This is a genomic window from Clostridium sp. LIBA-8841, assembly GCF_034439435.1.
Taxonomy (GTDB): domain Bacteria; phylum Bacillota; class Clostridia; order Clostridiales; family Clostridiaceae; genus Sarcina.
Genome location: NZ_JAPCKJ010000002.1, coordinates 1 through 115343, shown reverse-complemented (window position 1 = coordinate 115343; position 115343 = coordinate 1). Strand labels below are relative to the sequence as shown.

Here is a 115343-nt window from a genome sequence, read left to right as displayed (position 1 = left end):
TTTGAATTAAAAGAATTTAAAGTTTTTAATCCTTATATTGAGAATGATATTGTTGAGGTGAGCTAATGGAAGAGTCTATAAAAGCTATGAATGAAATATATCCAATAACTAAAGCTGAGGCTGTTTATGTTGATAATGAAACTACACTAGATGTTTTTTTAAAGTCATTAAATTTTAAGTCAATTGTTATTACTGATTTTGGAGCAAAAGGCGACGGTATAATTGATGATTCTCCTGCAATTCAAAAAGCTTTAGACAGTTTAAAAGAAACTGGTGGTAATATATATTTTCCAAAAGGAATTTATAAACTTAATAAATGTATAAAATACTATTCAAATCAAAAATTAATTTTTGAGCAAGCGACTTTATTAAGAGGATCAGAAGATATGAATTTACTAATAACAAATTATGCTGATAATTTAACAGGAAATTATGATATGACTAAAGATGTAGAGATTATTGGAGCAATTTTCGATGCTAATGCTAATTATAATACAAATTGCACTTTATTAGGATTTATTCATTCTGATAATACAATGATTTCTAAATGTAAATTTGAAAATTTAGCCGGTGGGTGGCATTGTTTAGAGGTGAATGCATCTAAAGATACTATTATTGATAGCTGTTATTTTAAAAATACTAAGACAGTACATAATAATGCAGAAATGATTCAATTAGATGCTGCTCTAAATAATACCGTTTACCCTTGGAATGGTAAAAAAGATGGAACTGTTTGCAAATTTACAATGATTAAAAATTGTGTTTTTGAAAATAGTGATGTATCACCAGCTATAGGAAATCATTCATTTGCTAAACATGAGTTTACAACAATACGGAATAATATCTTTAGAAATCTAACAAATAGTAGAGGGGTTATAACCTTTGTAGATGATATGGAAAATATAGATATTTATGATAATACTTTTGAAAATTGTGAAGTTGCTATAAATACAAATGCAAAATCTGTTTTTGCAAGAGAAAATAGGTTCAAAAATGTTAAAGAAATTAGCAAATTTGAAATTGAAAAAGTAAATAATATTGTAGAAAAATGAGAGATTTAATAATAAAAAAGCTAGTAAGCATAAACACTTGCTAGTCTTTTTATTTTGGAATGATATAATCTATAATAGATAAAGTTAAATTCAGATTTCTATTTTGATTATAAATACAATTTCAAATTATATATTTAGAAAATTCCATCTTTTAATAAAAATAATTTTTATGATATAATACAACAGATAACAATTTGAATTGGAGGAAAAGACATGACATTAGAAAACATGGATAAAAAACTCTTCTGTATTTCTACATACGGATGCCAAATGAATGAAGAAGATTCAGAAAAACTATCAGGAATGTTAAAATCTCAAGGATATGAGAGAACTGAAAATAAAGAAGATGCTTCTATAATAATATTTAATACATGCTGTGTAAGAGAAAATGCTGAAAATAAGGTTTTCGGTAATCTTGGACAACTTAAAAAATTAAAGAGAAAAAATCCTAATTTAGTAATAGCGATTTGTGGATGTATGATGCAACAAGTAGGTATGCCAGACAAGGTCTTAAAAACTTTCCCTTATGTTGACATAATATTTGGAACTCATAATGCACACAAATTCCCAGAGTACTTAAATAGAGTACTTCAAGAAGGTGTTCAAGTTAAGGAAATATTAAACAAAGAAGAAGGAATCGTTGAAGGATTACCTATAGATAGAAAAAGTGATGTTAAAGCTTTCGTTACTACAATGTATGGATGTAACAACTTCTGTACTTACTGTATAGTACCTTATGTTAGAGGAAGAGAAAGAAGCAGAAAGTCTGAAGATATCATAAAAGAGATAGAAGAATTAGTAGCTAAAGGATATAAAGAAATAACTTTACTAGGTCAAAACGTAAACTCATACGGAAAAGGTCTAGAAGAGGATATCGACTTTGCAGGACTTTTAAGAAAAGTTAATGAGGTTGAAGGATTAGAGAGGGTTAGATTTATGACTTCTCACCCTAAAGATTTAAGCTACGATGTAATTAAAGCTATAAAAGAATGTGACAAACTTTGTGAACAAGTTCACTTACCAGTTCAAAGTGGATCATCAAGAATATTAAAAGAGATGAACAGACACTATGATAGAGAGTACTATTTAGATTTAGTTAAGAAAATCAAAGCTGAAATTCCAGATGTTACTTTAACAACTGATATAATTATTGGATTCCCAGGAGAGACTGAAGAAGATTTCTTAGATACTCTAAGTCTTTGTGAAGAGGTTGGATATGATTCAGCATTCACATTCATCTATTCTAGAAGAAATCATACTCCTGCTGATAAAATGGAAAATCAAATTCCAGATGATATAAAACATGAAAGATTCAATAGATTAGTTGAAGCTATAAACAAAAAAGTTGTATTAAAGAACAAAGAATATGAAGGAAGAGTTGTAGAAGTCTTAGTTGAAGGTCCAAGTAAAAATGACGAAACTAAAATGACTGGAAGAACTAGAAACGGTAAATTAGTTAACTTTGCTGGTGATGAAAGCTTAGTAGGTAAATTAGTTAACGTTAAAATAGTTAGAGCTCAACCATTCTCATTAATTGGTGAAATAGTAGAATAATTTTTAAAAAGGCTTTATCTTAAATAAGATAAAGCCTTTTAATTTTTCTACATATTAAAATAGTTTTTACAGTATTCCTCTAACTCATTTCTAAATTTAGGATGTGCTATGCTTATAAGTGCCTTAGCTCTTTCTTTTAATGTTTTTCCTCTTAAGTCAGCAGTTCCATATTCAGTAACGATATAATGAACATCATTTCTAGAGGTAGTCACAGATTCTCCATAATCTAACTTAGGAACTATTCTAGATATTGTACCTTTAGATGCAGTAGATGGTATAGCTATTATTGATTTTCCCTCTTCGGACATACTGGTACCCCTAACATAATCAACTTGTCCTCCAACACCGCTAAATTGTTTTCCTCCTATTGATTCTGAATTTACTTGCCCGAACAAATCTACTTGTATGCATGAATTAATAGAAATCATTTTTCTATTCTTAGAAACAGTAATTGGATCATTTACATAGTCAACAGGATACATCTCTATTACAGGATTATTATTTACAAAGTCATAAAGTTTTTTTGTACCCATCATAAAGGTAAGGACTATTTTGTTTTTATGAATACTCTTTTTCTCGTTATTAATAATTCCCTTATTAAATAAATCTACAATACCATCAGAAACCATTTCAGAATGAATTCCTAAATCTTTTTTATCATGTAAAAACATTAAAACAGCATCTGGAATTGATCCTATACCAAGTTGCAGTGTAGATCCATCTTCAATTAACTTAGCACAGTTTTCTCCAATAGCTTTTTCCACGTCGTTTATTTCTTTTGGTTTTAATTCTGGCAATGGATAATCAACTTCAACAATATAATCAATATTAGATATATGAATGAAATTATCCCCTAAAACTCTAGGCATATTGGGATTTATTTCTGCAATAACAAGTTTGGCACATTCAGAAGCAGATTTTGTATAGTCACAAGATGTGCCATAACTACAATACCCATGCTCATCAGGTGGCGAAAGTTGGAGTAAACATACATCAATTTGCAAGTAATCCTTCTTAAATAATCTAGGAATTTCATAAAAGAATGATGGAGTATAGTCAGCAAAACCAGATTGAACAGCTTCTCTGGTATTTGCATTAACAAATAGTGCATTGTGTCGTATATGTCCTTCCATTTCTTTTTTTGTATAATCCCCTTTGCCTAAAGATACTAAATGAAGTATCTCTAAGTTCTTAAAGTTCTTATAATTAAGAACAAGTTCATCTAATAAAACTCTTGGTTCAGCAACGGCGTGACCTGTTACTATTCTTGAATTAGATTGAATCTTATTTATAGCCTCCCTAGCAGTAACTTTTTTTGAATTATAAAGTTCCTCCCAGTTCATATTACCTCCTAAATAAAAGATAGCTTCTAATAAATTAATATGATTTTTAAGGGCATAATATAATTCATACTATTTAAATAATTATTTATACGAATTATATTAATTTAAAAAATATTATAATTCGCAATATATAAAATGTAAAAAATTGTAGCTTTTTTATTGAAATATTTCTTGCAATTATAAAATGCAAGTTATTTTTAAAAAAAATTGCATTTTTATTTGAAAAACACTTGATTTTAAGAAGTTATTGCAATATAATTAACTTGTAAATTTCATTTTGTAATAAATAAAAGGGGGCTGTATTATGAATATACCTTGTTCCATGATGACACAACATCCGGATAATGTAGAAACTTACGTTTCAATACAACAAGAACCAGCAGAGGCTATAAAGGGATTAACTCCACAAGATAAAGGTGGATTAGGCATAGAGGAAGTTATGATAGATTTTGAAGGGAAGTTAACACCTTACCATCAAACATCACAAATAGCATTAGGCTTAATTTCAAACGGAATAATTCCAGGAAAAGACGTTAGGGTTACACCTAGAATACCTAATGCAAACAAAGAATCAGTATTTAGACAATTAATGAGTATAATGTCTATAATTGAAACTAATGTTCAATCAAAGGAATTATCAGGAGTACCTGCAATTTCAGAAGTAGTTGTTCCTATGATTGAAACAGGAAAAGAAATTTCAGAATTTCAAGATAGAGTTAATTCAGTAGTAGATATGGGGAATAAGAACTACAAAACTAAATTAGATTTAAATAGTGTTAGGATAATACCTTTAGTTGAAGATGTACCTGCACTAGTAAATATAGATAAAATATTAGATGAACATTATGAAATAGAAAAGAGTAAAGGAAATGTTCTAAAAGATCTTAGAATAATGATAGCAAGGTCAGATACTGCCATGTCTTATGGATTAATATCAGGAGTTTTATCAGTGCTTATGGCAGTCGATGGAGCTTATAAATGGGGCGAAAAAAATGGAGTAACTATAAATCCTATATTAGGTTGTGGATCACTTCCATTTAGAGGACACTTCTCAGAAGAAAATATAGATGAAATTATTGCTACATATAGTGGAATTAAAACTTTCACATTCCAATCTGCATTAAGATATGATCATGGTGAAGACGCAACTAAACATGCTGTTAATGAGTTAAAATCAAAAATTGCAAAGTCAAAGCCTAGAAACTTCAGTGAAGAAGATAAAGATTTAATGAAAGAGTTCATAGGAATTTGTTCAAAATATTATCTTCAAACATTCTTAAAAGTAATAGATACAGTATCTTTTGTTTCTGATTTTATTCCTAAAAATAGAGATAGATTAACAAAAGCAAAAACTGGATTAGAATATAATAGAGAAGTTGCCAATTTAGATAATGTAGCTGATTTAGTTAAAGATGAAAAACTAAAGGCTGAAATACTTAGTATAGATAATACTAAAGAATATGCAGTTCCAAGAGCAATATCATTTACAGGAGCTATGTACACTTTAGGAATGCCACCAGAACTTATGGGAATGGGTAGAGCGTTAAATGAAATAAAAGAAAAGTATGGTGAAGAAGGAATTGATAAACTTTTAGAAGTTTACCCAATTCTAAGAAAAGACTTAGCATTTGCCGCTAGATTTGCAAATGGAGGAGTTTCTAAAAAAATAATCAATGAAGAAGCTAGACAAGAATATAAAGAAGATATGAGATATGTAAATGAAATTCTAGCTCTTGGTTTAGATTATGAATTCTTGAATGAAAATGAATTCTATCATACTTTACTTAAAACTACTAAACCTATAATAATGCATCTTATGGGGCTTGAGGAAAATGTAATGCGTAGCAAGACAGAAGAACTTAAAATCCTAAATGAGTGGATAGTAAGAATGGGTAAGGTAAGAGGAAGTATCGGCTAGAATGAAATAAGACTAGATTTAATTTATGAAACCTAAAATTAGATTTGTCTATAACAAAAAGACCTATAAACTTGATTTGAGGCCAATAAATAATATTGATGAAAACCCAATAAATGAAGAAATTTATTAAGTGTATTAAAGCACTTCTTGTTAGTTTTTTGCTAATTAATAGGAGGTGCTTTTTATTATGGCTAGAGTGTTAAAAAAGAATAAAAATATTACTCCTTTCAAAGTAAACAGAATAGAATTTCTGCTAAAATCTGATTTGAAAGGAGTAATTCATTTTCTAATAAGTAACGTAAAATAAATATTTAAAGTTTTTACACTAATTATTATTTTCTTTCCATTGATTTAATTGTTTTTGTATTTCATCCTTAACTTCATTTATACCTGAATCATTTAATTTTTTGTTTAAATCATCTAATCCAACTTCAGGATCTATAGAACCAGTATATAAAGCTCTTTCAAATTCTTGTAAAACATTGTTTATAGCAGAAATTTGATTTGAAACTTTTTCAGTATTAAATTTAAATCCTAATATTGGAGAAACTTTAGCTGAATTATTGAATTTTTCAAAAGCATCCCATTTATCTATAGGATCATTTTCTAAAACATAAGTATCAAATAAGTTTCCATATGCCCAACTAACAGCATCATATTTCTTATTATCAAATTTCTTTATTTGTTTATCATTAATTTTTTCATAGTGAGTTCCTTCTATTCCAAACATTAATAAATTTCTTAGTTTTGGATCAGTATTTACTAATGTCAATAACTCCATTGCTTTCTTAGGGTGTTCAGAATTAGCTGAAATAGCAGTCATAGCACCAGTTGTTGAGTTGTTTGTAACATATGGAGGGATTATTGATGAAGTTACAACTTCTCTACCTAAAGATTTTCCCCATCCATTTTCAGCATATGGTTGTCCATCAGCTTTCCAAACAAATCTCTTCACTTCTGGTTTCATGTTGTTTACAGCAGCATCTTGATTTATGTATCCATCTTTATAATATTCTCTTAATTTAAATAACATATCTTTCATTTCTTGTGATTCATATTTATTTGTCACAGTTAAACTTTTATCATTATAGAATATACCTAAAGGATTTACTATATCATCAAATTCCAATGGAATAGAATCTCCTTGAGTATAAAATGGAATGAAATCTGGTTCCTTTTCTTTTATTAGCTTTAACCAAGGTTCCAAATCGTTTACAGAGTGTATATCTTGATATGGAATATTATATTTTTCAACGAGTTCTTTATCAAATACCCACATTGGAGCTAATGCTATTTCTTTTTGGTTTGGAACAGCATATATTTTGCCATCTATTTCTGCACCTTTCCATAAATCTTTATTTATTTCTTTTTTTAATGGTGCTCCTTCTGTATCTAACAAATCATTTAATTCAAGAAAAGCTCCTTTTCTAGCATTCTCCAAATAAGGGAAGGCCCAAGAGCATGTAAATGCTAAGTCATATGGTTCTCCTGAATTTGCAATAACATTCATTTTTTTACTATAGTCACCAAAAGGTATATGCTTTATGTCTACCGTAGCATTTATTTTTTCCTTTAAGTACTTATTTACTTCTTTTTCTACAAGTTCATTATCAGCAGGATCATCCCCTATAACATACCAAGTTAAATTAACAGGTTCTTTACTATCCTTTTCTGTGCCATTTCCACAACCTGTAAGTACTAAAGATGAACATACAAGACCGCTTAAAATTAATGATAAGACTTTTTTTCTTTTTATCATATTGTCCCCCTCCTAAATATATTCTTTTTTGAAAACGTTTATACAAAGATTTTACTATTTACATTATTTAATATCAATGATTTCGACTTAATATTTGAATAAAAAAAGAAAGCTTTATGTAATTTGTTAATAATTTATATAATTTGTACATATATTTAACGACTAATTTTTATTTGTATTATATATAAGCGATGTCATCAGAATATGATAGATATATTGTAAAACTTTAATTGTTAGTACTATTTAGTGCTATAATATAGAAAAGATTAAGAAAGAAGATGGGGATAATGTGGTTACATCCAGGAGCATCAACATTAGTGTTACTTATAGTTTTTTTAGGATTTATTCCATCAGCATTTACATTATATTTTCTAAATAAATCTAAGTTTAAATTATTAATAAAATGGATATTTAATATTTAAACTAAGAATATATATAGAATAATTTCTATATATATTCTTCTTTTTGTATTTATATAATCTTATTGACTAATATTAAATTTAATATTGTCATTTTCTAGTTTTTTATCTTCAAATAAAGGCTTATTTAGACTATTTATTACATTTGCTACCATAGAATCACTTTTAGTTGAAACAGAAATAGAACATCCTGCAATATTTAATAATGGACTAATTAAAATTACTAAAGTAATAATTTTTTTTATTTGTTTCCTCTCTTAATATGTAATGTGTATATTAGTATTATTTTAAAATATTTCTTAGAAAAGAAATATTTATTCTGTTGATATTATGATACATTATTGTCATATTTTGTTTAAAATGAATATTACTAGATGTTATAATGTTTTATATAGAGTTATCATATGGGAGGAAATAAAATGGGGTTGTTTAGCAAAAATAAAGAGCGAGAAGGGTATAAGTCAATTGATTCATATTTAGAAGAAAATAATTTAAAAGAAAATATTAAGTCTGTTACAAATGTTAATATATTTTTTATGGATGGAGAAGAAGAAGACTTTTATTTAGAAGATGGCATGCTTTTAAAATTTAGAAACTTTATAGAAAACCCTGAAAAAGATTTTATACTATTAAAATATTATTCATCATTATCAGGAAATAGTTTTGATTTCGAAGAAATGACTTTAATGAGACATGGAATATGTAGATTTATAATTGACAAAGAAAAAGAAAATATAATTGTAGAAGATTAATAAAGATTTGGTTTATACTACTGAAAGTAATTTCTATTAAAATATATACGAAGTTAAAAAAATTATAAATAAACTGTTTATAATAATGATATATTTCAATAATTTTATTATATATTAATCAAAGTTTTAATATATGATACATGTCATAGATTAAATTTTTTTTAATTGATATTATCGATTAAAAGAGATATTTAATGAGGTGATAAACATGGATTTAGATTATGCTAAAAAATCAAATAGTAATAGCATTAGTCATGAAGTTGAAGAAATTTTAAATAATTATGATTTTACAGATAAAGAAATTAAAGTGCGTAAAGAGGAATTAAGAAAAGAAATCAATAAATTAAACAACTTAGATCTTTGGGAGTTAGAAGAGTTCAAATTAGAAGATACTTATATAGGTTCTTTTGAAGTCGCATGTCAAGAAGTTGCAAATACAATTATTGATTATTTAAGAGATGAAAAAGCAACTATGAGTCTAGTTGCAGAGGGATTTATATATCCTGTTACAATAAAAGAAAATAATTTTATAAGTAGAAGATTAAAATTAAATAATGAAGAAACTGAAAATTATGATGATATTACAATATTTACAGTTCCATATAGACATTTTAGAAAAATATAACTAATAAAAGATGAAGATGCTCTTTAAAGTATCTTCATCTTTTATTAGTTATAAATGTTTTCAACAGTAAAAATATGTTGTTTTTGCTTTTTAATTATTAAGTATATGAAAATTTTAAATATTTAATATTTATATTTTCATAAAAATAACTTATAATTTAGTTGATTAGTTTATAATTCAATTTAAATATTAATAATTTAATAAGTATTTTTTGGAAAAGTATTGAAATTGATTATCAAGTACTTTACAATTCATTTAAAATATGTTAGTTTTAAATTGATAAAGATTTTCAATTAGGAAAGAGGGGATATCATATGTTCAAACAATGGGAAGGTTTTAGAGAAGGAGTATGGCAAAACGAAATAGATGTTAGAAACTTCATCCAAAAGAACTATACTGCATATGAAGGGGACAAGAGTTTCTTAGCAGGAACAACTGAAAGAACTGATGCTGTTTTAGAAAAAGCTCAAAAATTAATAATAGAAGAAATCGAAAAGGGTATTATAGATGTTGCTACAGATAGAGTATCTGGAATAGATAAATACGAGCCTGGATACCTAGACAAAGACAACGAAGTTATCGTTGGTTTCCAAACAGACGCACCACTTAAAAGAATTGTAAATCCTTTCGGTGGAATGAGAATGGTTGAAAGTTCTTTAAAAGAATATGGATATGAATTAGACAGTAATATAAGAGATCATTTCAATGACTATAGAAAAACTCATAATCAAGGTGTATTTGATGCATATTCAGCTGAAACAAGAGCTGCAAGATCTGCAGGTCTTTTAACTGGTCTTCCAGATGCTTATGGTAGAGGAAGAATCATAGGTGACTACAGAAGAATTGCTCTTTATGGTATAGATTATTTAATAGAAGAAAAGAAAAAAGATTATGCTAATATATCATTTGAAAGCGAAGGTTCAGTAGAAGAGTACATTCAATTAAGAGAGAATGTTTCAGAGCAAATCAGAGCTTTAGGTGAAATAAAATCAATGGCTGCAAAATACGGTTTTGATATATCTAAACCAGCTTCAAACGCTAAAGAAGCAGTTCAATTCTTATACTTTGGATACTTAGCTGCAGTTAAAGAAAATAACGGGGCTGCAATGTCTTTAGGAAGAACTTCTACTTTCTTAGATATCTTTATAGAAAGAGATCTTCAAGCAGGAACTTTAACTGAGTTAGAAGCTCAAGAATTAATAGATCAATTCATAATCAAATTAAGATTAGTTAGACACTTAAGAACTCCTGAGTATAATGATTTATTCGCTGGAGATCCAACTTGGGTAACAGAAGGTATTGGCGGTATGGGGATTAATGGTAAGCCATTAGTAACTAAAAACTCATTTAGATATCTTCAAACTTTAATTAACTTAGGACCTGCTCCAGAGCCAAATATGACTGTTTTATGGTCAGATAGATTACCAGAAGGATTCAAAAAGTTCTGTGCTGAGGTATCAATTAAAACTGACTCAATCCAATATGAAAATGATGAGTTAATGAGACCTATGTACGGAGATGATTACTCAATAGCTTGTTGTGTATCAGCAATGCAAATTGGTAAGCAAATGCAATTCTTCGGAGCTAGAACTAACTTAGCTAAAGCTTTACTTTACACTATAAACGGTGGAATTGATGAGAAATCAGGAAAAGTTGTAATCAAAGGTTTAGAGCCAATAACTGATGAGGTTTTAGATTACGATAAATTAAGAGCTAACTATGATAAAGTTTTAGAGTATGTTGCTGAGCTTTATGTAGATACAATGAACGTTATCCACTACATGCATGATAAATATGCTTATGAAGCTGGACAAATGGCTTTACATGATACTCATGTAGGAAGATTAATGGCATTCGGTATAGCTGGTTTATCAGTTGTAGCTGACTCATTAAGCGCTGTTAAATTTGCTAAAGTTAAGCCAATAAGAGAAAATGGAATAGCTGTAGACTTCGAAATCGAAGGTGACTTCCCTAAATACGGAAATGATGATGATAGAGTTGACGATTTAGCTGTAGAGATAGTTAAGAAGTTCTCAGATGAGCTAAAAAAACATCCACTATACAGAGGTGCTAAGCACACATTATCAATATTAACAATAACTTCAAACGTAGTTTATGGTAAGAAAACAGGTTCAACTCCAGACGGAAGAAAAGCTGGTGAAGCATTTGCTCCAGGAGCTAACCCAATGCACGGAAGAGATAATAGTGGAGCTTTAGCTAGCTTAAACTCTGTTGCTAAGATTCCTTATTGTGAAGTTTGTGAGGATGGAGTATCAAATACATTCTCAATAGTTCCAGATGCTTTAGGTAAGGATGAAAATAGCAGAATAGATAACTTAGCTGCTATTATGGATGGTTACTTTAAGCAAGGTGCTCATCACTTAAATGTTAATGTATTTAATAGAGAAACTTTAATGGACGCTATGGAACATCCAGAAAAGTATCCAACATTAACAATCAGAGTATCAGGTTACGCTGTTAACTTCAATAGATTAACTAGAAATCAACAATTAGAGGTTATAAGCAGAACATTCCACGATTCTCTATAATCTTATATAATAAGAGTGTATAAGGTTGTTTAAAAATCTATAAATATATTCTGAAAATTACTAGATTTCACTAAGAATTTATAGTTATTACTCCGAATATATTTCTAAAGCTTCGAAACTTGCTTCGCTTCGAACAGTCTCAGCTTCTTAACGAAATATATTCTACGTAATAACTTAAATTCTAAAGTTCATCTAGATATTTTCTTCATTATATTTATAAGATTTAATTAAGCAAACACTTTATACACTCTTTTTTTAAATGTTCATTATGAGGAGGGACAGCATTATGGTAAAAGGAAGAATTCATTCATTAGAAACTATGGGATTAGTAGATGGGCCTGGTATAAGATTTGTAGCATTTATGCAAGGATGTGGCATAAGATGTGCTTATTGTCATAATCCAGATACTTGGTGTAAAGATGGAGGTACTGAATATACTCCAGAAGAACTTGTAAATAAGATTAAACGCTTTAAAACTTATTTTAATGCATCAGGCGGTGGAGTAACTTTTTCAGGTGGTGAGCCTCTTCTTCAACCAGAATTTTTACTAGAATGTTTGAAACTATGTAAGGCAGAAGGAATACATACTACAATAGATACCGCTGGCGTTGGATTAGAAGATTATGAAGAAATACTAAAGTATGTTGATCTTATATTATTTGATGTAAAGGAAACAGATCCTGAAAAATATAAGAGCTTAGTAGGTGTTTCTATAGATAGATCTTTAGAATTTTTAAAAGTTGCTCAGTCAATGAATAAGAAAATGTGGATAAGACATGTTGTAGTTCCTGGATATACAGATAATAAAGACGATTTAATGAGAATAAAGAATTTTATAGATGGTCTTCATAATATAGAGAAGGTAGAACTTTTACCTTATCATGTTTTAGGTGTAAATAAATATAAAGGACTTAATATTCCATATAGATTAGAGGGAGTTCAGCCTCTAGATAAAAATTGGTTAAAAGAACTTGAAAAAGAAATATTTAATTAATATAATTATTTAGATAAAAACTAAAGTCTAATTTTAGGCTTTAGTTTTTTCTTACATAAAAAATATGTTAGAATAATTAGTATGACATAATAGAAAAACACATAAATTTTAAGGTTTAATGGAGGTAATAAAATGGCGTTGACTCCAATGATGAGACAATATTTTGAAATAAAAGAAAATTATAAGGATTGTATTCTATTCTTCAGGCTTGGAGATTTCTACGAGATGTTCTTCGAGGATGCAGAAACTGCTGCTAGAGAATTAGAATTAGTTCTTACTGGTAGAGATTGTGGTTTAGAAAAAAGAGCTCCTATGTGTGGGATACCATTTCATGCATCTAATTCATATATAGGAAGATTAGTATCAAAAGGATATAAGGTTGCTATTTGTGAACAGGTTGAAGATCCTAAAGTTGCTAAAGGAATAGTTAAGAGAGATGTTATAAAGGTTATAACACCAGGAACATATACAGATTCTTCTTTTGTTGAGGAAACAAAAAACAACTATATAATGACTATATACGCGGATTTAGATAGAAATAGATGTTCTCTAGCTATAACTGATATTTCAACTGGAGATTTCTTATCTACAGAAGGTGAATTAGAAAAGGGAGTTATTTTAGACGAGATATCTAAGTTTAATCCTAAGGAAATAATTCTTTTAGATTCTTTAGACCCTGAACTTATAAGAGAAATAACATTAACTACGCCTGCCTTAATAAGCAGAAAATCTAGTGAGTATTTTGAAGAAAACTTTGAAGAAATATTAAAGAATCAATTTGGTAATAAATCAGACTCACTAAGCTTAATGGTAAAGAAATCAAGTAATGCTTTAGTTAAGTATATACTAGATACTCAAAAAATAAGTTTAACCAATATAAACGATATAGAGGTATATAGCTTAGTTGATTTTATGACTATAGATTTAAGTTCTAGAAGAAATTTAGAGCTTACAGAAAATTTAAGAGAGAAAAGTAAAAAGGGGTCTCTTCTTTGGGTATTAGATAAAACAGAAACTTCTATGGGAAGTAGAATGCTTAGAAGATGGATTGAAGAACCTCTTGTTAATAAAGAAAAGATAACTTTAAGATTAAATGCTGTAGAAGAATTATTTAATGATCTTTCTTTAAATGACTCTCTTAAGGAAGCTTTACATGATATTTATGATATAGAAAGAATATTAGGTAAAATTTCAAATAAAAATGCAAATGCTAAAGATTTAATAGCATTAAAAACATCAATAGGAAAAATTCCTAATGTAAAAAGAATTATAGAGAATTGTAATTCAAATCTTCTAAAAAATTATCATAATAACTTAGATGATCTAAGAGACATTTATGAACTTTTAGAAAAATCTATAAAAGAGGATCCTTCTTTAACATTAAAGGATGGAGATTTAATAAAAGATGGCTTTAACAGCGAGATAGATGAATTAAGACTTGCTAAAACTAACGGTAAGGATTGGATATCTAGCTTAGAAAATAGAGAAAGAGAGTTCACTGGAATAAAATCCTTAAAGGTAGGATTTAATAAAGTCTTTGGATATTATATAGAAATATCTAAAGCTAATTATAGTTCTATACCTGAAGGAAGATATATAAGAAAACAAACTCTAGCTAATGCTGAAAGATTCATAACTCCAGAGCTTAAAGAGATAGAAGAAAAACTTTTAGGAGCTAGTGAAAAACTTTGCTCTCTAGAATATGATATTTTCTTAGATATAAGAAATGAAGTTGAAGAGCATATAGATAGATTAAAAACTACTGCTAAAATAATTGCAGAGTTAGATTGTGTAAGTAACTTAGCTTTTATAGCTTTAGAAAATGATTTTATAAAGCCAGAAATCAACGAAAATGGCGAAACTCAAATAGAGAATGGAAGACACCCTGTTGTTGAAAAGGTAATACCTAAAGGAGAATTTATTCCTAATGACACTATTATAAACAAAGATGATAATCAACTTCTTATAATAACAGGACCTAATATGGCTGGTAAATCAACATATATGAGACAGGTTGCTATTATAACTTTAATGTGCCAAATAGGTTCCTTTGTACCAGCTAATAAGGCTAATATAAGTATAGTTGATAAAATCTTTACTAGAATAGGAGCTTCTGACGACTTAGCAGGTGGTAAAAGTACATTTATGGTTGAGATGTGGGAAGTTTCAAATATTCTTAAAAATGCTACAGAAAACAGCTTAGTTCTTTTAGATGAGGTTGGAAGAGGTACTAGTACTTATGATGGATTAAGTATAGCTTGGTCTGTTATAGAGTATATATGCAAAAATAAAAATTTAAGATGTAAAACTCTTTTTGCTACTCACTATCATGAATTAACTAAGTTAGAAGGAGAAATTCACGGAGTTAAAAACTATTCAGTAGCTGTTAAGGAAGTTGATAACAACATTATCTTCTTAAGAAAGATAATAGAAGGTGGAGCAGATCAATCTTATGGTATTGAGGTTGCTAAACTTGCTGGTATTCCAGATGAAGTAATAAACAGAGCAAAGGAAATCCTAGAAACTCTTGAAATGGAATCTTCAAAGGATAATTTAGAGGTAGCTCTTAAAGAAGTAAGTACTTCAAAAGAGGAAGTTAAGGAAGCTGCCGTTACAACTTCTTGTGAAGTTAAAGAAACAGTACTAGAAGAAGAAAAAATTGAAATTAAAGAAGAAGTTATTTCAAAATCTTCAAGTGCTAAAACACTAAAAAAAGATGATGATCAAATACAATTAGACTTTTCTGCAATAGGAAAAGATAATTTAATAAAAGAACTTTCAGAAGTTGATATTTTATCTTTAAATCCTATGGATGCTATGAATAAGCTATATGCTCTAGTTAAGGAAGCTAAGAATTTAGTTTAGCTTAAAGGAAGGAGCTGTGAGAGATTTTGAATAGAATAAATATTTTAAATACAGATACAGCAAATAAAATAGCAGCAGGAGAGGTTGTTGAAAGACCCTCTTCTGTTGTAAAAGAACTTGTAGAAAACTCCTTAGATGCAGGAGCAAAAAACATAACTATTGAGATTCAAAATGGCGGCGAATCTCTCATAAAAATAATAGATGATGGGGCTGGAGTTCATCCAGAAGATGTTGAAAAAGCTTTTAATCCTCATGCCACAAGTAAAATTAAGGATACTTACGATATATTTAGCATAAATACTCTTGGATTTAGGGGAGAAGCTTTACCTAGTATAGCTTCTATATCTAAAGTAAACTTTAAAAGTAAAATAGAAGATTGTGCTGTGGGTAAGGAGCTAATAATTAGTGGCGGAGAAAAAGAATCTTTAATAGATTGTTCTATGAATAAAGGGACACAAATAGAAGTTAAAGATTTATTTTTTAATGTTCCTGCTAGAAAGAAATTCTTAAAGACAACAGCAAGAGAAAGTGCCATAATAAATGATTTGGTAAATAGAATTTCCTTAGCCAATCCAGATGTATCATTTAAATTATTTAATAACAACAAAAAGGTTTTAAATACTTATGGTAATGGAAAGTTAATAGATGTTATAAGAACCATATATGGTAAGAGTACTTCAGAAAATTTAATATACTTTGAAGAGCATAAGGATACAGCCTCTGTTTATGGCTTTATAGGTAATGACACTTTAGCTAGAGCTTCTAGAAACAATCAAAGTCTTTTTGTTAATAAAAGATATGTTAAAAATAGAAGCTTAACAGTGGCTGTAGAAAATGCCTTTAGATCATTTAACGTAACTGGAAAATTCCCTTTCTTTGTTTTATTTATAGATACTTATCCAGAACTTATAGATGTTAATATACATCCAACAAAATCTGAAATTAAATTTAAAGATGAGCGTTTCATATTTAAAACCGTCTTTGATGCTGTTCACTCAGCCATGAGAGAATATGTTAAGGATACCTTTACTCTTCCTGAGGAAGAAGAAAGAAAGTTTGAGACTTTAAAAGAAGAGGTTATTCAAGAAAGTTTAGATAAAGAAATAAGTACTTTGGAAAGATTAAAGGAAAATGTGGTTTATAAAGCTAATGAGGAAAGAAGAATAGAAGAATTATCTTCTTACAAAACTTCAAATAATGAAGTCAATAAAACTGAAATTGAAATTCCAGTGGATTTTTCTTTTAAACAAGAAAAAGAAGAAGTTTTAAATAAGCATTTAGAAGATAAGGATGCTTTATCTTCTATAAGTAAAAAAGATTTTTCTTATGAACCAATACTTATTAAAAATGAAATTAGGGATAAGATAAGTGAAAATCATATTACTTCAACTAATCCCTCTGTATCACAAAATGAAACAAAAGAAAGTTTAGAATATTCTAATGAAATTGATAAATATGATAAAGATAATAAGGAAAAAGAAATAGTTTATAGAGAAGCTAAATTTCCTAGATTAAAAGTTATAGGTCAATTTAATAAAACCTATATATTAGCTGAATATGATTCTATTTTATATCTAATAGACCAGCATGCAGCTCATGAAAAAATTCTTTTTGAGAAATATTCTACAGATATATCTAAAAAGAAAGTTGAAATTCAACCTCTAATGGTTCCTTTAGTAATAACCTTACCTACTGAGGATTATCTTTATTACGATGAAAATAAAGAGATTTTTGAAAAGGCTGGATTTAAAATAAGTGATTTTGGTGATAATTCTATAAGAATTGAAGAAGTTCCATACTTTTTAGATAGATTAAACCCAACAGAGTTAATAACATCAATGATAAATAATTTAAAGAAAATGGGTAGTGGAGAAACTGTAGAGGTTAAATATAATAAGATAGCATCTATGTCATGTAGAGCAGCTGTTAAAGCTAATGATATTTTATCTTTATTAGAAATGGAAAACTTAATAGAGGATTTAAGATATATAAAGGATCCTTTCCATTGTCCACATGGGCGTCCAACTATAATTAAATTTACTAGTTATGAATTAGATAAGAAATTTAAAAGAATAACTTAAGGAGAGAGACAATTTAAATGAATAATGATTTACTTATTATTGCTGGGCCAACAGCCGTAGGAAAAAGTGACCTTTCAGTAGATCTAGCAAAGAAGTTAAATGGTGAAATAATCTCTGTTGACTCTATGCAAATCTATAAGTACATGGATATAGGCTCAGCTAAAATATCTAAAGAAGAAATGGGAGGAATTCCTCATTATCTAATAGATTTTGTTGATCCTAGTAAGGAGTTTAGCGTAGCTGAATTTAAAGAATTGGCTACAGAGAAAATCAAAGATATTCAAAATAGAGAAAAACTTCCTATATTAGTAGGAGGAACAGGTCTTTATATAAATTCAATCATATGCAATATGAATTTTGCTGAAAGTGATAAGGATGAAGAATATAGAGAAGAACTTGAAAAAATAGCTGATGAGCATGGTAATGAATATCTGCATGAAATGCTTAAAGATATTGATTTAGAAAGTTATAATTCTATACATTTTAACAATAGAAAAAGAGTTATTAGAGCTTTAGAAACTTATAAGTTAACTGGGAAACCTTTTTCATCTTTTAAAGCTAAGAATAGTATTTACGAAACTCCATATAATATATATTATTATGTACTTAATATGGATAGAACAAAGCTTTATGATAGAATAAACAAAAGAGTTGATATAATGTTTGAAAAAGGTCTTTTAGAAGAGGTTAAAACTCTTAAAGATATGGGGCTTACTGATGATATGCAATCTATGAAAGGCATAGGGTATAAGGAAGTTTTATATTATCTTGATGGAAAAATATCTTTAGAGACGTGTATAGAGATGATTAAGCAAGGTAGCAGAAATTATGCTAAACGTCAACTTACATGGTTTAGAAAGGATCCTAGGGCTATATTTATAGATAAGGATATCTTTGATTCAGAAGAAGAGATTTCTAATAAAATTATTAATGACATAATAAAAGCTTAGGTTTATAATTAAGTTAGATTAAAATTTATGGAGGGCAATAGAATGAATAAGTCAATCAATAACCTACAAGATATATTCTTAAACAATGCAAGAAAGGAAAGAATACATGTAACAATCTTTTTAGTAAATGGGGTTCAATTAAAGGGTATTGTTAAAGGGTTCGATAGTTTTACAGTAGTTTTAGATAGTGATGGAAAACAACAACTTGTTTATAAGCATGCTATAAGCACAGTATCACCAGCTAAACCTATTTTATTTAATAATGCACAAGTTTTTGATAATTAAATATATAGAAAAAAATAGGTAAACCTTTATTGGTTTGCCTATTTTTTTTCTATATGATAAGATTTATAAATGTACGATATTTTAATAATGCGGGGGTATAATAATGCTTAATGCAACTATAGAATTACTAAAAGAACAATACGGTTTCACAGATGAAACTTTAAAGCTTTATAATCAAGCTATAATTGATGTAGAAAATGAATTTAAAATATATGATGAAATAAGAGAATTTAATCAATTAAAAGTTCTTAAAGCTTTCCAAGAAGAGAAAATTTCAGATAGCCACTTCACTAATTCAACTGGTTATGGATATGGAGATGTTGGAAGAGATACTTTAGATTTAGTTTATGCAAGAATCTTTAATGCTGAAAAAGCTTTAGTTAGACCACACTTTGTTAATGGAACTCATGCTTTAGGAACAGCTTTATTTGGTAACTTAAGACCTGGAGATACTATATTAGCTGTTACTGGTAGTCCATATGATACTTTACATAGTGTAATTGGTATAAGTGGAGAAGAAAACATAGGATCATTAAAAGAATATGGTGTTAATTATAAGCAAGTAGATCTTATTGACGGAAAAATTGATATAGAAAAAGCTTTAGAGATGATTAAAGAAGATGACTCAATAAAGTTAATACATATGCAAAGATCAACTGGTTATGGTTGGAGAAATGCTTTCCAAGTTACAGAATTAGGAGAAGCTATAAAAGCGATAAAAGAATTAAGAGAAGATTTAATAGTATTTGTTGATAACTGTTATGGAGAGTTCATAGATATAATAGAACCTACAGATGTTGGTGCTGATTTAATTGCAGGATCATTAATTAAAAACATAGGTGGAGGAATAGCTCCAACTGGTGGATACATAGTAGGAAAAGAAAAATATGTAGAGCAAGCATCTTATAGACTAACTGTACCAGGTATAGGAGCAGAGTGTGGATGTACTTTTGGAGTAATGAAAGACTTCTATCAAGGATTATTCTTAGCTCCTCATGTTGCTATAGAAGCTTTAAAGGGTGCTATATTCTGTTCTAGAATAATGGAACTTGCAGGTTTTGAGGTGCTTCCTAAATATACAGATAAGAGAAGTGATATAATTCAAGCTATAAAATTCAATGATAAAGAAAAGCTTATAAAATTCTGTAAGGGTGTTCAATATGCATCACCAATAGATTCTTTCGTTGAATGTGAACCATGGGCTATGCCAGGATATGCAGATGAAGTTATTATGGCAGCTGGTGCCTTTATTCAAGGTTCTTCTATAGAGCTTTCAGCAGATGCACCTATAAGAGAGCCTTATATAGCTTATTTACAAGGTGGATTAACTTTTGATCACGCTAAAATCGGTGTCTTAATAGCTTTAAACAACATTTTTAAATAAGATTTTAACTCTAAACACTTTAAGTTTTTATAACTTAAGGTGTTTTTTTATGGAATAAATTACTTTAATATTGTATAATTAATACAGCGTTATTATTACGTATTACAAATATACAATTACATTACGTATTACAAGGAGAAAGGTGGACATAGTTTTGGAAGAGAGTAGAAACAAAGAATTAAAGGTAAAAAGCTTCAGAGTCACTGAAGAAACTTTCGATAAATTTAAAAAAATAGCATCTGATGAATTTGGTAACCAAGGACAATGTCTAGATGCTTTAATATCTTTATACGAATTAGAGAATTCTAAATCAACATTAATAGAAAGAAAATTAGAAATAGAATCTTTCCAAGATTATTTAAATAAGATAAATCAATTATTCTTAACATCTCTTCAAATGAGTGAGGATGCAGGGAAAAGAGCAGAAGAGGAGTTTGTAAAGAAACTTTCCATAAAAGATGTAACCATAGAGAGACTACAAAAAAGAGAAGAAGAGTTTATAGAAAGAGATAAGACTTTAAAAGAAGAACTTAGAGCTAAAACAAAGGAAGTTGAAGAACTTAAAGAAACTATTAAAGCATTAGAAAAGGATAAGAGTACTTTATCTCAATTAGTATCTAGAAACTATGATTTAATAGAAAAAAACAAGGAAGAAATAGCATCTCTAAAACCTTTAGAATCTTTAAAAGAGGAAAATGAAGAGTTAAAAAGAAGGTTAGAAGAGGAAAGAGATTCTATAAAAGAACAAAAATCTCATATAAAAGCTTTAGAATTAGAAAAAAACTCTTTTAAAGAAAGAATAGATTTCTATGTAGAAAAAGAAAATTCTTATAAGGAAGAGATGGAATCTTATAGAAAGCTTATAGAAGCCATGAGAAAGGACCACAAGAAAGAATTAGAGCTATTAGAGGATAAATACTCTAAAATGTTGGAAAAAGAGTCTAAGAAGCTTAGAGAGGCATTTGATAATAAGTTAGATTTAGAAAAGAAGAGCTTAGAATTAGATATAAGAACTTTAAAACACGAAAAAGAAGTTTTAGAAAACAAATTAAACTCCTAAAATAAAAAAAGAAAGCACCAAATGATGCTTTCTTTTTTTATTAATACGCTCTATATATTCCTACTAATTTACCTAAAACAGAACAGTCTGGAACTATTATAGGTTCATAATTTTTGTTTTCTGGTTGAAGCCTTATAAATCCATTTTCTTTAAAGAATCTTTTTATGGTTGCTTCATTTTCTATTAAAGCCACAACTATATCACCATTTGAAGCTATGTTTTTTTGCTCTATTATTGCCAAATCACCATCTAATATTCCACATTCTATCATACTGTCTCCAGTAACTTTTAAAATAAATAATTCATTATTATGCTTAACGTAGTTTATAGGAATTTGAAACATATCTTCTATATTTTCTGTAGCTAAAATAGGCATACCAGCAGTAACTTTTCCTATAATAGGAATGTCTATAAGCTCTTTTTCTTCAGTAGATAATTCCACTATTTCTAAAGCTCTCGGTTTAGTTGGATCCCTATATATTAATCCTTTTTTTTCCAATCTTTTTAAATGTCCATGAACAGTTGAAGTTGATTTCAAGCTAACAGCTTGACATATCTCCCTAACTGAAGGTGGATACCCCTTTGACTTTGTAAATTCAACTAAAAAATTATATATTTGAGTTTGTTTATCTGAACTTTCCTTAACTATCATAGTAATTGCACCTCACGATTCTTTGGTAATATTATACCATATGAATAGCAACATAGCAAACTTATGTTCTCATATCTATAAAATTATAAAAGGATTTTTAAAAGAGAAAATTTAACTTCTATTTTCTATAAAAAAGAAAGAGAGTAGATATACTTTTAAGGATAAAAAGAGTCTTATTTGATAAAAATTAACTTATTTGTTATAATGGAAAGATGGATTTTGAAAATAAGAGGTGACTTTATGGATAAAAAAGAATTTAACAACGATGATTATTGTGATGTATATAACGGAAAAATTTGCGACAATTGCGGTGATTGTTTAGAGATGCAAGGAGTAGATACAAAAGCTATAAAAATAGCTGATATAGCAAAAGAAGTTGAGGAAAATAAAAAAATAGAAGAAGCTCTTAAGAAACTTTCTGAAGAAGAGCAAGAAGAAATAGATGATAATGTTGAAGAAGAACTTACAACAGAAACTTGGGAAGAGTATTTAGCGAAGCAAGATGAATACGAAGATGCTTTTGATCATATAGAATATCTTGAAGACATAGATTTAAATGATGATTTAACAATGGAAGAAATGACAGAAGAAATATTCCCAGGCGTTAGAAAACTAAAAATAAAAGAGTAGTTTTATAGATAAAAGTGCTAAAAATACGGATATAGAACATATGTTCTATACCCGTATTTTCTTTATAATTTCAGATTTTTAGATATAAAATCTAACCAAATTAAACTATTTAATATTAGCTAAAGGGTTAGTGTTAACAGCTTTTCTTAGAGTTTCATCATCTACATGGGTATAAATTTGAGTGGTAGAAATATTTTCGTGCCCTAAGATATTCTGCAAGCTTCTTATATCTACATTTCCATACTTATACATTAGCGTAGCAGCTGTGTGTCTAAGTTTATGAGGGGTATATTTTTGATCTTTAAACCCTGCATTTTCTATATGTTTTTTAACTAACATTTCAACACTTCTTTTATTTATAGGTCTATATTTACTAGATAAAAATAGATATTTTTTAGCTTCTTCCGTAGCTTTTGAATCATTTCTGTTTTTTAAATAACTATCTATAGCAGAAATCGAAGCCTCATTTAAATATACAGTTCTTTCTTTGTTACCTTTACCTATGATAGTTAAGGTATCTCCTTTTATTTTTTCTATTTGTATGTTACAAAGCTCAGATAATCTCATTCCGCAGTTCAAAAATAAAGTAAGTATGCAGTAATCTCTATGATAGTTTTTATTTGTTTGATCCATCGAATTCAATACAGTTATACTTTGATCTAAAGTCAAATAAACTGGGTGTCTTTTATTTATTTTAGGTGATTCTAGTTCTACAGTTGGATTTTCATCTATTATTTTTATTTTTGAATTTAAAAACTTAAAGAAAGACTTTAATGTAGCAACCTTTCTTGCTCTTGCATAAGCGCTATTATTTCTTACCTTTTCTAAAAAAGCCAAAAATGCATATATATCAGATAAGGTTATGTCTTTTATAAAATTATCACTTAACTCAGAAATTTCAACTTCTTCGATTTTTTCTAATTCAATATTATTTTCTAAACCTTTATATACTTTTAAAAATTTAAAAAATAATCCTAAATCAACAGAGTATCCTTTTATTGTATTCAAAGATTTACCTTTTACATTTTCTAGGTAATTTAGGAACTCCATAACTCGTTTTGGATATCTCGATTTCTCTAAAAAATCAAATTTAAGATTTTTATTTTTGTATGATTCATCGTTTAATTCATTTTTAAAATTTGATTTTTCAACAGAATTGATGTCCTTTTCTACCTCTAAGAGCTTGTCCATCCCAAGTTCTTTTATCCATCTTTTTATTATTCTTTGATTAATCTTATATATATCTGCCAATTCTGTATTACTTAGATTTCTTTTAAAGATTAAAATATAAATATCTTCAATTAAATCTTCGTAGTCACGTTGAATATTTTGAGAATCGTAATAGTTATATATATGATCTAGATTAGTTAAATCATCATTACTTAAATTTATATTGAGTAATTCTTTGATTTCCTGTGAGTATTGAAAATTTTCGAATTGATTTTGTTTATTATTCATAGTCTAAAATCCTTTCAAAGCCTTGATATGACTATATTGTAGCATATTTACTTAAAAAACGCAATAACTTCGCTAAATGTATATTTAGCGAAGTTATAAATTAGGGGTATTTTAAGAAATTCATATTTGTATTTTAAAAACAACTTTAAAATAAATTTTTAGTTGTGTTTGAACCATAGTTTGTGGTTTTAATTCTTAATTCAATTCTTCAAATCAAAGAACGATTATATATTATCAAATCGTAATACATTAAGTAATACATATACATGTAATACAATAACAATATCGATTGATATATTTTAATTATGACCAATATCGATTGATATATTTTAATTATGACCAATTTCCAAAATAATATACATGACGAGATTAAAAAAACGTAATATTTCTTACATTACAAATATATATTCAAATTTCTCACTATTCTAATATCGTTTTTAGATATTAATAAGAAAACAAAAGGAAGTTAACTATATTCTTGTTATCATCCTTTTGTTTTCTTATACTATAAAGATGTAATTATGATAATTCGTCTAGGTTATTACTTTCTTTTCCATCAGGGATACTTCTTAAATAAGCTTCACCTTTTTTAGAATGAGAAATTATAACACCATCAATCATTCCCTCTTCTGCAAGTCTTACACCTTCAGCTTTAGAAACAGTTTTTCCGTTACTTAAAACGTAATCTGTAATTTCTCCACTACTATTCTTTTTTACTTTAACTATAGAATCTGACATAAATTATCACCTTCCTTTACTATTATTTTGCATGTATTTTCAAAAAATATTCTCTGTAAAAAATTATTTTTGTTTGTTATAATTAATATATAAAAGGTTTACATAAATGAGAGGTGATTATTTTGTATTTAGAAAAAATTATTAAAGCAAAAAAGAATATAGAAGATATAGTTATAAAAACACCTTTAATATATAGTGAGGTATTCTCAAGGAAATCTGAGAATCAAGTGTATATGAAATGTGAAAACTTACAATTAACAGGTGCTTATAAAATTAGAGGCGCATTAAATAAGATAAGATCCTTATCAGAGAAAGAAAAAGCAAGAGGCGTTGTATGTTCTTCTGCTGGGAATCATGCTCAAGGTGTAGCTTTTGCCGCTTCTCAAGCAAGTGTTAAATCAACAATAGTAATGCCTAAAACAACTCCTCTATTAAAAATTCAATCTACAAAAGATTTAGGTGGAAATGTTGTTTTATCAGGATATGTATATGATGATGCTTTTAACGAAGCTAAAAGAATAGAAGAAGAAGAAGGTACTTTATTTATACATCCATTTAATGACATCGATGTAATATATGGTCAAGGTACTGTAGCTTTAGAAATTTTCGAAGATTTAAAAGATGTAGATGTTATTCTTTGTCCAATTGGTGGAGGTGGTCTTATAAGTGGAGTCTCTTTAGCTGCTAAGGAATTAAATCCTAATGTAAAAATAATAGGAGTTCAAGCTGAAGGTGCTAATGCTATGGAACAAAGTTTTAAATCAGGAGAAATAATCAATTTAAAATCTGTAGATACAATTGCAGATGGTATTGCTGTAAAAAAACCTGGTGATTTAACCTTTAATTTCATAAAAGAATATGTAGATGATATAATAACAGTTTCAGACCATGAAATAGTTGAAGCTTTCTTTACCTTAAGTGAAAAGCACAAACTTTTAGCTGAAGCTTCAGGAGCTGTTTCTTTAGCTGCCTCTTCTAAATTGAATTTTAAAGATAAAAATATAGTATCAATAATAAGTGGTGGTAACATAGATATGGTTACCATAACCTCATTAATAAATAGCGCTTTAGTTTCTAAAGGTAGACTTTTTGGATTTAGCTTAGAAGTTCCTCATAAGCCAGGACAAATTTTTAGAATTTCAAAAATACTTACAGACGTAAATGCTAATATAGTAAAACTTGAACACAATAATTTTAAGGCAACAGATGCGCTTAAAAATATGGTTATAGAAATAACCTTAGAAACTAATGGTCATTCTCATATTGCTGAAATTAAAAAGGCTTTAACTGATCAAAGCTATGTAATTAAACAAATTTATTAGTAAGAAAATAAAAGAGGCAGTATTTTATTTAATTAAAATACTGTCTCTTTTTTAAAATTATACACTTCTCTACTCCACCTTTAAATAAAACCTAATAAAAAAGAGCCTATTTGTAATAGACTCTTTTTGAAATTGTATACTATTTAAAATTCCCTTTAATTAATAAACATCTTTAAATTCTTCTAAAGGTAAATCAACATCTTCTAATTCATGGTAATTAAAATTATCTCTACTTAAATCAACATCTTCTAATTTTATTAATTTAGTATGATGTTTAAATTTATAGTAGAAAAATAAACCTAGGAATAAAGGAATTCCTATATATGATGAAATTAACCCACCCCAGTCTATTCCATTTCTAACATCTAAATAAGCATATCCTTGTCCTAAAACGATTATTCCACATAATATTAAAGCAATTATAGGTCCAAGTGGAAATAATTTAGCTTTATAAACTAATTTACTCATATCTTTCCTTTGTGCTACATAAGCTCTTCTAAATCTATAGTGACATATTGCAATACCAAGCCATGCTATAAATCCAGATAAACCAGATGCTGCTACAAGCCATACATATACAGTATTCTCAGCATAAATACCTGTTAAGAAACATAAACTAGCAATTATTGTTGTTAATATTATTGCATTAACTGGCACTCCTCTAGAATTTGTTTTTTGAAATATCTTAGGTGCCATTCCACTTTTAGCCATAGCATAAAGCATTCTACTAGATGCATACATTCCTGAGTTACCAGCTGATAAAACTGATGTAAGTATTATTGCATTCATAACAGATGCCGCACCAGCTAGCCCTATTTTTTCAAAAACTACTGTGAAAGCACTTGTTTCTACTCCTGCTTGAGCATTAGGTACTAAAGCTCCAATTACTAAGATTGTTCCTAAATAAAATAATAAAATTCTCCAGAAGATTGTGTTAACTGCCTTTGGTACATTTTTTTCAGGATCTTCACTTTCTCCAGCGGCAACCCCTACTAACTCAGTTCCTTGAAATGAGAAGCCAGCTATTAAGAAAATCATGAATATAGATTTTGCTCCTCCAATAAATGGACCACCATTAGCATAGAAATTTTTAAAGCCTACTTTTTCTCCTCCTATTATTCCAAATATCATAAGAACTCCTATAATTAAGAAAATAATAACAGTAGCAACTTTTACTGCTGCAAACCAAAATTCTGATTCTCCGTAAGCTTTAGCAGATAATAAATTAAGACCTAATATAATTACTAAAAATAACGCACTCCATACCATAGCTGGAACATTTGGAAACCAGAATTTCATTAATAAAGAACCTGCAACCATCTCTGCTGCTATTGTTATAGCCCAGTTATACCAATAGTTCCATCCTAAAGCAAATCCAAAGGCTGGATCTACGAATTTTGTTGCATAAGTTCCAAAGGAACCTGTCTCTGGCATATATGTTGCCATTTCTCCTAAGCTTGTACATAAGAAATAAACCATTATTCCTATTACTCCGTAAGCTACAAAAGCTCCTCCAACACCTGCTTGATGCAAAGTATCTCCCATTGCTAAGAAAATACCTGTACCTATGGCTCCACCCATTGCAATCATACTAAGATGTCTTGATTTTAATCCCCTTTTTAGATTAGTATTTTGTTCCTGACTCATTTTTTAGTCCTCCTTATGGTTTTAATAATTAACCCATAAGTGATAACTAAGTTCCGCTAACAAAAGAAACCCTTAAGCGTGGTTTCATGCTTAAGGGTTTGTAAAGTCTTATTAAACAATACTCTTCTTTCATGATAGCACACCACAAAACTAATTGTGACAGTGTTACATATATTATATGCAACCCCAACCTAATAGAATTAAAGCCTCTTCTACTGGTTTCGGCGATTCATCCTTTCTCTTTGCTTCATAGTGCTTACCTCTGCAAAGATACTATTAATCATCGCGCCTCTATCTCAGTTATTCACTTTATATTAATAATTATGCAGTTTAATTTACAAATTGTCAATCTTTTTTTATTGTTAATGAAACCCAATCAATAAATTACATTTATAAAAAGAATATATTTTATTACTATAATTAATAATTACCTTGACTTTAAATATTAATTATAGTAATATGTACTCATACAAAGAACAGATGTATTTAATAAAAATACAAGAAGGGGGCTATTATGAAAAATTTATCTTTAATAAAGAGAATATTTTTTGCAATCATTTTAGGAATACTGATTGGGCTAGGTTGTTCCTACATAAATTTTGATATACCCGTTAGGGCATTAATGACCTTCAATGGATTATTCGGAAACTTACTTAGTTTTTTAATACCACTTATAATAGTTGGATTTATAGTACCTGGAATCGCATCTTTAGGAAGCAAATCAGGAAAAGGACTTTTAGTAACAACTTTAATAGCATATGCATCAACATTTTTAATAGGTATAATAACATTCTTTATAGGACGTTCATTACTTCCTAAATTTATAGTAAGTGCTTCTTTAAGTACTAGCTCTGTAAATGTTGAACCATACTTCGCAATAGACATACCTCCAATGTTTAGTGTTATGTCTGCTTTGGTTTTTGCATTCTTATTAGGTATAGGAATATCAAGAATAAAAAATAGTTACTTATTAAAAGTATCTGAAGAGTTTAATCATGTTGTTTCATTAACAATAAAAAATCTTTTAATACCATTAGTTCCAGTATATATTCTTTCAATATTTGCTAAGTTAAGCTATAATGGTGAAATATTTACTACTTTAAAATCTTTTGGACTTGTTTACGTAGTTCTTTTCTCAATACAAGGAGCTTATTTATTAGTTCAATATGTTTTAGCTGGAACTATAAAGAAACAAAATCCATTTAAACTGTTAAAAAATATGATTCCTGCATATATGACAGCTTTAGGTACTCAATCATCAGCAGCTACAATTCCAGTTACTTTAAACTGTACTATAGAAAATAAAGTCGATGAAGATGTTGCAGACTTTGTTATACCTTTAGGAGCTACAATAAACTTGGCTGGTGATACTATAACTTTAGTACTTGCTTCTATGGCTGTAATGTATATGAAAGGACAAGTTCCAACATTATCACTTATGTTACCTTTCATAGTTATGTTAGGAGTAACTATGGTAGCAGCACCAGGAGTACCTGGTGGTGGTGTTATGGCTTCTCTAGGTTTACTTGAAAGTATGCTTGGCTTTGGTAATGTGGAAAAATCATTAATGATAGCATTACATGCTGCACAGGATAGTTTTGGTACAGCAACAAATGTAACAGGTGATGGAGCTATAGCAATAATAGTAGAGTCTATCCTAAGAAGAAATAAAAAATCTAATCTTAAAATTGAAGAGGCTAAAGAAGAGTTTCTTCCAGAGGTTAGTTGTAATTAAAAAATGACTATGAGAAATTCTCATAGTCATTTTTTTATTTAATAATTATATTATTGCTTTTGGGGAATAATTGCTCATATAAAGCATCAAATCCCTCATCAGCTAATACTACTTCAGTATCATCATTTACATAGAATTGATTCATAGTATTCATTATAAGTTCATATTTTTTAAGATTACCTTCTTCAAGTAAAACCTCATAAAGATATGCTAAGTGATTTTGCATATACTCTTGCATCTCTTTAAGTTCTTCATCAGAAATTTTATTTTCCTTATGAATTTTATTTACAGGACCATTCTTAAAAATGAAATATGTTGAAGCTTTTGCTATTCTAGCAATATGTTCTTTAGTCTTATTATCATTCATATTTGTCACCTCTCTATATCTAACGTAATAATTATAAGATAAAATTACCTACATTTCAATTTTTCTTATCTATACAAATAATATAGTTTTATTATCCATTTTATCATTAAATTGTGAAAGAATTTATGTGTTTATTAAATATATTTGACATATTGATGAACAACTTGTATAATCATTTTGTTTGGTATTCTTTTAAGTTTTTAAATACACGTTAAATATTAAATTCACATTCAATAATACGATTCACAAAACTCAAAAATTAAGGAGTGTATTAAAAAATGAAAAAAGAAAAATTTATTCCTAAACTTATATTTTTCTTATTAGGAATGGCAATCATACAATTAGGCGTTGTAATATTTTTATTAAGTGGTGCAGGATCAGATCCTTTCACTGTATTTACTCAAGGGCTTTCAAAAGCTTTAAGTATTTCAACTGGAACAGCTAATATGATAATACTTATTACTTTAGTTATTGGAATTTTCGTTATTGACAGAAAACAACTTAAAGTTGGAACTTTTGTACTTGTATTAGTAATAGGACCTACTATAGATTTTATTATGGGATTATTACAAAAGGCTGGATTAGATACTTCACTTAGTAGTTTTAACTTACCTGTAAAATGTGTGATTGTAGCTTTAAGCTGTATAATAATAGCTATAGGATTCTCATTCTTAGTTAGTACTGAATTAGGAGTTGCACCAAACGATTTAGTTCCTCTTATAATAAGAGATAAAACTAATTTCCAATACCGTTGGATACGTATCGGCTTAGATTTAAGTTTCTTAGTAGTTGGTTACTTATTAGCTGGTGTTGTTGGTGTTGGTACAATAATAGCAGTTCTTTTCACAGGTCCGGCTATCCAATTTTTCATGCCACCATGTGAAAAAATTGTACATAAATTCATAGGAAAAACTGCTGAAAAATAATATAAAAAAACAGTCCATAAGGACTGTTTTTTTATATGTATTTTTTATATCTCTTGATATCTAGCTATAAGTTCTACTAATTCATCACAGAAAGCATCATATTTTTCTGTGGGATGTTTTACTGTAATTGTAATCTCTTCACCAACCTCTACCCTCTTCTGATCTGGTGAAAAAGTAAATGCTAATGTATCATCTCTATTATATATAGGTTTTATAGTAACATGAAAATCTTCTCCTAAAATTTTCTTTCTTAATAATGTCATAATAATCACCTCACAATTTTATTATAACAATAAAAGAAAAACATGCCAATATTGGCATGTTTTATATAGTCTCAAAAAAAGCGTTTATCTTTTCTAATTCTCCATCTGCAAAAGTATAGTTACTTAATTCATCTTTATTTATCCATTTGTATGCAGTTATGTTTGCACCACAAGTAACCTTTTCTTTTAAAGATCCTGTAAACACTCTTAAACTTTCCTCTTCATTAATATTAAAATCATATAATTCCTTTAAATCGAAAACTATAGTTTTTAAATCTTCTTTTATAGCCCTATTTGCACATTTTTCTGGAGTTTCTCTACCCTTTATTTTTCTGTCAAAAAGATACCATAAGTGTTCATCAGCTTTTTTACCTTTTCTTTTTGAAATTAAAATATTATTAAAATCATCCTTTATAAGGATAGAACAAAATTTAATGTTACCCATATAAGTCTCCCCTTTTACACATTTCGCTTTTTATATACATATTATAGCAAATTATTATATATTATTGTGCTATTTTAGTATAAGTTTAAATAAAGTTTTCAATATTATTTAATGATTCTTGTTTTAAATATGTTTTAAATAGTTTTCTAACTTGTTTTTCTAATTTTGACGTACACTTTAACCCTCTAACTAATATGTACATTAAACAAATATATTCTATAATAATTCGTATATATACGTATATTATGATGACTACCCAAAGTATAACCCCCGTATTTTTAAGTATAATTACGAACTTTCATAAGAAAAGCAACCTTTCTTATGAAAGGTTGCTTTTCTTATTATAGAAGTTTTAGATTATTTATATCTAAGTCATAAGTAACATCTTTTCTTTCGACAATAACTTTAATTTTTTCTTTAATTTCATCACAGTCAAGAACTTTTGTTAGAAGTTCTCTTGTTGGATTAATTGCATATGGTATTCCAACACTTTTAAACATAGTAAAATCACCTGAAGTATCTCCATAAGCATAGCTATTTTCTAAATCTATGTTATATTTTTCTTTTAATTCTAAAATAGCTTTTTCTTTACTTTCTGAATCCCACATAGGTATTATATCTCCATTATATGTATTATTATCATCAAGTTTGTATATAGTACCTTTGAAATCATTCATATTATATTTTCCTGACATCTCTTTTACCAGTTCATATGGTGAGCCAGAAATAGCTATTACTATGTGTCCTTGTTCTTTGTGCCATTTAATTCTTTCTCTAGTAAATGTATATACTCTATCGCCTTTTTGTTCTATTACTTTTTTAGCTATGTATTCTATATGATAATTACTTATGCCTTTTATTGCCTCAGTATATATATCAACCATTTTAAGTAAATATTCATCATAATCACCTTGTCTCTTATCCCATTTTATAAAAGCAGGACGTACATCTTTATACCATTTAGTTTCATCAACTAATTCATATTTTATTATTTTTTTAAATACTTCTGTTATTAGTCCTTCTCTGTATATTGTTCCATCAATATCAAAAAATGCTGCTATGTTCTTCTTTTTCATATTTTTCTCTCCTCTTCTGTATGGTTTCCATTTATGTATTATTTAAAAGTATATCATAAATAAATAAATTTTAAAGGGAATATATAAAATATAATTGTACCCATACATTTGATAATATATTAATAATATTTTAATATATAACTATATTTTTTATTCAGGAGGTAAAAAAATGAATATTAATACGGATAATAGATTTCATAAAACAGTCTTTACAGCATTAATGATCGCAATAATATTTATAGCAGCAAGCTTAATAAGAATACCAACCTTTGGAGGCTATGTTCAACTAGGCGATTGCATGGTTCTTTTATCTGCAGCATTATTAGGTAAAAAAAGAGGTGCTATAGCAAGCGGTATTGGTATGGCTCTTGTAGACTTATATGGTGGATATATAATTTGGGCACCATTTACTTTTATAATAAAGGCTTTAATGGCATATATAGCAGGATATCTTTTAGAAGTTAATCATAGAAAGAGTTATTTAAATCCTTTCTTAATTTCAGGAGTTTTTATGGTAGTAGCATATTTCTTCGCTGGAGCAATCATAGCATTACTATTCACAGGAAGTTCTAATACTCTTATAGGTGCTTTAGCTTATTCAGCAAAGGATATAATAGGTAATATAATGCAAGCTGGTGTAGGTATAGTTATAGCATTACCACTTTCAAAAGTATTATATAAACAAGAAAAGAAAGCTTTTAGCTAAAATTTATTAAAATTATTACTTGATAATAAAAACGTACAAACAACTTACACTGTGTTTGCACGTTTTTATTATTTTAAGTATTAATCCATTATTAATTTAACAGGACAGTGATCTGATCCTAATACCTCTGTATCTATAAAAGCATCTTTTATTCTTGACTCTAAACTATTTGAAACTAAGAAATAATCAATTCTCCATCCAGCATTATTCTTTCTCGCATTAAATCTATATGACCACCAGGAATAAATTCCCTCTACCTCTGGATTGAAGTAACGGAAAGTATCTATAAATCCACTTGATAATAAAGTAGAGAATTTATCTCTTTCTTCATCTGTAAAACCAGCATTCTTTCTATTTGACTTAGGATTTTTTAAATCTATCTCTTTATGAGCAACATTTAAATCACCACATACAACTACACCTTTTTTAGAAGAAAGTTCTAAAAGATAGTTTTTAAAATCATCTTCCCATTGCATTCTATAATCTAATCTAGCAAGTGCTGTTTGAGAGTTTGGAGTATATACAGTTACCATAAAGAAGTCCTCAAACTCTAAAGTTATAACTCTCCCTTCTTTATCATGATGTTCCATATTTATACCATAATAAACATTTAGGGGTTCTTTCTTTGTAAATATAGCAGTACCTGAATATCCTTTTTTCTCAGCATAATTCCAATACTGGTGATATCCCTCTAAATCTAACTCTATTTGTCCTTCTTGTAACTTAGTTTCTTGTAAACAAAATATATCAGCATCTTCAGATTTAAAATAATCTAAAAATCCTTTTTTAACACAAGCTCTTAAGCCGTTAACATTCCATGATATTAATTTCATATTAAAAATTCCTCCTGTATCATTCTTGAAACTTTCTTCCAAGATAATATTATATATTTTCATGTCTATTATTCTATTGTAATAAAATATTCAAAATAAATCATCTCTTAATTCAAAATAATAATAATTATTTCTTAGTAATTATAATTTAAATCCCTTTAAATATCAACTAATAAGTAGAAAGATTACATTTATTATTTAGATCTTAATAAACTAAAAAAAGCCATCTCCAATTCGCTAAAATTAGTAATAGGAGATAGCTATGTTAATTATTATTTAGTTTTCTTTATATCTACATCTCTTCTATTTATACTTATTTGTAAAGTATCCTCAATTTGTTTTAACATAGGTAGGTTCTTTGGATCTATAAACATACATGTATATCCTTCATCTCCAGCTCTACCTGTTCTTCCTATTCTATGAACATAACTTTCTACAGTTTCTGGTATATCATAGTTATATATATGAGTTACACCTGTTATATCTATTCCCCTTGAGGCAACATCTGTAGCAATAAGATATTGAATAGTACATTTTCTAAATTGCTTCATAATTTTTTCTCTCTTTGCTTGAGAAACATCACTATGTATCTTTTCACATGCTATTCCTCTTTTACTAAAACCTGCTTCAAGCTCATCAGCTCTTCTTTTTGTTCTACAGAATATTATAGCCATAAAAGGATTATCCTCTTCTAATACTGTACAAAGAGCATCCTGTTTCCACCTATCTGTTGTTTCAACTACCTCTTGTCTTATTTTATCAACAACTAGAGTTTCTTCTTCAACTTTTACCATTATAGGATCATTCATGTATCTATAAGCAAGTTTTTTAACTGCTGAATCCATAGTTGCAGAAAAACAAAGTGTTTGAGCTTTCTTTGGAACATGCTTCATGATTTCTGTAATTTCATTTCTAAATCCCATAAGAAGCATTTGATCAGCTTCATCAATTATAACAGTATTAATCTTACTTAAATCTATAGTTTTTCTTTCTATATGATCAAGCAATCTTCCAGGAGTTGCTATTACCATATGTATAGATTGTCTTAATTTATTAACCTGTGATGATACATCCTTTCCACCATATGCGGCTAAAACTTTTATGTATGTTGCTTTAGTTAAATTTTTCGCCTCATCAGTTATCTGAATAGCAAGTTCTCTTGTAGGTGATATAACAAGTACTTGAGTATCTTTGCTATTCTCATCAATATTTTGTACTGTAGGTAATAAAAATGCTAAAGTTTTTCCTGTTCCTGTTTTTGCCTCACCTATTAAATCAGCTCCATTTAATATATGCGGTATGCTATCTTCTTGTATTTTAGTTGGAGTTTTAATTCCACTTTTTAATAGTCTTTTTGTTAATCTTTCATTTATTCCAAGTTCTAAAAAATTCAATGCTCTTATCCTTTTCCTTTCAAATTTCTTCTTTAATAAATTTAATATATGTTTATTAAAAAAACATATTAATACTCTAAAATTATATTAACATAAAAAATAGAGCATGGTTCCAGTTAAAGATCCATGCTCTATGCTACAGCACCATTAAGTACCAACTGCTAAATAAGAATATCATAGTAATTTTAATAAGTCAAATAAATATAGATATAAGGAAAGGTTTTTTATGAAATTTAATGCTAGAGTTGTAAATCAAATGATTGAAAAAAATTCAGAATTATTATTAAGTTCCTAAATAATAATTCTAACAAAGGCTCAAAAATGGAATATGAGAAGAGGTTTTAAAGAATGTGGTTTTATATCTTCAATAAATAAAAACGGAGCTATGGAAGCATTCTTTAGAAAACACTTATAAATTATCTTAGGTATATGAAGTCATTAACTTAATTATTTTATAATTAAAACCTCAGTAATAATTACTGAGGTTTTGTATTTTAAAGTTATTCTATATAATTTACAAAAGCTACTCCATTATAATTATCAATTGATTTAAAACCAACCTTTTTATAAAACTCGACTGAAGCTTCTTTATCATCACTTATCAATACTTTTTGTCTAACATTTTTATATTCATCTAATACAGAATTAATTAATCCTCTCCCAATACCATTTCCTTGATATTCAGGAAGTACAATTATATCTTGTATATATATTATAGTTAAACCATCACCAACAACTCTAATAAGACCTACTAACTTTTCACCATGCCAAGCTGAAGTTATTTTTAGTGAATTTTTAAATGCTCTTTCTAATTTATTTAAATCTTCAGTATAATTAATCCAGCCTGCACTTTCATATAATAAAGCTATACTTTTTATATCATTAATTGAATCTTTTTTTAAAATTACTTTTTCTAAATCCATAAAACCTCTTTAATTAAAAATAATATTATTTTTCAGCTATAAACAATAAATGGTTACTATATCCTAGAAACTCTGGTTTTTCCGAACAATGATAATGATAATTTAACCATAGATTATAGTCCTCTTCATCCATATTATTTATTTTATCTGCTAAAAGCTCACTTAATCCATCTGCAGCAATTTCAGAAATAATTTCAACCCCAGAGTCATTTAGTAGTTTTCTACACTGATCTACACTGTGAAATACAAAAGGATAATCAACTAACTTAAATGTTTCATGATCATAAGCATCTCCTTTTAAAAAGTTTGGATTATAACACATAGTTTCTGTAGTTATTACCATATCATTAGATATAAAGGCAAAAAACATTTTTCCATTATCTTTACAAACTCTTTTTACCTCTTCTATAGATTTCATTCTATCTTCAATCTTACTTAAATGATATAGAGGACCAAAACATAGTACAATATCATAACTATTTTCTTCAATATTAGATATGTTTAATGCATTACCTTGAAAAACGCTTAAATTCATGTCCTTCTCACATTTTTCTTTGATTTCTTTAACATGTTTTTCAACTAATTCAATAGCTGTTACTTGAAAACCTTTTTTAGCAAAATATAGACTATATTCTCCAGTACCAGCCCCTAAATCAAGAATCTTCATTCCTGGTTTAAGAAACTTTTCAATGTTTCTTACTGTTGTCAAAAACTCAACCTGATTAGCCTTTGATGAAAGCCTAGTACTTTCATTAAATATATCATATAAGGCGGACACTCTTTCTTCTTCACTTTCAAATTTTAAAATCTCTTCTTCCCTCATAAATTTCTCCCCTTTAGTTAATATAATTTTATAAAATCTAAAAATAAGTAAATCATTAATATAGACAAGTTAAATTATCGCTTGTTTATATTTCATACATTACTATCATTACTTCTTTAAAACAACAATTATATTTAATATGAAAATAATAAGAATAAACTATTTAATATTATTCAATGCAAACCTTAAATATCTCAGCTATATTATGAGTTTCATCCCAAACTCCTTTCACTTCAAAGTAATATTCTCCCTTTTCTTTAGGTAATATAAAAGAATATTCCTTCTTTGAATCTCCATTTAAATATTCATAATCTGTATAAGGGGTAGTAGACAGTTCTTGGATAGTTACAGAATTAGGTTCTTTAGAAAACTTTATTTGGAGTGTTTCTCCGCCTTCTGCATATATTGGCTTATTTAAATTCTCTAAAGGCTCTGCAAAAGTACTGTTTCCACCTAACTCTTTATTAAACCAATTAAATTCTCCATTGATTGTAGAAACTTTTTCATTATCATAAGTTATTTTAAGATTAGGTTTATCAAATGGAAAATCATCTGTGGGAACCATAGCCAATATAATAATTGCAATTATAAAAAGAGTTAAACCTATAATCTTATTCCTATGTTTTGATAAAGTAGTTATCATTTAATCTCCTCCCTATCAAACTGGAACTTATTGTATATTTAAAATTATAAGTTAATTTTTTACACATTCCAATTATAATACAATATTTTAACAAATTAGTAAAATATAAAAACTCCAGTACAATATGTACTGAAGTTTTTATTTGATATATAAATTCATTTAAAGTTTTTATACTATTTTATGTTTCTGCTACCTGGTTTAATGTAAGGTGTACCTTCTTTACATAGTGGGCAGTTTTCTGCCTCAAAGCTTTCTATATCAAGTTTTATTGAACTATACATTGGGAAGTCTGTTACATTTCCTGGAGTTCTATCTACTATACAAACTACTGCTACAACTTCTCCGCCTTGTTCTTCAATTACTTTTGCAGCTTCTTTAAAACTCTTACCTGTAGTTACAACATCCTCTGTTATTACTACTTTTTGTCCCTTTTCTATAGTGAATCCTCTTCTAAGAGTCATTTCTCCATCTACTCTCTCAGTGAAGATTGCTGGCTTACCTAATTGTCTTCCTAATTCGTAAGCTACTATAACGCCTCCCATAGCTGGTCCTACAACTAAGTCAAAGTCGATGTCCTTTAATTGATCTGCAACAACTTTTAATACTTTTTCAGCTTTATCTGGATGTTTTAATAATTGAGCACATTGGCAGTATCTATTAGAGTGTCTTCCTGATGATAGTAAGAAATGTCCTTCTAATAAAGCTCCAACCTCTTTTAATGTATCTATAACCATAACGTCTGTATTTTTCATATTTAACTCCTCCAAAACTTTTCTTTTTATTTGTTCCTTTAATTAATTTTATTTACTTTACCTAAGATTGTGTACAACTATCTTTTAATAAAACTTACAAATAGTATGAAGAGGATATTTAGATAAGCTTTAGAATTTAAGTTATTATGTAGAAAATATTACGTTAAAAAGCTAAGATTGTTCGACGCGAAGCTAGTTTCGAAGCTTTAGTAATATTTTTGGAATAATAACTATAAATTCTTAGCGAAATCTAATAATTCTCGGAATATATTTGTAAGTTTTATTGTTAGGTTTCAATACAATCTTACTACTTTATGCAACCTACTATTTCTTTAATGTTCTTTAAGCCTTCTCTTCTACAGAAACCTTCTAAACCTTTTATTATTTCTACACCTGCTTTAGGATTTACAAAGTTTATTGTTCCTATCTGTATAGCAGAAGCTCCTGCCATCATAAATTCTATTGCATCCTCTGCTGTTGAAATTCCACCTAGTCCTATTACTGGAATATCTACAGTTTTAGCAACTTCATGAACCATTCTAAGTGCTACTGGTTTTATAGCTGGACCTGAAAGTCCTGCATACACATTATTGAATACTGGCTTTCTATTTTTTATATCTATTGCCATTCCTTTTAATGTATTTATTAGTGATATTGAATCCGCTCCAGCCTCTGCACATCTATATGCCATGTCGCATATATTTTCAGCATTTGGTGATAATTTTACCATTAGAGGCTTATCACAAATTTTTCTTACCTTAGAAACTACTTCATAAGCTACATCTGATTGTATTCCGAAGGCCATTCCCCCAGATTTTACATTAGGACAAGAGATGTTTAACTCTATCATGTCTACTTTTTCTTTATTTAAAAGTGAAACTGCTCTTTCATAATCTTCTATAGTAGCTCCACCTACATTTGCTATTATGTTTGTATCTAGTTCTAACATTTTAGGAAGTTCTACTTCTATAAATTTTTCTATTCCTGGATTTTGAAGTCCTACTGAATTCATGATCCCTTGAGGTGTTTCATATATTCTTATTCCTTCATTACCTTCTCTACCATTAAGAGTTAGTCCTTTTGAACTTATTCCCCCTAGTTCTCCCACATCATAGAAGTTATTGTATTCAGCTCCAAAACCAAAAGTACCTGATGCTGCTATAACAGGGTTTTTAAAATCTACTCCATTTATAACTGTCTTTAACATACTTAACCCCTCCTAAATTATAATTCAACTTCTAAGCCATTGAATACTGGACCATCTTTACAAGTTCTTTTATTTCCTGATTTTGTTTTACATGTACATACTAAGCAAGCTCCTACTCCACAAGCCATGTGCTTTTCCATAGAAACATACACATTAACACCAGCCTCTTTGCACATTTCAACAACCCTCTTCATCATAATCTCTGGTCCACAGCATAGTACTGTATCATACTTTTGAAGAGGAAGAATTTCTGTTACAAAACCTTTGTGTCCATGTTTACCTGTATTTGTTGAAATTTTAGTTTTTCCTACATATTCTCCTATTTCATCTACTAGGTATATATCATCTCTAAAGCCACCATAGAAATCCATTTTTATTTCTGGATTATTCTTTCTAAGCATTTTCGCAAGTTCTAACATTGGTGCAGTTCCTATACCACCACTTACTAAAGCAACTCTTCCATAATCCTTAGTTACATCGAAGCCATTTCCTAAAGGACCTATTATTTCTATTTCATCTCCAGGAATCATTTTTTTCATTTCATTTGTTCCAGCTCCAATAGTAGCATACACGAAACGTACATCATTTTCATTTACCTCACAAACACTTATTGGTCTTCCTAAGAAAGTGTTTGGAGTTTTTATCATATAGAATTGTCCTGCATTTACTTTAGCTTCATGCCCTACTATTAATGAGTATATTCCCTCTACTAATTCAATATTTTCTTTTACTTTGCCTTTGAAATATTCCATAGCCATAATCTGTCCTCCCAAGTTCTCTCTATTTTAAAATTGCTTCTCTTATGCTATCTCTCATTGAAATCGCTTCTTTTCTAGCACACTCTGCAAAGTTTTTACTATCTTCCATAGCTTTGTATGCTAATAAGATCTTTCTTGAAGAGTTTACAATTCCACCATTTCCATTATTAAGGTAAGCTGCTACATCTTCTGCAGTTCCACCTTGTGCACCATATCCAGGTATTAAGAATGGCATTGTATCTAATTCAGCTCTCATTTCTTTTGCCTCTTCTTGGTGAGTACATCCTACAACTCCACCTATTGAGCTATAACCATGTTTTCCTAAGTAGTTTTTACCTAAAGTATTTAACTTTTCTCCAACTACATCGTAAACTTTCTTTCCATTTCCAGCCTCCAGATACTCTATATCTTCAGCTCCTTTGTTTGAAGTTCTTACTAGTACAAAAACTCCTTTTTCATTTTTCTCTATATAAGGTAAGTATGGATCTATACTATCCATTCCCATGTATGGGTTTAAAGTTATGAAGTCACTTTCAAAATCACCTTCGAAGTGAGCTTTTGCATACATTTTCGCTGTTGCTGCTATGTCTCCTCTTTTTATATCAGCTATGATTAAAGCATCTTTTTCTCTTAAGTAGCTTAATGTATTTTTGTAAGCTTCTAATCCCTTAAGACCAAGAGCTTCATAGTAAGCTATTTGAACTTTGAAGCATGCAGATACATCTAGTGTTGCATCTATAATTTCCTTATTGAAAGCGAATAACATATCAGCTTCATTTGAAAACTTACTTTTGAATTCTTCTGGTATATAGTCTAAGCTAGTGTCTAATCCAACACAAACCAATCCATTTTTTTCTACCTTTTCAAACAATTTATCAGCTATCATATATACCTCCTAAAACTCACCTTTATAAACTATTTTTCCGTCTTTTATTGTTAATACCACATCTCCGTAAAATTCCATTCCATTAAATGGCGTATTTTTACTTCTAGATACTATATCTTCTTCTTTTAATATTCTTTTCTTGTTTAGATCTACTAAAACTAAATCTCCTGCAAAACCTGGTTGAAGTTTTCCCTTATTTATATTTAATAACTTAGCAGCATTTCCACTCATTAATTGGCTTAGCTTATTTAAGTTAATATGATTTTCTTTAACTAACTTCGTATAGCAGATTGAGAAAGCTTGTTCAATTCCAATCATGCCAGGTGCTCCTTTTTCCTTATCTTCTTTTGAGTGCGGAGCATGGTCTGTTCCTATACAGTCAACATAATTCATTTTTATTGCTTTTATTATGAAGTTAACATCCTCTTCTTCTCTTATAGGAGGATTAACTCTGTAATTATTAACCTTGTTATTTAAAGCTATATGGTGAGGAGTTACTTCACAAGTTACTTTAACTCCATCATTTTTTCCATCTATTATATACTTTATAGCTTCCTTAGTACTGACATGAGACATGTGTAACTTACAACCTACAAACTTTGCTAAGGCAATGTCTCTCCAAGTCATCATATTCTCAGCTAGACGCATGTCCACTTTTGAAAATTCTGGGCTTTCTGCATGAGACATTACTACCCAGTTATTTTCCATAGCTACCTTCATAGCTTCCATCATAATCTTAGAGTCAGATACGCCTTTACCATCATCAGTTATTGCCTTAACATTAGGATCTCCTTTGAATTCATTTAGATGATTTATTTCCTCACCTGATAAATCCTTAGTTATAGAAACTGTTTGGTATAAATCTGCTAGTCCAACATCCTTACCTTTGTTAACTACATAATCTAAAATTTCCTTTGAGCTACAAACTGGCTTAGTGTTTGGCATTAGAGTTACAGTTGTATACCCTCCTCTTACTGCCGCCTTAGAGCCACTTTCTATATCCTCTTTATATTCAAATCCTGGATCTCTAAAGTGTGCATGAGTATCTATGAATGCTGGCATAAGTACTAAGCCCTTACCATCTATTGTTTCACACTCTTTATTTAATTCAGTTCCTAATTCTTTTATTAATCCTTTTTCTATATATATATCACCAAAAAAGTTGTTACTTTCATCTATTAAATTTACATTTTTAATTAGCAAATCCATCTTAATTATTTCCTCCTCAAATTAAAACTTTGGAAAAGTGTTTTCTGCGTGGCAGTAATCACAATGATATGTATCGTTCTTTTCATCTATCAAAGTAAAACTTTGAGGAACATATTTTTCTACTTGAGTTATGCATTTTGTATTTTTACATTTATGATTTTGTACTTCTTTATTCTTCATCTTATTACGCCTCCCCTAAAAGTTTCGCCATTAATGCCATTCTTACATACATTCCGCATTTAGCTTGTTTGAAGTATAATGCCCTTGAATCTTCATCTACTTCATAAGCTATTTCATTTACTCTTGGAAGAGGGTGAAGAACCATCATATCTTCTTTGGCACTCTTCATTTTTGCTTCATCTAATACATATACATCTTTTAATCTTTCATACTCGCTTTGATCTACAAATCTTTCTCTTTGTATTCTTGTCATGTATAAAATATCAGCTTCTTTAAGGCCTTCCTCTAAACTAGTTATTTCTTTATACTCTATATTATTTTTTTCTAAGATTTGCTCTCTAATATAATTTGGGATTCTAAGTTCTATTGGAGATATTAAGATGAACTTGTTGTTCTTATATCTTGAAAGTGCTTTTATAAGAGAATGCACTGTTCTACCGAATTTTAAGTCTCCACATAATGCAATTGTATTTCCTTCTAGATTTCCTCTGTATTCTTTTATTGTAAGAAGGTCTGTTAATGTTTGAGTCGGATGCTGATGACCTCCATCTCCTGCATTTATAACTGGGATATCTGAATACATTGAAGCAACTTTTGCCGCACCTTCTAAAGGATGTCTCATTGCTATAAGATCTGCATAGCAATTTATTGTTTTAATAGTATCCCTTAGTGATTCTCCTTTAGCAACTGATGAAGAGTTTGGTTCTGAGAAACCTATAACTTGTCCACCAAGTCTAAGCATTGCTGATTCAAAAGATAATCTTGTTCTAGTGCTTGGCTCATAAAAAAGCGTTGCTAGGATTTTACCTTTGCATATGTCTTGATATTCTTTTGGATTTGCCATTATTTGATGTGCTAATTTGAAAATTTCATCAAATTCCTCTACTGTGAAATCTGATGGGTCTAATAAATGTTTGTTTTTTAACATAAAAATTCACTCCTTTTTAACCTCTCTGTGTTAATTTAAAGAAGAAAAGCTATATAATTTTACTCAAAAAAAAGTCTTCCTATGATAAGGAAGACTTTTCGCGTATAAAATAAATCTCGCAAGATTATAATTCAACTATATAACTTCCTTATTGACCTCTCTGGATCAAATTTAAAGGTTATTCATTAATCAGCCTCACTGGACTGCTTTCATTGTGCTTATGATATCATATTAAAATTTTTATGTCAATAAACTTTTAGCATTTATTTCTATTAAAATTTTTAACGTAAAAAAAAATAACTATTTATACATTTAATTATACTGTAACCTAAATAAAGTAGAAAAAAGTAAATTAATTAGCTATAATAATTGAAATAAGTATTCTTTTCATATATTGATTAACGACTTAGTCTCAAGCTTTGTTTTAAAGACTAATATGAATAATTTGCAATCTATTTAGTAAATGAAGAATATACTTGGAAGGAGATAATTATGGAAACTATAATAACTGTGTTAATAGTAGCCTTATGTGTTTATATAATATTAAAGGTAGCTGCTAAGGCATTAAAAGTAATTGCATTTTGTGTTATTGTATTGATTGTATGTATTTACCTAGGAATACTTCCTGCCGACATAATTCCAAACTTTGGAATAACAATCACTTAGTAAGTTTATACCTCTTCTTATTTAACCTTTAATTGCTCTAGTAACAATATAAGTGTCTATATACTCAATACTCATAAAAAATTAAACCCTCATAAATCGAGGGTTTAATGTTAATTTTAATGCCAATTGTTCATGATTGCATCCCACATCATTTTACCAGATTTTGCCAAAGTAACAGTTCCATATACAGAATTAGGAATTCCGCTAGACATAACTGTACAAGCAAAATTTCCTTTTTGAGTATGAATTAATTCAGTGTCATTTTCTACACCTTTTTTATCTCCAGTTTTACTTGATATATCAAACTTAAGATTATCTGGTATATATAAAGCTAGTTTGTTTTTAATCTGTTGTCGTGTAAGTATATCTATAAGCATCTGAGAGTTCTCTGTACTTAAGAAAGATCCTTCGCTAAGTTTTCTCCAAGCTAGAGTTAAATCATAAGCTGTTGTATAATTTTCTATATCTGATTTGAAATTTCTTTCATCAGCGGTCTTTCTATTAAGCTCAGTATTTTTCATTCCTAACTCTTTGATGATTTCGTTTATTTTATTCATGCCAACTAAATCAATTATTTTATTAGCTGCTGTATTATCACTTTGTATAAGCATTGCTACCAAAAGTTCAAATACAGTATATTCTCTTTCTCCAAACTCGTGTATTATTCCAGTTCCATAGACTTTGTCTGAACTTTCTATTTTAACTTTATCTAAAAAGTCTATTTTACCATCTTCTACTTGTTTTATAAGAGCTATAGCTATAGGTAATTTCATACAACCTGCTGAAACCATTTTAACGTTTTCATTGTAACCATAAGTATAACCACTCTTTAAATCCTCAAAGAAAAAGCTATACGAACCGATTCTGCTCTCTAAATATTTTTGAACTTCTTTCATAAATACCCACCAGCTTTCTTTTAATGTTGCTTTTAATGTTGCCTTGTTTAAAGTGTACCATATTTTCAGAAAATTTTGAAGTATTAATTGTAAATTTTTTCTTGTTAACGTTTAAACATTTATTTTAATCCCTTTAAAGTATTAGCAATTTTAATCATTAATATAAGTAAAATTTTACTAAATAGAAAATAAAACACTCATCATATAGATGAGTGTTTTTATACTCTTAATCAGCAAAACTAATTCCTATACTTTTTGCTGCTTTTACCATTTCTCCTTCTGGATCTACATCCTTAGTATATCCAATTACATTTTCTAAACTTTCAAAAGATATGTTATTTCCTTTTAATGCAACCATATTCCCGAATAAATTACTATTGATAAGTTCAACAGCTTTAACACCATATCTAGTAGAAAGTATTCTATCATAAGTAGAAGTGTTTCCCCCTCTTTGGATATGTCCAAGAACAGTACTTCTTATCTCATGATTTTTTATTAATCCTTCTAAATCATTAGCTAGTTTATTAGCAATCCCACCTAATCTTATTGGATCTGGACTATCATCAACTATTTTAGAAACAACTATTTCTCCATCTTTAGGTTTTGCTCCTTCTGCAACCACAATAATTGTAAATTGTTTTCCGGCTTCTTCTCTTTCTCTTACTTTTTCAACTATCTTATTTATATCATAAGGTATTTCAGGTAGTAATATTACATCTGCTGAACCAGCTATACCTGATTCTAAAGCAATCCAACCAGCATTTCTTCCCATAACTTCTAAAAGCATTATTCTATGATGTGACTCAGCTGTAGTATGAAGTCTATCTAAAGCTTCTGTAGCTATTTCTGTTGCAGTATTAAATCCAAAAGTTACATCTGTAGCTAATAAATCATTGTCTATTGTTTTAGGAACTCCTATAACATTTACTCCTTTTCTTGAGAAGTCTCTTGCTGAAGTTAATGTTCCATCTCCTCCAATAACAACTAAAGCATCAACGCCTTCTTTCTTTAAATTAGCAACACCTATATCAGAAACATCTCTTTTTACTATCTCACCATTTTCATCTTCAACTTGATAATCAAATAGGTTGTCCTTATTTGAACTATGAAGAATTGTTCCTCCTCTATGAAGTATTCCAGAAACAGAATCAAGATCTAATTTGATAAAGTCATTATTATAAAGACCTCTATATCCAAATTTATAACCTATAACTTCATATCCATACTGTAAAATTGCAGTCCTAGTTACAGCTCTTATTACTGCGTTTAATCCAGGACAATCTCCTCCGCCTGTTAGTATAGCGATTTTTTTAATTGGTTGCATCATATAAAATCCTCCTCTAAACAATCTTATATCATAGTTTGTAAGTTTTTTACAATTACCCTTTAAGTAAATGATATCATATAAACGTTTTTATGAAAAGCAAAATTATTTTAAAAATTAAGAAAAATCAAGTTTTTTTACTTAAATATTAGTAAAACTATTATTAGTTGTAAAAAAATAAAAAAAGACAAGGATCTTAATTCCTTGTCTTTTATAATTAACTAATTACACCAGTAAATATTAATATAGCTAATAAAATACCTGCAAATACTCTGTATATAGCAAAGATTCTCATTGGCTTTTTCTTTAAGTAGTTTATAAACTTGTTTATAACAACTAATGAAACTATAAATGCAACTATAAATCCTAATATTAATGCAATCCAGTTTGTTGCATTCATTTGAGAATAATCAAACTTAAATAAATCTAATCCTGATGCTCCAATCATAGCTGGTATTGCTAAGAAGAATGTGAATTCAGTAGCAATTGTCGTATTTAATCCAGAAATCCAACCTCCCATGATTGTTGAGGCACTTCTTGACATTCCAGGCCATAAAGAAAGACATTGGAAACATCCAACTAGTAATGATTGTTTATATGATATTTTATCAATATCTTTTACAACTTTACTTCTCTTAGCTCTTCTTCTAAAGTTATTTTCTACAACTATAAGTAGGATACCACCTACTATGAATCCTATAGCCACAGTTTTAGTTGAAAATAAATATTTTTTTATTTCATCATGGAATAAAAGTCCTAAAATAGCTGCTGGTATTGTTCCTATAATAACATTTATACCAAATCTAAATCCAGTTTCTGATTTAGCAAGTTTACTTTCATACAGTCTTTTATCTCCTGAAGTTTTAGATAATATAAATGCAAATATGTAGCTAAAAAATTCAACTACTGAATCACTTATCTTTCTCCAGTATAAAACTACAACTGCTAGTATGGCACCTAACTGAATAACAACTTCATACATTTCAGGGAATCCACCTGATTGTGTATTAAAATGAATAAGGTCACCAACTAAAATCATATGTCCTGTTGAGGAAACAGGAACAAACTCTGTAAGACCTTCAACAACTGCGATTATTAAGGCCTTAAATATGAATAAAAAATCAATTCCCATAACTACACTCACTTTCTAATAATTAAGTTTTACTTTTCTATTATAATTTCATTAGTTAAATTTGTCCACTTTTACATATATATAAATAAAAGAGCATATCTAAAACCAATTATCTCAATAATAAGTAGCAATTTTTATTAATTCAGAATTTAATATTCCAAATAAATTATTCATAACCATTGATTATTTTTAAATCAGTTTCGATATACTCTTTTCTAATTATATATACTTAATTTTATAATTATTATATAAATAATACTCTCATGAAGAGGCACTATCTTAAAAATTTCAAATTAAATAAATACTATATTAAGCTTTTACTATTGAAAGAATTTCTTCTTCAACAGCGCCTTTTTTAGGAACATAACTCTTTAATAATGATATATTTCCTTTTAAAGCATATTTTCCTAATGATGCAGGTATGAATATACTATCACCTTTTTTAATTGATAATTCACCTTCTTCTGAAGTTACTATACCTTCTCCTTCAACACATGTAAATATAAAGAATCTTTCTTTATCACTTTCTTCTTCACATACTCCATGTATATCATATTTTTCTAATGAGAAGTATTCACATAATGAAAGATAAGTTTTGTCATATTGATCATATGATACTTTTAATCCTTTAGCCTTATCCCCTGTTAATGAGAAATCAATACAGTCTAAAGCTTTTTCAACATGGATTTCTCTTCCTCTGTTATAATCGTATACTCTATAAGTTGTATCACTATTTTGTTGAATTTCAGCTATTATAACTCCTTCACAGATAGCATGAACTAATCCACTTCTTACAAAGAAAGTATCACCTTTTTTTACTGGCACTTTATTTAAGTATTGATCAAATTCACCAGTTTCTATAGCTTTAACGAATTGCTCTTTTGTACAATCTTTTGTTCCTACAATTAGGTTAGCTCCTTCAAAAGCTTCAACAACGTACCAAATTTCAGTTTTTCCAAGTTCTCCTTCAACTCTCATTCCATATTCATCATTTGGATGAACTTGTACTGATAATTTATCCTTTGCATTTATTAATTTTACAAGTAGAGGAAATTTCTCTTTTGATATTTCAGTTCCTACTAAATCGCTTCCTAATTTATCTATTAATTGGTCTAATCTTAAACCTTTATATTCACCATTTTCAACTATACTCATTCCATTTGGATGGCAAGCAACATCCCAAGTTTCTCCTATCATTCCCTCTGGCATATTATCTCTAAAAAGTTCAAAATCTCTTCCACCCCAAACTTTATCATAGTATAAATTTTCAAATCTTATTGGATACATTAGTATTCCCCCTAGTCTAGTTTATTTATAATCATTTGTATAATTAATTCAATTTAATTATATCTTTCCTATATATAATACAATATTTCAATTCATATTTCATTGTAAAATTTCTAGTAAGTATAGAATAAATTCATTTAATTACTTACTAGTATAAAATTCCTTCCTTTTATTCAGGAATTAATATATTGGTAAATTAAACACTTTGTGCTATACTATAATAGTTTAAGAAGATTGACTAAAAAGTAATTGTAAGGTGGTGTTTAAAATAGCTATTAAATCTTATATAAGCATAATCTTATCTAAAATGACACAATTTATTTCAAAGAAAGTTTTTAAAGGTGGAACTAACTTTCCAGGTAAAGTAGCTTTAAAAATTGACAGAAACATTTTAAAGGTAGTTTCTCAAAATTATAAAGTTATTTTAGTTACTGGAACTAATGGAAAGACTACTACTACTTCAATGATATATAATGTCCTTAAAGGTAATGGATTAGATGTTATAACTAATGCTACTGGAGCAAATTTATATCCAGGAATAGTTAGTACATTTGTAGCTAATTACAAATTCTCTTCAAATAAAGAGAGATATGCAGTAATAGAGGTTGATGAAGCTAACTTAAAATTCATAACTGAGTACATAACTCCAGAAATAATAACTGTAACTAATCTTTTTAGAGATCAGTTAGATAGATATGGAGAAGTTTATACTACTTTAAACAAAATATTAGAAGGAGTTGTTAAAGTACCAAGTACTACTCTTCTTTTAAATGGAGATGAATCTTTATTAGGAAGACTTGATGTTAAAAATCCTAAAGTTTACTACGGATTCGAAGTTTCTCCAAACAACAATAAGAATATAGAGATTAATGCAGATGCTAAGTTCTGTAAATTCTGTAAACAACCTTATTCTTATGACTTTATAACATATAATCATCTTGGAAGTTACTACTGTCCTAACTGTGGATTCAAGAGAGAAGATTTAAAATATAAAGTAGAAGAAATAGTAGAACTTACACCAGAAAGTTCTAAAGTTGTTATAAATGGTGGATTATTTACAATAACTCAACCAGGTACTTATAATATATATAATGCATTATGTGCTTATTCTGTTGCAAAAGAATTACATATTAGTGATGAAGTTATTCAAAAATCATTCTCTAACCAAAGTTCATCTTTTGGTAGACAAGAAACTATTAAAATAGGAGATAAAGAAGCAAGAATTATCTTAGTTAAAAATCCAGCTGGATATAATCAAGCTTTAGATACTCTACTTTTAAACTCTGAAAGCTTTGCTGCAGCATTCTTATTAAATGATAATTATGCAGATGGTAAAGATGTGTCTTGGATTTGGGATGTTGATTTTGAAAAATTAAATTCTATGGATTTAAATGAAATATTCATCTCTGGAATAAGAGCTTATGATATGGCTGTAAGATTAAAAATAGCTAATCTACCAGTTGAAAAGTTTGTAATCAAAGAAGATTTTGACGGCTTAACAGATGCAATCAAAAATTCTAAAGAAAATAAGATTTATATTCTTGCAACTTATACTGCTATGATTAACTATAGAAAATACTTACATGCTAAAGGTTATATTGAAAAGCTTTGGTAATTTAAAGGAGAGATTCACATGGAATTAAATATATGTCACTTATATCCAGACTTATTAAATGTTTATGGAGATGTAGGAAATATTTTAATATTAAAACATAGAGCTGAATTACGTGGAATCAAAGTAAATGTAATAAATGTTTCTATTGGTGATAATTTTGATAAAGATAATTACGATATAGTATTTTTCGGTGGCGGTCAAGATTTTGAGCAATCAATTGTATCAGATGATTTATTAACTTTAAAGAAAGATGTCTTAAAAGAATATGTTGAAGAAGGAAAAGTTCTTTTAGCAATCTGTGGTGGATATCAACTTTTAGGAAATTATTATACAGCTCCTACTGGAGAAAAAATTGATGGTTTAGGAATCTTAGATATATATACTGAAGGTGGAGATACTAGATTCATAGGTAATACAGTTATTCATAATGAAGAGTTCGATGAAACTTATGTTGGTTTCGAAAATCACTCTGGTAGAACATTTATTGGAGACTTACAGCCTCTTGGAAAATGTGTTCACGGTTATGGAAACAATGGTGAAAGTGGTTATGAAGGATGTATTTATAAAAATACTTTCTGTACTTATTTCCACGGTTCACTTTTATCTAAGAATCCAGAACTTGCAGATAGAATTTTAACATTAGCTCTTAGTAGTAAGTATGATAATATTTCATTATCACCTTTAGATGATACTTTCGAAATTAAGGCTAAGAATGTTATGATAGATAGATTAAACAACGAAAATAAGTAAATTTTTAAAAACAGAGAGTTTTCTCTGTTTTTTCTTTATTTTTGGATTTTCCTTTTTTTGTTTTTTATCTTTTCTTTTTGTATTTTAATACTCATTTACGAGTATATTATTTAAGAGTAATATTCGTATTAAACTTGCAAAAATGGAGTTATAAACTTAAATTAGTATAATGAATAAAGTATTCTTTTATAAATAATTTTGATCAATATTATGAGGATGTATTTGACTTAATTCACTCTGTGAAAGGAATTGTAAGGGATTAAATTATGATATTTCCACTTATTCTTTATTTAAATATACATACTATATAAATGAAGAATATTTTAAGGTGGTGTTTTTTTTATGAGATATAATGCAAGAGATAATTTTAGACTTGCTATTGACGAGCTTTGTTCTTGTCAGAATCATTTAAATAATGCATATATGAGTATAACTAATAAAGAAAGTAAAACAGAAGTACATGCAGCCTTAAAAGCAATTGCTAGCACATTAGAGCATGCTCAAGATAATTATAATAACTATAAAGATTAATTTTTAAGAGGTGTTAATTATGGAAAACTTAGAAGAGAATGTAGAAAAAGAACTTATATTTGCTGTAAAAAATGCTCTTCATGCTCAAGAATACATAAATTTTGCTTTAAATACAGTTGATAAGACTGATAATAAACAACTCATTCAAAACACATTAAATCATGTAAATAAATCTTTAGATATGACAAAAACATCACTATATGGTTTTAAAGAATAAAATAAGGCTTAAAAAAGCCTTATTTTATTCTTACTAAATATTTTCTTTCAAAAAACTTAGGATTATAGGACATCTTTGATTTTCTTAAACCTAAAATCCCCAAATCATCTTCTCTATTAACATATTTTAAGTTAGAAGATGAATTTTTCAATAGACTATTGCTTATAAAAGCATAAGCTCCATTAAACTCTTTTAAACATTTCTCAACATGGACTATATATATATAATCATTAAATATTTCCCCTATAGATATGCCAATTAATTCTTCTCCGGCATAAAGCTCTATTAATTCAAGATTCAACTCTTCTAAAAAATTTATTAAATCTTTTGTTCCTTCTATCTCAGCTAAAAACTCCTCATCCATTTCCTCATTTTCTAAACACCATTTATCTAAAAACTTATAGCATTTAAGCTTTTCACTTTCCTCTAGAGATTTCTTAAATATAATTGTTTTATAATTATAGCTTTTGACAAATTGATTATACTTATTTTTCTTCTTTCTAAATTTTTTTCCTTTTAGAGCGATAAACTCATTATAATCGTATAGATAATCAAAGTTATTTATTTCTTCTTGAACTGTAAGCTCACTTCTATAAAGCCTTTGTAACCTAAAAAGAAATGATTCACTTACATCTCCAAATAGCCATTTCCCCTTTTCTATTTTTCTTGTGGAATCTAAATCTTCAATAAGATTTCTTAATTTCATATCGCTTATTTCTCCTAAAGGTTCCATGAAAAAATTGCCTTCATTTTTATCATATTTTTTAATAACAAAAATATCATTTAATATATCATATTCTATATTATTAAAATTTCTCCACATAAAAAGAGTTGTAAAAGAGTATTCACAGCTTAAAAACCTATTTTTCTCTATATATTTATTATAAAGATTCTTATCTTTTAAAGTAAGTTTTTTAAACATAATATCATTCAACCTTATCTTTATTAAATATAATATGAAATTTTCCTCAAACTTGTATATTATTTCTAAATTCTGTATTATAATTAAAAGTGATTGAGATAAAACCAAATAAACATTCAAAAATTTAATAAATATTAAAACTACCTAAATAAAGCAAATTATGTAAATTCTCCATATTTTATTTATATTTATTTGTTAATCTATATGTACATATTTTTATAATATTAATTAATTATAGTTGAGGTAATAAAAGTGAGAAGTAAGAGAACAGAAAAATTCAATTCCAAAAGGATAGCACTAAAGATTTCAATAGTACTAATAGCTTTATTTTTAGTTTTAGTTTCAGTAATTTTATTTAAAACCTATTCTAGTAAAGATATTACTTACGAACGAATTTATGTTGAAAACATAAATATGTCAAACTTAACTAAGGAAGACTTAAAAGAAAAAGTAACTGAGCACTACTCTAATTTATTAGATAATTTTAAAATAACCTTTAATTATAAAGATATGTTCAATGAGACTTTCTCAGCAAAAGATTTAGGATTCTTCTTTGATGTTAATGATATATCAGATGAGGTTTTATCTTTTGGAAAGGAAGGCAATATTTTAAATAATACCTTTCAAAGATTAAACTTAAAATATAATCCAAAGCACTTTAAGTTTAAACCTCAATCTAATTCTGAGGAATTAAGTGAAAAACTTTCTGAAATAAGTAATAAAATTGATAAAGAAAAGGTTGAACCAACTATTTCATTTTCAGGTGATACTTTAACAGCAACTAAAGAAGAGATTGGGTATAAGCTTGACTTAGACAAGCTTACCTCTGATATAATAAGTGATTTGGATACCAATAGTCACTATAGTCAAAACTGTACCATTGAAATACCGGTAGAAGAAATTAAACCTGAATTAACACAAGAAACAGTTAATAATATGGTTATTTTAGGTTCATATTCTACTCCTCTACCAAGTTTAAGTGGAGGTCGTACTGAAAATATACGTACCTATTTAAGTAAGCTTAATAATACAGTATTAATGCCTGGAGATATTTTCTCTGCTGATAAAGAAGGAGAAGATAGAACTGAAAGCAATGGTTACACTTATGCACCTGGTTATATAGGTAATAAGGTAGTTGATATTTTAGCTGGTGGAATATGCCAAGGTGTTACAACGCTTTATAATTCAGTCTTATATGCTGACTTAAAAATTGTTGAAAGATCTCCTCATAGTCTTCCAGTAACTTATGCTCCTATAGGCAGAGATGCAACTATGGCAAAAGATGTTGTTGATTTTAAATTCCAAAATAATACGAATAATCCTGTTATCGTTCAAACTTATATAACATCATCTGGTCAAGTAAAAGCTAATATTTGGGGTATAGATGAAGATCCTGAAAAAGAAATAGTAATAGCTGTTGATCAACATGGTCCTAAGTCATCAACAACTTATAAGGAAACTTACGAAAATGGAGTTTTAGTAAAAAAAGAAGTGTTATCTAAAGACAAATACAATTAAAAATAAAGGAAGTCTATTAATGACTTCCTTTATTTTTTTATTTATTCTCTTTTCTTAATTTTTGAAGTAATTCATTATATTTTTTATGTTTCATATTAGGGAAAGCTTTTAAAAGTCTTCTTTGAAGAATATTATTCTTTCTTAAAGCTCTTGCTCTATTTAACATATCTTCTTTTAAGCTAGTTTTATGTTTAAATTTCTTCATGGTAAGTTCTAGTTCTGTCTCTGTCTTATCTATAAATGATACTCCAAGCTCTTCAAATTCCTTAGACAATCCATGTAAATTGTGTAATTTCGAATTTAATTTAAGCATAGTATGAACTGTTATTACAAAGTCTACAGCAATAGTAGCTGTAAGAACTATTGTCACAACAAAAACTAACTTTTCTGGGAATTTACCAACAAAATCAACTATTATAGGATTTATAACTTCAACTAAAACCACTGATAATATACCAAATAGAGTTGAATTCAATAAACATACTCTACCGTGTATATTAAATCTATGCTTTGAATAATCCCACCATTTTGTATGAAATATTGCTTCTAATACAAAGGAAGTTATATATTCCAAAATTGACGTTATTATAACTCCTAAAATAAATACTACTATTACATTATTCTTATAATCATCTAAAAATGTTAAAACAAAAAAAGCTCCAAAGCCATATATAGGACATAGAGGACCGTTTAAGAAGCCTCTATTAGTAAATTTGTGATCTATTATAGAACAATATATAACTTCACATACCCATCCTAAAAAGCTATATATTATTATATATAGGATATTGTATATAACTCTTTCCATTTAATCGTAAAAAAGAGTACTTACCTCTTTTTTACCTTCACTTCCTTTCCTATTTTATTCATTATTTAATATATTCTCAGCTTCAGGAGATGCTATCTCCATTCCATATATTCCTAAATCATTTACCGTTGTTATATTCACAACAACCTTACCGGAAAACCCTTTTTGAAAATATCCTGCTAAAATTTCTTTATGGGAATCTCCTAAAATATCTGTATAATACATAACTAATGAACCACTTTCATCAGCTTTTACTTTTAATTCAGTGGACTTCCCTGCCTTTATGCTTGGCACATTTATGTTTTTACTATTATTGCTATAACTTATTTTTAGACCACTTATTTCTTTATTTGTCTTGTTATTAATGGTAATTTTAAAGGTAGAACTATCCTTTACCAAGTAAACTCCTACACTCAATAATAATATTAAGATAACTCCTAAAATAATTAATGTTTTTTTCTTCATATGCTACACTCTCCATTTTATTTACTGTTAAAATAATTATACTATAAAACTTCAAAAAGAATCCATATTAAGAAAAATAAGAAAAACAACATCTTTTAGGATGTTGTTTTTTAAATTATTTGTTTTTCAATTTCTTTTCATAGTTATGATAAAGTACAAATGCAATTATAGCAAATACTATTGGTCCAGTTATTTGGAATGCCATAGCTGTGTAATCTTTATCTTCAATAACAGGTTTTATTATTGTAAATAAGTTCGCGAAACCAATTGTGAAGGTTACTATTACTGACCATACTACTGAAGCCTTATATGATTTATACATAACAAATGGCTTTTGAATTTCTTTTTTCTTTTTAAATGCAGGGAAAGCACCTGATAAGAACATATATGGTATTGTCATAGCCACGTTACCCATTAATATTAAGTAACTAAAGAATTTATTCGCAGAATCTCCTCCGAAAGAAGCAACTAAGATAAATATTACAACAACGATACATTGAACCCACATAGCGTTTACTGGCATGTTATTTTTATTTAATCTTGTCCATTTTTCTGGCCATATTTCTTTAGGTGTTCCTTCTATTAACTGTTTAATAGGTGCATAACTTAAAGTGAAGAATGCTCCCATTAATGCTAGCATCATTGAAAGACCTATGTATCTTGCAAACCAAGCTCCTAATTGAAGTGAAGCTCCAGTGCTCATACCGAAAGTTTGTCCTAATTTTACACCTAAGTTTTGAATTACTATATATGCAACATTAGCTAAGTTAACATTATCTCCTGATAATGTTTCTTGCCAGTTTGTAAATAATCCAATACAAAGTATTCCAATAGCATATCCAACAGCTATTATTATAGATGCAATCATTAATCCCCTAGGGAAATTCTTTTTAGCATCCTTAGTTTCATCAACCAATCCACTAACAGCTTCTAATCCACCATAAGCAAAGACTGCAAAAACTAAAAATCCTAATACACCAATTGGTGACTGATAAGATGGATTTGGAGCATTAACAAAGGCTGAGGCGTTTATAGCCTCCGCTGGCTTGAATCCATTACCTGCAAAAACAATTATAGCACCAAGAATAAGTACTATGTTTGATAATGCAACAACAGTTCCCCCAATTGAAGTTACTTTTGTTATGTTCTTTAATCCTTTAGATGCTGCATAAGTAATAACTATTATAAGAATTGATCCTAATATAGCCATAGTTTGCGGAACACTTAGTCCTAATAAAGACCATGTACCTGTAGTGTCTTTTCCATATATAACATTTGAGAAAGGAATCCATATTGATGATGAGTTACTAACTAACCATATTAAGTTTGATGAATACCACATGAATGTAACTATGAAAGCATATTTAGGTCCTACAGACTTTGCCATCCATGAGTATATTCCCCCTCTTTCCTTTCTAAATGCTGCTCCATATTCTGCCATCATAAAAGCATATGGAATTGAGAATGCTAATGCTGATATTATGTACCATGGAATAGCACCATATCCCATTAAATAAAAGGCCTTTGGCATATTAGCAAAACCATATACTGATGTGAAAATCATTAATATAAGCGCTGTTAAAGACAATTTACTCTTATGTTCTGAGCTCATATTTTTCCTCCTTAGTTAAATTGTTGGATTATATGTAATTTATACGTATAATATATCATCTTAACATATATTTTAAATATTTTAAATATATTTTGTCTATTATAATAACAATTTATTAAAATATAGTTAATAAATTGGTTTTTTTTGAAATGTTATCAGAAATTTTTAGTTTTTTTATTAATTAATTTAATTTTTTCTAGTTTAATTAATAAAAATAAAAAAAACACTAAGAACAATCCTTCTTAGTGTTTTTTTATTTATGATAAATTTAAGCTTCTTTCTTTTATCTTCCAGAATGCCATTGCTGACAATAATAAAATTAAGCAGAATGAAGTATAAACCCAGAATAATGGATTACTCATACTTCCAATTAATATTATTAGAGAACCAACTGTGGCTAATATAGGATTTAAGAATCCTTTCCAAATTCCTTTTACTTCTCCACTTCTTCCCATATTAAATACTTTTACATATAATAAAATGTAAAGCACATAGTTTATTGTTATAGAAATCTCTGATATATCAGAGTTAGGAAGAACATTAAACTTTTGAGTTATATAATGTATCACTACCCAGAATAAAATTACTACTAAAGATATCATAGCTGAATTAACTGGTATTCCTAATTTATCGTTAACTTTAGAAATTTTATCTGACTTAGGAAACATTCCTCTTATAGCTAATGAGTATGGTAATCTTATCATTCCCATTAAAAGACCATTGACAGTTCCCATAATTGATATAATAACAAAAATTATAAATATTTTTGCTCCCATAGGTCCTAAAATTTTATTAGCTGCTAAATCTACGTGAGCGTCTCCAAGTTGCATTACCATTTCCGGTCCTACAAAAGTACTTATACCTACAAAGTAAGCTATGTATATAATAAGTATAAATAATGGTGCTATTATTAAAGCCTTTGGTAAGTTCTTTTTAGGATTTTTAATTTCATGCCCTATGGAAGTTGCAACGATCCACCCATCAAATGAAAAGGCAATAGGAGCTATTGCTGAAATCCATCCTAAAGACTGCATATTAGTAACATCAGTTGGATTTATACTTGTTGGATTTCCATAAACTAATCCTACTAAAGCTACAAGTATTAAAGGAATTAATTTTATTATTGTAGATGCATTTTGAAAATACCCTCCTGCTTTAGCAGATAAAACATTAAATAAAAATAATATCCCAACGACTGCTAGTCCAATTAAAACCTGTATTTCTAAAGTTCCCTCTATTCCAAAAAGCATACAAGTATATATTCCTGTAACCCATGAAACAACGGCTATAAGTGTTGGATAATATAATAATGTATGAAACCATCCAAATGAACATGCTACAGATTTATTATATGATTCCTCAGCATAGGTTATAATTCCACCAGCCTTTGAATTACGAGAAGCTAATTCTGAAATTGTAAGACTTCCAAATATGATACCAAGTGCGGCTATCGAAAAAACTAATACCCCTAAACTAATACTTCCGCCAGTTGCTATAAGAATATTGTCACTTTTAAAAAATATTCCTGAACCTATAACAACACCAACTATCATTCCAATTGTTGTAAATAATCCATATTTATTTTTATTCAAACGTACTCCCCCAATCTACGAATCATTTTAGCTTTTGTTAAATATTAAATTACTTATAAAATTAAGTTTTTATTAATACTATCACAAAGGTTATCCAGTAGTAAATATTAATTTAGAAATTTTAATAGATAAATAGTTAATTTTTATTAATTTAACTATTTATTAATATTTTCATATAAGAAAATCATGATATAAAATATAAAATACCATATCATGATTTATTATATGAAAATCTACCACTATTAAAGTTTTAATATGTTAATTCAATAAATTATGTGCTATTACTCCAAAATATGTTATATTATTATTATAAATATTTTTTGCGGGGTGATATTTTGGCAGCAGGAAAAACACATGACAAAATTACGGTTATTATGACCCCTTTCGTAGCATCCTTTTTTCTCTTTATAAACATGGTTTTCTTAGAGGATTTAGGAAGCAGTCTTGCCTTCACTATATTAGGCGTGTCCATATATATGTTTGGTGGATATATGTTTTCTGGAGATTTAGATATTAAGAGCAGAGAATTTAAAAGATGGGGTTACTTAAAGTTTATTTGGATTCCTTACCAAAAGCTATTTGAACATAGAAGTGTATTTACACACGGTTTTATATTAGGACCTATAATTAGAATAATTTATGTATCTATAATACCTATAACAATTTCTTCATTGTTATATTCTTTTTCTATAATTAGTGTCTCCACACCGGAAATGCTAAAATTAGTTGGAAGTTTTATATTAAATAATAAAGTTTTATTTTCAAACATTCTTTTAGCTTTATTTTTAGGTTCTGGACTTCATACTATAACAGATATAATTTATAGTTATTTTAAAAAGAAATTCTCTTACAGAAAGAAAAAATCATACAAGAAATATAGTAGGAATAAAAGAACTGCAAGAAAGGCAGCATAATAAAAAAAGGACTAGCTTCTCACTAGTCCTTCTTTATTATTTTATTGGTAATTCTATTATAAAATTACACCCTTTTAAAGGCCCTTCACTTAAATATATGATACCTCCATGTTTTTCTACGATTTCCTTACTTATGGTTAAACCTAAACCTGATCCACCCTTTTTAGAGTTTCTTGATTTTTCTTCTCTTACAAAAGGATTAAATATATCTTTTTTAATATCCTCACTTAACCCTATTCCATCATCACTGACTATTACCTTAACCCTATTCTCTTCTTTTATAAGAGATACTAAAAATCTCGTTCCATTTTTGTTGTACTTAACGCTATTTATTATTAAGTTTCCTATGGCACGCTCAAGTCTTTTAGCATCAAATTCTAAATAAACCTCTTCATCACATATCTCAAACTCAAAATCAAAATCTTTCTCTTCTAATAGATATATATAATCCGCAATTAAACTTCTTAAAAACTCACTTAAATCTTGTCTTCTTTTATCTAAGATAAACTCTGAACTTTGCAATGTATAAAATTCAAAGAGCTCCATTATCATTTCATTTGCTCTTTCTCCATTATTTTCAATTATATTTATGTATTTATTTAAATTCTCCTCACTGATATTAGGATTATTTTTTATAATGTTAGAATAACCTATTATGCTAGATAAAGGAGTTTTTAAGTCATGAGCTATATTTCTAACAAACTCTTTTCTAAGTCTTTCTGATGTCTCTTTTAGTTTTTTCTCTTCCTCTATTTTAGAAGCCATGTTGTTAAATGCATCTCCAAGCTCTTTAAATTCATTATTTCTTTCAATATTTATCCTAGTTGAGTAATCACCTGAAGCTAATTTTCTAACTCCATTCATAAGTTTATCTAAAGGCTTAGTAAATGTCTTTGATGTTAGTCTAGAATAAAGAATTAAACTTATTATAAATATAAAAATGTATAACACTACCATTATGTACACAAACACTTTAAAGCCTATTCTAGGACTTTTTATGAACATACTGGATAAATCTTCTTTAGGTATTCTAGTAAGAACAAAAAAATGTCCCTCTTTGCTATATCCAACATAAATAAAATAATCATTATCCATATTAGTGGCATTTATTTCATTAACTAAAATTTCTCCAAACTCTTCATTAGAATACTTATCTCTTTTTACCTTAGGAGTACCGATTGTTTTTATCACATTTAAATCCTTATCTATAACCTCAATCCAACCATCATGGTCTGTTATGTAATTTTCACTTATACTATCATAATCTTTATTCTCTATTTCACCTAGAATTATATCTGAAGTTTCTCCTTCTAAAGGCTCACTTTTCAAATATATAGCAATACCTGTTATAAATGAAAATATAAATATAATAGTAGTTATAATACTTATTAGTAAAAATACCTTAAGGTAATTTCTAAGTAGTATATTAGAAACCCTATATCTATTTTTTCTTAGATTAAATCTTTTCAAATCTATAACCTATCCCTCTTATCGTTTTTATTTTACAAGGATTTTTAGGATCTTCCTCTATTTTATCTCTCAAATGGCTTATATGAACCATTATAGTATTATCATCCCCTAAATAATCCTCTTGCCATATATTTTCATATATCTGTTTTTTAGTAAATACTCTTCCTATGTTATTCATTAACATTTCTAGTATTTTAAACTCTTTTGCATTTAAAGAAACTATTTCTCCATCTTTCTTCACAGTACATCCTTCTTTATCAAGTTCTAAGTTTCCAATCTTTATAAGTTCATTTTCTCCAGAGTATTTATAGCATCTTCTTAAGTTAGATTTAATTCTTGCCATAAGTTCTACTGGCTTAAATGGCTTTATAACGTAGTCATCTGCTCCTAACCCTAATCCTAATATCTTATCATCATCTTCGATTTTTGCAGTTAAAAAGATAACTGGAATTTGACTCCATCCTCTTAACATTTTCAATAAATTAAAGCCATCTATTCCATCCATCATAACATCTAATAATGCTAAGTGAATATGTTCCTTTTTTAATATATCTAAAGCTTCTAAGCCATTTACAGCTTTAAAAACAGTATATCCTTCCTTTAATAAGTGTAACTCCAAAAGATTTCTTATATCTTGTTCATCCTCAGCTATTAAAATATTCATATTACCCTCCTATAATAATTCCTTAAATACATTATAATATTAAAATATTATTTTTCTAAACTTATCTTATTATTTAAGATATTTTTAAGATTAAAAGGTCTCAAATAAAGAAACTTAATTTCTTATTTGAGACCTTTTAATTAACTATTTAATAAATACTCACTTAATTTAGCATTAGCTAACATTAATTTTATTCTATTTTCTTGATTGACCTTTGTTGATGAAGGGTCATAATCTACAACAACTATATTAGCCTCTGGATGCTTCTCCATTATCCCTCTAATCATTCCCTTTCCGACTATATGGTTAGGAAGACATCCAAAAGGTTGAGCACAAACAATATTATTTACTCCACTATTTATAAGTTCTAACATTTCAGCAGTCATAAGCCATCCTTCACCCATTTTAACTCCTCTTCCGATATATTCTTCAACGGAAGTCTTTAATTCTTTAAATGGAGCTGGTGCTCTAAACTTACTGTATTTCTTTATTGAATCTATCATAATATTTTGTAAATGCTCTAAATATGAACATCCAACCTTAGTGACCTTACTTGACACTTTTTTCATTCCATACAACTTATAATCTATTTCTGAGTTTGATAGACAATACATAAAGAAATCTGTCACTCCTGACATAACAACCTCTGCATTATCTTCTCTTAAGAATTTTTCTAAATCATTATTACCTAAAGGAGAATATTTTAAATATATTTCTCCTACAATACCAACTTTCACCTTTTCAGTTTGTTCTAATTCCAATTTAGAAAATTCTAAAATTATATCTTTGAATAATTCTCTTATTTTTAAATAACCTAAATTTTTGAATTTATTATTTAAAGTATTAATACATTTATCTAAGACTTCATCAGTTTCTCCCTCATTAATCTCATAGGATTTGCACTGATTATACATGTACATAAGTAAATCTCCATAATAAAGAGCATATATACATTTAAGTAATAATCCTGGATACATCTTGAAGCCTTCATGTTTCTCTAATCCACTTGCGTTTAAAGAAATTACTGGCACATGCTCTAAATTATTTTCTCTTAAAGCCTTTCTTAATAAATGTATATAGTTAGATGCACGACATCCGCCTCCAGTTTGGCTTATTATTAAAGCTGTTTTATCTGGATCATACTTTCCACTTTTTAAAGCTTCCATAAGTTGTCCAATTACAATCATAGCTGGATAACATATATCATTATGAACACTTTTCAATCCTTCGTTAATGGCACTATTTGTATCACCTTCAAAGAACTCTAATTTATAACCGTATTTTTTCATTATTCCAGATAAAAGTTTAAAGTGTATTGGCAACATTGTAGGAGCTAAAATAGTGTGAGTCTTTTTCATTTCTTTAGTAAATACTGCAAATTCGTTCTTAATTCCTATTTCCATTCTATCACCTATTCCTGTGCTATAGCCTCTAGCAAGCTTCTAATTCTTATCTTCGCTGCGCCTAAATTATTTGTTTCATCTATTTTTAATTGAGTATATATCTTATTATTTCTTTCTAATATATCTTTTACTTCATCAGAAGTTATGGCATCTGTTCCACACCCAAAGGATACTAGTTGAATAAGCTCAATATCCTTATTTCTTGCTACATAATAAGCTGCATTATATAATCTAGCTTGATATGTCCATTGATTTAAAATATTTACCTTTGGTTTTTCATGACTTAACTCAATAGAATCTTCAGTTAAAACAATAATCCCTAAGCTACTTAAAACCTTATCTATTCCATGATTTATTTCTGGATCTATATGATAAGGTCTTCCTGCTATTACTATAACCTTCTTATTGTTATTTTTAGCATACTCTATAAACTCTTTACCCTTATTTCTTATATCCTTAGTATATCTCTCATATTCTATATAAGCTTTTTCTAAAGCATTTTTAACTTCTTTTTGTTTTATATCTCCAAAAGTTTCACTTAAAATTTCATAAAGCTTTTTGCTTAATAGCTTCTTGTTATTTAAGCTTAAGTAATCCATAGTAAAATTATTTTTATTTAACTCTTTTACATTAGTCTTTAAAAGTTCTGGATAATAAGCTACAACAGGACAATTAAAGCAGTTATCTGCCATACCCTCATCGAAATTATAGCTCATACATGGATAGAATATATGCTCTATATTTTTACTTAATAAGTTTTCAATATGACCATGAGCTAATTTTGCTGGATAACATACAGTATCTGATGGAATTGTATGCTGTCCTTTTAAATACATTTTTTTATTAGATTGGTCAGATAAAACAACCTTAAATCCTAACTCCTTAAAGAAAGTAGCCCATAGAGGAATATTCTCATACATATTTAAAACCATTGGTAATCCTATAGTTCCTCTTGTTCCCTCTTCTAATGATTCATATTCTCTTAATTTTTTATATTTATATTGATACATATTAGGAATACTTTCTGCTACTTTTTTACCTGTTGGTCTTTCACATCTATTTCCTGAAATGTATCTTTCACCATCATTAAAAATATTTATTGTTAAATTACATCTATTAGTACACAAACCACACTTCGCTATTTTAGACTTATGTGTAAACTTTTCTAAATCTTCTTTAGAGATTATTTTACTTTCCTTTGAATTTTTTCTCTTTGCATAAAGCGCACATCCATAAGCTCCCATAAGTCCGGATATACTAGGTCTTATAACATTCATACCAAGTTCTTTTTCAAAGGCTCTAAGTATGGCATCATTATACATTGTTCCCCCTTGAACAATTATATTTTCACCTAATTCATCCACACTTTTAGCTCTTATTACTTTATAAAGAGCATTTTTTACTACACTAACAGAAAGTCCGGCTGAAAGATCTTCTACTGTTGCCCCCTCTTTTTGAGCTTGTTTTACTGATGAGTTCATAAAAACAGTACATCTTGATCCTAAGTCTGCTCCATGTTTAGCAAATAACCCTAATTTAGAAAATGTTTCTACGTCATATCCCATTTGATTTGCAAAACTTTCTATAAAGGATCCACATCCTGATGAACATGCCTCATTTAACATTATATTTGCTACAATCCCATTTTTTATTTTAAAGCATTTGATATCTTGTCCACCTATATCTAAAATAAAATCAACCTTAGGATTAAAGTGACTAGCTGCAATATAGTGTGCTACGGTTTCTACTATTCCAAAATCAATTGAAAAAGCTTTCTTTATTAATTCTTCTCCATATCCAGTTACTGCGCTACCTATGATTTTAATTTTTTCTCCACATATATTATAAATATGCTTTAATTCTTTTTTTACTACTTCAATAGGATTTCCTTTATTTGAACCATAATACTCATATAAAATATTATCCTCTTTATCTATTAAAACAACCTTAGTTGTTGTACTTCCAGCATCAATTCCTATGTAAGCTTCACCATTATAACTATTTATATCATTGCTTATTACTTTAGCTCTATTGTGTCTTTCTATGAATTCTTCATACTCTAATTCATCATTGAATAATGGATCGATCGTATTTATAGTTGAGATTTCATTATGGCTTTCTTTTATTATTCCTAATAATTCTTTGTATTCATATTCTCTATTACTTTCCTTAGAATATATAGCACTTCCAATGGCTACAAAAACTTGTGCATTTTCAGGAGAAACAACATCATTATCCTGTAATTTTAATGTTTTTATAAATCTTTCTCTTAATCCCTTACAAAAATATAAAGGTCCTCCTAAAAACATTATCTTACCTTCAATACTTCTTCCCTGTGCTAATCCACCTATAGTTTGATTTACAACAGATTGGAATACACTTGCAGAAATATCTTCTTTTCTTGCTCCTTGATTTAATAATGGTTGAATATCAGTTTTAGCAAAAACCCCACATCTTGAAGCAATCTCATATATATTCTCATGTTTAAGACTTAAGTTGTCCATTTCATCTACAGTAAGCCCCATAAGATGAGCCATTTGATCTATGAAAGCCCCCGTTCCACCTGCACAACTTGAGTTCATTCTCTCCTCAAAACCACCTGTCAAGAAGATTATCTTAGCATCTTCTCCTCCAAGTTCTATTGCTACATCTACATCATCATAATATCTTTTTATAGCCAATGTTGTTGCAAAAACTTCTTGAACAAAAGGCAGATTATATTCTTTTGAAATTCCATAGCCAGCTGATCCAGTTATAGCTATTTTAAACTTTTTATTCTCAATTAACCCTTTTATATTTTCTAGTTCTTCTATTAGCTTTTCTCTTACTTTTGAGTAATGTCTTTCATAATTAGAATAAATAACCTTATCCTCTTCATTTAAGACAATACATTTTAAAGTTGTAGACCCTGCATCAATACCTATTTTGTAATACAAAGTTAATATCACCTCTTTAATTAATAATTAATATCCTCTACTAATATTTTCAAAAAAATGAATAAATCTCAGAAAACCCATTCACATTTTGTTAATTCTTTATTAACTATATCATAAAAATATATTTATATCACCTAATTATAAGTTTTAATAATAAGCAAAATATAAGTTTAATTCATAAATTTACTTATTATCTCATTAAAATAAAGATTCCTTATTAACTTTAATATATGCACAAATGGTGATTATTAAGTACTTAACCCAATAACCACCATTTATATATTTAATTACCTTCTTTTCTTTCCCTTTGAACCTTTAAAACTTCTTTGTTCAGAACTTTTTGAATTAGAACCTCTTTGCTTTTTGCTATGTGAACTTCTCTTTTTATCTTCTGATACTCCTAGTCTTCCATTGTTATCCTTGGAGTTCTTTCTTCCACCATTTTTATGCCCATGATGACTTCTATTTCCTACACTGTTTTTATCCTTAATTAAGCACTTTGGTCCATTACCAATTAAATCTTCTCTTCCAGCCTTAACTAAAGCATCATAAACTATATTATAATTCTTAGGATTTTTAAATTGTAATAAAGCTCTTTGCATGGCTTTTTCTTCTTTACTTCTAGGAATATATACTTCTTCCATTGTTAATGGGTCTAGTCCAGTATAGAACATTGTAGTAGATAATGTTCCTGGTGTTGGATAAAAATCTTGTACTTGCTCTGGTTGATATTTAATATCTCTTAAATACTCAGCAAGCATAACAGCATCTTCCAATTTGCATCCTGGATGACTTGACATTAAATAAGGAATTATGAACTGTTTCTTTCCTAATTTCTCTGTAATTCTAAAGAACTTCTCTCTAAATTTATCATAAGTCTTTCCAGCTGGTTTACCCATGTATTTTAAAACATTTGGAGATACATGCTCAGGAGCAACTTTTAATTGTCCACTTACATGGTGTTCAACTAGCTCTTTAAAGAAAGTATCATCCTTATCAGCCATTATGTAGTCATATCTTAAACCTGAACGTATAAATACTTTTTTAATTCCTGGCAATTTTCTAACTCTTCTTAATAAATGCAGATATTCTTTATGGTCTACGTCCATATTTTTGCATATCCCCGGTGACATACATTGTTTATTTTTGCAAGCCCCTAAAGTTAATTGCTTTTTACAAGCCGATTTTCTAAAGTTAGCTGTAGGACCTCCTATATCATGGATATACCCTTTAAAGTCCTCATACTTAGTTATTTCTTTAGCTTCCTCTACTATAGAATCCTCACTTCTACTTGATACAATTCTTCCTTGATGGAATGTTATTGCACAAAATGAACAGTTACCTGAACATCCTCTTGAACTTACTACGCTGAACTTAACCTCTTCTATAGCTGCTATACCACCATCTTTTTCATAAATAGGATGATATGTCTTTTGATATGGAAGAGCGTAAACTCTATCTAGCTCTTCTCTTGTAAGAGGCATTTCAGGTTTATTTATAACAACATATTTTCCATTATGCTCTTGAACTAAAGTTCTTCCTCTTACAGGGTCTTGCTCTTCATATAATGTTTTAAAGCATTTAGCATAAGTTCTCTTATCTGTTGAAACATCCTTAAATGATGGTAATACTATATGCTCTTCATAGATTTCATCTAAGCTATCAGCTATGTAACATGTTCCTGGTATATGTCTTATGTACTTTCCATCGAATCCTTGATTTAAGAAATCAGCTACTTCAACAATTTGTTTTTCACTCATTCCATAGATTAAAAGATCCGCTCCACTATCAACTAATATTGATTTTCTTACTTTATTTTCCCAGTAATCATAATGAGCAAATCTTCTTAAACTAGCTTCAATTCCTCCAATTACAATATTAACATCCTTATAAGCTTCTCTTATTTTATTACAATAAACTATTGTAGCTCTATCAGGTCTCTTCCCCATTTCCCCCTTAGGAGTATATAGGTCTTTTTTTCTTAATTTCTTACTTACTGTGTAGTGATTAACCATAGGGTCCATATTTCCCCCATTAACTAGAAATCCTAGTCTAGGTCTACCTAACTTTTTAAAATCATCTACAGACTTCCAATCTGGTTGAGCTATTATTCCCACCTTATATCCTGCGTTTTCTAAAACTCTAGATATAATGGCTGTACCAAAACTATGGTGGTCTATGTATGCATCTCCTGTTACTAGGACGAAGTCACACTGTTCCCAACCTCTTTCTATCATATCATCTTTGCAAATTGGCAAAAACTTATTTTCACTCATTTCTTCACCTACTTGTCTCTTCTTAAGATTATTTATGCAAAATAGCTAAAATAAATCTTCATATGATTATAACATTAAAAATAGTATAAAACCAAGTTTTATTTTATACTATTTTTAGTGTTATTTCTTTACTTCATAAAGTTCCTTCCAATTAAATTACCCAATTTTTAAACAACAAATTTATTTTAGTTGTTATTACTGTGGCGACATTTATTGAATCAGAGTAAATTAATTCTTTTCATTTTCAATAAATAAAGCACTCATTTAGTATTACACACTAAATGAGTACTTTTAAAACTTTAAATTAAACTTCATTCCAAAACTTTTCACAAATATTTTTTACACCTAATTCATTTTCCGCTAAAATATTAAAAAACCATTCTTTTGGAAGAAGACTTTTATATTTATTGGTAAAGTATCTATCATCTAAAAGAAGTACTATTCCTTTATCCTCTTCTGTTCTAATACATCTTCCTGCAGCCTGAAGCACCTTAATTATTCCTGGATATACATATGCATAATCAAACCCATTTTGCCCTATGGAATTGTAGTATTCTTTTATTGCCTCTCTCTCCAAACAAATTTTTGGCATTCCAACTCCTACAATTATTACTCCAATAAGCCTATCTAATGTTAAATCTATTCCTTCTGAAAAATGACCTCCTAATACAGCTAAACCAATATGACTTTCTTTTCTACCTTCCTCAAACAAAGCTAAAAACTCTTCTTTTTCCTCTTCATTCATATCATTACTTTGAGCTCTTATGCTAAAATCAATATCCTGTCTCTTTATTTCCTCATAAACCATTAGCATATATTCATAGGATGGAAAAAATACAAGATAATTTCCCACCTTACTTTTTGCACATTCTAAGATATAATTAACTATTTTAGGAAGAGTCCTCTTTCTATTAGAATAAGTAGTAGATATATCCCTTCCTACTATGGTTAACTTATTTTTGTGATCAAAAGGAGAACTTAAATTAACAGAATAATCACCCTCCTGTGCCCCATAAAGCTCCTTAAAATACTCCATTGGAAGTAATGTTGCCGAAAATATTATAACCGATTTAAATCTATTCATTATGCTTTTAAGTATTCTAGATGGATCTAAGCAATTAATACCTAATTCTAAATCACTTCCATTTGATTTGTATAGGCTTATAAACTCTTCTCCGTAATAACCACTTATGTTTAAAAACTCATAAATATTAAAATATAACTCTAAAAGATTAGAATTTTCCTCATTAGCTTTGCTTTGATAAATATCTGTTTTCTCTAAAAACCCTCTTAAAATACCATATAATTCTTTAGGTTCTTCTTTTTCTATAAGACTCTTAGTTTCTAAGTTTTCTAGTAATTTTCTTTTTTCTATTAAATATTTATTGGCCCTATCTAAAGAATTAAAAATCCCATTATCCTTATTTTTAAATTCTCTCTTAAGGTTTAAGAAGTCTTCTTTATGTATTCTAGAGGAATACATATCCCTTCCTCTATCAAGTAAATTATGAGCTTCGTCAATTAATACAGTATATTCCTTAGCCTTGCCCTCCATTATTCCTTTTAAAGAAGCCTGAGGGTCAAATATATAATTATAGTCACAGATTACTACATCACAAAAATTAGTTAATTCAAGTGAAAATTCAAAGGGACAAATTTTATACTCATCAGATAATTTATTTATATACTCTAAATTATATTCTCCTTTATTCTTTAAAGCCTCTTTTAAAGCAAGATTAACTCTATCAAAGTATCCATTTGCATAAGGACAATACTCTGGAATACACTTTTTTTCATCCATCTTACAACATTTATCTTTTGCAGTTATATTTACACTTCTTATATTTAATCCCTTTTCTCTCATTATACGAAGGCTGTTATTAGCAATCTCTCTTGTTGTTGTTTTTGCTGTTATATAAAATATTTTAGAAGTTTCTCCTTTTCCTAAAGCCTTTATAGTAGGAAATAATGTAGACATTGTTTTCCCAGTTCCTGTTGGTGCTTCTGCAAAGCATTTTTTCCCTTCTTCAACTGCTTTATATACCCTAACTGCCAATTCTCTTTGCCCTTTTCTATATCTTTCAAAAGGAAACTGTAATACTTCTATAGAATCATTTCTAATATCTATCCACTCTTTTTCTAATAATATCCATTCTTTATATTTTTCTATTAATTCATAAAAAAATCCTTCTAGTTCATTAAAGTTATATTCACGTCTTAAAAACTTTGTTCCAAAATCCTCAATATTGTAATATGTTAATTGAACTATTATAGATTCTAAATTCTTTTCCTTACTATATATATAGGCATATATCTTTGCTTGAGCCCAATGTAATTCATTAAAGTCATAATCTATATCCATAACATTTCTTGTTGTAGTTTTTATTTCATCAATAATTACCTTGTCATTTTCTTCTAATATTCCATCAGCTCTACCTTCTACTCTTAGCGTAAATCCTTCAAATTCAATATCTTCCTTTAAAGACACCTCTGCTTTATCTTTTTCTGAATAGGTACTTTGTATTTTCTTATGTCCTTTTATTCCTTCTAAAGCTCTTACTGATGCCTTTACTCTACTATCAATACTTCCTTTTCTAAGAACGAATTCTACTAGGTTTCTTATAGAAATCTTTATCAATTCATTTTTCACTTAAATCACCTATTTTCATTGTCTATATATAAACTTTATCATATAATTAATAAAAATAAAAAGGGAGAAAGAATTTAATTCTTTCTCCCTTCTAATTTTTATGCACTTTCTAAATAACTTACCCTTTCAATTTCTCCCCATTGATTCTTTTTCTTTCTATAAGTAAATATAGCAACTATTCTAAATAAAGAACATATTTGTCTATATCCAAAAGCCTCAAGAAAACTAAATAACATAAGTTTAAGCTTATCTTTTACTCTTAGATTTGTATCAAAGAAATACTCCTCTAAGAAAATGGATGATATGGATATTAATGTGCTGTATAACATGTAGATACACATAAAAGTAATAAAAAACTTTAAATTTATAAACCCAGTAAAATATGATATTGTTACAAATATAGCTCCACAAATTTCAATTAAACATGATAACATCTCATACACTAAATAGTATAAAAAAGAAAATACACCTACCACACCATATTTTAAATTTAAGAATATATATTTATGCTCGAATAAACTTTGCATAAGTCCCATATGCCATCTTTTTCTCTGACTTTTTAAATCCCTAATCTTTTCTGGAGCCTGAGACCAACAAATAGCATTTGGTGTATATTGTATACTATACTTATTTTCATTCTTCTTATTAAAAGAGTGTAGCTTCATAACAAGTTCCATATCTTCTCCAATACTATTAGAGTTATATCCTCCTACATTTATTACAGCCTTTTTTTTAAACAACCCAAAAGCACCTGATATTATTAGATTTCCATTAAATTTGTTAAACCAAACCCTAGTTGTTAAAAACACTCTATAATATTCTATTATTTGAAAAATAACTAACCACTTCTTAGGAAGACTATTTTTCTTAACTACACCACTTTCTAATAACACTTTATTAGATATTTTTACATTTCCACCAACAGCTATAGTATTTTCATTTTCCATAAATGGAATAACTATATTACTTAAAGAATCTTTCTGTAATATAGAATCTGCATCTAATGTTAAAAACAAAGGATATTTTGAAGCATTAATTCCCATATTTAAAGCATCTGCTTTCCCACCATTTTCTTTATTTATCAAAGTTATATTTACTTTCTCGAATCCTTCATAAACATCTATTGTTTCTTTACATCTTATTAACCTTCTAATAGGTCTTTCAACTTTTTTTAAGTTAAATCTATTTACTAATACATCTAATGTTTTATCTTTAGATCCGTCGTTAATTACAACTATTTCATATTCTGGATAATCTAATGATAATAAGGAATCAATACATTTTAAAATAGTTTTTTCTTCATTATAAGCAGGAACTAAAATTGAAGCTGGGGTATAACTCTTCTTATCATAAATATTTATTGTATTCTTAAATCTCTTCTTTAAGTTAAATTCATATAATTCTATAATAGAATATACAGTAGATATGAAAAATATTATGGCATAAATAAATATATAGTACATAAAAAGCAAATTTATAAAGTCAACTATATTTTCTAACATGTTAAAGCCATTCTCCCATCCTTATAATCTAAAATCTTATCATATAAAGTTTTATTCTTTTGCTGTAAAACATATAATAAAATCTCTTTAGCATATTTATCTTCACTATTTAAAACTTCTTTAACTATCTCTTTAGTACAATTATTTTCTAAAATACTTGATGCTGAATTTAATCTAACATACCAATTTTCATCTTTAATAGATTCTTTTAGACTATTCTCAACTTCAAAAGAATAATACTTACCAATACTTTTTGCTGCCATTGCCCTTTCTTCCCACCATTTAGAAGATAATAATTTAATTAAGCTATCCTGAGCCTCATCATAATAATTATTTCCAAAATATTTTATTATACTTATTCTTACCTCTCTATGACTTTCCTCTTTTAACTTCATTAAAATGCTTTCTTTACAAAAATCAAACTTATTTTTAGAAAAGCTATCTATTATAAGACATTGTATTTCGGCACTTAATTTATCTAAATTTTTTAACAGCTCTTTATTGACCTCATAATTGTTTTTAAACTTATCAAGAACTTCAATAAAAACCTTATTATTTAAATATATTTTATTTTTAGACATATATATTAAAGCCTCGATAAAATTCTCTTTCTTACCAATTCTAGCTATTGAATTTAAAGCATTGTATCTTACATAAAGAGAGTTATCTTCTAAACACTCTATTAAGAACTTTTGTATTTCTAAAGTATTAACCTTATATTCTCCTAAATTTAATATAAAGTAACACTTCTTTATAGAGTCTTTTTTTCTATATTTTTTAATTTCATATTCTATTACTTCTAAATAATTTATCATAAATTTTGATATATCATATTTAGAACTTTTAACATCATTTAATTCTGAAATAATATTATTAAAAGCTTGTCTACTTTTACTTTTTCTTAAAATTTTCTTTACATATAAAATTTCATCTTTAGAAAGATTGTTATTATTAGTTACTTTTAAAACCTGTGTTTTTATATTTTCTATAATTTCATTCTCTATATTACTTATTTTTTCTTCTCTTTTTCTAGTAACTAGTTTTTCAAATTTTATATATAATATTGACATAAATATTATATATATGAAAAGAATTAAAGATAAAAATATATAAGGTACTATCTGCATATTTCCTCCTTATTTCTTGTTAAATTCTTCCTTGAGCATATAATAAGATTCTTTAAGTCTTTCATGGTACTTAGGTTTTGTCCAAGAATCTAAATTAAATGATTGAGAATTTAATCTTAAACTTTCTCCATTCTTATTTTTTCTTGTAACTCCAACATTAACATAATCTATTTTTTTAGAACCGAAAGAAAATGTTTCATAAAAATCATCTATTATACTTTTAGTTGATGGATCCTTAAAGTTTAATATTCCCCATGGGATTCTAAGTTCTATATAATTATCACCAATATAATAGTCAGCAACTGAATTAAACTCATCACTTTTAGGATTTCCATTTCCTAAAACTAAATTTCCTGTTTCATAAGATTTAGCTTCCTTAAATGTATTAGTAACTTCTGAATAACTCTTTTCTTTAGAGTGGATTTTTACTACTGAAAACTTTTCTCCATTCTTATCGACATCAATTTTATTAGGATTTACTTTAAGTTCACTTCTCTTTTCTATAAACCTAAATGTATCATAATATTCATGAACTAATACCTTACTATTTTTTTTACCTAAATCTATTATGAAATCAACATTATTTTCAAAGATTAAATTTCTCTCCTCATTCTTATCAACGCCAGAATTAGGTGTAATATCTAAGTCAATATATATCCTATCTTTTTCATTTATAGGCTTAGTAGATTTTATTAGAAAATATAAGTATTTTTCATCTTCTTTCATGGAAAGACTTAATTCTTCATTTTTACTTATTAAATCTTTTTCTTTCCATTCTCCTATACTTTCATCTGGATAAGAAACACTTTTTTCTTCACCTGGATCAAATGCTAAAATTCCAAAATTTTGACTAAATACTTGAGTATTACTCCAATAAGCACTTTTATCTAAGTTAAATAGCTCTTTTGTATTCCAAGCTGATCTATACCAACTATCCTGCCATTCAAATAAGATTCCTCCAGCGCAGCCTGATTCTCTAATAGCATTATGTGCCTCTATTAACATATTTCCTTGCTCTTTTTCAGTTATATATCCTTTTTCATCATTTTTCATGAAATCTCCAGCCATTCTAGCTGAAGGTATTGAATATTCTGATATAACAACTGGTATACTATGGTATTCATTTAATTTAGTGAAATATTCTAATAAAGTATCATTCTCAAGCAAAGAATCATCCTTTGCTATAGAAACATTATAAGATACAAATATTCCTGCCTTAAAATTATCTGTTCTTTGGATATTTTCAATATCAATGAATCTTTTTTCTTTGTTTTTCTTATTTACGTACCCGTCTCTTATAAATTTCATTATGTCATTTTCCATTGAAACAAAACTTATAGCCCTTTGTTCTTTATAATTTTCGCTTTCATATTCTACTAAATAATCTGCTATATAACTTAAATAAATCTCTGTATCTGAAGCACCATCCTTAACTTGTACATAATTTCCTTTGAACTTAGATAAATCATTCATTATTTCAGAATAAATAATATCATCATAAGATAATTCATTTCCAATTGTATAACCAAGTACGTAATTTGAAATATCAGTTTCATAAACCTTCTTAGCATTACTACTTAATACCGGCACCTTATTTCCATGAATAGCATCAATAGTTATTTCTATGTTTTTCTTTAACTCATCTGAAACCTTTTCTCCTTGAATGTCTTCTCCATTATCTACTTCTACTTCATTTAATGATATTCCTTGCAACAAATAAAGTGGCTTATCATTATTTAAGTTAAAATCATATAAAGCTTTATAAAATTCTGGATTCATAAGCCCTTGAACTCTTAAACAATTTAAATTCAGTTCTTTTATATTTTCAAACCATCTTCTATAGTCTTCTTTATTAGCTTTAAGATCTCCTGGAAAGCTTCCTGGTTTAGTTGAACTGATATTTATTCCATTTATATCAATTTTTTCATCACCTATAAAAATTTTCTTACCATCTACTTCTGAAAAAACATTAATATCCTTTTTTAAATATTCTATTTTTTCTACAAAGCTAATTCCAAATAAGACAAAGAAAAATGTAAAAATACTAAAAATCAAAAATTTTTTCATTTATATTTTCTCCCTTACTCTGTCCATTTATAAAGTTTATCTATATTTTCGTCTATCCATCTTCCCCTATTAACCAAAAATACCTTAAGCATTTCGATTTCTTCATTATAGGAAGTTGCCATATTCTCTGTTGATTTAAAAAGACCAGTATTATCTTTTAAATATTCATCTAACTTTTTAGGATCATCTTCAAATTGAGAAAAGTCATTTCTATAATCTTTAAACATCTCAAATTGATTACACATATATATAGGCCAAACCTCAAAATTCCTATTAGGAGCATCTCCTAACATCTTTACAGTATTATCGATAAATTCAATTAAATATTCATCACTTAAATAAGTTTTTCTAAGCAATTTATATCTATTTATTACTTTTGTTACAAAACTCTTATCTTCCATAAGCCTATCAAACCAAGCAGTTCTATTCATATAAAAACCCTTATAGTCATAATAAGGACTTAAAACATTACTATTTCCCATTGAAGCATTAAAATCCCATACAGGTCCAGCTTTTATTTTTTCTCCAAAATCTTTATGAAGATAAGTACTTAATATTCCTGCATCTGTATTATTAAAGAACTCATTTATAATATAGTAATCAACAAAAGTATCTACATCTATATATTTCTCGTACCCTATATTTTTATTTTCAAATTCATTAGAGTATAAACTTCTCTCAAAAATACTTATAGTTTTACTTATATAGTCCATCTGTCCTTCTGTTAAATCCTTTTTAGGATAGGAAGCTAAAATAGGATAATCATACAAATATGTCTCTTTCCCATAATTATGTAGCACTATATCCTTTTCCTTAGGATTATTCTTTTCAACTATAAAACTTGTTTCATCTCTTGACGAATTACTTTTAGAAATATTAACTCTATTTTCATCTCTCTTTATTTGTTCTATCATTAGAAATACGCCCTTATAATGATTTTCACTTATATGTTCTCCATCATCAACTATAAAAGCCTCACAATACTTAGCCCTTGGAGCATATTCCATAATTTCACCTGATATGTTGTATGCCAGATAATTTCTTAGAAGAGACTTATCCTCAAAGGGAGCATTTAATATCCATTCAGATTCCTTTGGCATACCTAATATCTCCTCTTCTCTTTTCTTTTCATTTTCATCCATTAAATCTATACTATATTGTTTTTTAGGAACTCTTCTAGTTGTATTTCCTCTTATTTTTATTTGTATATTAGATTCTAAAATAGGTTCATCACTTAAACTGTTTATACCATCTTCTGAATCATATATTTTTATTGTTCCATTTATGCTCTCATTTCCATTTATCTTCTTTCCATTGGTATCTATAACTACTAGTGGGAGGTTATAACCTTCTTTTTTTTCATTTTCTTCTTTAGAAAATTCTTTATTATTCGATTCTTTTTCTTTAAAGGTTTCACTAGTACAGCCAATAAAAAATACCGCTAATAATATCTGAGTAAATATTATCCAAAATATTCTTTTTGATTTCATATTAACCTAAAGTCTCTCCATTTTGAGCAACTATATTAACTGCAGAAACCCCCTCTATTGAATATAGTTCTTTTAATATCCCTTTATCATCATCTCTTTTTATTTTTATTTGATAAACTAACTCTATATTTTTTCCTGTTGAATTCTTAGCTCTCAATTGTCCTGATTTAAAAGCTTTAAATACACAACTCATCATTTCTTCTTCTTTTTCTCTTATTCCCCTTATTATTAAAATATATCTGTCTTCCTTACCTAATCCACCTACACTTAAGGCAAATATTATAACACTTAAGAATACAGTTCCAACTATGGCTATTACATAACTTTGTGTTCCTACACATATACCTGTTGAAATAGCCCAAAATATGTACATTGTATCTCTCGGATCCTTAACCGCAGTACGAAAACGTACGATAGATAATGCTCCAACCATCCCTAATGATAAAGCTATATTACTACCTATTACAATCATAACCATACTTGTAATTAAAACTAACATAACTAATGATACATTAAACTTTTTATTATACATAACACCACTATATGTTACCTTATATGTTATAAATATTATTAAACTTATAATTAAAGCCACCACTAAAATTTCAAAAGCTTTAAATGCTCCTATTTCGCTACTATTACTTATTAAATAATCATATAATTTTTCTTTCATCCTATTTTCCCTCACGTTTCTTAAATTTAAGCTAAATAATTTTCAAAAAATCTTCTTGAAGCACAATATTTACTCATTGATTGATTTACTGCATCTCTTCCATTAACTATTTGAGATATCCAACAAAAGAAGTCTCCATCATACTTTACCTCTAAAAGTCCATCATAATGAGTAAATACAGGCGTTAAGAAAACATCTTTAGAAAACAAATCAAAATCAGTTTCGCTAGCCCTTATATCACTATCTAGTGTAACTCTTATACTATTTTCTTCATGTATATATGCTCGTCTATTATACTCTACTAAAACAACCGGCTGATATTGCCCTATTGTCATTATGTTATAAGCAGCCTCTGCAATAGGACTATTGTATTTTAATAGCACCGTATACTCCTTATTTATTAGAGCTATTGCATCTTCTCTACTTATACTTAAAGTTTCTTTCTTTTGATTAACATTAATCTTTCTTTTGATTTCTAATTTAACCCACTGACAATCTGTCCTATATATTCTAAGTCTAATTTTCTTCCTTACTTCTTCACCTCCAATCTTTGCATAGTAATCGCAATTATCTATAGAATCAAAATATAAACTTCTAATACTATATCCATAATTACCATTATTTTTATCAGGAGTTAAAATCTTTTTAAGCAAATTTTCTAATTTATAATAATCAAATTCGCTTATTGCATACTTTAATTCTCTTCTATTTACAATCATCTTAAGTTCCTTTCTTAATTTTTTGGATTTAAAAAGCTATTTTTAAATTAACGATTCTTAGCGATTCGCATTTTAAAATAGCTTTTATTGATTAATAATTTACTTTTAACTCTTCCTCTTCTAAACTTTTTGATAGATGTTTCTTATAAAATACAGCAAAGCATATTATAGTAGTTAAAGCTGCTATTATATCTGCAAATGGTTCTGCCATAAGAACACCTTTTAGTTTATTTTCAAAAATCATTGGAAGTATATATATAAATGGTATTAAAAGTACTACCTTTCTAAGCAATGCTAAGATTAATGATATCTTTGCTTGTCCTAAAGCTAAGAAAGTCTGTTGACATGCAACCTGCGCACCGAAAATTCCAATACCAGCGAAGTATATTCTAATACTCCATGAAGTTATCTCCATTAATTGAGGATTATTACTATTAAATATTTTTACAAATGTTTCTGGGAATGTTATTAACGCTCCCCACATAGTAATACTAAATACTAGAGAAGAAATTAGAAGTAATTTAAAAGTCTTTTTCACTCTATCAAGCTGCTTTGCTCCATAATTATAACTTATTATAGGTTGAGCTCCTTGAGAAAGCCCCATTAAAGGAAGTAATATAATTTGCATTACACTACTCATAATAGTCATAGCTCCTACAGCTAAGTCACCACCATATTTTAAAAGATTATTATTCATAGTTATTATTACTAAACTTTCTGTAGCCTGCATTATAAAAGGTGATATACCTAAAGCCATTATTGAAAATAGTATTTTTAACTTTGGCATTAAGAATTTCTTTCTTATTCTAAGAATACTTTGCTTTCCAAATAAGAAATATAATACCCATATAGCAGATGCCATTTGTCCAATTATAGTTGCTAAAGCTGCTCCTTTAACTCCCATGTCTAAACCAAAAATTAATATAGGATCTAAGACAATGTTTATTACCGCTCCAACCATAACTGTTATCATACCAGTTTTAGCAAATCCCTGTGTATTAATAAAAGGATTCATACCTAAAGCTATTTCAACAAATATAGTACCTATCAAATAAATACCTAAATAATCCATAGCATATCCTATAGTTGCTTCACTAGCTCCAAAAGCCCATAAAATAGGCTCCTTAAATATAAAGAAAATTACAGTTAAAATTACTGCTAATCCTACAAGTGCAGAAAAACTGTTTGTCATTATTTCTTCTGCATCTTCTTGTTTTTTCTCTCCCATTTTTATAGCTGCTAAGGGAGCTCCCCCCATACCAATTAGTGCACTAAATGCAGATACTATCATTATAATTGGGAAAGCTACTCCAACACCCGCCATTGCCATATCACCTGCAGGTAATCTTCCTATAAACATTCTATCAACTATATTGTATAGAACATTAACAAGCTGAGCGATTATAGCTGGCATAGCTAATTTAAAAAGAAGTTTTCCTATGCTATCTTTTCCTAAGTCTGTTGACTTTTTGCCCATATTATTCACCATTCTTTCGTTTTATTAAATTTAATTTTATTTATGTTCATGATTTTTTATATGATTTATACAATAGCATTTATTACCAGAGCATTTAGAACAATATCTAAACTCCATATTTGGATCATCAACTTCTGTAATTCCACACACCTCACATTTATGTCTAAAATTAGGTGTTTTCATTTTACTTTCAAAATTTTTCTTTCTATAATGATTTTTAGATGTTGATACTGTTCCTTTTACTATGTCCTTCCCAAAGAAAATCAAATAGTTTATAATAGGTGCCAAAACTAATAATTTTCCACCCATAGAATTTGCGGTAATTAAATTCCAAATTATTAAAACCCAGTTTAACATTGCTAAATGCTTAACCTTAACAGGAATTATAAATAAAAATAATAATTGAAAGTTAGGATCTACCTTAGCAAAAGCTAAAAATAAAGATAAATTTATATATGCTGCTGTTGCTGGTGTCTTTGTCAAAAATGAAATTATTATTGTGCTTAAAACTCCTATAAAATAATATATATTAAATTTAAAGCCACCTAATTCACTTTCTAAACTACTTCCAGCAAGGTAATAAAAATATAAAGTGAAAACTATAAATAGAGGACTAGCCATTGGAGGAATAAATATAAATGTTATTAATCTCCATATCTCTCCCTTAAGTACTAAATCTGGCACTAATACTAAATTGAGTACAGATCCTTTTCCATCAGATGTATACATCATAATATAAATAAGTGCATTAAAAAGTATTATGTACATCATTAAGTTCTTTATATAGAACTTTCCAAATTTTCTTTCTAATATATCCCAAAGCTTCATCTTGCACTCCCTTTCTTTAATACTAAATAGGTGAATTAATTTATTCACCTATTTAGTATATCATTATGCCTCAAAGAATGGTAAAAATTTATATATCAATCTATACTTTAAACATATTTATATATAATTTTTTTCATACTATTCATTTGAGATTCCATATCTGAGACAAGTTTAAATTGGTTTCTGGCTCTATCTAAATTATGATTTTCTCTATGGATCTTAAAGTAAATATCCCCATTTAAGTAATCCATAAGGAATCTCATTCCACATTCAAAAGTCATAAGCTTGGCTGCAAAAGATAAGTATTCAATTTCATCCTTAGTAAAGGCATCTCCTGCTGACTCTAAGAATCCTTTTGCAAAATGCTCATAAAGATTCAAATCAAAATTTACCTTTGATAAATCCACCTCATCTTCTAAAGCTGTTGTTGCTCCTGAACGAATTGAATCTCCAAAATCATATAAAGATAATCCAGGCATAACAGTGTCTAAATCAATAACGGCTATTCCCTCTCCAGTCTCGTCATCTATCATTATGTTATTAAACTTTGTATCATTATGGGTAACTCTTAAAGGAATTCTATTTTCTTTAATCATATTTACTAAAACTTTAGTATCCTCAGCACGCTTAATAACAAAGTCTATTTCCTCCTGAACACTTTCCGCTCTTCCTTTTATATCTTCTTTTACAGCTTCCATAAAGGCTTCAAACCTCTTTTCTGTATTATGAAAATCTGGAATAGTTTCATAAAGTAATTCAACATTAAAATCAGCTAATTGTTTTTGGAATTTTCCTAAAGCCTTACCTGCAGTATATAAATGTTCTGGTTTTTCAACTATTTGATATGTGCTAGCACCATGGATAAAATTAAATACTCTCCAATAATTACCCTCTTCACATTTATAATAGTTCATACCCTCTTTAGTCTTAACTATGTTTAAAGTTTCTCTTAAAGGATTTCCATTTTCCTCTATAATCTTATTTTTTATATGAGAAGTAACTTTCTCAATATTCTCCATTAACTCTTCTGGATTTTTAAATATGTCTGAATTTACTCTTTGAAGAACATATTTTATCTCTTCTCCATTTTCTCCTTCACATCTTAGTATGAATGTATCATTTATATGACCACATACATGACTATCTGATGTCTTAAGTTCTCCTTCTAATTTAAACTTCTCTGCTATGTTTTTAAAATTATACGTCTTAATCATATTATTTAAACTCCTCCCACAAATTAGCTGGATAAATTTTTTTTGATAACTTTCTTAAGGAGTTACCTACCTTTTCCTTATCTTCTTTATAAGTTACCCCATACCACTGTTCACTTGATTTAAGCACTTTAACCTTTGTCTTACCTTCATTTATAAGGGTATCTATTGCCACTGGTAAATAAAACTCATCTTTACATTTATCTATATTTTCATCTTCTAAAAAACTTAAAAATTTATTTTCTAACTCCTTGAATATACTAGGTTTTAATCCCCATATATTCATAGAAACTAAAGTACCTTTAGAAATTTCATTAAGAACATTATCTTCCTCATAAAATATTTTATTATCAATTTTCATTATTTTGGTTCTTTCTTTCACTGATATTAAATTGCCTTTATCATCAAAATCACATACTCCTCTAGATACGCTTCCAAAATCAGTTAAAGTTTTATCAACCAAAAATCCAGCCATAAAATACTCAAAATCATCCTTGCTCTTTTCAAGTTCTTTACAAATGATATTATAAGTTTCTCTTCCATAAAAGTCGTCGGCATTTACCACAATAAATGGTTCCTCCACAACATCTTTACAACATAGTATTGCATGTCCAGTTCCCCATGGCTTAACTCTTTCAAATTTATCTCTAAATTCTTCTTTTATATTATCAATTTCTTGAAAAACATATTTTGTTTCAACTATTTTTTCTATTTTAGCACCTATAGTTTCTCTAAATATTTTAAAGATATCTTTTTTTATTATGAATACAACCTTTGTAACACCAGCCCTGATAGCATCATAAATTGAATATTCAATTATTGTTTCTCCGCTAGGACCGATCTTATCCAACTGTTTTAGACCACCATATCTACTCCCCATTCCTGCTGCCATTATTACCAAAGTAGTCTTGGTCATTTCCATATCCCCCTTCTATAATAAGTTATCCTCTTTTTAATACCATACCATTTACCACAAATTATAAGTTATTTAAACATATAAATTTATTTTACTAAAATTTCCGTTTTTTTTTATTATGTTTCTTTTAAATTTATAAAAATTTTAAATCTTGTTAAATATTATCTTTTTTATATTTTCAAAAATATAATGTTTTATAGAAAATAAAAAATTTCTCTTATTTCTGTATTTTTTTTAATAAAAATCTATAAGCTAATATAATAGAAAGGATGTGATTATTTTGTGGTACAAAAAATCTAAAAATGAAATATTAGAAGAGTTAAATGTGGATGAAAAAAATGGTCTCTCCTCTGAAGAAGCCTTAAAGAGACTTGAAAAGTACGGCAAAAATAAACTGGTAACTAAAAAGAAGAAAACCATAATTCAACAATTTTTAGCCCAACTTAAAGATGTGATGATTTATATTCTTATTATCGCTGCAATCATATCAGCATTTTTAGGAGAAATAAGTGATGCTTTAATAATAGTGTTGGTAGTACTAATAAATGCAATCATTGGAGTTATTCAAGAGTCTAAAGCTGAAAAGGCCTTAGATGCTCTAAAAGAGCTCTCAACTCCCAAAGCTCTTGTTAAAAGAGATGGCTCTTTAAAAGAGATTCTTTCTGAAGATGTTGTTCCAGGAGATATAGCCATAATAGATGCTGGTAGATATATACCCGGTGATCTTCGCTTAATAGATACAGCAAATTTAAAAATAGAAGAATCAGCTTTTACAGGTGAGTCTGTTCCTTCAGAAAAAGATGCTTCTTTTATTGCTGATAAAGAAGTTCCAATTGGTGATCAAAACAATATGGCATTCATGTCAACTTTAGCTACCTATGGACGTGGAGTTGGTGTTGTTGTCGGCACTGGTATGAATACTGAAATTGGTAAAATAGCTAAAATGATAGAACAAGAAGAAAATGAACAAACTCCTCTTCAGAAAAAACTAAGCGAATTAGGTAAAATTCTAGGATTTTTAGCAGTGGGAATTTGTGTACTTATATTTGTTATTTCTTTCTTTCAAGGAAGAGATTTGCTTGAAATGTTTTTAACAGCCATATCACTAGCTGTTGCTGCCATTCCTGAAGGGCTTCCTGCTATAGTTGCTATTGTATTAGCCTTAGGGGTTCAAAGAATGGTTAAAAAGAATGCCATAATAAGAAAGCTTCCCGCTGTGGAAACCTTAGGTTCTGTTAGTATAATCTGTTCTGATAAAACAGGTACACTTACTCAAAACAAAATGACAGTTACCACAGTCTATGTAAATGATTCTTATATAAAAGAAGGTGATTTTAACCTAAATCAAAATGAGTCTAAACTTTTAATAGATTGTATGGTTCTTTGTAATGATGCAACTTATTCTGAAAAAAACAAAACCGGTGATCCTACTGAGATTGCACTTTTAGAAAGTTCTTTTAAATTAAACATATTAAAAGAAAATCTTGAAAAAGAATTTAAAAGAATAGACGAAATTCCTTTTGATTCTGATAGAAAATTAATGACCACAGTAAACTTAGTAAATGAAAAAGCAAGAGTTTTCACTAAAGGTGCTTTAGACTCAATATTATCTATTTGTAATAAAATATCCATTAATGGAAGCATATTAGACTTTACACCTGAATATAAAAATAAAATTTTAGAAAGCTCCAATGTAATGTCGGATAAAGCATTAAGAGTTCTTTCTTTTGCTTATAAAGATATCTCAAAAGATAATATAATTTTGGATTCTTTAGAAAAAGATTTAATATTTATCGGTATGGTTGGTATGATTGACCCTCCAAGATTAGAAGTAAAAGATTCTATTGAACTTTGTAAAAGCGCAGGAATAACACCTATTATGATAACAGGTGACCATAAAAATACAGCTTTTGCTATTGCTAGTGAGCTTGGAATAGCTGAAAATATATCCCAAGCAATCACAGGCCATGAAATAGATCAATTTAAGGAAGAAGAATTCAATGAAAAAATCGTAAATTATAGGGTTTTTGCAAGAGTATCTCCTGAACACAAAGTTAAAATAGTTAAAGCCTTTAAATCTCATGGAAATATAGTTTCTATGACTGGAGATGGAGTAAATGACGCTCCATCCTTAAAAGCTGCTGATATAGGTGTTGCTATGGGTATAACTGGCACTGATGTATCTAAAGGTGCTTCAGATATGATTTTAACTGATGATAATTTTTCAACCATTGTTTCTGCTGTAGAAGAAGGAAGAAAAATTTACTTAAATATAAAAAAATCCATAGTATTTTTACTATCCTGTAATTTAGGTGAAATTCTAACCTTATTTACGGCTATACTACTTAACTGGAATTCTCCACTTCAACCAATACACATACTTTGGGTTAATTTAATAACAGATAGCTTTCCAGCCTTGTCTTTAGGTGTAGATAACACTAAAGAAGATGTTATGGATAAACCACCTAGAGATCCTAAAGAAAGCATTTTTATTAGAAGTGATAAAATACAATTGATTATAAATGGTATTTTAATAGGTGGTATAACCTTGTTTGCTTTTAAATTAGGTGAAAGACTTTATCCATCATCCTTGGTACATGCGCAAACAATGGCTTTTGTTGTTCTAAGTGTGTCTCAATTATTTTTATCACTTTCTCTTAGAAGCAATACAAAGTCAGCTTTCTCTTTAGGGATATTTTCAAATAAATACTTAGTTTATTCAATATTACTTGGAATCTTTCTTCAAGTAATAATAATATCTATTCCTTTTATTGCTAATATCTTTAAGGTTACTCCATTACTTTTCTATGATTGGATTGTAGTTATATTAGTATCACTGATTCCTTTTGTAATAAATGAAATTTTAAAACTATTTAGAAAAAAATAATAAAAAAGTAGGTTATCTATGTTTAGATAACCTACTTTTTTTATTTAATATTCTTCCTTAAGAATTTTGGCATAATCCTTAAAAGTTTAGGTGAAATTTCTCCTATATCAGCTTTTTTAACACCACCTAAGATTATAATAGCATGAAGATACATAAATGCACCCATTGCTATTATTACAAGTAATATAGTTATACCAAATATAAAACTTAACTTATTTAAATCTATAAATAAAGATAATACATATTTGCTCAACATTATTCCTATGCTCATGTATATCGATGCTAAGACAGGTTTTACTGCATATTTAAACATTGATATTTTCATCTTTAATGTTTTTCTCATTCTAAAGTGATTAAGCACTAGAGAAATTGTGAAAGCCACCATTCCAGAAATTACAGCCCCGTAAATATTTATATTAGGATTTGCAACTAAAGTCATATTCAATGTAAACTTAACTACAATACTAAGTGCTAGAGTAAATAATACATAGTAAAACTGGCTTACACTCTGAAGTATTACGTTCTGCATAAGTACTATTGCCGTTAAAGGAATCATAGCAGCACCTATTACCATCATCATATATCCATTTGAATCTGCAAAGATATATTTATATATATTTTCACTTAATAAAGCTAAGCCAAAAGCTGCTGGTATAGATAAAAGATATGTAATTCTCATAGAGAAATTAATTTTATTTTTTATTTCTTTTTTGTCCTTTAACACATATGCTTTGGATATTGCAGGTAATGCCATATATCCTAAAGATGTTATAAACACCATAGGAATATTTAATAAAACTTTATATCTTGTTGAAAAATATCCATATAAAGCATTTGCTTCATTTCGTGAAAATCCTGCAGCATCAACAAGTCTGTTACTTACTGTTAGCATATCTATTATATTTCCCAAGTTCTGAAGTCCTGTACTAAGAGTTATTGGTAAACCATATTTAAATAATGTTCTTGCTATCCTCTTACCAGTAATTCTTTTTACACCTGGCTCCTGTCTTATCTTAGCTTCTTTTTCAACTCCATATATATTATATATGTATATTAAATATATAACTGCCATTAGCGCTCCAGCTGATGAACCAATAGTTCCTCCTGAAACCCCTAATGATAAACTCTTCTTTATAAGCAAGTATGCACATATCAAACTTAAAGCTACATTTACGACCTGTTCAATCACAGTTGCAATAGCAATTGGTGTTGCTTGAGATCTTCCTTGAAAATATCCTTTATATGTAACTAATACTGTTGTTATCATAATTGTAGGTGCTAAAAATATTATTGGATAAACCATTTCTGGCGACTGGCTTATGTTTGCTATAAAATTAGCTCCTAACATTAAACATATAGTAAATAATGTTCCTACTACAAGTAAAAATGCTCTAGAAATTTTAAATGCTCTTAAGGCATCTTTATAATTACCAATTGCATCCAATTCTGAAACATACTTTGATATGGCTGTTTGTAATCCTACATTTGTTAATGCGTATACAAAAACAAATATCTCATAGGTTTTACCATATATACCCATACCAACTTCTCCTACGATTCTAGTAAGAAAAGGCACATAAATTAAAGATAATAATTTAGCAACTATGCTTGCAATAGAGAGTATTGCAAATCCTCTAGTTATAGACTGCTCTTTCATAAAAATCTCCTATCTTAAAACTAAATCCTAAATTTAAATACATCCTTCTTTATCTTTTTAAACATCGGAGGTAATCCCTGAGCTATAGTTTTATTTTTTAAATAACTAAACTTTTCAGGAACCTCTTTAAACGTAACCTTATACGCATAAAGGAATTGATATGTTAATCCAAATTTATTTTCAAAAAACGAATTCATTTTATTATCACCATATTTAAAATCTCCAACTATAGGATTTCCTAAATGAGCTAAATGGGCTCTTAACTGATGACTTCTTCCTGTTATAAGTTCTATTTCTAATAATGAGAATGCACCATTAGTTTGTATAACATTAACATCCATTTTTATTTTCTTTGTATCTGGCTTTTCAGTATCATAAACCGTTGACTTATTAGCTTCATCATCTTTTGATATGTATGCTTCATACTTTCCAGGTTTTATTTTACCTTTAACTAAAGCACAGTAATACTTCTTAACTTTTCTTTCTCTTATCATTTCATTTAATAATTTTAATCCTTCGAAATTCTTCCCAAAGAATACTATTCCTGAAGTATTTCTATCTAATCTGTTACAAGATGCTGGAGTAAAAGTTAATTCGTTTTCTGGAACATAGTCTCCTTTTCTGAATAAGTATGATAATACGTAATCAGTTAAGGTTGGAGCTCCATTCTTTTTATCTGAATGAACTAATACTCCTGGCCATTTTTCAACTAAAAGCATATTTTCATCTTCATATACCACTTGAAGTGATCCTGAATCAACCATTTGGAAATTAGGCTTTTTCTTCTCTTTAGTTACTACGCTTTGAAGATATCTTATTTCTATAACATCTCCCTCTAAAAGAGAGTACTTTTCTTTTTGCTTCTTCCCGTTTACTCTTATATCTCCTTTTCTTAATGCTTTAAATATAGCACTTAGAGGTACATCCTTTAAATATTTTCTTAAGAACTTATCTAATCTCTGTCCCGCTTCATTTGTACCTATCTCTATTTTCAAATTGCTTCACTCCTAAATTCAAATCATTTTATAATTACTATTTTATAGATTAATATTAAATTACTCCCTTGTCAAATAATTTAATACAGATTTACATTGAATTGAAACTCCAATTGGTAATAAATTCTCATCTATATCAAATCTACTATTATGAGCTGAATAAATAATATTTCTCTCCTCATTTCTAGCTCCTAAGAAGTAAAATGCTGATTCTCTTTCTAAGGCAAAATATGCAAAACTTTCAACGCCTAGCTTTGGTGCTTCCTGTTCTTTGACATTCTCAGCACCAATAATTTCTTTAGCTGCCTCAGATACTAAATCAACAACTTCACTATTATTATATAGACATGGATAGCTCTCTTCTATTTCTATTTCACACTCACCTCTCATAGCAGCGCAAATTGAAGTAGCTATTTCTCTAAGTCTTTCCTTTGCATAAGCTCTATCCTCTAAAGTCATAGTTCTTATAACACCTCTTAATACGACTTCATCTGGTATTATATTTTGAGCAGTTCCTCCATTTATACTTCCCACTGTTACAACAGCTGGATTTACTGGTTTTATTTCTCTACTTACTATTGTTTGTAAGCCTAAAACAACTTGAGAAGCCATAACTATAGGATCTACAGCCATATGTGGGTATGCTCCATGGCCTCCTCTTCCTTTTATTTTTATTGTGAAAGGATTAGATGCGGCATTAACAACTCCTTTTTTTATCATTATTTGTCCAGCATCTAAAGTCTCCTCAACATGAAGTCCTATTATTTTTTCTACTCTAGGATTTTCTAAAACTCCCTCTTCTATCATTATAGGAGCTCCACCTGTTGTTTCCTCTGCTGGTTCAAATAATAACTTAACAGTACCGCTAAACTTATCTTTATGTCTATTTAATAACTTAGCTGCACCTAATAATATTGTTGTATGTGCGTCATGTCCACATGCATGCATTTTTCCTTTAACCTTAGAAGAATATGAACAAGTCTTCTTATCATCCATAGGAAGACCATCTATATCTGCTCTTAAAGCTATACATCTGTCTTTTTTATCATCATCTGTTAGTGTTCCCTTTATTACACCACATACTCCTGTCTTCGCAGTTTCTATATATTCAATACCTTCATTAGTTAAGAATTCTTTTATTTTTCCTGAAGTTCTCCATTCTTCAAAACCTAATTCTGGATTTTCATGAAAATCTCTTCTTAAAGCTACTAATAAATCTTTTATTTCTTGAGCTTCCTCCATTAAATTTATATTCATTTTTAACACCTACTTTTTGTTTATAAAATATATATATTATATATTTTATTTATTTTATATATTTTTGATTATATATTACTATTTTTTTTTATTCAATTATATTTTATACTCATTTACGAGTATATTATTTAAGACTATCCTATATAATTGCTTATAATACTGAGTTTTTAAACTTAATTAATTTTTTTAAGTGATAAAGTTATAGTTCTATTTCTACATTTTAAATAGAATAATTACATCAATACAAACTTTTTTATTAGGAGGATTTATTAAATGAATACTTTTCTTAAACTTTGGAAGAAATACTCTTTCTTACTTTTAATATTATTTGTTATTTTAGGCCTTTTTGATTTGAGATTCGCTATAGTAGCTGCCATCTGTATGATTGCACCCGTAGTTGTTTCTGTATTTAGAGGTAGATTTTGGTGTGGTAACTTGTGTCCTAGAGGTAACTTTTATGATAATATAATTTTAAAAATTAGTGGTAAAAGAAAACCGCCTAAATTTTTTAAATCATATTTATTTAGATTCTTAACCCTAACTTTAATGATGACTGTATTTATTTCTGGATTATATAAAAATTGGGGAAACCTTTATGGAATTGGAATGGTATTTTATAGACTAATTGTTGTAACAACAGTAATAGGAATTTTACTTTCTTTAATATATAATCATAGAACTTGGTGTAGCTTCTGTCCTATGGGAACTTTAGGCTCACTAGTATCAAATTTTAATAAAAGAAAAAGAGTATTACAAGTATCAAACTCATGTGTTTTATGTAAACTATGTGAAAAAAATGCCCCTTAGGCCTAGTTCCTTATGATTATAAAGGCGATTTATTAAGTCATCCTGATTGTATTCAATGTGGCCAATGTGTTACCGCTTGTCCTAAAAAAGCTATAGGATATGATACTCTTAAAATATAATATATTATTAATTTTTAAAATATTTAATAATTAATATAATATCAAAAATACCAAATAAATATTATTTATATTTCAAACACTATTTCTTAAAATCAATTAAATTATAAGGTGTATCAAGTTCTATTATGAATTTTTGATACACCTTATTTTTATTATGATGTATTTCAAAATAATATTAATTCTTTAACGCTTCTCTGTTTTAAATAAATATATAAAAATAACTTTCAGCAATGGTTTAAACTTCGCAAATTATTTTTTCTACCAAATTATTCTCAATTAATGTTCTTAAAGAAAACTTTTTGCTTCCTCCTTGAACAAATTTTACTTCAACAGTATCATTATCTATTTTAAATATTTCTCCTATTCCAAAATAATTATGTCTTACTACGTCTCCCTCTTTTAATCCATAATCTCTTATACTAGATTCATCCTCTAAATTTATATTACTTAAAAATATAGAAGGGTCCTTAAATTTCCCCCTTACATTCTTTGGTGCATAAATATATAAATTACTTATAGCTCTAGTTATTCCTACATAAAAAAGTCTTCTCTCCTCTTCTAAATTTTCCATGCTGTTTTTATGTGGTATTGTCTCATCAACAACATTAACAATATGAACATTTTTAAATTGCATGCCTTTAACTCCATGCATTGTACTTAATATTACTGAATCTATATTCCCTTTTGAATTTATGTTTTCCAAGTTCTCTTCAACACTTTCTATATGTGCTAAGAAATTTATTATGGATTTAAACTCTGTAGCAGAACTTTTAAATTCATCTACAATATCCAATAATTCCTCTTGATTTTGCTTAAATTTAGAAGAGTATTCCCTAATATACTGACTATATTCTAAATCACTCAATATAAAATCAATAGCACTATTTAAAGAAAGTTTATTTAGATACGCTATATCATTTTTTAATTCTTCAAACTTTCTCATTTGAAAAGGATGTACTCCCTCTCCACTCATTAATATATCAAATACATTTTCTTGTTTTTTAGAATTAAAAACTCCATATATAGCACTTTTAGATACATATCTAAATGGCTTATTTATTATTTTATTAAAATCCTCTTTATTAAATGGATCTATTGCTAATCTTAAATAAGCTATTAAATCTTTACATATAAAATGATTAAAAAAATTATATTCTTTGTCTAAAAGCTTAAAAGGAATCTTTTTTCTAATAAAAGCATCAATAAAACTTCTACTTTCCATGTTTGTTCTATAAAGAATAGCATTATCAGAATATTTATTTCCTAGTCTTTTAGCCTCCTCTATCTTTCCAATAATCATATTAGCCTCTTCAGATTCATTAAAAGGTTTTTTAAGCTCTATATTACCTTCATTTTCATTAAAAGCTATTATTTCTTTTTGGTACCTTTCTTTATTATGCTTTATAATATCCTTAGATACCTCAACAATATTTTTAAGGCTTCTATAATTGTATTTTAAATAAACTTTTTCACTTCCTTCAAAATCCTGTCCAAAATTTATCATACATTTTGGAGTTGCTCCTCTAAAGGAATATATACTTTGATCTTCATCTCCCACACAAAAGACCTCATTATTTATAAGTCTTAAAAATTCTAACTGAACTTCATCACAATCTTGAAACTCATCAACCAATATATATTTTATTAAATTTCTATAATATCCTAATATATGAGGATTATTTTTCAAAAGAGCTACAGCCTTGATTTGCAAATCATCAAAATCTAAGAGTCCCCTTTCATTTTTAAAGGTTTCATATGCTTCATAACATTTATCAAAAATATCCTGCGTCATTGATATTTCTAAATCTTTAGATGAAACTTTTTTTCTAGATATATTATTTAATACCTCTTTTATTTTTTCATCACTTACTTCTTCTATATAAGTTGATAAAACCTTTTTTATAACCTTATAAGCATCCTTTGCTTCTATAATCCTTATATCTTCCTTGTTTCTAAGCAATATCTTGTAAAAAAGTCCATGAAATGTCCCAAAGAAAGGAATAACACCTTCCCTATGCATCTCTTTAAATCTACTTTTCATATTTTCTGCTGCTGCCTTAGTAAAGGTTATTACCACAACATGTATTCCTCTAATTTTCTTTTCCTCTAAAAGATACTTTATTCTATTTAATATTACAGTTGTTTTTCCTGCTCCTGGAGGTGCTATAACAAGAATACTTTTACTATTTGCCTTTACAGCCTCCTTTTGATATTTATCTAAATTTGACATGATAATTCTCCTAAATTTAATAAAATTTATTTTAATTATTGACTAAATTAATATTAGTAAAACATAATATTTAGTAACATATATATTGTAATAATTCTAACTACTGGTTACAATAGTTATTGACAACTTATGAAAAGGAGATAAATTTTATATGGATTATAAGTTTGATGTAAAAAACCCTAGAAATCTTACAATGCTAGTTGATTTCTATGAACTTACTATGGCAAATGGCTATTTTAAAAATGGTATAGAAAATAAAATTGCCTATTTTGATATGTATTTTAGAAGGGTACCAGATGGCGGTGGCTATTGTATAATGGCTGGTGTTGAACAATTAATAGAATACTTATCAAATCTACACTTTTCAGAAGATGATATAGCATACTTAAAATCAAAGGAAATATTTTGTGATAAATTCTTAGAATTTTTAATAAATTTTGAATTTACTTGTGATGTTTGGGCAATTCCAGAGGGTAATCCTGTTTTTCCAAATGAACCTTTAGTCATAGTTAAAGGTCCTGTAATACAGGCACAATTTGTTGAAACTATGATACTTCTTACTATAAATCACCAAACACTTATAGCTACTAAAGCTAATAGAATATGTAGAGCCGCTGGCGATAAAACTGTTATGGAGTTCGGTTCTAGAAGAGCCCAAGGATATGACGGAGCAATCTATGGTGCAAGAGCTGCTGCTATAGGTGGTTGTGACTCTACAGCATGTACAATAGCTGACCAAATGTTTGATATACCAGCTATAGGAACTATGGCTCACAGTTGGATTCAACTTTTTGGAGATGAATATGAAGCATTTAAAGCATGGGCAGTTGCGTACCCAGATAATTGTACTCTTTTAATAGATACATATAATGTTTTAAAATCTGGTGTTCCTAATGCTATTAAAGTTTTTGATGAGGTATTAAAACCTTTAGGAAAAAGACCAAAGGGAATAAGAATAGATAGTGGTGATATCACTTATCTTTCTAAAAAATGTAGAAAAATGCTTGATGATGCTGGATATCCAGATTGTAAAATAATAGTTTCAAACTCTTTAGATGAATTTATAATAAGAGATGTATTAAGCCAAGGAGCTTCAATAGATGCTTTTGGAGTTGGCGAAAGACTTATAACAGCTAGATCAGAGCCTGTTTTTGGCGGTGTTTATAAATTAGTCGCAGTTGAAGATGAGGAAGGAAACATAATTCCTAGAATAAAAATAAGTGAAAATGAAGAAAAAATAACGAACCCAGGGTTTAAGAGATTAATAAGAATATTTGATAATACAACTCACACAGCTTTAGCTGATTTGATATTATTAAATGATGAAAAAATAGATACTGATAAACCATTAGAAATTTTTAATCCTATTCACGTATGGAAAAGAAAAACCTTAACTAACTATTATGTTAAGGACTTACTTGTTAAGATATTTGAAAATGGAGAGGTATGCTATAAAAATCCATCTGTCATGGAAATTAGAGATTATGCTCAAAAAGAATGTGAAAAGCTTTGGCCAGAAATTTTAAGATTTGAAAACCCTCATACTTATTATGTAGATTTATCAAATGGCCTTTGGAATCTAAAGCATAATTTACTTCATAGATATTCTAATATATATAAATAATTAAAGATTTGTAGGGTTCTTTACTTTTCTTTCTTATTATAAAAATAAGAGACGCTTCATACCCAAGAAGCGTCTCTTATTAATTTACCTGAGTTAAAACTAAATCTGATTCCTTATCTTCTTCCCCAAGTAAAAAGTTTTTATCTAAATAAAGAGAAAATACACATTCTTCTCCTGTAATCTTCTCATTCATTGGACATTCTTTATAACAACTAAATTTCTCCCTCTCACTCGACCAAAATGGACAATATGCCATATTATACTCTCAATCCCCTCTTAATTTAATTATAACATAGTCTTTAAGCCTGCATTTTTTATAACAGTAATGTTTGTAAGTTCATTTTGGAATGCTTTAAGTAAAGCTTTTTCTAAAACTTTTTCATGATCAAAATTAGCTACATCATTACATACAGCAAAAACTTTATTAGTTTCACCCATAACATTTCTATAAGTTAATGTAACATTTGGTTTTTCATATAATACATCAACTATTCTTATTCCCCATGATAAAGAAGCATAGTCTCCATCTTTCTTTAAGAAACTTAAATCCTTTAGTTTTTTCTCTTCTTGATTAGGATCTGAAACAATAATTAATTCGTCTCCAACTTTATATTTTGACATAATTAACCTCCTAAGTAATTAATTTATATAGTAAAGTTTACCACTCATTTAACTTTAAGTAAAGTAATTATCTTTCATATACCTATATATTATTTACTAATTTGAATACTATTATTTATTATATTTCAGGATACTTTTTTCAAATTTTACTTTAATACTTTTAACTTAAATTAATAAATAAACTATTAAAAAACGTTACATTTTTATAACATATTAATATATAATTGTAATTACTTTACTTGCAATTATATTTTTATACAAGTAAAATAGTTAATAGCGGTTAAAAATATTTAAATTAAAATTTATTTAACTTTCAAAATAATTTTTTAAAGGTATTTAAAGCTTCAAACTTTAATACCTTTTTTAATTGTTTAAAAATAAAAAAAAAGAACAGTAAAAATAACTGTTCTTAAAGGAAAATGAAATGAACATGGAAAAACTTTGTTAATTAATTAACAACCTTTAAATAAATTTTATCATAAAAAGGCTATTTTTACAAGTTTTTTTTATGAATTTTTGTGAAATAATATTTAACATAGTTTAATGTTATTTAATATTAAAAGATAATCTTTGACATATAATAATTATTATTATATAATATATTTAATTATCATAGATGATAGGGATGGTGGAAATGGACAATATAACTTCTGTTTTTAAAGAAAAAAAATTAAAATTAACTCCTCAAAGGATTGCTGTTTATAAATACTTAAAAGGTACTAAGGAACATCCATCTGCTGAGACAATTTATAAGGCTTTACAGGAAGATTATCCTACAATGTCACTAGCTACAGTTTACAAGGCATTAAAAACTCTTGTAGAAGTTGAATTAGTACAAGAAATTAATGTTGGTGAAGGAAACTTTAGATATGATGGCACTGCTAAAGATCATTGTCATGTTCAATGCCTAGCTTGTGGTAGAGTTGATGATCTTGAAAATTTAGATTATAATCATCTAAATGAAGAAGCCCAAAAACATTCAAGCTATAAAATACTTTCAAACAAGATGTATTTTTATGGAATATGTGAAGAATGTCAAGATAAACACGAATAAAAAAAAGAGTGGATTTTCACCACTCTTTTTTTATTTTATTAATTATGGATTTTTTAACTAACTATGTTCATAAAGTTAAGTTTAATTAAAAAATATATAATTTTATTAATCACTATAATTATTTTGCTAATTCATATAAAGCTTTTGCATATATTTTACTTATTAAAATTAAGTCATCTATTTTAATATATTCATTTGGTTTATGAATAACATCTGGTTCTCCTGGGAATATTGGTCCAAATGCTACTGTATTAGGCATTTCTTTAGCATATGTACCTCCACCAATAGATATTAATTCTCCTTCTTTTCCTGTTTCTTCTTTATATACTTTTTGTAAAGTCTTTATTAAAGAATGGTCTGCTGAGAAATATAATGGTTCTTGGTGTTCAAAGTTTTCTATTTCTATGCCTTTTCCACTTATTCTTTCATTAAATGGTTTCATCATATCTTCTAAAGTCTTAGTAACAGGATATCTTAAGTTTAAAGTAACTCTTCCTTCTTTATCATTTAAATCAATTACTCCAACATTAAAGCTTAATTTTCCTGAAGCTTCATCTTCTAAGAATATACCAAATTTTTCTCCATATACATCTTCACCAATATTATCATTTAAGAATTTAATAAAGTCTTTAATATCTTTTTGTGTTAAATCTAATTCTGATAATATTTTAACTGTTTGCATAATAGCATTTATACCTTTTTCTGGTGTACTACCATGAGCTGAAACTCCAAATACTTTTAATTCAATTTCATCATTGCTATGTGATAATTCAAACTTAATATTATTTTCCTTAGCAACTTTTTCTATTAATTCGCAAACTTTATCTACTTCTTTAGTTTTTAATTTTATTTCACAAAGACTAGCAACTACATTTGATGCTATTCCACCCTTTATACTTTCAACACATACATTACCAGGAACTTTCTCGTCTCCAAAAGCTTTAACAATGTCAAAAATAGTGATACCCTTTTCTCCATTTATTATTGGAAATTCTGCATCTGGAGTAAATCCTGCTACTGGAGCTTTTTCACGTTCTAAATAGTATTCTATATCTTTACTTCCAGTTTCTTCATTAGTACCAAAGATTATTCTTATTCTCTTTGATATAGGTAACCCTGAATCTTTTATAGCCTTTAAACCATATAATGATGCAATTATTGGTCCTTTATCATCAGTTGTTCCTCTTCCATAAATTTTTCCATCATGTATTTCTGCTCCATAAGGTGGATAAATCCAATCACCGCCTTCAGGTACAACATCTAAATGACCTAAAGCAGCTACATATTCTTCTCCATCACCATACTCAGCATATCCTACATGTCCATCTAGATTAACAACTTTAAAACCTAATTTTTTTGAAATATTTAAAGCATGTTCTAAAGACTTTGAAACTCCCTCTCCAAAAGGCATACCTTCTCTTGGTTTTCCTTCAACACTTTTGATTTTAATAATACTTTGCACTGATTCAATTAAATCTTCTTTCATTTCATCAATTTTGCTATTTATTAAATTCATTTTTGACACTTCCTCTCATCAATTTGTGTTAACAAAATATTAATATTTATTATTAATATGATACCACATTCTAAGAAATTTTTCTAATTTATTTTATACAAAAAAATAACAAATCATTTTAATTTTAAAATGACTTGTTATTACTCTTTTTAAGCAGTTACTTCTTCACTATTTTTTACTGATTCAAACTTAGTAATTATTAAATTTAAAACAACTCCTACTAAAGCCGCTAAACTTAATCCTGATATACTTACAGCTTCACTTATGTTTATTCCTATAGGACTTTCCATAAATAAACCTGATAGACCAACGAACATTATTATTGCCATTAGTATAATATTAGTTTTATTTAGCTTGACTTTTTCATTCTTTATTGTTTTAACCCCTACTAAGGCAATCATAGAGAATAACATTAAACTTATTCCTCCCATTACTGATTGAGGAATTGTTCTTATAACTGCTCCAAACTTTGCTATAAAGCTTAGTATTATGGCAAAAACAGCTGTTAATCTTAAAATTGATGGATTATAATTTTTAGTTATTGCTAACACTCCTGTATTTTCTCCATAAGTAGTATTAGCAGGCCCTCCTAATAAAGATGCTACTAAAGTTGCTAGTCCATCTCCTAATATTGTTCTATTTAAGCCTGGATCTTCTATAAAGTTTTTACCAACAACCTGTCCATTAGTAGTTATATCACCTATGTGCTCCATTGATACAGCTAATATTACTGGTAAAGTTATCATTATTGCTCCAAAATCAAATTTTGGAAGTGTAAAGTTTGGTACTGCAACCATAGTACTTTGTTGAATTAAACTTGTATCAACTTGTCCTAATACTAAGCTTAAAGTATATCCAACGGCTACTGCTGTTATTATTGCTAATTGTGAGAAAAATCCCTTTCCAAACTTACTTATTAATAATGCTAATCCTAATGTAGTAATTGCTATTATAACTGAAATCATCGCCCCAGATTCCCCGGCTATTAAAGATTTAACTCCAGCCATCTCTAAAGCGTTAGGTATAAGGTTTAAACCTATAACCATAATCATAGGTCCTACCACTCTTGCAGGTAAAAATCTTCTTATTCTCTCTACACCTATTTTCTTTATCATAAAAGAAATTAATACATATGCTAGCCCTGCAAAGAATATTCCTCCTTGAGCATATCTCAAATCACCATACTTCGCAGCAACTGCTGTGATTACTGGTATAAATGCAAAAGATGATCCTAAAAATACTGGAACTTTTCCTTTAGTACATAAATGGAATATTAAAGTACCTACTCCTGCTGTGAATAAAGCTACTGAAGGGTCAAGCCCTGTTACCATAGGTACTAATATTGTAGCTCCAAACATAGCAACTAAATGCTGTAGTCCTAAAATACCATTTTTTAAATAGGATAAAACTCCTTCTGTCTTAATACTGCTTTTTTCTTTACTCATTACTTGTTGTGCCATAAATTTTAAGCCTCCTTACTCTTATTAAGGAGAAAGCTCTGTTTCTCCTCTTTCCAGCCTCACAGGACTGATTTAAAAAGGTAAAAATAAAACTTCTTGCCAGTTAGAGACAAGAAGTTAATTCTTTAAACTAATAAAATTTATATTTATAATCTAAATAACCAATTCTTCTAAGCCTCTCTGGACTGAATTAAAGAATAATTTTATTTTCTTAGATTATATTTTAATTAATATATATTTTCAATAAACAAAAAGGTTTTTAACATTTTATTGATTAATTATTCATCAATTTAACAATCACTTAATTTTTCCCACATTTCTGGATGCACTTTTTTAAGGTTTATTATTCTAAAAGTGGTACTATCAACAAAAGTTTGAAGTGTTTTCCCTGTAGCAATAAGCTTATTATCTTCTTCTCTTTTAACAGTATATTTTAATCCTACCTTAATGGGTGTTATTTCGTCATATTCTGTTTCTATAACAAGATTATCCCCGTACTTTGCAGCATCTATATATTTACACTGTGTTTCAACTAAAGGCATCATAACCCCCATATCCTCCATATCTTTGTATCTTATTCCAAACTGCTCTATGAAATCCTCTCTTGCTGATTCAAAATATATATAATAGTTGGCATGATGTACAACCTTCATTGCATCTGTTTCTGCATATCTTACCTTAATTCTACTTATACTTTTCATATAAAATTACTCCTTAACAAAATTTATTTTACATATTGTAATTTTATATTATTTTACTTTGATTTACAAACATTTTGATATTTCAAAAATAAAATTAGTTAAAATATAAAAAAAATACTCTGCTTTAAATAAAAATCACTGTTTATCTAAAGCAGAGCCTAAAATTAAAATAAAAAGTTTATCGTCATATTTCCTTTTGAATTTTCTCCTATTTCACATTCAACCCCAAAGACATCCTTTATATTTTTAGGAGTTAAAACCTTTCTTGTTTCTCCTCCACAAACAATTTTCCCCTTATTCATAATATATACTTTATTACAATAAGCTGAAACTAAATTCATATCATGTAATGCGGCTAAAACTGTTATATTTAGTTCTTTGACAATATTCATTATTTCTATTTGATATTTAATATCCAAGTGGTTTGTAGGCTCATCCAATAAAAGAATCTCTGTCTTTTGTGCTAGTGCTCTAGCTAATAAAACCCTTTGTTTTTCACCACCTGATAAACTTAAAAAATCTCTATCTTTATATTCAAGCATATTAACTTTCTCTAGAGAATTTTTTACTATTTCGTAATCTTCCTTATTGTCTAGCTGAAAAGTCTTCTTATAAGGATTTCTTCCCATAATAACAATATCTTTAACCTTAAAGCTAAAATTATATTGATTAAATTGACTTACTACAGCTAACTCTCTTGCCATTGACTTTATACTTATTTTATTTATATCCTTATCATTTATATATATTTCTCCACTTTTTTTATCTAGTAGCTTATAAATAGTTTTTAATAGGGTTGACTTACCACTTCCATTTGGTCCTATAAGTCCAATAAAATCACCTTTTTTAACATTAAATGAAATTCCCTTTATGATTTCATTTTTCCCTATTGAAACCTTTAAATCCTCTAACCTTATCATAATCCTTGCTCCTTTTCTCCATTACCTTTTATCATTAGCCATAATAAAAATGGAGCACCTATTACAGAAGTAATTATTCCTATAGGAAGTTCCATGTTAGAAACTGCACATCTAGCAATAACATCTGCCCATATAAGAAATATAGCACCTAATAAAGCACTAAAAGGCAGTAAGACTTTATGATCTGTACCAAATATAAGCCTTACAATATGAGGAATCATAATACCTACAAAACCTATGGTTCCACATACTGAAACAATTACTCCAGTTACTAAAGAAGATAATATCATATATATCTTTCTATGCTTTTCCACATTTAACCCTAAAGTTATAGATGTTTCATCACCTAATACTATTAAGTTTAAATTTCTATATTGGGTAAAGAAATATATTAAAGGAATTATTGATACCATTATAGGAAGAACTATATTACTCCATTCTGCCCCTGCAAGACTTCCCATCATCCAGAAGTTAACTGTTCTTATTCCCTCATTGTCCTTTGATAAAAATATTATAAGACTTGTTAATGAGGAGCATATAGAACCTATAACCATACCGGCTAATATCATCTTAAAAGGCGTTATACGTCCTCCTATTTTGGCTAAGAAGTAAACAAATATAGATGCCACTAAAGCTCCTAAAAAAGCTCCTAGGCCGACACCAAAGCTTGATAACACTCCTGTAAATCCTATAAGTATTGAAAATGTAGCTCCTAAAGAAGCTCCTGAGGATAATCCTAATATATATGGATCTCCTAAAGGATTTTGTATAGTTGCCTGCATAATTACCCCAACAACTGCTAATGACATTCCTGTAAAAGCTCCTAAAAGCACTCTAGGCATTCTAACTTCCCATATTATATCGAAAACTGTACTATTTAATAATTCTCCTAAATTTCCTATTTTAATTCCTAATACTTTATATAAAAACACTCTATATACATCATAAGGAGGAATATCTACAGCACCAAAGGATATTCCTAATATTATAGATAATATAAAAAGTACAACTAATAAAATAGCAATTATAACTTTTTTATTCATTCTCCCATTTAATTTAAACAACTGCATTTAACACTCCTCTATTGAAGTTTGATAACTTTTTAATTCTATTTTAAATCTATGCCTAATAATTACTAAGCTCTAAGACTCCACTTTCTTAAAGCGAGAATCTTAGAGCTTCTAAAATTTTTAAATCTTAATAAAAATTAACCATTATTTTACTAGGTCTGGATATAACCCTTTTGCTATTCTTTCAATTCCATCTACAGTTCTTACTCCTCCTGCATATGTCTCTGAAAGTGGAGTATATATTATTCTATTTTCTTTTATTGCTGTAACATTTTTTAATGCTTTATTATCTAATAAAGAACTCGCCTCTTGATTATCTTTATTTTGCATTAAGTAATGTATAAGAACAATAGCATCTGGATTCATTTCTATTATGTTTTCAACTCCAATACTACCAGAATCCTTAGCTATATTAACTCCACCAGACTTAGAAACCATATCTGAAACTAAAGTCTTTGGTCCATAAACTCTAAATTTATTTTCTCCTTCACCTTCTAGTATTAAAACCTTCATTGGTTCTTTAACAGATTTTGTTTTCTCAGAAATAACATTTATTCTTGTTTTCATATCATCAACATACTTAGTTGATTTTTCTTCTACATTAAATATTTTACCTATGTCATTTATATCATAGTAAACATCCTCTAAAGTCTGCTCTTTTGAAATACCAGAGTTTCTTTGAATGAAAGTTTTCACACCCTTTTCATTCCATGACTCTACAGTACCTAGATTTTTTTCTGAAAATACACTTTTCCATCCCATTATTAAATCTGGATTTAAAGCTAAAACAGCCTCTTTACTTGGATATGTATCAGAAATTACATTTATATTTTTATACTTTTCCTCTAATCTTGGAAGTATGGGACTATCCATAAATGATGTTCCTACTAAATATTCTTGTAAATCTAAATCAAGCATTATCTCTGTAGTTGTTTGATTTGTACTAATAACTTTTTTAGGTTTGCTTTCAAAAGTCTCATCAAATTCCTTACCATTTTGATTATATGTACTTATTATAACTGGATATCCCTCTTCATTAGTATTTTTTGAAGCTATATTTTCCTTTGAATTTCCAGTACATCCTGCTAAAGCTAAAGAAAATACTAACCCTATAGTAGCTAAACTTAAAATTCTCTTTTTTTTCATTTTATCCCCCTGTTATTTTAAAACCTTTTTAATATGTTCTACCGTTTCATCTATATCAGAAAAATATTTACCATAATCAACCTTAGGCTTCTCAACTATTATTAGTTTAATATTTGAATCTAAAGCTGCCTTAGCCTTTTCTAAAGCTCCACCTCTCTCGCCACTATCTTTAGTTAAAAGAGCTTTAGCTTTATATTCATCTATAAAAGCTTTATTAAGTTCATATCCAATAGGACCTTTTATGGCAATTATATCTTCTATCTTAACTCCTAAATCTATAAGATCATTCATAACCTTTTTTGAAGGTAATACCCTGTGAATAATTCTATTCTTAAGGGATGATTCTAATATTTGCTTTATTCCATTACTTCCTGTAGTATTTAAAATTGGACCATCAATACTAGAATCTAATTCTTTTAACTTGTCCAATCCGCTTATTCTAATAATATTAGGATCATCTAAATCTTTTAATACGCCATTTCTTTCATATCTTATGTATTCTATATTTAAAGTTTTACATACCTTTATTGTGTTTTCACTTACATTTTTTGCATAGGGATGAGAAGCATCTACAATCCCTTTTAAGTTGAACTCTTTAGCAAAATTAATAAGTCCCTCTTCATCTAAGGGTTTAGTATTCATAAAGGCTACTTTAAATTCTTTTAAAAGTTCTCCTCCATATTCAGTTGCTGTAGATATAACTATCTTATCCTCTAGCCCCTTAAGCTTTTGTAAAAACTCTCTTCCTTCAGAAGTACCTAATATAAGTGCAATCACTTTCTCACCCCATTAGCCTTATTTTTTTATTTTATATCCTCTTGGAGTTATAAAATATCCATCTTTAATGTAACTTTTTGAGTTTCCTATGATTACAATTGAAAACATATCAACTACTTCATCATTAAAATCTTTTAAAGTAAATATTTCTTTACTTTCTCCTTCTCTTAAAGCATTTCTAACAACTGCTATAGGTGTTGTTTCTTCTCTAAATTCCTTAATTATATCAACACACTCTTTTAAATAGTGAGGTCTTCCCTTACTCTTTGGATTATAAAGAGAAATTACGAAATCTCCTTCTGCAGCTAAACGTACTCTCTTTTTTATCTCTTCATAAGGAGTCATTAAATCACTTAAACTTATATTGCAATTATCATGCATTAAAGGAGCTCCTAAAACTGATCCTGCAGCACTTGATGCTGTAATACCAGGTATTATTTCAACATTCTCATCTTTTCTCATTTCTAATATAAGTCCAGCCATGCCATAAATTCCTGAATCTCCAGTACTTATTAAAGCGACCTTTTTATCCCTACTAAGCTCTAATGCTTCTCTACATCTTTCCTCTTCTCCACGCATACCAGTTTTGAAGATTTCCTTATCTTTAATTAAATCCTTAACCATTTCTATATATTTAGTGTAACCAACTATTATTTCACATTCTTCAATAGCTTTAACAGCTCTTAAAGTCATTTCATCTAATCCACCTGGCCCAATTCCAATTACATATAATTTTCCCATTCTTATTCCTCCTTATGCTTTAGCTTAAGCTCTCCAATAGTTAATGTCATTCCATTTTTCTTTAGTTTATTTACTATAATATTTCCATTCATTAAAACAACTGCCGGCTCTGATACAGCTCTAACTCCAACAGATTTTTCTACAAAATCACTACCTTCAAATTCATCTTGAACATGTCTAATCTCTTCTCTAGAAAATGTTTCAAAAGGACAATTTAAAAATTCACTTAAATCTAAAATAGCCTTTTCTTCTTTTTTTAAATCTATTGATCCTATTTTTAAAACGGCTCTCTTATCAATATTTAAATTTTTTAGTGAAGAAAGCACAAAATCTATTAACTCTTCAGATGGAACACCTTTTCTACATCCTACTCCAAGTAATATATTTTTTCTTATCAACCTTAAAACTCCCTTAAGATTTTCATCCTCATTTTTTTCTTTGTTAGTTATCCAAAGTGTATTATCTTTTAATGAATATGTACTTTCATAGCCTAAAGGTAATTTAATTAAATCATTATCATCCATAAAATAAACTTTTTTATTATTTACTAATCTAGAAGCAATCTCTTTTGCCTTCTTTAAATCTTCTATAATAAGATTATTACTTTTAGCTACCATATCTGGCGCAACTTTATTTTGATTATCTGTGGCCGTAGTTATAACTGGAATATTATTTAATATTTTACTTATCTCTAAAGTTAATTCATTTGCACCACCAATATGCCCTCCAGCTAAACTTATGGTAAACCTATTATTTACATCAACCATAACAATTCCAGGATCCTTATCCTTTTTTACTATAAAAGGAGTTATAGCTCTCACTGCAATCCCTGTTGAACTTATAAAAATAATATTTTTACAAGTTTCAAACATTTCCTTAGTTGCTTCTTTTAAAGAAAAATCTTCACATTTGCTTTTGCAAACCATTTTGAAATTAATATTATTTTCTTCAAAAAACTTTATAAGCTTATCTCCTATAAAGTCACCTTTTTCAGTAACACTTATTATTCCAATCATATTTAATCAATTCCTTTTCTGAACATATGAGTAAAGTGTTTATCATAAAGAAGACTTTTCTCATAATCACAGTCAATGAAATCTCCAACTAATATTTGAGCACATTTATTTATACCAGCTTCTTTTACTTTTTCTGATATATTATCTAATGTTCCAATAATCACTTCTTGATCATCCCATGTTGCTCTTGAAATTACAGCTATTGGAACATCCTCTCTTCCATATCCTCTTTTTAATTTTTCAACTACCTTGTCAATCATTGATATAGAAAGAAATAATGCCATAGAAGCTCCTATTGAAGCTAATTTTTCTAAATCTTCTTTTTCTGGCACTGGAGTTCTTCCTTCAACCCTAGTTAATATAACAGTTTGAGTTACTGATGGAAGTGTAAATTCCTTTTTTATAGCAGAAGCTGCAGCTGTAAATGAACTTACACCTGGTACAACCTCATATTCTATATTAAACTTGTCTAATTCATCCATTTGTTCCTTAATAGCTCCGTATATTGATGGATCACCAGTGTGAAGTCTTACTATGACCTTATCTTCACCATCATTTTCTTTTATAACCTCAACTACCTCTTCTAAAGTCATTGAAGCTGAGTTATATATTTTAACTCCCTCTTTGCAAACATCTAAATGTTCTTTGCTTACTAAAGATCCTGCATATATTACAACATCTGCTTTTTCTAAAAGATTTCTTCCTCTAACAGTTATTAAGTCAACAGCTCCTGGTCCTGCCCCTATAAAATAAAGCATTCTTATTCCTCCTTTTATTTACTTGCTAATATTAAAGACATATAATCTCTATGATTTACAATTTCTTCTCTAGTTCTTAAGATTTTTTCTCCTTCTCTACCTGCTCTACTAACTAGCACATAGTCAAATCCTTTTTCTTCTAAAACATCTATAACTTCTTCTTCTTTTTTGTAAACTTTCATTATTACAACAAACTTCTCATCTTTTATATCCTTTACTCTAGCTGCTGGAAGAACAAGTAAAGGTTCATTACCTACAACTAATGTTCTGTCAACTATACTAGCTGCAGCACAGAAAGATGTTATTCCCGGAATAGTTTTTACATGGAAACCATTATCCTCTACATAATTTAATAAATGTATATATGTACTATAAACATAAGGATCACCTATAGTTAAGAAACTTACGTTTTTTCCTTCTTTAAGTTTTTCTAAAATAAAGTCATAAGCCTCTTTAACTTTTAAATCTCTATTCTTCTTTCCCATTGGAAAATGTTTAATAGCTATTTCTGTTCCTTCTTTTATATATTCTTCAGCAGCAGTTAATGCTATACTATCTCCACCTTCCTCTGCACTTGGTGCTACTATAACATCACTATTTTCAATTGCCTTTACCGCTTTTACTGTTAATAATTCACTATCTCCAGGTCCTACACCTATTCCATATAATATTGCCATTAAATTTCCTCCTTAAACGCTTTAACAATAAAAATTGGATTATTGCTAATCATCATGTATGTATTTTCTCTATTTTTACTTATGTTTACTAAAGAAATCTCTGTTTTATATTCTAATTTTTTTAAGATTTCTATAGCATTATATGCATTATTTAAAGTTATGAAGTTTAAAACTAAAACTCCCTGTTCTTTAAGAATTTCATTTGATATATTTATAATTTTTTCAAGTCCCCCACCAGAGCCTCCTATAAATATAGAATCAAATTTTGAAATTTTTTCTTTCTTAATTTGGTTTGAAAGTGATTCCATATGTTCTATAGCATCACCCTCTAATAAAGTAACATTATTACAGTTAAACTTTTTTAAATTCTCTTTAGTTACCCTTATAGCCTCTTCATCTCTTTCTATAGAAAATACTTTTCCATTTTCTATAAATTTAGAGGCCTGAATAGTAATACTACCAGTTCCACTTCCTATATCTAAAAAATTAGAATTTGTATTTAACTCTAATTTACTAATAGTAAGGATTCTAATATCCTCTTTTGTCATAGGACATTTTCCTCTTATAAACTCTGAATCTTTTATAAACTTCATATATCCTCCAAAGGAAAATTTATCTTTCAATTATTATTACAGATAAATCTCCATAATCCTTTTCGCAAATTTCTCTTGGATTTCCAATTGTTATATTTTCATTTTCATAAGAAAGATTTTCTCCAACATATATCGTACATTCTATAGAATTTTCTATTAACATTTTACTTAGTTCATTTGGAGTATTCTTTTTATCAGTTAACCATATAGAAAGTTTGTTTTTTTTGACAACTTCTATAAAATTTTCTTCTCTTCCATGCATACTTCCTACAAATGCATTATTCCAAGATTTATTTACTTTGCATGTTAAATACTGAAAAGAACTTATTCCTGGAATAATAGAAATCTCTCCATAATAATTTTTTTCTATGTAATTTGTAATACCATAAAAGGTAGGGTCTCCTGATGCAACAATTGAAATATCATTCTCTTCATTTTCATTTAAAAAAGCTATTAATTCACTTAAAGTTTTGACCTTTTTAAACTTTTCATCTCTTAAATTATTTAAAAACTTTAAGCTTGAAATTGCTCTTTCAAAACCTACTATATAATCACTTTTTTCTAGTTCCTTAATAACCTTAGGAATTATATAGTCTTTATGGCCTGGTCCTAACCCTAGTATCTTAACCAATAGCCTTCATTCCCTTCTAATTTAAGTTTAATCAAACAAGTTTGAATTTTTAGATTCATATAATAATTTCATTTCCTTTGATCCATAATACATAAGAATATTAAAATTTGCCTCACCGTAAGAGTAAATATCTAATCTCTTTAATACTTTTTCTCCAATTCTCTCATATAACATTGGGAAATCATCTCCAAGAAGTCTTACAGCACCTTCACTTGTCTTTTCTTCTAAAACCTTTTTAACTAGTTCTAAGTCATATCCCATTAAAGTTAACTCTAAAGCTATAACTTCTAATCTTACGTCTGAAACTCTACTATGTGTATTAAAACAGCCAAATGCAATTTTACTTAGTTTTCCTATATGACCTATTATGGTTAAATCCTTTATTCCTTGAGCTAAGGCACACTCTATGGAAAATCCTACATAGTTAGATATGATAACTATATTATCCTTTTTATATCCTCTTTCCCTTAGAAACCTTTCTCCCATATTACCAAAGACAAATACAAGTTCATTATTAGACACTGCTTTTTGCCTTATTTCAATTCTAATAGATTCCTTTAAAGCATCTTCAGACATTGGATACACAATTCCTGTTGTGCCTAGTATTGATATTCCATCAACTATACCCAATCTAGGGTTAAAGGTTTTCTTAGCAATCTCCCTTCCTCTTGGAACGAAAATTGTTATTTTTACTCCTTTATTTTCAGGTAATACACTTAATACTTCCTTCTTAATCATTTCCCTAGGTACTGGATTTATAGCTGGCTGTCCTTTTTCTACAAAGAGCCCATCCTTAGTAACTCTTCCAACACCTTCTCCTCCACAAAGCTCAAATCCTTCTGAAATTTCCTCTGCCTTTGCAAATATAGCTATTCCTGAGGTAGCATCTATGTCATCTCCACCATCTTTTATTATGGAACATGAAACGGAGTTTTTTTCTACTTGTATATCTTGTATTTCTAAACTAAGCTTTATGTTTTTAGGAGTATCTATCTCTATAACTCCTATATCCTTTTTATGAAAAAGCATATATGTGGCCGCCTTAGCTGCCGCCGCTGCACAAGATCCTGTGGTATACCCACATCTAAGTTTTTTTCCACCGCTTTCTACATACATTTCAAACATTTAATATACCTTCTTTTATTACATTTCTCTTTTATAATTCATATAAAGCAATGCATTTATTATGGCTGCTGCTACTGTACTACCACCTTTTCTTCCCTTAACTCTTATATAAGGAATACCTAGTTCATCTAAATCCTCTTTACTCTCACTAGCACCTACGAACCCAACTGGAACAGCTACTATAAGTTTTGGTTTTGCCTTTCCTTCCTTAATAAGTTCTCTAAGTTTAAACAAAGCTGTTGGAGCATTTCCAAAAACAAATATATCTACATTTTCCTTTGCCGCAAGTTCAACACCTGCCATTGAACGAGTTATCTGTTTTTCTTTTGCTAATTTAAACACCTCATCTAAACCAACATAGCATTCAACTGATGAATTTAATTCCTTTAAAGCTCTTTTATTCATACCTGATAAGGCCATTGTTGTATCAGTATATATTTTAGCTCCAGATTTTAAAGCAGAAACTCCAGCTTCTATAGCTCCTTCACTTATTTCAATTAAATCCTCATACTCAAAGTCTGCTGTAGTATGTATAACTCTTTTTACTATTTCTAACTCCTCTTCTGAAAAGTTATGATTTTTCATTTCAGAACCTATTATTTCAAAGCTTCTTTTTTCTATGCCCATAGGACTTTTCATATAATCCATTTATCTCTTCACCTTTCTATGTCTTTTTTTAGTTTCTCCTAAACCTTTATATGTACCATCTATAACATCTTTAACACGTTCTATGTAAAGTTTTCTAAACTCTTCTCTTTCCCCTAATCCTTTTAAAATAACATCAGTTTTAATTCCTTCACTTTCAAGTCTACTCTTCCATGAATCCTCATCTTCTGAAGCCATATCATTTTTAGCATGGTCTCCTGCTACAACCATTAAAGGAATAATAGTCACATTATCTAAATTTTTCTTTTTAACTCTTTTTAAAACATCTGAAAAATTAGGATATCCCTCTACAGTTCCAACAAAAATATCTTCATAGTCTCTATCTAAAACTGATTGAAGACATCCATAAACAGCATTGGAAGGATGTGCGCTTCCATGACCAACTAATATACACGGTCTATTCTCTTCTATTACTTCTTTCATACTATCAACAAAGGCAGAATAGTCATTTGGTCCATCACCAAAACCTTCATAATAAAATATTGGTCTACCAGTTTCTATCTTTTTAAAATGATTTTCATAATTCTTCACCATATGCTTTATATAGTCAAATTCTTCACCTGGCATAATATGAAGTGGTTGCACCACAACTTCTTCATATCCTTCTTCCTCTAACTTTTTTAAAGCATCTTCTGGAAACAGTATATTCATATCATATTTTTCTTTAAGCTTTCTTACTATCATATGTGATGTAAAACTTCTAAAAACATCATACTCTTCAAAACTTTCTTTTATTGAATCTTCTATTTTTTTTATAGAATTATTTAAGGCATCTAAATGACTTGTTCCAAAACTTACAACTAATATAGCTTTTTTCATGTTTCACCTCTAAAAAATTAAAATAAAAAGCATCTGTGTTACAAAGAACCAGATGCTTTAATAAAAAGTAATTATTTTCCAATATAAATATAGGAATCAATAAATACTACATCTTCCCTCCGAAGCTTAGTTCATAATTTTTAGGCAGGTATCCTGACTTAAGGCTTATCCTCATTTCTCCCTTCCCAATTTAAAAAAATCAGTGAGCAATTAGAAACTTGTATCCTATTACAGTAGCGGGGGCTGTAGTGGATTTTAACCACTTTCCCTTTTAATTAGTAAAATTAAACCTAAAAATATAAAATATTATTTTTTTCTTAATTATAATATATAATTTTAATTATTTCAACATAAGACAAATTTCTTATTTTTTCAGATTTATAGTATAATTAAATTGTTAATTTTTTCTTAACATATTTAAATGGGATAAAGGTTAAATTTGTGTTACATTTGACTTTTATGTTATAATTCAGTAATACAGGATGAAATACACTTAAGTTGTGGACAGTTTAACTAAAAGGAGTGTACTTTATGCAAAAAAGAATTTTATCAGCATTAATAGCAATAACTATAAGTATTTCAACGACTCAAGTAGTTTTTGCTGATACAATAAGTGATAAGAAATCAAATATACAAGAAAATAAAGTAAAATATGAACAATTAGATAATGAGGTTATGTCTCTTAATTCTCAAGTATCAAAACTTAACAATGAAATTGAAGAATTAAATGCTAAATTAGCAGATAATCAAACTAAGATGAAAGATACTGAGGAAAACTTAAAAGAAACGGAAAGTAAAGTAAGTACTTTAAAAACCGAAATAGATCAAAAGCAATCTGTTTTAGGTAAAAGAATGCGTGCTATGTATAAAAGCAAAGATTCAATGAACCCACTAGTTTTTCTTATTAAATCTGAAAACTTATCAGATTTAATAACAAGAATAGATGCTTTGGCAAGGGTTACAGCCTTAGATAAAAATCTTATAAATGATCTAGATTCTCAAAAAGATTCTCTTGATCAGGATATAAAAAAATTAGAAAGAGATAAGGCTGAATTAAAAGAATTAAAAAGTTCAACTGAGGAATCTCTTAAAACCCTAGATAGTAAAAAAGTTGAAGAACAAAAGAAAATTGATGAATTAAACAATCAAAAAGAAGCTGTTTTAGGAATAATTAAAGAAAATGAAATGTCTTTAATTTCTCATTCTGTTTCTGTTATAAATTCATCTTCATCAGTCAATGAGCTTGAAAATGCAATAAGCACATTGAATCAATTAATCCCACAACTTAACATCGATTCAGTAAGGGATACAGCTAATAATTCTGTACAAGCTGCCAAAAACAAAATTGAATCCATAAAAGCTGAAGAAGCAGCTAAAAGTATTAGTAACAACTCTCCAGCTAATTCAAATAATAATAATAACAACAATAATACTTCTAACCAACCTAGTGATGGTAACTATAAGAAAACACTTTCCGTTGAAGCTACCGCATATACTGGAGGAACATTAACTGCCATGGGACTTAAACCAGTAAGAGATCCAGGTGGAATAAGTACAATAGCAGTAGACCCTAATGTAATTCCATTAGGTTCAAAAGTGTACATCCCTGGATATGGCTATGCCATAGCATCAGATACAGGAGGAGTTATTAAAGGAAACATAATAGACCTTTATATGAACTCTAATGATGAATGTAAATCTTGGGGAAGACGTCAAGTTACATTACACATAGTTGCCTATCCTGGTGAATGGTAAAATAAAAAAGATAAGACATTTTTGCCTTATCTTTTTTTTAATCTTCCACCAAAATCATTAAAAATTTTCAATAATAAAAAAATTGCTGTAAAGGCTACTATAGCCGTAATAATTGCAATAAAAAAGTTTAATATATCCTTAAAACTTAATCCAACCCCTGTTAGAAAATTTTTAAATTTTATACTTATCTTAAAAAATCCCCACAAAATTAAACTTCCTATAATTCCTACTGAAGCTGCAGTCAATCCAATTTTCGATTTTTTAAATAAACATACTACTCCTATTAAAGCAAATGTTATTATTATGAAAATAAACTTCCAATCTAAAATCTCCAAAGTTTTCATTCTCCTAAACATACTTTCCTTATTATTTTACTTAACAGAAGTAGTAATTATTACTTTATCGATTTAAGCGTTTTAATATTTTTCATTAACTTTATTAACTAACCTAAAGGCATAGTCTTTTAAAAAAATATGTTTTTATTTAATACGAATATTATTATCAATAATATAAACCCAATTACAATTATTGTACTTACTCGTCTTCTCAACACATAATTATTCATTTATTTTCTCTCTTACGCTAAAATTAGCTAAAATAAAAGGAGTATAAAAACTCCCTTTATTTACTACGATTAAATTCTAAATAACAATTAAATTTAGACTTCTATTACCTCTAATTTGAAAATACAGGTACATCAAATGTAAAGTTATTATTTAAATATAAATCTTCATAACTATTCATAATATCAGCTATCTCTGATGCATACCATGTAGTTGTTGCATATTGATGCCATATATTAGATATATTTTGATTATATCTCATTTTATAAAGTGTATTTTGTTCATAGGTTGGACTATGAACATAATTTGCAGAAACAAATGCTGCTGCTCCTTTTATAGCACTTTCAATACTTGTCCAACCTCTATTGTAAGCATAGGTTGTTCCTAATATTAATGCTCTATTAGGAAATGCTGAAGAATTATCCTTAGCTCCTATTCCAAATAAATTATAAACTGTAACAGGTTTAGATAATGGTATCATATGATATCCTACTAATTGACCATAGCTATTATATATAGGCTTACTTTCATCTGCAATTTGAGTAATAGTTACTCCTCTTGCAAGTTTACTTGTTCCATTACCTGTTTCATGTAAACATTGAGCAACTAAATATATAGGATCTATATTATACGATCTAGCAGCATCAACAAAAGCTTGTCCTTGACCAGTTAAAACGCCTTTATTGTTTAACCTGCTACTTAATCCATTTACATTAACAGCCCTAAACCTATCAATTCTTAAGAATTGTAATTTATTAGTAGCCTTCGCTGGGTTTATATATCTCTCAAACTCTGAATATGAATAATTTACTGGGTTACTTCTTTGTTGCATTCTAATATATTCGTCAAGAGATACCCCATATGGTGTTTTTATAGCATCTCCTAAATCTAATTCTGGATTAACATTTGAATTTCCATCAAAAATATTTATATAGCTCTTAGATGCATATGCTTCCTGACCTTTATAATTTATTTTGTAGAACCCATTTTCTTCACCTAAAATTTCAACACTTTCACCACTACTTAAAATTCCAAGAATTTGAGATGATGTATTTGCTTCTTTTCTTACATTTAATCCATTAGAAGCTGTTACAATTCCTGTTTTATTAGTTTCTTCTGGTTTACTTGGTTGTTCTGGTGTTGTATTATTACCTTCATCCTTAACATCTTTAATATATTCTTTAGCTACATAGCCATAGGAACCCTTAAATTCTATTTTGTAGAATGAGCCTTCTTCTCCTACTATTGTTACCTTAGAATTTCCACTTAAGCTTCCTATTACCTTACTACTTGTGCTAGCTCCTTCTCTTACATTTAAAGAACTACTTACATTTACTATTCCTGTCTTTTTGGTATTTTCTGGTTTTTCCGGTTCAGTTGGTTTTTCTGGTTCTGTTGTATTTCCTTCATCT

At 28.2% G+C, this 115343-nt stretch carries 100 protein-coding genes, 1 pseudogene and 2 riboswitches; of the genes and pseudogenes, 30 read left to right on the top strand and 71 right to left on the bottom strand.

Annotated elements, in window-relative coordinates; translation table 11 throughout:
* Nucleotides 1-65: 65 nt before the first annotated feature.
* Entirely contained in the window at nucleotides 66-1052 is a 987-nt protein-coding gene (locus OIF33_RS06195; protein ID WP_322503354.1) for a glycosyl hydrolase family 28-related protein, read from the top strand.
* Nucleotides 1053-1265: 213 nt separating this feature from the next.
* The gene (gene miaB, locus OIF33_RS06190) at nucleotides 1266-2606 is read left to right on the top strand and encodes a tRNA (N6-isopentenyl adenosine(37)-C2)-methylthiotransferase MiaB (protein ID WP_322503353.1); all 1341 of its coding nucleotides are present in this window, start codon (nucleotides 1266-1268) and stop codon (nucleotides 2604-2606) included.
* Nucleotides 2607-2653: 47 nt separating this feature from the next.
* Here the strand turns inward: miaB and OIF33_RS06185 are convergent, their stop codons facing one another.
* Nucleotides 2654-3949, bottom strand: coding sequence for an acetyl-CoA hydrolase/transferase family protein (locus OIF33_RS06185; RefSeq protein WP_322503352.1), 1296 nt, complete (start codon nucleotides 3947-3949; stop codon nucleotides 2654-2656).
* A 304-nt stretch (nucleotides 3950-4253) separates the two neighbouring features.
* On the opposite strand from OIF33_RS06185, the gene ppcA reads away from it, so the two are divergent.
* A complete protein-coding gene (gene ppcA / locus OIF33_RS06180) occupies nucleotides 4254-5867 on the top strand; it encodes a phosphoenolpyruvate carboxylase (RefSeq protein ID WP_322503351.1) in 1614 nt (537 codons plus the stop codon).
* A gap of 325 nt (nucleotides 5868-6192) precedes the next feature.
* Here the strand turns inward: ppcA and OIF33_RS06175 are convergent, their stop codons facing one another.
* The gene (locus OIF33_RS06175) at nucleotides 6193-7626 is read right to left on the bottom strand and encodes an ABC transporter substrate-binding protein (RefSeq protein WP_322503350.1); all 1434 of its coding nucleotides are present in this window, start codon (nucleotides 7624-7626) and stop codon (nucleotides 6193-6195) included.
* An 838-nt stretch (nucleotides 7627-8464) separates the two neighbouring features.
* Between OIF33_RS06175 and OIF33_RS06170 the strand changes: the two genes are divergently transcribed.
* The 10 genes from OIF33_RS06170 (at nucleotide 8465) to OIF33_RS06125 (ending at nucleotide 21590) form a co-directional block, all read left to right on the top strand.
* Nucleotides 8465-8797, top strand: coding sequence for a hypothetical protein (locus OIF33_RS06170; RefSeq protein ID WP_322503349.1), 333 nt, complete (start codon nucleotides 8465-8467; stop codon nucleotides 8795-8797).
* Between the two features lie 208 nt (nucleotides 8798-9005).
* Nucleotides 9006-9422, top strand: coding sequence for a hypothetical protein (locus tag OIF33_RS06165; RefSeq protein ID WP_322503348.1), 417 nt, complete (start codon nucleotides 9006-9008; stop codon nucleotides 9420-9422).
* A 314-nt stretch (nucleotides 9423-9736) separates the two neighbouring features.
* Nucleotides 9737-11971 carry a formate C-acetyltransferase gene (gene pflB, locus OIF33_RS06160; RefSeq protein ID WP_322503347.1) on the top strand — a complete coding sequence of 745 codons (2235 nt, stop codon included), beginning with the start codon at nucleotides 9737-9739 and terminating at the stop codon, nucleotides 11969-11971.
* Between the two features lie 286 nt (nucleotides 11972-12257).
* Nucleotides 12258-12965 (top strand): pyruvate formate-lyase-activating protein, encoded by a 708-nt coding sequence (pflA, locus tag OIF33_RS06155; RefSeq protein WP_322503346.1) that lies wholly within the window; start codon nucleotides 12258-12260, stop codon nucleotides 12963-12965.
* A gap of 132 nt (nucleotides 12966-13097) precedes the next feature.
* Nucleotides 13098-15830 (top strand): DNA mismatch repair protein MutS, encoded by a 2733-nt coding sequence (gene mutS, locus OIF33_RS06150; protein ID WP_322503345.1) that lies wholly within the window; start codon nucleotides 13098-13100, stop codon nucleotides 15828-15830.
* Nucleotides 15831-15856: 26 nt separating this feature from the next.
* Complete coding sequence (mutL, locus tag OIF33_RS06145) at nucleotides 15857-17911, top strand: DNA mismatch repair endonuclease MutL (protein ID WP_322503344.1); 2055 nt, start codon at nucleotides 15857-15859, stop codon at nucleotides 17909-17911.
* A 17-nt stretch (nucleotides 17912-17928) separates the two neighbouring features.
* Nucleotides 17929-18861, top strand: a complete 933-nt coding sequence (gene miaA, locus OIF33_RS06140) for a tRNA (adenosine(37)-N6)-dimethylallyltransferase MiaA (RefSeq protein WP_322503343.1) — start codon at nucleotides 17929-17931, stop codon at nucleotides 18859-18861.
* A 42-nt stretch (nucleotides 18862-18903) separates the two neighbouring features.
* A complete protein-coding gene (gene hfq, locus OIF33_RS06135; RefSeq protein WP_322503342.1) occupies nucleotides 18904-19146 on the top strand; it encodes an RNA chaperone Hfq in 243 nt (80 codons plus the stop codon).
* 103 nt (nucleotides 19147-19249) lie between these two features.
* Nucleotides 19250-20530 carry a methionine gamma-lyase family protein gene (locus OIF33_RS06130; protein ID WP_322503341.1) on the top strand — a complete coding sequence of 427 codons (1281 nt, stop codon included), beginning with the start codon at nucleotides 19250-19252 and terminating at the stop codon, nucleotides 20528-20530.
* A 154-nt stretch (nucleotides 20531-20684) separates the two neighbouring features.
* Nucleotides 20685-21590: a hypothetical protein gene (locus OIF33_RS06125; protein WP_322503340.1), complete on the top strand. Its 906-nt coding sequence runs from the start codon at nucleotides 20685-20687 to the stop codon at nucleotides 21588-21590.
* Between the two features lie 40 nt (nucleotides 21591-21630).
* Here the strand turns inward: OIF33_RS06125 and lexA are convergent, their stop codons facing one another.
* Nucleotides 21631-22242 (bottom strand): transcriptional repressor LexA, encoded by a 612-nt coding sequence (lexA, locus tag OIF33_RS06120; RefSeq protein WP_322503339.1) that lies wholly within the window; start codon nucleotides 22240-22242, stop codon nucleotides 21631-21633.
* Between the two features lie 240 nt (nucleotides 22243-22482).
* Between lexA and OIF33_RS06115 the strand changes: the two genes are divergently transcribed.
* Nucleotides 22483-22872 carry a hypothetical protein gene (locus OIF33_RS06115; RefSeq protein ID WP_322503338.1) on the top strand — a complete coding sequence of 130 codons (390 nt, stop codon included), beginning with the start codon at nucleotides 22483-22485 and terminating at the stop codon, nucleotides 22870-22872.
* A 105-nt stretch (nucleotides 22873-22977) separates the two neighbouring features.
* Here the strand turns inward: OIF33_RS06115 and OIF33_RS06110 are convergent, their stop codons facing one another.
* Both OIF33_RS06110 and OIF33_RS06105 read right to left on the bottom strand, forming a co-directional pair.
* Nucleotides 22978-23922, bottom strand: a complete 945-nt coding sequence (locus tag OIF33_RS06110; RefSeq protein WP_322503824.1) for a tyrosine recombinase XerC — start codon at nucleotides 23920-23922, stop codon at nucleotides 22978-22980.
* Between the two features lie 927 nt (nucleotides 23923-24849).
* Nucleotides 24850-25068, bottom strand: a complete 219-nt coding sequence (locus tag OIF33_RS06105) for a DUF3892 domain-containing protein (RefSeq protein ID WP_322503337.1) — start codon at nucleotides 25066-25068, stop codon at nucleotides 24850-24852.
* Nucleotides 25069-25190: 122 nt separating this feature from the next.
* On the opposite strand from OIF33_RS06105, the gene ilvA reads away from it, so the two are divergent.
* Entirely contained in the window at nucleotides 25191-26390 is a 1200-nt protein-coding gene (gene ilvA, locus OIF33_RS06100; protein ID WP_322503336.1) for a threonine ammonia-lyase, read from the top strand.
* A gap of 159 nt (nucleotides 26391-26549) precedes the next feature.
* On the opposite strand, the gene OIF33_RS06095 is transcribed toward ilvA, so the two are convergent.
* Nucleotides 26550-28037, bottom strand: coding sequence for an amino acid permease (locus OIF33_RS06095; protein WP_322503335.1), 1488 nt, complete (start codon nucleotides 28035-28037; stop codon nucleotides 26550-26552).
* Between the two features lie 127 nt (nucleotides 28038-28164).
* Nucleotides 28165-28339: riboswitch (Lysine riboswitch) on the bottom strand.
* Between the two features lie 212 nt (nucleotides 28340-28551).
* Here OIF33_RS06095 and OIF33_RS06090 point away from each other — a divergent pair.
* A complete protein-coding gene (locus OIF33_RS06090) occupies nucleotides 28552-29772 on the top strand; it encodes a dicarboxylate/amino acid:cation symporter (protein WP_322503334.1) in 1221 nt (406 codons plus the stop codon).
* Between the two features lie 34 nt (nucleotides 29773-29806).
* Here the strand turns inward: OIF33_RS06090 and OIF33_RS06085 are convergent, their stop codons facing one another.
* Nucleotides 29807-30139, bottom strand: coding sequence for a hypothetical protein (locus tag OIF33_RS06085; RefSeq protein ID WP_322503333.1), 333 nt, complete (start codon nucleotides 30137-30139; stop codon nucleotides 29807-29809).
* A 278-nt stretch (nucleotides 30140-30417) separates the two neighbouring features.
* Here OIF33_RS06085 and OIF33_RS06080 point away from each other — a divergent pair, with 278 nt between their 5' ends.
* Nucleotides 30418-31065, top strand: a complete 648-nt coding sequence (locus OIF33_RS06080; protein ID WP_322503332.1) for a YczE/YyaS/YitT family protein — start codon at nucleotides 30418-30420, stop codon at nucleotides 31063-31065.
* Nucleotides 31066-31109: 44 nt separating this feature from the next.
* On the opposite strand, the gene OIF33_RS06075 is transcribed toward OIF33_RS06080, so the two are convergent.
* From OIF33_RS06075 to OIF33_RS06065, 3 genes are all read right to left on the bottom strand, one after another.
* Nucleotides 31110-31328: a hypothetical protein gene (locus OIF33_RS06075; protein ID WP_322503331.1), complete on the bottom strand. Its 219-nt coding sequence runs from the start codon at nucleotides 31326-31328 to the stop codon at nucleotides 31110-31112.
* Between the two features lie 61 nt (nucleotides 31329-31389).
* Nucleotides 31390-31773 carry an NUDIX domain-containing protein gene (locus OIF33_RS06070; protein ID WP_322503330.1) on the bottom strand — a complete coding sequence of 128 codons (384 nt, stop codon included), beginning with the start codon at nucleotides 31771-31773 and terminating at the stop codon, nucleotides 31390-31392.
* Between the two features lie 341 nt (nucleotides 31774-32114).
* Nucleotides 32115-32849 (bottom strand): HAD-IB family hydrolase, encoded by a 735-nt coding sequence (locus tag OIF33_RS06065; protein ID WP_322503329.1) that lies wholly within the window; start codon nucleotides 32847-32849, stop codon nucleotides 32115-32117.
* A gap of 169 nt (nucleotides 32850-33018) precedes the next feature.
* Between OIF33_RS06065 and OIF33_RS06060 the strand changes: the two genes are divergently transcribed.
* A complete protein-coding gene (locus OIF33_RS06060) occupies nucleotides 33019-33555 on the top strand; it encodes an ECF transporter S component (protein WP_322503328.1) in 537 nt (178 codons plus the stop codon).
* Nucleotides 33556-33635: 80 nt separating this feature from the next.
* On the opposite strand, the gene OIF33_RS06055 is transcribed toward OIF33_RS06060, so the two are convergent.
* From OIF33_RS06055 to pyrB, 12 genes are all read right to left on the bottom strand, one after another.
* Nucleotides 33636-34388 carry an exodeoxyribonuclease III gene (locus OIF33_RS06055; RefSeq protein WP_322503327.1) on the bottom strand — a complete coding sequence of 251 codons (753 nt, stop codon included), beginning with the start codon at nucleotides 34386-34388 and terminating at the stop codon, nucleotides 33636-33638.
* Between the two features lie 272 nt (nucleotides 34389-34660).
* Nucleotides 34661-35782 (bottom strand): DEAD/DEAH box helicase, encoded by a 1122-nt coding sequence (locus OIF33_RS06050; RefSeq protein ID WP_322503326.1) that lies wholly within the window; start codon nucleotides 35780-35782, stop codon nucleotides 34661-34663.
* A gap of 500 nt (nucleotides 35783-36282) precedes the next feature.
* Nucleotides 36283-36705: a GNAT family N-acetyltransferase gene (locus tag OIF33_RS06045; RefSeq protein WP_322503325.1), complete on the bottom strand. Its 423-nt coding sequence runs from the start codon at nucleotides 36703-36705 to the stop codon at nucleotides 36283-36285.
* Between the two features lie 25 nt (nucleotides 36706-36730).
* Nucleotides 36731-37528: a class I SAM-dependent methyltransferase gene (locus OIF33_RS06040; RefSeq protein ID WP_322503324.1), complete on the bottom strand. Its 798-nt coding sequence runs from the start codon at nucleotides 37526-37528 to the stop codon at nucleotides 36731-36733.
* A 169-nt stretch (nucleotides 37529-37697) separates the two neighbouring features.
* Nucleotides 37698-38171, bottom strand: coding sequence for a glutaminase (locus tag OIF33_RS06035; protein ID WP_322503323.1), 474 nt, complete (start codon nucleotides 38169-38171; stop codon nucleotides 37698-37700).
* Nucleotides 38172-38344: 173 nt separating this feature from the next.
* Complete coding sequence (gene pyrE, locus OIF33_RS06030; protein WP_322503322.1) at nucleotides 38345-38923, bottom strand: orotate phosphoribosyltransferase; 579 nt, start codon at nucleotides 38921-38923, stop codon at nucleotides 38345-38347.
* Nucleotides 38924-39230: 307 nt separating this feature from the next.
* A complete protein-coding gene (locus tag OIF33_RS06025) occupies nucleotides 39231-40130 on the bottom strand; it encodes a dihydroorotate dehydrogenase (RefSeq protein WP_322503321.1) in 900 nt (299 codons plus the stop codon).
* Nucleotides 40131-40147: 17 nt separating this feature from the next.
* On the bottom strand, nucleotides 40148-40888 hold the full coding sequence (locus OIF33_RS06020; protein ID WP_322503320.1) for a dihydroorotate dehydrogenase electron transfer subunit: 741 nt from the start codon (nucleotides 40886-40888) through the stop codon (nucleotides 40148-40150).
* A 22-nt stretch (nucleotides 40889-40910) separates the two neighbouring features.
* Nucleotides 40911-41774 (bottom strand): orotidine-5'-phosphate decarboxylase, encoded by an 864-nt coding sequence (gene pyrF, locus OIF33_RS06015; RefSeq protein ID WP_322503319.1) that lies wholly within the window; start codon nucleotides 41772-41774, stop codon nucleotides 40911-40913.
* A 9-nt stretch (nucleotides 41775-41783) separates the two neighbouring features.
* Nucleotides 41784-42983, bottom strand: coding sequence for a dihydroorotase (locus OIF33_RS06010; protein ID WP_322503318.1), 1200 nt, complete (start codon nucleotides 42981-42983; stop codon nucleotides 41784-41786).
* Nucleotides 42984-43004: 21 nt separating this feature from the next.
* A complete protein-coding gene (locus tag OIF33_RS06005) occupies nucleotides 43005-43163 on the bottom strand; it encodes an aspartate carbamoyltransferase (RefSeq protein ID WP_322503317.1) in 159 nt (52 codons plus the stop codon).
* A gap of 4 nt (nucleotides 43164-43167) precedes the next feature.
* On the bottom strand, nucleotides 43168-44091 hold the full coding sequence (gene pyrB, locus OIF33_RS06000; protein WP_322503316.1) for an aspartate carbamoyltransferase: 924 nt from the start codon (nucleotides 44089-44091) through the stop codon (nucleotides 43168-43170).
* A 492-nt stretch (nucleotides 44092-44583) separates the two neighbouring features.
* Here pyrB and OIF33_RS05995 point away from each other — a divergent pair, with 492 nt between their 5' ends.
* Complete coding sequence (locus tag OIF33_RS05995) at nucleotides 44584-44757, top strand: hypothetical protein (RefSeq protein ID WP_322503315.1); 174 nt, start codon at nucleotides 44584-44586, stop codon at nucleotides 44755-44757.
* A 116-nt stretch (nucleotides 44758-44873) separates the two neighbouring features.
* Here the strand turns inward: OIF33_RS05995 and OIF33_RS05990 are convergent, their stop codons facing one another.
* From OIF33_RS05990 to manA, 4 genes are all read right to left on the bottom strand, one after another.
* Nucleotides 44874-45653: a serine hydrolase gene (locus OIF33_RS05990; RefSeq protein WP_322503314.1), complete on the bottom strand. Its 780-nt coding sequence runs from the start codon at nucleotides 45651-45653 to the stop codon at nucleotides 44874-44876.
* A gap of 226 nt (nucleotides 45654-45879) precedes the next feature.
* A complete protein-coding gene (locus OIF33_RS05985; protein ID WP_322503313.1) occupies nucleotides 45880-46980 on the bottom strand; it encodes a 6-phosphofructokinase in 1101 nt (366 codons plus the stop codon).
* A 214-nt stretch (nucleotides 46981-47194) separates the two neighbouring features.
* On the bottom strand, nucleotides 47195-48109 hold the full coding sequence (locus OIF33_RS05980) for an undecaprenyl-diphosphate phosphatase (RefSeq protein ID WP_322503312.1): 915 nt from the start codon (nucleotides 48107-48109) through the stop codon (nucleotides 47195-47197).
* Between the two features lie 309 nt (nucleotides 48110-48418).
* Entirely contained in the window at nucleotides 48419-49396 is a 978-nt protein-coding gene (manA, locus tag OIF33_RS05975; protein WP_322503311.1) for a mannose-6-phosphate isomerase, class I, read from the bottom strand.
* 259 nt (nucleotides 49397-49655) lie between these two features.
* Here manA and OIF33_RS05970 point away from each other — a divergent pair, with 259 nt between their 5' ends.
* The 4 genes from OIF33_RS05970 to OIF33_RS05955 all read left to right on the top strand — a co-directional run bounded on the left by OIF33_RS05970 (nucleotide 49656) and on the right by OIF33_RS05955 (nucleotide 52509).
* Nucleotides 49656-51011: a Mur ligase family protein gene (locus OIF33_RS05970; protein WP_322503823.1), complete on the top strand. Its 1356-nt coding sequence runs from the start codon at nucleotides 49656-49658 to the stop codon at nucleotides 51009-51011.
* 18 nt (nucleotides 51012-51029) lie between these two features.
* Nucleotides 51030-51761: a type 1 glutamine amidotransferase gene (locus OIF33_RS05965; protein ID WP_322503310.1), complete on the top strand. Its 732-nt coding sequence runs from the start codon at nucleotides 51030-51032 to the stop codon at nucleotides 51759-51761.
* A 342-nt stretch (nucleotides 51762-52103) separates the two neighbouring features.
* Nucleotides 52104-52292: a hypothetical protein gene (locus tag OIF33_RS05960; RefSeq protein ID WP_322503309.1), complete on the top strand. Its 189-nt coding sequence runs from the start codon at nucleotides 52104-52106 to the stop codon at nucleotides 52290-52292.
* Between the two features lie 19 nt (nucleotides 52293-52311).
* Nucleotides 52312-52509, top strand: a complete 198-nt coding sequence (locus tag OIF33_RS05955; protein ID WP_322503308.1) for a hypothetical protein — start codon at nucleotides 52312-52314, stop codon at nucleotides 52507-52509.
* A gap of 19 nt (nucleotides 52510-52528) precedes the next feature.
* Here the strand turns inward: OIF33_RS05955 and OIF33_RS05950 are convergent, their stop codons facing one another.
* A complete protein-coding gene (locus OIF33_RS05950; RefSeq protein WP_322503307.1) occupies nucleotides 52529-53431 on the bottom strand; it encodes a DUF2156 domain-containing protein in 903 nt (300 codons plus the stop codon).
* A gap of 252 nt (nucleotides 53432-53683) precedes the next feature.
* On the opposite strand from OIF33_RS05950, the gene OIF33_RS05945 reads away from it, so the two are divergent.
* Nucleotides 53684-54949 carry a VanW family protein gene (locus OIF33_RS05945; RefSeq protein ID WP_322503306.1) on the top strand — a complete coding sequence of 422 codons (1266 nt, stop codon included), beginning with the start codon at nucleotides 53684-53686 and terminating at the stop codon, nucleotides 54947-54949.
* A 37-nt stretch (nucleotides 54950-54986) separates the two neighbouring features.
* Here OIF33_RS05945 and OIF33_RS05940 read toward each other — a convergent pair whose 3' ends face one another.
* From OIF33_RS05940 to OIF33_RS05925, 4 genes are all read right to left on the bottom strand, one after another.
* The gene (locus tag OIF33_RS05940) at nucleotides 54987-55757 is read right to left on the bottom strand and encodes a putative ABC transporter permease (protein WP_322503305.1); all 771 of its coding nucleotides are present in this window, start codon (nucleotides 55755-55757) and stop codon (nucleotides 54987-54989) included.
* A gap of 54 nt (nucleotides 55758-55811) precedes the next feature.
* Nucleotides 55812-56222 (bottom strand): hypothetical protein, encoded by a 411-nt coding sequence (locus OIF33_RS05935; RefSeq protein ID WP_322503304.1) that lies wholly within the window; start codon nucleotides 56220-56222, stop codon nucleotides 55812-55814.
* A gap of 115 nt (nucleotides 56223-56337) precedes the next feature.
* Entirely contained in the window at nucleotides 56338-57834 is a 1497-nt protein-coding gene (gene yjeM, locus OIF33_RS05930) for a glutamate/gamma-aminobutyrate family transporter YjeM (RefSeq protein WP_322503303.1), read from the bottom strand.
* A 257-nt stretch (nucleotides 57835-58091) separates the two neighbouring features.
* Nucleotides 58092-59426 (bottom strand): APC family permease, encoded by a 1335-nt coding sequence (locus OIF33_RS05925; protein ID WP_322503302.1) that lies wholly within the window; start codon nucleotides 59424-59426, stop codon nucleotides 58092-58094.
* Nucleotides 59427-59761: 335 nt separating this feature from the next.
* On the opposite strand from OIF33_RS05925, the gene OIF33_RS05920 reads away from it, so the two are divergent.
* A complete protein-coding gene (locus tag OIF33_RS05920; protein WP_322503301.1) occupies nucleotides 59762-60340 on the top strand; it encodes a metal-binding protein in 579 nt (192 codons plus the stop codon).
* A 36-nt stretch (nucleotides 60341-60376) separates the two neighbouring features.
* On the opposite strand, the gene OIF33_RS05915 is transcribed toward OIF33_RS05920, so the two are convergent.
* From OIF33_RS05915 to OIF33_RS05840, 16 genes are all read right to left on the bottom strand, one after another.
* On the bottom strand, nucleotides 60377-61810 hold the full coding sequence (locus OIF33_RS05915; RefSeq protein ID WP_322503300.1) for a HAMP domain-containing sensor histidine kinase: 1434 nt from the start codon (nucleotides 61808-61810) through the stop codon (nucleotides 60377-60379).
* Nucleotides 61797-62474, bottom strand: coding sequence for a response regulator transcription factor (locus tag OIF33_RS05910; RefSeq protein ID WP_322503299.1), 678 nt, complete (start codon nucleotides 62472-62474; stop codon nucleotides 61797-61799). Before OIF33_RS05910 ends, OIF33_RS05915 begins: the two co-directional genes overlap by 14 nt.
* A gap of 140 nt (nucleotides 62475-62614) precedes the next feature.
* Complete coding sequence (locus OIF33_RS05905; protein ID WP_322503298.1) at nucleotides 62615-63877, bottom strand: 2-hydroxyacyl-CoA dehydratase; 1263 nt, start codon at nucleotides 63875-63877, stop codon at nucleotides 62615-62617.
* An 8-nt stretch (nucleotides 63878-63885) separates the two neighbouring features.
* A complete protein-coding gene (locus tag OIF33_RS05900) occupies nucleotides 63886-66813 on the bottom strand; it encodes an acyl-CoA dehydratase activase-related protein (protein WP_322503297.1) in 2928 nt (975 codons plus the stop codon).
* A gap of 287 nt (nucleotides 66814-67100) precedes the next feature.
* Entirely contained in the window at nucleotides 67101-69089 is a 1989-nt protein-coding gene (locus tag OIF33_RS05895; protein WP_322503296.1) for a YgiQ family radical SAM protein, read from the bottom strand.
* Between the two features lie 304 nt (nucleotides 69090-69393).
* Nucleotides 69394-71739: an ATP-dependent DNA helicase gene (locus OIF33_RS05890; protein ID WP_322503295.1), complete on the bottom strand. Its 2346-nt coding sequence runs from the start codon at nucleotides 71737-71739 to the stop codon at nucleotides 69394-69396.
* A gap of 98 nt (nucleotides 71740-71837) precedes the next feature.
* Nucleotides 71838-73241, bottom strand: a complete 1404-nt coding sequence (locus OIF33_RS05885; RefSeq protein ID WP_322503294.1) for a glycosyltransferase family 2 protein — start codon at nucleotides 73239-73241, stop codon at nucleotides 71838-71840.
* Nucleotides 73235-74368 (bottom strand): HEAT repeat domain-containing protein, encoded by a 1134-nt coding sequence (locus OIF33_RS05880; RefSeq protein WP_322503293.1) that lies wholly within the window; start codon nucleotides 74366-74368, stop codon nucleotides 73235-73237. The genes OIF33_RS05885 and OIF33_RS05880 overlap by 7 nt, the downstream gene beginning before the upstream one ends.
* Nucleotides 74369-74377: 9 nt before the next feature.
* Complete coding sequence (locus tag OIF33_RS05875; RefSeq protein ID WP_322503292.1) at nucleotides 74378-76435, bottom strand: hypothetical protein; 2058 nt, start codon at nucleotides 76433-76435, stop codon at nucleotides 74378-74380.
* A 14-nt stretch (nucleotides 76436-76449) separates the two neighbouring features.
* Nucleotides 76450-77925 (bottom strand): CotH kinase family protein, encoded by a 1476-nt coding sequence (locus tag OIF33_RS05870; protein WP_322503291.1) that lies wholly within the window; start codon nucleotides 77923-77925, stop codon nucleotides 76450-76452.
* A 1-nt stretch (nucleotide 77926) separates the two neighbouring features.
* Nucleotides 77927-78595, bottom strand: a complete 669-nt coding sequence (locus OIF33_RS05865; protein WP_322503290.1) for a DUF4956 domain-containing protein — start codon at nucleotides 78593-78595, stop codon at nucleotides 77927-77929.
* Nucleotides 78596-78621: 26 nt separating this feature from the next.
* Complete coding sequence (locus OIF33_RS05860; protein ID WP_322503289.1) at nucleotides 78622-79314, bottom strand: polyphosphate polymerase domain-containing protein; 693 nt, start codon at nucleotides 79312-79314, stop codon at nucleotides 78622-78624.
* Between the two features lie 91 nt (nucleotides 79315-79405).
* A complete protein-coding gene (locus OIF33_RS05855; RefSeq protein ID WP_322503288.1) occupies nucleotides 79406-80803 on the bottom strand; it encodes an MATE family efflux transporter in 1398 nt (465 codons plus the stop codon).
* A gap of 24 nt (nucleotides 80804-80827) precedes the next feature.
* The gene (locus OIF33_RS05850; protein WP_322503287.1) at nucleotides 80828-81619 is read right to left on the bottom strand and encodes a rhomboid family intramembrane serine protease; all 792 of its coding nucleotides are present in this window, start codon (nucleotides 81617-81619) and stop codon (nucleotides 80828-80830) included.
* A 107-nt stretch (nucleotides 81620-81726) separates the two neighbouring features.
* Complete coding sequence (locus tag OIF33_RS05845) at nucleotides 81727-82833, bottom strand: aminoglycoside phosphotransferase family protein (RefSeq protein ID WP_322503286.1); 1107 nt, start codon at nucleotides 82831-82833, stop codon at nucleotides 81727-81729.
* Nucleotide 82834: 1 nt separating this feature from the next.
* Nucleotides 82835-83746, bottom strand: a complete 912-nt coding sequence (locus tag OIF33_RS05840) for a nucleotidyltransferase family protein (RefSeq protein ID WP_322503285.1) — start codon at nucleotides 83744-83746, stop codon at nucleotides 82835-82837.
* Nucleotides 83747-84026: 280 nt separating this feature from the next.
* On the opposite strand from OIF33_RS05840, the gene OIF33_RS05835 reads away from it, so the two are divergent.
* On the top strand, nucleotides 84027-86633 hold the full coding sequence (locus tag OIF33_RS05835; protein WP_322503284.1) for a calcium-translocating P-type ATPase, PMCA-type: 2607 nt from the start codon (nucleotides 84027-84029) through the stop codon (nucleotides 86631-86633).
* A gap of 40 nt (nucleotides 86634-86673) precedes the next feature.
* Here OIF33_RS05835 and OIF33_RS05830 read toward each other — a convergent pair whose 3' ends face one another.
* From OIF33_RS05830 to OIF33_RS05820, 3 genes are read right to left on the bottom strand one after another with little or no spacing between them, the layout of a single operon-like run.
* Complete coding sequence (locus OIF33_RS05830; RefSeq protein ID WP_322503283.1) at nucleotides 86674-88290, bottom strand: polysaccharide biosynthesis protein; 1617 nt, start codon at nucleotides 88288-88290, stop codon at nucleotides 86674-86676.
* 20 nt (nucleotides 88291-88310) lie between these two features.
* Nucleotides 88311-89285: an RluA family pseudouridine synthase gene (locus OIF33_RS05825; RefSeq protein ID WP_322503282.1), complete on the bottom strand. Its 975-nt coding sequence runs from the start codon at nucleotides 89283-89285 to the stop codon at nucleotides 88311-88313.
* A gap of 60 nt (nucleotides 89286-89345) precedes the next feature.
* Nucleotides 89346-90542, bottom strand: coding sequence for a M20 family metallopeptidase (locus OIF33_RS05820; RefSeq protein WP_322503281.1), 1197 nt, complete (start codon nucleotides 90540-90542; stop codon nucleotides 89346-89348).
* 273 nt (nucleotides 90543-90815) lie between these two features.
* On the opposite strand from OIF33_RS05820, the pseudogene OIF33_RS05815 reads away from it, so the two are divergent.
* Nucleotides 90816-91468 (top strand): annotated as a pseudogene (locus OIF33_RS05815) (4Fe-4S binding protein).
* Nucleotides 91469-91703: 235 nt separating this feature from the next.
* Here the strand turns inward: OIF33_RS05815 and OIF33_RS05810 are convergent.
* Nucleotides 91704-93698 (bottom strand): ATP-dependent helicase, encoded by a 1995-nt coding sequence (locus tag OIF33_RS05810; protein ID WP_322503280.1) that lies wholly within the window; start codon nucleotides 93696-93698, stop codon nucleotides 91704-91706.
* Between the two features lie 151 nt (nucleotides 93699-93849).
* Between OIF33_RS05810 and OIF33_RS05805 the strand changes: the two genes are divergently transcribed.
* Entirely contained in the window at nucleotides 93850-95322 is a 1473-nt protein-coding gene (locus tag OIF33_RS05805; RefSeq protein ID WP_322503279.1) for a nicotinate phosphoribosyltransferase, read from the top strand.
* 79 nt (nucleotides 95323-95401) lie between these two features.
* Here the strand turns inward: OIF33_RS05805 and OIF33_RS05800 are convergent, their stop codons facing one another.
* Nucleotides 95402-95578, bottom strand: coding sequence for a hypothetical protein (locus OIF33_RS05800; protein ID WP_322503278.1), 177 nt, complete (start codon nucleotides 95576-95578; stop codon nucleotides 95402-95404).
* Nucleotides 95579-95607: 29 nt separating this feature from the next.
* Nucleotides 95608-95943 (bottom strand): hypothetical protein, encoded by a 336-nt coding sequence (locus OIF33_RS05795; protein ID WP_322503277.1) that lies wholly within the window; start codon nucleotides 95941-95943, stop codon nucleotides 95608-95610.
* 634 nt (nucleotides 95944-96577) lie between these two features.
* Here OIF33_RS05795 and OIF33_RS05790 point away from each other — a divergent pair.
* Nucleotides 96578-96997, top strand: coding sequence for a Fur family transcriptional regulator (locus tag OIF33_RS05790; RefSeq protein ID WP_322503276.1), 420 nt, complete (start codon nucleotides 96578-96580; stop codon nucleotides 96995-96997).
* 118 nt (nucleotides 96998-97115) lie between these two features.
* Here OIF33_RS05790 and pepV read toward each other — a convergent pair whose 3' ends face one another.
* From pepV to OIF33_RS05710, 16 genes are all read right to left on the bottom strand, one after another.
* Nucleotides 97116-98513 (bottom strand): dipeptidase PepV, encoded by a 1398-nt coding sequence (pepV, locus tag OIF33_RS05785; protein ID WP_322503275.1) that lies wholly within the window; start codon nucleotides 98511-98513, stop codon nucleotides 97116-97118.
* Nucleotides 98514-98662: 149 nt separating this feature from the next.
* The gene (locus tag OIF33_RS05780) at nucleotides 98663-99973 is read right to left on the bottom strand and encodes a uracil-xanthine permease family protein (protein ID WP_322503274.1); all 1311 of its coding nucleotides are present in this window, start codon (nucleotides 99971-99973) and stop codon (nucleotides 98663-98665) included.
* A 290-nt stretch (nucleotides 99974-100263) separates the two neighbouring features.
* Complete coding sequence (locus OIF33_RS05775; protein WP_322503273.1) at nucleotides 100264-100674, bottom strand: thioesterase family protein; 411 nt, start codon at nucleotides 100672-100674, stop codon at nucleotides 100264-100266.
* A gap of 164 nt (nucleotides 100675-100838) precedes the next feature.
* On the bottom strand, nucleotides 100839-101594 hold the full coding sequence (locus OIF33_RS05770; RefSeq protein ID WP_322503272.1) for an ABC transporter ATP-binding protein: 756 nt from the start codon (nucleotides 101592-101594) through the stop codon (nucleotides 100839-100841).
* On the bottom strand, nucleotides 101591-102664 hold the full coding sequence (locus OIF33_RS05765) for a FecCD family ABC transporter permease (RefSeq protein ID WP_416173352.1): 1074 nt from the start codon (nucleotides 102662-102664) through the stop codon (nucleotides 101591-101593). The genes OIF33_RS05770 and OIF33_RS05765 overlap by 4 nt, the downstream gene beginning before the upstream one ends.
* A 144-nt stretch (nucleotides 102665-102808) precedes the next feature.
* Entirely contained in the window at nucleotides 102809-103810 is a 1002-nt protein-coding gene (locus tag OIF33_RS05760; RefSeq protein WP_322503271.1) for an ABC transporter substrate-binding protein, read from the bottom strand.
* A gap of 12 nt (nucleotides 103811-103822) precedes the next feature.
* Nucleotides 103823-104587 carry a cobalt-precorrin-6A reductase gene (locus OIF33_RS05755; RefSeq protein ID WP_322503270.1) on the bottom strand — a complete coding sequence of 255 codons (765 nt, stop codon included), beginning with the start codon at nucleotides 104585-104587 and terminating at the stop codon, nucleotides 103823-103825.
* A gap of 18 nt (nucleotides 104588-104605) precedes the next feature.
* Entirely contained in the window at nucleotides 104606-105328 is a 723-nt protein-coding gene (gene cobJ / locus OIF33_RS05750; protein ID WP_322503269.1) for a precorrin-3B C(17)-methyltransferase, read from the bottom strand.
* Nucleotides 105329-105330: 2 nt separating this feature from the next.
* Entirely contained in the window at nucleotides 105331-106344 is a 1014-nt protein-coding gene (gene cbiG / locus OIF33_RS05745) for a cobalt-precorrin 5A hydrolase (protein WP_322503268.1), read from the bottom strand.
* A gap of 2 nt (nucleotides 106345-106346) precedes the next feature.
* Nucleotides 106347-107102, bottom strand: a complete 756-nt coding sequence (gene cobM, locus OIF33_RS05740; RefSeq protein WP_322503267.1) for a precorrin-4 C(11)-methyltransferase — start codon at nucleotides 107100-107102, stop codon at nucleotides 106347-106349.
* 14 nt (nucleotides 107103-107116) lie between these two features.
* A complete protein-coding gene (locus OIF33_RS05735; RefSeq protein WP_322503266.1) occupies nucleotides 107117-107779 on the bottom strand; it encodes a cobalt-factor II C(20)-methyltransferase in 663 nt (220 codons plus the stop codon).
* A complete protein-coding gene (gene cbiT / locus OIF33_RS05730; protein WP_322503265.1) occupies nucleotides 107779-108372 on the bottom strand; it encodes a precorrin-6Y C5,15-methyltransferase (decarboxylating) subunit CbiT in 594 nt (197 codons plus the stop codon). The genes OIF33_RS05735 and cbiT overlap by 1 nt, the downstream gene beginning before the upstream one ends.
* Before the next feature lie 19 nt (nucleotides 108373-108391).
* Nucleotides 108392-109003 (bottom strand): precorrin-6y C5,15-methyltransferase (decarboxylating) subunit CbiE, encoded by a 612-nt coding sequence (gene cbiE, locus OIF33_RS05725; RefSeq protein WP_322503264.1) that lies wholly within the window; start codon nucleotides 109001-109003, stop codon nucleotides 108392-108394.
* Nucleotides 109004-109030: 27 nt separating this feature from the next.
* A complete protein-coding gene (gene cbiD, locus OIF33_RS05720; protein ID WP_322503263.1) occupies nucleotides 109031-110128 on the bottom strand; it encodes a cobalt-precorrin-5B (C(1))-methyltransferase CbiD in 1098 nt (365 codons plus the stop codon).
* Nucleotides 110129-110146: 18 nt separating this feature from the next.
* Nucleotides 110147-110776: a precorrin-8X methylmutase gene (locus OIF33_RS05715; protein ID WP_322503262.1), complete on the bottom strand. Its 630-nt coding sequence runs from the start codon at nucleotides 110774-110776 to the stop codon at nucleotides 110147-110149.
* Nucleotides 110777-111613 (bottom strand): sirohydrochlorin cobaltochelatase, encoded by an 837-nt coding sequence (locus OIF33_RS05710; RefSeq protein WP_322503261.1) that lies wholly within the window; start codon nucleotides 111611-111613, stop codon nucleotides 110777-110779. It lies immediately after the preceding gene.
* Nucleotides 111614-111738: 125 nt separating this feature from the next.
* A riboswitch (cobalamin riboswitch) is annotated at nucleotides 111739-111922 on the bottom strand.
* Between the two features lie 222 nt (nucleotides 111923-112144).
* On the opposite strand from OIF33_RS05710, the gene OIF33_RS05705 reads away from it, so the two are divergent.
* Nucleotides 112145-113368 (top strand): 3D domain-containing protein, encoded by a 1224-nt coding sequence (locus OIF33_RS05705; RefSeq protein WP_322503260.1) that lies wholly within the window; start codon nucleotides 112145-112147, stop codon nucleotides 113366-113368.
* A 26-nt stretch (nucleotides 113369-113394) separates the two neighbouring features.
* Here OIF33_RS05705 and OIF33_RS05700 read toward each other — a convergent pair whose 3' ends face one another.
* On the bottom strand, nucleotides 113395-113712 hold the full coding sequence (locus OIF33_RS05700; RefSeq protein WP_322503259.1) for a hypothetical protein: 318 nt from the start codon (nucleotides 113710-113712) through the stop codon (nucleotides 113395-113397).
* 331 nt (nucleotides 113713-114043) lie between these two features.
* Nucleotides 114044-115343, bottom strand: a 1300-nt coding sequence (locus tag OIF33_RS05695) for an N-acetylglucosaminidase (protein ID WP_322503258.1), incomplete at its 5' end; no start/stop codon positions are given.

Bases quoted from the DNA above. Each gene is read 5' to 3' on its own strand.
- OIF33_RS06195 (WP_322503354.1), top strand. From the start codon at position 66: ATGGAAGAGTCTATAAAAGCTATGAATGAAATATATCCAATAACTAAA.
- miaB (WP_322503353.1), top strand. From the start codon at position 1,266: ATGACATTAGAAAACATGGATAAAAAACTCTTCTGTATTTCTACATAC.
- OIF33_RS06185 (WP_322503352.1), bottom strand. From the start codon at position 3,949: ATGAACTGGGAGGAACTTTATAATTCAAAAAAAGTTACTGCTAGGGAG.
- ppcA (WP_322503351.1), top strand. From the start codon at position 4,254: ATGAATATACCTTGTTCCATGATGACACAACATCCGGATAATGTAGAA.
- OIF33_RS06175 (WP_322503350.1), bottom strand. From the start codon at position 7,626: ATGATAAAAAGAAAAAAAGTCTTATCATTAATTTTAAGCGGTCTTGTA.
- OIF33_RS06170 (WP_322503349.1), top strand. From the start codon at position 8,465: ATGGGGTTGTTTAGCAAAAATAAAGAGCGAGAAGGGTATAAGTCAATT.
- OIF33_RS06165 (WP_322503348.1), top strand. From the start codon at position 9,006: ATGGATTTAGATTATGCTAAAAAATCAAATAGTAATAGCATTAGTCAT.
- pflB (WP_322503347.1), top strand. From the start codon at position 9,737: ATGTTCAAACAATGGGAAGGTTTTAGAGAAGGAGTATGGCAAAACGAA.
- pflA (WP_322503346.1), top strand. From the start codon at position 12,258: ATGGTAAAAGGAAGAATTCATTCATTAGAAACTATGGGATTAGTAGAT.
- mutS (WP_322503345.1), top strand. From the start codon at position 13,098: ATGGCGTTGACTCCAATGATGAGACAATATTTTGAAATAAAAGAAAAT.
- miaA (WP_322503343.1), top strand. From the start codon at position 17,929: ATGAATAATGATTTACTTATTATTGCTGGGCCAACAGCCGTAGGAAAA.
- hfq (WP_322503342.1), top strand. From the start codon at position 18,904: ATGAATAAGTCAATCAATAACCTACAAGATATATTCTTAAACAATGCA.
- OIF33_RS06130 (WP_322503341.1), top strand. From the start codon at position 19,250: ATGCTTAATGCAACTATAGAATTACTAAAAGAACAATACGGTTTCACA.
- lexA (WP_322503339.1), bottom strand. From the start codon at position 22,242: ATGATAGTTAAGGAAAGTTCAGATAAACAAACTCAAATATATAATTTT.
- OIF33_RS06115 (WP_322503338.1), top strand. From the start codon at position 22,483: ATGGATAAAAAAGAATTTAACAACGATGATTATTGTGATGTATATAAC.
- OIF33_RS06110 (WP_322503824.1), bottom strand. From the start codon at position 23,922: ATGGAGTTCCTAAATTACCTAGAAAATGTAAAAGGTAAATCTTTGAAT.
- OIF33_RS06105 (WP_322503337.1), bottom strand. From the start codon at position 25,068: ATGTCAGATTCTATAGTTAAAGTAAAAAAGAATAGTAGTGGAGAAATT.
- OIF33_RS06095 (WP_322503335.1), bottom strand. From the start codon at position 28,037: ATGAGTCAGGAACAAAATACTAATCTAAAAAGGGGATTAAAATCAAGA.
- OIF33_RS06090 (WP_322503334.1), top strand. From the start codon at position 28,552: ATGAAAAATTTATCTTTAATAAAGAGAATATTTTTTGCAATCATTTTA.
- OIF33_RS06085 (WP_322503333.1), bottom strand. From the start codon at position 30,139: ATGAATGATAATAAGACTAAAGAACATATTGCTAGAATAGCAAAAGCT.
- OIF33_RS06080 (WP_322503332.1), top strand. From the start codon at position 30,418: ATGAAAAAAGAAAAATTTATTCCTAAACTTATATTTTTCTTATTAGGA.
- OIF33_RS06075 (WP_322503331.1), bottom strand. From the start codon at position 31,328: ATGACATTATTAAGAAAGAAAATTTTAGGAGAAGATTTTCATGTTACT.
- OIF33_RS06070 (WP_322503330.1), bottom strand. From the start codon at position 31,773: ATGGGTAACATTAAATTTTGTTCTATCCTTATAAAGGATGATTTTAAT.
- OIF33_RS06065 (WP_322503329.1), bottom strand. From the start codon at position 32,849: ATGAAAAAGAAGAACATAGCAGCATTTTTTGATATTGATGGAACAATA.
- OIF33_RS06060 (WP_322503328.1), top strand. From the start codon at position 33,019: ATGAATATTAATACGGATAATAGATTTCATAAAACAGTCTTTACAGCA.
- OIF33_RS06055 (WP_322503327.1), bottom strand. From the start codon at position 34,388: ATGAAATTAATATCATGGAATGTTAACGGCTTAAGAGCTTGTGTTAAA.
- OIF33_RS06045 (WP_322503325.1), bottom strand. From the start codon at position 36,705: ATGGATTTAGAAAAAGTAATTTTAAAAAAAGATTCAATTAATGATATA.
- OIF33_RS06040 (WP_322503324.1), bottom strand. From the start codon at position 37,528: ATGAGGGAAGAAGAGATTTTAAAATTTGAAAGTGAAGAAGAAAGAGTG.
- OIF33_RS06035 (WP_322503323.1), bottom strand. From the start codon at position 38,171: ATGATAACTACTTTATCAAAACATAGGAATAAGATTATAGGTTTAACT.
- pyrE (WP_322503322.1), bottom strand. From the start codon at position 38,923: ATGAAAAATACAGACGTTATGGTTATAGATACATTAAAAGAGGTTGGA.
- OIF33_RS06025 (WP_322503321.1), bottom strand. From the start codon at position 40,130: ATGTTAAAGACAGTTATAAATGGAGTAGATTTTAAAAACCCTGTTATA.
- OIF33_RS06020 (WP_322503320.1), bottom strand. From the start codon at position 40,888: ATGGCTATGGAATATTTCAAAGGCAAAGTAAAAGAAAATATTGAATTA.
- pyrF (WP_322503319.1), bottom strand. From the start codon at position 41,774: ATGATAGCTGATAAATTGTTTGAAAAGGTAGAAAAAAATGGATTGGTT.
- OIF33_RS06010 (WP_322503318.1), bottom strand. From the start codon at position 42,983: ATGGATTTGCTAATTAAAAATGTAAATTTAATAGATGAAAGTAACAAC.
- OIF33_RS06005 (WP_322503317.1), bottom strand. From the start codon at position 43,163: ATGAAGAATAAAGAAGTACAAAATCATAAATGTAAAAATACAAAATGC.
- pyrB (WP_322503316.1), bottom strand. From the start codon at position 44,091: ATGTTAAAAAACAAACATTTATTAGACCCATCAGATTTCACAGTAGAG.
- OIF33_RS05995 (WP_322503315.1), top strand. From the start codon at position 44,584: ATGGAAACTATAATAACTGTGTTAATAGTAGCCTTATGTGTTTATATA.
- OIF33_RS05990 (WP_322503314.1), bottom strand. From the start codon at position 45,653: ATGAAAGAAGTTCAAAAATATTTAGAGAGCAGAATCGGTTCGTATAGC.
- OIF33_RS05985 (WP_322503313.1), bottom strand. From the start codon at position 46,980: ATGATGCAACCAATTAAAAAAATCGCTATACTAACAGGCGGAGGAGAT.
- OIF33_RS05980 (WP_322503312.1), bottom strand. From the start codon at position 48,109: ATGGGAATTGATTTTTTATTCATATTTAAGGCCTTAATAATCGCAGTT.
- manA (WP_322503311.1), bottom strand. From the start codon at position 49,396: ATGTATCCAATAAGATTTGAAAATTTATACTATGATAAAGTTTGGGGT.
- OIF33_RS05965 (WP_322503310.1), top strand. From the start codon at position 51,030: ATGGAATTAAATATATGTCACTTATATCCAGACTTATTAAATGTTTAT.
- OIF33_RS05960 (WP_322503309.1), top strand. From the start codon at position 52,104: ATGAGATATAATGCAAGAGATAATTTTAGACTTGCTATTGACGAGCTT.
- OIF33_RS05955 (WP_322503308.1), top strand. From the start codon at position 52,312: ATGGAAAACTTAGAAGAGAATGTAGAAAAAGAACTTATATTTGCTGTA.
- OIF33_RS05950 (WP_322503307.1), bottom strand. From the start codon at position 53,431: ATGTTTAAAAAACTTACTTTAAAAGATAAGAATCTTTATAATAAATAT.
- OIF33_RS05940 (WP_322503305.1), bottom strand. From the start codon at position 55,757: ATGGAAAGAGTTATATACAATATCCTATATATAATAATATATAGCTTT.
- OIF33_RS05935 (WP_322503304.1), bottom strand. From the start codon at position 56,222: ATGAAGAAAAAAACATTAATTATTTTAGGAGTTATCTTAATATTATTA.
- yjeM (WP_322503303.1), bottom strand. From the start codon at position 57,834: ATGAGCTCAGAACATAAGAGTAAATTGTCTTTAACAGCGCTTATATTA.
- OIF33_RS05910 (WP_322503299.1), bottom strand. From the start codon at position 62,474: ATGAATATTTTAATAGCTGAGGATGAACAAGATATAAGAAATCTTTTG.
- OIF33_RS05905 (WP_322503298.1), bottom strand. From the start codon at position 63,877: ATGGAAATAGGAATTAAGAACGAATTTGCAGTATTTACTAAAGAAATG.
- OIF33_RS05895 (WP_322503296.1), bottom strand. From the start codon at position 69,089: ATGAGTGAAAATAAGTTTTTGCCAATTTGCAAAGATGATATGATAGAA.
- OIF33_RS05885 (WP_322503294.1), bottom strand. From the start codon at position 73,241: ATGTTAGAAAATATAGTTGACTTTATAAATTTGCTTTTTATGTACTAT.
- OIF33_RS05880 (WP_322503293.1), bottom strand. From the start codon at position 74,368: ATGCAGATAGTACCTTATATATTTTTATCTTTAATTCTTTTCATATAT.
- OIF33_RS05875 (WP_322503292.1), bottom strand. From the start codon at position 76,435: ATGAAAAAATTTTTGATTTTTAGTATTTTTACATTTTTCTTTGTCTTA.
- OIF33_RS05870 (WP_322503291.1), bottom strand. From the start codon at position 77,925: ATGAAATCAAAAAGAATATTTTGGATAATATTTACTCAGATATTATTA.
- OIF33_RS05865 (WP_322503290.1), bottom strand. From the start codon at position 78,595: ATGAAAGAAAAATTATATGATTATTTAATAAGTAATAGTAGCGAAATA.
- OIF33_RS05860 (WP_322503289.1), bottom strand. From the start codon at position 79,314: ATGATTGTAAATAGAAGAGAATTAAAGTATGCAATAAGCGAATTTGAT.
- OIF33_RS05855 (WP_322503288.1), bottom strand. From the start codon at position 80,803: ATGGTGAATAATATGGGCAAAAAGTCAACAGACTTAGGAAAAGATAGC.
- OIF33_RS05850 (WP_322503287.1), bottom strand. From the start codon at position 81,619: ATGAAGCTTTGGGATATATTAGAAAGAAAATTTGGAAAGTTCTATATA.
- OIF33_RS05845 (WP_322503286.1), bottom strand. From the start codon at position 82,833: ATGATTAAGACGTATAATTTTAAAAACATAGCAGAGAAGTTTAAATTA.
- OIF33_RS05840 (WP_322503285.1), bottom strand. From the start codon at position 83,746: ATGACCAAGACTACTTTGGTAATAATGGCAGCAGGAATGGGGAGTAGA.
- OIF33_RS05830 (WP_322503283.1), bottom strand. From the start codon at position 88,290: ATGAAAGAGCAGTCTATAACTAGAGGATTTGCAATACTCTCTATTGCA.
- OIF33_RS05820 (WP_322503281.1), bottom strand. From the start codon at position 90,542: ATGAATATAAATTTAATGGAGGAAGCTCAAGAAATAAAAGATTTATTA.
- OIF33_RS05810 (WP_322503280.1), bottom strand. From the start codon at position 93,698: ATGTCAAATTTAGATAAATATCAAAAGGAGGCTGTAAAGGCAAATAGT.
- OIF33_RS05805 (WP_322503279.1), top strand. From the start codon at position 93,850: ATGGATTATAAGTTTGATGTAAAAAACCCTAGAAATCTTACAATGCTA.
- OIF33_RS05800 (WP_322503278.1), bottom strand. From the start codon at position 95,578: ATGGCATATTGTCCATTTTGGTCGAGTGAGAGGGAGAAATTTAGTTGT.
- OIF33_RS05795 (WP_322503277.1), bottom strand. From the start codon at position 95,943: ATGTCAAAATATAAAGTTGGAGACGAATTAATTATTGTTTCAGATCCT.
- OIF33_RS05790 (WP_322503276.1), top strand. From the start codon at position 96,578: ATGGACAATATAACTTCTGTTTTTAAAGAAAAAAAATTAAAATTAACT.
- pepV (WP_322503275.1), bottom strand. From the start codon at position 98,513: ATGAATTTAATAAATAGCAAAATTGATGAAATGAAAGAAGATTTAATT.
- OIF33_RS05780 (WP_322503274.1), bottom strand. From the start codon at position 99,973: ATGGCACAACAAGTAATGAGTAAAGAAAAAAGCAGTATTAAGACAGAA.
- OIF33_RS05775 (WP_322503273.1), bottom strand. From the start codon at position 100,674: ATGAAAAGTATAAGTAGAATTAAGGTAAGATATGCAGAAACAGATGCA.
- OIF33_RS05770 (WP_322503272.1), bottom strand. From the start codon at position 101,594: ATGATAAGGTTAGAGGATTTAAAGGTTTCAATAGGGAAAAATGAAATC.
- OIF33_RS05765 (WP_416173352.1), bottom strand. From the start codon at position 102,664: ATGCAGTTGTTTAAATTAAATGGGAGAATGAATAAAAAAGTTATAATT.
- OIF33_RS05760 (WP_322503271.1), bottom strand. From the start codon at position 103,810: ATGAAAAAAAAGAGAATTTTAAGTTTAGCTACTATAGGGTTAGTATTT.
- cobJ (WP_322503269.1), bottom strand. From the start codon at position 105,328: ATGGGAAAATTATATGTAATTGGAATTGGGCCAGGTGGATTAGATGAA.
- cbiG (WP_322503268.1), bottom strand. From the start codon at position 106,344: ATGATTGGAATAATAAGTGTTACTGAAAAAGGTGACTTTATAGGAGAT.
- cobM (WP_322503267.1), bottom strand. From the start codon at position 107,102: ATGCTTTATTTTATAGGGGCAGGACCAGGAGCTGTTGACTTAATAACT.
- OIF33_RS05735 (WP_322503266.1), bottom strand. From the start codon at position 107,779: ATGGCAATATTATATGGAATAGGTGTAGGACCTGGAGATAGTGAATTA.
- cbiT (WP_322503265.1), bottom strand. From the start codon at position 108,372: ATGAAGTTTATAAAAGATTCAGAGTTTATAAGAGGAAAATGTCCTATG.
- cbiD (WP_322503263.1), bottom strand. From the start codon at position 110,128: ATGTTTGAAATGTATGTAGAAAGCGGTGGAAAAAAACTTAGATGTGGG.
- OIF33_RS05715 (WP_322503262.1), bottom strand. From the start codon at position 110,776: ATGGATTATATGAAAAGTCCTATGGGCATAGAAAAAAGAAGCTTTGAA.
- OIF33_RS05710 (WP_322503261.1), bottom strand. From the start codon at position 111,613: ATGAAAAAAGCTATATTAGTTGTAAGTTTTGGAACAAGTCATTTAGAT.
- OIF33_RS05705 (WP_322503260.1), top strand. From the start codon at position 112,145: ATGCAAAAAAGAATTTTATCAGCATTAATAGCAATAACTATAAGTATT.
- OIF33_RS05700 (WP_322503259.1), bottom strand. From the start codon at position 113,712: ATGAAAACTTTGGAGATTTTAGATTGGAAGTTTATTTTCATAATAATA.